Genomic DNA, 115,343 nt, shown 5'->3' with positions numbered 1-115,343 from the left:
CGGATGACGGTGAGAACGGATGCCCGACGCCCCGCTCCTCGCGGGAGTAGTACCCGTTTTCACGCCAGACACCCCTCGAAGCACCTGGTGACTCGTCAGCCGCCGTTCAGCGCCTCCTGCGACTCGAGGTTCGCCACCGGAGTGCGGAGCGAGGCGACGGCGTCCGCGTAGAGGGAGGACTTGATCTCACCGAGTGTGCGTCCGCGGGTCGCGACGAGCCCCTGCGCGTGTTCGACGGCCCTGGCGAGCACCTGCTGCTCGGGGGCGACCTCGTCGACGAACCCGAGTTCGCTCGCCGCGACGCCGCCGTACCGACGGCCGGTCACCAGGGCGGTGTGCACGGCCCGCGCGGGCAGGCGGGCCGCGAGCAGCGCGATGCTGCCCGGCGCGTAGCTCGCCCCGATGGTGATGCCCGGCAGGCAGAAGTAGCCGCGGTCCTCACGCATCACCCGGTGATCGTGGGCCGCTGCGAGGATGGCGCCGCCGCCGAAGGTGTGCCCGGTCAGCGCGGCCACGGTCGGCAGGGGGAAGGTGAGGATCCGCGCGAACAGGGCCTGCACACGGTCGATGTAGGAGTTCAGCTTGTCGGTGTTGGCGACGACCCAGGCGGTGTCGAGACCGGTGGAGTAGAACTTGCCGAGTCCCGTCGTCACCAGTGCGGCGGGACCGTCGTGCTGTTCGACCTGATCGAGGAGGGCGTCGACCCTGTCGATCCAATCCGGGTGGAAGGCGTTCTCGCTGTCGGGTTCCCCCTCCTCGCCGAAGTACAGGACGAACACATCTCCCGAGCGCTCCACGTAAGGCATGCGGCGAGGCTACCCGGAGACGGGCGCGTCGCGCCGCTCGAGCACACACCTCGGTGGGTGAAGTTTCAACTGTCGCGGGGCAGGGTATGTCGATCGTCTAGCAGCTGAGGCGGTGGACGATGAAGAGCGGAACAGGCATTGCCGACACCCGCACCGTTCGGGACTACATCCACACGGTGGCCGGTAGCGTTCACGCCGATTCCATCGACTGGTGGGACAGCGACGGCATCGAAGTCGTCCTCGTTCTGCCGCTCCGGTTGCACTATCTGCCGGGACGCAACGCGGTGCTGGCGTGGAACCGGACCTTCGGCTGGTCGCTCGGCGTCGAAGGGCTGGGCCGCCGCAGTGTCATCGTGATCGACGGCCTCGGTGTCGGGCGGATGCCGTCGCCCGCCGTGTGCGCGGAACGTGCGGTGGAGTTGATCGACGACTATTGCCGCTCGACACCCGCGTTGCCGAGCGCGCCGGCCGCCGCGACCGACACGTCGACCCCCGCGGATCGGTGTCCCCGCATCGGTCGGGACACCGCCGCCAGCGGACGGCGGGACAGAGTCGTCAGACGGCCGTGAGCAGTGGCGCCGGGGGCCACGACGACAACGTGGCCCAACCGCATTCCCCCGCGGAGGAGCAGCCGATCATCGCCGCGGAGGAGGGCGCGGCGCGCATCAGTACGGCGGCGCACCCGCTCGGGAAGCCCGGACCGCGGTTCGATCGTCGGTCCCCGTTCCTCATCGGGATGGCCGGGGCCGCCGGTGTCGCCGTCACGTACGCCCTGATCGAGGTCGTTCTCGCGGCCCGCGGGGTGCTGGTCCTCATCGCCGTCGCCGCATTCCTCGCGATCGGTCTCGAACCCGCCGTGTCCTGGTTGGTGCGGCACAAATTTCCCCGATGGGCAGCGGTCGCAACGGTTTTCGTCCTGGCGTTCGCCGTGCTGGCGGGGTTCCTGGCCGCGGCGATCCCGCCGATGGTGACGCAGGGCGGCGCACTCGTGCACAACGCCCCGGACTACCTGGGGCACCTCGAGCAGAACTACCCCGTACTGGGGGAAGTCAGCACCCGCTTCCACCTGCAGGACGAACTGCGCCGGGCACTCGATGCGGGCAACGTGCCGATGGTGGTCGGCGGGATCGTGGGTGCGGGCAAGTTCGTGTTCAGCGCCATCAGCGGCACCGTGATCGTGGTCGTGCTCACCGCCTATTTCCTGGCCGACTTCGCACACATCCGGTCGTCGATCTATCGCCTGGCCCCGAGCTCGCGGCGACCACGCACAATTCTGATCGGCGACGAAATCTTCGCGAAGGTCGGCGGATACGTACTGGGAAATCTCCTGATCTCGCTGATCACCGCCGTCCTCACGTTCGTGTGGCTGGTCTCCTTCGACGTCCCCTACCCGTTGCTGCTGGCCGTCCTGGTCGCCGTGCTGGATCTGATTCCGGTGATCGGATCCACCCTCGCCGGTGTCGTGGTGGCGCTGGTCGCCCTCACCGTGTCCCTGCCGGTGTCACTGGCCACCATCGTCTTCTTCATCGCCCTCCGCCTGTTCGAGGACTATCTTCTCGTTCCCCGCATCATCGGCCGAACCGTCAAGGTGCCCCCGATGGTCACCGTCGTCGCCGTCCTCGTCGGCGGCGCACTGCTGGGGATCGTCGGGGCGCTGCTCGCGATACCCGTCGCCGCCGCCGTTCTGCTCCTCGCCCGTGAGACGGTGTTTCCGCAGCTCGACCGCGGCTGAGCAGGCGGGGCACGAAAACGGCCTTGCGGAAGAAGTTTCCGTGTTCTGCTTACCCTGGAGACGTGGGATGCGCCGGGGCATGCTCTGGCCGTGTCCCGAGCATGAGAAAGAGGCGCTGGATGTCGGTGATGAGTCCCACCGAGGCGATGTTCGTGCTGTTCGAGACGCCGTCGCATCCCATGCACGTGGGTGCGCTCGAACTGTTCGAACCGCCCCGCGAGTCGGGGCCCGATCACGCCCGGGCCATGTTCGAGGCGTTGATCTCGCACGAGGGTGCGTCGGACACGTTCCGCCGGCGCGCCGTCCGCCCGCTGCGCGGCGCCAGTTACCCCTGGTGGTCGTTCGACGACCGCATCGATCTCGGCTATCACGTCCGGCACACGGCGGTCCCGGGCCGCGGCCGGATGGAGGACCTGCTGTCGCTGGTGTCGCAGATGCACGGCATGCCGCTCGATCCGCAGCACCCGATGTGGGAGATGCACGTCATCGAGGGGCTCGCCGACGGACGGACGGCCGTGTTCTCCAAGATTCACCTGTCGCTGATGGACGGACCGGCCGGACTGCGGCTCCTCCATCACGCCCTGTCGACCGACCCCGACGCCCGCGACTGCCCCGCACCGTGGACGCCCGGGGTCGCCGGCACGTCGCGGCGGGAATCCGCGTTGCCGGTCGCGGTGGTCCGGGCGGGGGTGCGGGCCGCCACCAGCATCGTCGGGGTGGTGCCTGCGCTCGCGAAGGTCGCCTACGACGGCGTCCGCGAGCAGCATCTGACGCTTCCCCTGCAGTCACCGCCCACGATGCTCAACGTTCCGGTCGGCCGGGCACGGAAACTGGCGGCACGGTCGTGGCCGATCCGGCGCCTGGTGTCGGTGGCCACCGCGGCCCGCACCACGATCAACGCGGTGGTGCTCGCGATGTGTTCGGGGGCGCTGCGCCGGTATCTCCTCGAGCAGTACGCGCTGCCCGAAGCCCCGCTGACGGCGATGCTGCCCGTGCCCCTCGACCTCGGCGGCACGATGATCGGACCGCGCGGCCGCGACCACGGCGTCGGTGCAATGGTCGTCGGCCTGGCCACCGACGAAGCGGATCCGGCGGCACGCCTCGCCCGGATCAGCGAGTCGGTCGAGCACACCAACCGTGTGTTCGGCGCGCTGAGCCACACCCAGTTCCAGCTGATGAGCGCGCTGGCGATCAGCCCGATCCTGCTCGAACCGGTCCGCCGGTTCGTCGACGACACTCCCCCGCCGTTCAATGTGATGATCTCGTATATGCCGGGCCCGTCGAGGCCGCGGTACTGGAACGGCGCCCGCCTCGACGCGGTGTATCCGGCGCCGACGGTCCTCGGAGGTCAGGCGTTGAGCATCACCCTCACCAGCCGGTCCGGTCAGCTCGACGTCGGCGTCGTGGGCGACCGGCACGCCGTCCCGCATCTCCAACGGATCATCACGCACCTGGAGACGTCGCTCAGCGATCTCGAGCACGCGGTCGCCGCGTCCGGCTCCTGACCCTCAACCGGGCGGCTGCCGCAGTGATGTGCGATTCTCCTCCCAGCACCGTGTGACGTGGTCACCGACGAGGTCGTCGAAGGCGAGACAGGCCGCGGCTCCCAGCAGGATGTCGTCGGCCACTGCGGGCCGTGCCGCGACCAATCCGCCGGCGAGGTCGCGGCAGACGATCTGTTCGTGCACGGAGTCGGCCTCCACGTGTTCGTCGAAGAACAGGGTGGCCGCCTTCCCGAATCCGAGGCGGCGCAGTCCGGCGGCGTATTTCTTACTCGGCAACGCGGACGTGGTCTCCACCGCGCACAGGTGCCCCACCAGGGCCCCGAGACGGCTGCGGTGCACGCCGAACAGGGACAGCGCGTTCAGGGACGCCAGCGTCACGGCGGGCACCTCGTCGATGTAGTGCGCGTAGTCGTCGGACAACCCGAGTTCACGCATCGTGGTCGCGAACAGCGCCGAGTGCATCCGCTCGGGCCTGCCGCCGCCGTACTCGTCGGACTGCACCTCCACCAGCGCCGCTTTCGGTGCGCCCGCGAGCCGCGGGATGCCGAGCGTGTGCACGTCGGCCTCACGCAACTGATTCAGGGAACGGTGGATCAGCAGTTCACGGAACTGGGTGAGATCCGCGTCGTGGGCCATGTGACCGGACAGCCCCGGCGCCGTGCTGGGGGCGGTCATCGCCCACAGCGCCGCCACCACGTCGTCGGCGCCGGTCGGCGCGTCCGCGACGTCACGGATCGCGGCGTCGAACGGAACCTCGAGCGCCGACCGGGCGGCGATCAGGTCGCTGTTCCATTCCCACTCGTCGCCGACACCGGTGATCCCCTGCAGGTGCAGTTCGTAGAGAGCGGTCAGGCAGATCTGCGCGTCCTCCTCGAAGAGGAACGCCCGCGGACTGTCGCGCGCCGACGAGGCGAGGGAGCGTGCCGCCGCCACGAACGGTTCGGCATCGGCACCGTCTGCGCGCAGAATGGAGAACAGGAGATCGCTGACGGGACCGCGCGGCTTCGGAAAGGGCATGGACGTCCCAGACTGCGCCGCCGTGTCCGACATCGACCGAGAGTGCAAGGTAGTCATATGAACTCCATTCCCATTGCCGGGACCGACGAATCCGACGTCACGATCACAGTCTGCCCTGATGGTCCACTCCTGGTGCGTGGTGCTGCGCGGATCCTCGACACCGAAGGTAACCCGATCGGCAACGACCGGGCCACCGTGGCGTTGTGCCGGTGTGGGCGGACGAGCATCGCCCCCTTCTGCGACTCTTCGCACAAGAAGCGGCGCCGCCCGTAGGACTGTCCCGCATCAGTACTGCTTCCGATTCTGCGTCCGTCGGCGCGCGATCACGAATGTCACGACGCCGACAAGGATCACGATGGCGATGATTTCCATCCGCACCGATTACCCAATCCGCGGAAAAGCTACGCCGCGCCGCGATTGCGTCCCCCGATTCGACGGCGAGAAGTGCAGTGGGACAACCGGAAACGCCGACGGCGTGGTGTCGGCGGCGGACCTGGGGCGAAAAGCGCGGCCCCCGCGATTGACACCATGGGGTAACGTCAGAGTCCTGCACGGTTGAGCCCCCAGCCGCAATGGACGGGCACGGTTCACGCGCCTAATTCGTGCCTGTCTCCTACGTCGCTCGACCGTGAGGAAACGACATGAAATCTGTTCTCAGTGCGCTGCCGACACGCTACGACCCTGCAGCGCAGTCGACGCTGTTCAGCTGGGCCGTCGAACCCGAGCACGGCCGGCTCTCCGTCGACAATGCACCGGGTGCCGGCGGGATCCTCGTCGTCCGGATATCCGGGGACGTCGACGTCACCACCCTCCACACCTTCGGGAACCACCTCGACGAGGCGATCAACGAACGACTTCCGTTCGTGCTCGACCTGACCGACGTGCAGTTCTTCTGCGCGTCTGCCCTGCCGATCCTCGACATCATGGCCGCCCGCGCCCGCAGGCTCACCGTGCCGTGGGCGGTGACCGGCAACAACGCTCTCCGCAGACCGTTGACGGCCATGAACATGGCCGCACAGATCCCCTTCTGCGCCGACCTCGAGGCTGCCTTCCGGCTGGTCGCCGCGGGAAGTCGCCAGGGTGGGCGCTCGGCGTGAAAGACACTGCTCCGCACGGCACGTCCGACTTCGTGGTGGTCGCCAACCGGCTGCCCGTGGACATGGAGACACTCGACGACGGGACGACACGCTGGAAGCGGAGCCCGGGAGGCCTCGTCACAGCGCTGGAGCCGATCCTTCTCGACCGGGAGCGCGGTTCCTGGGTTGGCTGGCCCGGGGTGCCCGACACGAAGGTCGAACCGATCCTCTCCGGTGGGATCGACCTGTACCCGGTGGAGCTGAGTTCGGACGAAGTATCTCGGTACTACGAAGGATTCTCGAACGCGACGCTGTGGCCGCTGTACCACGACGTGCTGGTGGCACCGGTCTTCGACCGGGACTGGTGGCACTCGTACCTGGATGTGAATCGCCACTTCGCCGAAGAGACCGCGCGCACCGCGGCCGAAGGCGCGACCGTGTGGGTGCAGGACTACCAGCTGCAGCTGGTGCCCCGTCTGCTGCGGGAGATGCGCCCCGACCTGACCATCGGGTTCTTCCTCCACATCCCCTTCCCGCCCGTCGAACTGTTCATGCAGTTGCCGTGGCGCAAGGAGATCGTGGAGGGGCTGCTCGGGGCCGACCTCATCGGCTTCCACCTGCCCGGCGGCGCCAACAATTTCCTGTTCCTGGCGCGCAGGCTGCTGGGACTCGACACCACCACCGCAGGCGTCGGCGTGCGCAGCGCACTCGGCCGGGTGACACTCGACGACCGGGTCGTGCAGGTCGGCGCGTTCCCCATTTCCGTCGACTCGCGGCAACTGGTCGAGCAGGCCACCGATCCCGCCATCGTCGAACGGGCCGCCGAGATCCGCCGCGAGCTCGGGAACCCTCGGAAGATCCTCCTCGGAGTCGACCGACTCGACTACACGAAGGGCATCGATATGCGGCTCTCAGCGCTCGGCGAACTGCTCGACGAGGGCCGTCTCGATCCGTCCGACACCGTGATGGTGCAGCTCGCCACCCCGAGCCGTGAACGCGTCGAGCACTACATGAAGATGCGCAGCTCCATCGAGGAGCAGGTCAGCCACATCAACGGTGATCACGGTCAGATCGGCCGGCCCGTCGTGCACTACCTCTATCAGCCGGTCGATCGCAGCGAGCTGATCGCGCTGTTCCTGGCCGCCGACGTCATGCTCGTCACCCCGATGCGTGACGGGATGAATCTCGTCGCGAAGGAGTACGTCGCCTGTCGGGCGGACCTGGGCGGTGCGCTGGTGCTCAGCGAGTTCGCCGGTGCCGCCGCCGAACTCCGGGGCGCCTACCTGGTGAACCCGCACGACCTCGACGGGGTGAAGAACACCATCGTGGCCGCGCTCGACCCGGAGCGCGAGCCGGGACGACGGCGCATGTCGCGGCTGCACCGCCAGGTGCTCGACCACGACGTGCACCGGTGGGCGCAGTCCTTCCTCGGCGCGCTTTCTCCGGTCGCGGACTGAGCGCACTGTCCCCGGCCCCGGTTCACTCGGGATTCGTCGTCACCGATTCGGCGATGCGGCGCGCCACCTCCGCCAACCTGACGTGCTCCTGCTGCGATTGCGCGACGAGGATCTCGAACGCCCGGTCCACGGAAACTCCCCGTAACGCCATCACAATTCCCTTGGCCTGCTCGATGACCGCGCGGGTCTTCATGGCCCTCGTGAGGCCCGAGAACTCGTTCCTGGCCAACTCCACGCTGCGGGCACTCCTGATCGCAGACCCGCTGAAGCAACAGGCTCATCTTCACCGCGAACCGGAATTGCGATTGAACTCGTCCAACGCGGTTGCCAAGGAGCCCAATTGGGCAGCGATCGTCGCGCTGTCGAGAAGACGTTACTCGACCCCGGGACCTTCTTCGTCCACCGATCCCGCCCCGGACGGCGAGGCGGGAGATTCCCCGGTCAGCAGACTCAGCGCCGCCGCGGACGGCCGCAGGATGCTTCCGGCGCTCATCGACGAACCCCGGGTCAGACCGCACTGGGAGGACACAGCATCCTCGAAGTTGCGGAGCCGTTCCGCCGCCGTCCGGCAGGCGGCGACATGAGCGTCGCTGCTGTCGGCGAAGGCGAATTCGGCTCGGACCACGTCTGCCAGTGCTTCCACGAACGTGGCCGCACTCTCACGGATCTCCGGGTCGAGAGGACCGAACGGAGGTTGCGGTTCCAGCGCCAGCGACGTGGCGCGGACGATCTCCGTGCACTGGGGCCAGCCCTCGGACAGTGCCACAACCGCCTGTCCCCATTTCCTTCCGGCGGCGACCGGACCGGCGGCGCGTCGCACGTTGGCTCGCGCGCTCTCCTCCGTCCAGGCCACGGCATCCAGGGCGTCGTCCAGTTGCACCCGCACGTTCGCCGACCGTTCGGCCCATCGACCGGGATGTCCACCGGTTCCCGGTTCTCGCAACTCCCGGGCGACGTCGCACAACAGCGCGGTGGCGGAGGAACCCAGTCCCGTCAGTGCGCGCTCCGACCGCCTCAGGTACAGCGGGGGCAGGAGCAGCGCGTTCACGGCCACCCCGGTTCCGGCACCCAGCGCGATCGCCAGGATACGGTCGCCGAGCATCGCCGGTTGATCGGAATCGCCGTACGTCACCATCAGCAGCGCGGTGACCGCCACCCACACCCCGCTCGAACCGAACCGGCGCCAACGGCCGAGCAGGAGACCCGTCAGGACCGCCACACCGACACCGACGGTGACCGAATCGAACAACATTCCGACCACCGCGGCCAGCGTCACCCCGAGCGAGACCGCCGCGAGTTGTTCGCCGGCCACCCTCAGTGATCGCGACACCGTCACCTCGATCATGAACACCGCGGCGTAGGGCGCGAGGAACGGCTGCGGCAGTCCGAGAAGGCGCTCGGCCAGAATCCACGCGAGCACGGCAGCGGTCGCGGCCTTCACCGACTGCACGACCACAATGTTTCGCTGACTGTCCCCCACCCACGAGCGCAGGCGCCGGAGTGCGGTGACGTGCAACAGTCTTCTCTCCCTTCGTGCAACGACAAGTGCCGTGTGCCCGACTCGTGGCAGCTCCAACCGGCGCGGTTCGAACGCGGCACGTCCGGGTATGCCGGGCACTATGAACACCCACGTGACCGCGACCCACCTGCAAACGCTCCTCGATTCGCCACTGCCGGATCCCGCCCTGATCCTGCAGAGCGGCGCCCCCACCATCGTCGATTCAGGCGAACTGGGTGACGAGCATCAGTCCCTGGTCATCGTGACCCGGGACGAGTTGCGCGAGCAGCTCCCGCAAGACCGCGACTGCTCGCAGAGCGATCTCGAGTTCCACGCCGCGTCGCTCGAATCGACCGTCGCGGGGCTGGGTGGCTGACGCGGGGTGATCAGCCGCCGCCCAGCTGCTCCCGCAGTCCGGACAGGGTGCGCGCCAGAATACGCGAGACCTGCATCTGCGAGACGCCCACGCGCTGGGCGATTTCCGTCTGGGTCATCGAGCCGAAGAACCGCAACATCAGCACGCGGCGTTCGAGCGGCGGCAGTTTCTCCAGCGCCGGCCGCACGGCAGCGTGACTTTCTACGTTCGCGAGCTCCGGATCCTCCTCACCGAGCGTCTCGGCGAGGGGAAGGTCGTCGGGATCATCACCCATGGCCGCATCCATCGACAGGGTTTGGTAGGCATTCTTCGCGAGCAGGCCCTCGGACACTTCCCGGACGTCGAGTTCGAGTTCGGCGGCGATCTCACTGGCCGAGGGCGAACGTCCCAGTTCCTGTGACAGTTCGTCGACGGCCTTGGTGATCAGCGCGTGGAGTTCCTGCATACGCCGGGGCACTCGCATCGACCAGCCGGTGTCGCGGAAGTACCGACGAACCTCGCCCATGATCGTGGGCACCGCGTAGGACACGAAGTCGAAACCGCGGTCCGGATCGAAACGGTCGACGGCCTTGACCAGCCCGAGCCGGGCGACCTGCAGCAGATCCTCGTGCGCCTCGCCGCGCCCACCGAACCGGCGGGCGATGTGATCGGCGAGCGGAAGGCAGCGTGTGATGACTTCGTCGCGCAGCGCGGACGCTTCCCCGGACGCCTCGTCCAAGGCTCGCACACGCGCAACCGTGGGCGCCACGTCCTTGTAGTCGTCTCTGCCGGGACGGTGCCGTTCACTGCGTTCCGAAACCGGTGACACTAGATGGTGCCCCGGTATTTGACCAGTTCCACCGCCACGGTTCGTTCGACGGACCCGTTGCCGACGGGTCCCTCCGATACCGAAACCGCATTCATCAACGTCTCGAGCACGTGCCAGCCGAAGCTCTCCCGGTTGGGCACTCCGCCCCGGCTGAGGGGTGCACTGATCGTCACGTGCAACCCCGTCTCCGTGACGGCGAACGAACACGTCAGTTCGGCACTTCCCGGCGTAGCCGCGATCAGTTCCGAACACACCTCGTCCACGGCAAGTTTGATATCGGCCACGTCGTCGAGCGTGAAGTCTCCCAGAACGGCGAGAGTTTCCGCGACGGCGCGCACCACAGGCAACTGTTCGAACTCCGCCGCCACACGAAGCTCCACGGGCACACCGGATCTCGTTTTCATTCGTCTAACCTCGTCGACCTCGGCCATCTGCACTCCACGTCTCTGTCGTCGGTTTCTGCGACTCTCGGCAGCGTACCCAGCTGCCGCGACCCTCAACCCGCCGGCGAACGAAAGTGTGAGCGTGTGCCGAATGCGTCCCGACTTGCGGGTTCGACGAACTCGATGCGGTGGGCTCAGGCGACCCGGACGTCGCGCGCCTGGTTACCGGTCTCGGTGCGGCAGACGGCGAAGCTGACGCGCTGACCTTCCTCGAGAATGCGGTGACCGTCTCCGGCGATTTCGGAGACGTGCACGAAGATGTCGTCGGATCCGTCGGCCGGGGCGAGGAAACCGAAACCCTGTTCGGCGTTGAACCATCGCACCGTGCCCGTCCGCAGTGCCGTCGACTGCGGGGCCGGCAGCGTGTGCCCGGCGCTCATCGCGCCGCCCTTCTATCGGCCAGTCCGTGGAGCGCAGCGCCGCCCCACAGACTCGCAACGAGCAGAACCACAAGTAGGGCCACGTTGAGCATTGCTCCTCCTCGGCGTGCGCACGGTCGACCCCTGGTCGAATCAGACCGAAGGTAATGCCTCGCTTTCGGGTGTGGGGCGATTCGGGCGCAGCGTTTGCACAATCGAGATCTGCCGGCCCCAACGCATCCGCTTCGCACCCCGCAGAAGATCTGATTTGCTCGACATAGATTTTGTAGTACGGTCGGGTTGTCGGAACTTCAGCGATCGAGTCAGGAACGTTGTTCGACACGAACGCAAGTTGCGGCGAGGCAGGGTCCCGGTGATTCGAGACTTCTCACCACGGGTACGCGGTGAGTTCATCCGACGCCTCGTCTCCCCGCAACCGGAGCGGGGCACCCAATGCCTCGAAGTTTCGCCGGCAGGTAGTAGCGAAAGAGAGGACCGAGAATGTCGAAGTTCACCGTGCCAGGTCTTTCCGACGATCAGGGAGCGCGAGTCGCCGATATACTTCAGAAGCGGCTCAGCGCATACAACGATCTTCATCTGACGCTCAAGCACGTTCACTGGAACGTGGTGGGTCCGAATTTCATCGGCGTGCACGAAATGATCGACCCGCAGGTCGAGCTGGTGCGTGGCTACGCGGACGCCGTCGCCGAACGCATCGCCGCGCTGGGGAAGTCGCCCGACGGCACCCCGGCCGCGATCGCCCGCGACCGCACCTGGGATGACTACTCGGTGAAGCGCGACACGGCGCAGGCGCACCTCGGTGCCCTCGACCTCGTCTACAGCGGTGTCGTCGAGGACAACCGCAAGGCCGTCTCCGAGACGGGCGAGCTCGACCCGATCACCGAGGACCTTCTCATCGGGCAGACCGGAGAACTCGAGAAGTTCCAGTGGTTCGTCCGCGCCCACCTCGAGAACTCCGGCGGCAGCCTCTCCAACGACGGCGCGCACTCCGAGAAGCAGGCAGCCGCGCAAGCGCGGTGAGCACTGGCAGATCTCCCACCCACAACCGAAAGGTGACGAACATGGCTGAGAACAACAGCGGTCCGGCAGAGGCCGTCAAGGGCGTCGTCGAAGACGTCAAGGGTAAAGCGAAGGAAGCCGCGGGTGCGGTGTCCGGTCAGGACGATCTCACCCGCGAGGGCAAGGCGCAGCAGGACAAAGCCGCGGCGCAACGCGAGGCCGCCGCAAAGGAAGCCGAAGCGGAGAAGGCCCGAGGCAAGGCCGAAGCGCAGGAAGCACGCCAGCGCGCCGAACAGTGAGACGGGTGCGGGCCGGATCACGACCGGCTGCACCGAGCGTCTCTTCTCCGAGTGGAATCGACCATCGCCGGTCACCACTCTCCCCTGAAAGGACTGATACGTGCTAGGACTGGGAATTCTGGGCTGGATCATCATCGGCGGCCTCGCCGGGTGGATCGGCAGCAAGATCATGAAGACCGACGCTCAGATGGGGATCATCCTCAACATCGTCGTCGGAATCGTCGGCGGTCTCCTCGGCGGCTTCATCCTCCGCCTCTTCGGCACCGATGTCGAAGGCGGCGGTCTGTGGTTCAGCTTCTTCACCTGCCTACTCGGCGCGGTGATACTCCTGTTCCTGGTCAAGCTCGTGACCGGGCGAAGCACCGCCGGGCGACGCTAGTACCCCGCACCCCGGAACCGGGCCTGTCCATCTCACGATGGGCAGGCCCGGTTCCGTCGCTCTCCCCGTACCCACGCGAAATCGTGCCCTCGACACCGGGAGTCGGATACTCGTGACGGATGGACAGCCGAGGACCGGCGTGCAGCTACGCACCGGGTCCTGTTGGCGTTGCCGTCCCTGCAACGGTTCGAGGACCTCTCGGACAGCCAGGTTGCCATCCAACTGGCGATCGTCGCACTGTCGGTGACGTCGACCATGCTCCCGGTGGCACCTGCCGGCCTGCTCCGCATGCTCGTCCGTCGGCACGAGCTCCCGGATCTCGTCGCTGCGTCGCATCGCCTCGCAACCTGCGGCATCGCCACCCTCGCGCCGGCGCTGATCGGCGTGGTGGCGTTTGGCGAATCCGCCGATCAATGAGCACGGCGGGAGAGCATCCTGTTTCGCCCGGAACTCTCGCGGGTAGGCGGAGCGGAGACGAGGAAGGAGCCGGACATGACCGATATCCATCGCGCCGATGTCCCGCGGGTCCAACCGCCCAGCGCTGCACACGATCTCGACGAGCTGCCGACGGTCCAACTCGTCGAACGACTCACCGAACAGGTATCGGGACTCGTACGGACCGAGATGACCCACGCACTCACCGAAGTGAAAGACAAAGGAACACGCTTCGGGATCGGAGCGGGAGTCTCTGGAGCGGACGGCGAACAGCGTTCGCGCCGACGTCGACACCGTGAAGGAAGGGCTTCGATGACCGACCCACAGCCGCAACCGGAAGATTCCGTCGACCAGCAGCGAGCCGCGCTGGCGTCCACCGTCGATGCGCTGCACCGCAAAGTGGACGTGCCCGCACGCGCGAAAGCCGAAGCGCGTCACGAACTCGCGAGGGTTCGTGAGCAACCCCGCGGTGCCATGACCGCCGGGCTCGTCACCGCATTCGTCGTTGCCTTCCTCGTCTGCGAAAGCGCCGTCGGCACAGCCACAGCCACAGCCACTGAAGGAGAGTGTGATCATGACCGAGGACACCACCCATGGTGAGAAGGACGAGCCGAAAGGTGGCCGCCCGGGACCTGTCGACCACGGCAAGGACGGCGGCATGGCCACCAGAGAGAACGCACCTGAATTGGCGGAGGACTCCGCCGCCGCCGAAACCGAGACCGACTGACGACACTCGGATCACCGCTCGAGCACAGGAGGAACGCAGTGACGTACCAGCCGGACAACGGACCCAGCCGTGAGTTGAACTCCGAGCCGCGCCCGCAGGACGATGCCCACACCATGCGCAATCACGCCGGCGAGGCGATCACCGACAGCCGGAACTGGCCGGGATACATCCTGATCGCCGCCGGAATCGCCGTGCTCGGATTGACGTTGGTCGCGGCCGGCTACGGATTCGAGGGCTGGGCGCTGATCGGTGGAATCGCGTGCGTCCTGTGCCTCGTCCTTGGTACGGCTCTGGTCCTTCTCGAGCGGCGACGCGTCAAGGCTCTCGAGGGTCAGACACTGACCGATCAGGAAGGGCATTGACAGATCCGAAGGTGGACCTCCACCGCTGCCTCCAAGCCGCCCGCGACGCAATGTGGACATGTGGGCGACCGCTGACGAGTCACGCGAGTACATCGTCGGGCAGCACCGCACAGCGTGGGCGCACACCGACGACACCATCCGGACGCTGCCGCTCGACGCGCCCGGCCGGGGCAGAGCTACCGGACCCGTCTCGAACGTGCGGCACACGAAGCCGAGCAGGGCTGATCGGGCGTCACCCAGCCGCCGGCTGAAGCGTCGTCGTGGTCACGACCGGCGTGGTGGTCGTCGGTGACTCCGATGCCTTGGTCGCAATGGGTTCCGCCGCGGTGGTGGTCACCACGGATGTTTCCGAGACGGCCTGCGTCGCCGACGGCGGGGTCGTGGTTTCTGCCGCCACCTCCACGGCTGTCGTGGGTTCCGGCGAAGTAGTCGTCGCGACCGTTGTCGTGGGTGTCGGCGAACTGCTGGTCGTCGTGGTCGCGCCGACCGGGTTGCTCGCCAGCTGAGCCTCTTTCGCGCTGTCGGTGGTGGTGGGAGCGACCTGAGCCGTTTCCGTTTCCTTCGTGGAGGCAGCGGCGAGCTTCGCGGTCGACGGTTCCGCTGCGGCCGCGCGCGCCTCGCCTTTCTCCGCCTCCTGCGCCAGGTGCGTCAACCAGGCCGCAGCGTACTGGGCAGAAGTCAGCGGTTTCCCGCTGCCGGCGTTCGCATCACGCCAGTAGTCGAAGTGATGGCCGGTCCCCTCCCCCAGTGTCTGCTGATACGGGTCGCTCATCGCCACCTGGATCGTGTTCTGGTTGTCCGCGATGAACCCGATGATCTCGTTCCGCACCTTCGCGGGCAGGTAGACCAAGTCGACCGCCTGATTCGACGAGATCGGACCAGCTGACGTGTCCGATTGCGCCGCAACGGTATCGGGCTTGTAGGCCGGATCGGACACCTTGACCAGGACATCGAGGAACGTCTCATCGGACTGCATCCAATTGTCTTGCGACTGAATGTCCGCGAACGCGGCAAGAGCGACCTGCCCGAGTACCACCGCGAGGTCCTGTCCCGTCGCAGGGGTCAGCCCATCCTTCTGCAACGAGTCGACGTTCAATTGCCGTCCCACGTTGATCGCGAGCTGCAGTAGTGCAATGTTCTCGGGTGCGGAGCAGGTCAAGTCGCCTTCCGAGCAGAACGAGGCCACCTTCCCGTCCAGGGCACCGAAACTGCCCGACGTGCCGGGCAATGCTCCCCGCCCGGACGTGCCCGACTGCCCCGACTGATAAGCAAGGTCGAAGCCGTCGGGATTGCGGAATTCGTTCTCGGCGCCGGGAAATGCTCCTCCCCCGAGGTTGCGGCCGGCATCCGCCAGGATGACGACGCCGACCACGGACGCGGGATCGAGAATGTCGTATGAGCCGTCCTGGCCGTCCTGGTTGCCGACCTCCATCGCAACCCGCCGCGCCACATCGGCGCCCTCGCTGTAGCCGACAATCGAGAACTTCGTGTCCGGGCACGACGCGTGAATCGAACGCATGACGGTTTCGGTGTTGTCGACGCCGGCGTTCACGGCGTCCTCGTACGAATTCATGTTGGCCGGATACTCGACGTAGACCGCGGCATAGGACCCCCCGCCGACGGATTGCTGCGGAGCATTCACCACCTCGTCGATCCAGGGACTGCTGTAGTCGCTGGAGTACGACGCGGGAAGCCGCGTGCCGTCGGGCGCCACGAGCATCCGGGTCCCCTCGCGTGGGGTGTCACCGCGCCCGGCAACGGCGATACTCACCATGTCGTAACACGCGTCCGAGGCCGCCGCCGTCAGGGCTGTCGCCGTCGTGGCGGGTGAACCCGGGTTCGACCACGGTGTCGCGAGCAAGGCCGCCAGCCCCAACGCGCCGGGCGCGACCAGACTGCCTGCGATCCTTCGTCGATGCGCGACCTTGCGTACTGAAACGCGACGTTCCATGGTCTACCCCATCCGTTCGTAGCCCGTGTCGAACACCCGAGTAGGTGTCAACGCGTTAACAGACAAGTCGCACATTGCAGCAACGGTGTTACACCTCCGCTCGGCAGACGTCGTTCACGAGGCGCGGAGGTGTGTGATCAGAACGGTCTCGACCTTCGACTCTCGGGCCGGGGCCGGGAGTGGTGGCGCGACCGAGCGGTAGTGGTGCCCGGTCGGGGTGCCGAGGTCGATGAGGTGGGTGCGGCCCGGGTTGTGTACTGGGCGGGCCGTCCACCCCGGTGCTTCCTTCGCGTAGTTGCAGGCCTCGCACAGCCCGGACCCGTTGTGCACGCTCGTGGCACCCCGCCTTCGGCGGGAGCGGATGTGGTCGTGACGGCGGATCGGGGTATCGCCCCAGGGGTGCGGCACGTGCGGTCGCGAAGGTCGATCAGCGTCCGCAGGCTTTTCGGGAACGTCCGAGACTGCGACTCCATCGCCGTCAACGCACCCGACTGCGGGCACGAATACACCCGCCGCAGCGACGTCTCGGTGTCACTATCGATGGCGTTGGCCACCAGTTGCCGCGCGATCTCCGCCGGCACCGGCCCGAACCCCTGCAGCAGCGCAGCCTCCTGGCCGCCGGCCAGCAGCGTCTCGTCCGAGAGCACGAGATTCACCGCTACCGGCACACCCGACGCCAACGAGGCTCCGTTTCCGCGGTCGCCGACCCCGTCGAGGATGGCCGGCCCCGTCGAGGGTGGCCGGGACCGAGCACAACCGGCGGTCGACGATTCCCCGATCTGCCGCGGACAGGCACGCTGTTTCCCGCACGAGCAACGTCGCACGCCATTCGTTCAACCGGCCGGTCCGCAACATGGCCAACGTGTGGGGCATCTCGTGCACCAGAGCCTGCGCGAACCCCAGATGTCGACCGCCGCGGTTCGGGGACTCCCTGCGCGCCAACGCAATCTGCGACGCAATACCCCGACCCCACTCGGACTGCGGAAGTCGCCGAGCCCTGCGGTCGGCACGGATATTCGTCGCGACGTCGTCGGTGATCACCGCGTGCGCCGCACACCCCGACCGACTTCAACGCCTCGATCGCATCGAGCAGATCGATCCCCAACCCCGCATCCCCGTCAGCGGAAACCGCCCGCAGCCGCGCCGTGAACGCGCGCAACTCAGCCAGATCCGGCGCCATCAATTCTCCCACAACCAACCTCCCCCAAGGTCGTTCGAATACATGTTCGACTCTAGCAACCAACTCCGGGACCGGGCAATACCCGAGCGGAGGACTCCCCCGCGCGATGCCGACCCACCCTCGGCCCACCGGTGGTCGTTACCGTTCTGGCAGAATTGATCGGACGTCGCGAGAACTGCGACGCCGGTTCACGCCGCGTTGGTGCACCTCGGGAGGCGAATGATGCCGAATGATCCTTCGGAGATGACGCGTATCGGAGGCGACGGACCCAGCGCTGTCTTCGCGAAGCTGGCCGAGATGGTGTACAACGGCGACGACTTCGCTCAGGTCTACCAGGCCATCTGTGATGCCGCCGCCACCCTGATCCCCGGGTGTGCCCACGCCAGCCTCATGCTGAAGGAGAACGGTCGCCACGTCACCGTGGCTGCGAGCGACGACGTCGCAGCCCAAGTCGACGCGCTCGAACGAGCCGAGCAGGAAGGGCCCTGCCTCGATGCGATCGAGACCGACGCACCGCAGGTCGAGACCGAGCTCGCCCGTTCGACGCAGTGGCCACGCCTTGCCCGTCGGGCTGTTGCCGAAACCCCGGTCCGGGGCGCGGCCGGCTTCCGGCTCATGATCCGCGGCCGCAAGGTAGGCGCACTCAATCTGTTCTCGGACAACGCCGGAGAGTTCACCGACGACGCGATTGATCAGGCGATTCTGATCACGGCGTTCGCGGCGGTGACGCTGACAGCGCTCCACGAACACCAGGAAGCGCAGACGCTGCGTGAGGGTCTGGCAAGCAACCGCGAGATCGGAAAGGCCATCGGACTGTTGATGGCATTCCATGACATCTCCGAGGGCAGGGCCTTCGACCTGCTGCGCAAGACGTCGCAGGACATCAACATGAAGCTCACGGGTGTCGCACGGGAAGTCATCGCGCATCACAATTCGAAGTTCGACTGACGCGAGCTCACCGTTCGAGATCGGGCGGGTGACGGCGGTTCATGTGGTTGGGTCGCCGCCGTTCGACCGGCCTTGGCAATCGGTTGATGCCCGTCTGGTGTAGAAGTAGTGTTGATCGCGCGTGGTTGAGAACACAGCCGCAGATTGTCCGAAGGCCGCAGCAGTGCGCGGTGGACAAATATCGTGTGCACTCCCACTGCGGGCTTGGTGCCGCTGTGCTCCTTCCGGCCCACGGCTCGCGACCCCCGCAGATTGCACGCGATGGGAGGATCATGAAACCATCACGCACGTCGTTCCGAGTCGCTCCCCTGACTGCACGGCGGACCCGACGCCGCACACGGGATGCGCTCACCAACGACCGTGGACTGCGGATGGCCGTCGAATTCGCGCCGGACGTCGACGCCACTGTGGGACGAATCTCCGGCGACATCGATGTGCTCGCCGCGCCTTCCTTCGCGCTTGCCCTCGCACACCTGACTGACGGGGGCTCCTCGTCACGCATCATCGTCGATATGACTGCAGTCGACTTCGTCGGAACCTCGGGCTTGTCGATACTGTCGGAGTTTGCGGAATCTGCTAGGCGGCAGCACATTACATGGGTGTTGGCAGGTAATCGGGCGGTGCTCCGGCCTGTCGAGGCCATCGGCCTCGACACGAGGATCCCCACGTGCCGCACGGTTCGCGACGCCTTCGACAGGGTGGAGAAAATCGCACACAGCTGATCGGAGTGGACATGTCCGGGCAGCAGCCCACTCGTAAGCATCCGAAAGCAGGCGTCGCGGAATTGGCGCGTGTGCTTCTCGACAAGGCCGGTCCGACGTACGCTTCTGCGTCGCACGTGACCCTGAAGGACACCCCCGCGCCTCTTTCCAACTGCTGACGCTGCCATTGCTGCTGAGCGCGCGGATCTCCTCGGAGATCGCTGTAGCGGCGGCCAGGGAACTGTTCCGAGCGGGCATGCGGAGCCCACGCGCGGTGCGCGCGGCTGACCACCACACGATCATCTCCGCACTCGGCAGGGCAGGTTACGTGCGCTATGACGAGAGCACAGCTACCCGTCTGCACGCTGCCGCGGTTCGCGTCGACGACGAGTATGGCGGCGACCTGCGTCGGCTTGCCCGCGCCTGCGAACACGAGATCTCCGCGGCAGTGCGGTTACTGACGGAGTTCGACGGGATCGGTCCGGTGGGCGCCGACATCTTTCTCCGGGAAGTGCAGGACGCGTGGACGTGGGTGCGCCCCTACTTCGACACGCGAGCGAGCGAGTCTGCGCGTGAGCTGGGGCTGCCCGACGATCCCGATGCACTGTCCGCCCTTGCCCCGGAGGGCCCGAGTTGCAGAACTGGCAGCGGCCCTGGTGCGGGTCTCTCTCGACTCGCAACTTCTGGCGGAAGTGCGCAGCGAAAGGGACTGAGAGCCGACGAAGGGACTACTCCGCTCGGACTGCCTTCGACTCGCGCTCGTCGTCCTCGCGGAACATTGCTTCGATACGGTTCTTGATCTCCACTGTGCTCATCGAGCCACGGGAAGGGGCGAAGCCGCGATTGCGGGCGGAAGTGGGCGTGATGAAGGCGTTCATATGAGTGCTTTCTGTCTGCTGCGCCGGCGAGTGCCGCGTGGTGGTCGAGGGGTTTGTCCGCGAGAGGGACGGTCAGATCAGGAGCGCGGCGAGTACTACGGCGGCGAGAACTGATACGGAAGTGGCCACCGCGACGAGGACGGATCCTGTCACGACGACGGCAGGCGCGGTTGCGGTTGCAGCCGAGACAGAGGCGATGTACACGGTCGGACGCAGCGTGTGGCGGCGTGGCGGCTCCTCCGCAGAGGGCGGCGACATTGTGCGCTGATCGTCCTGGTGCACCGTGGTGCGGGTCATGTGTTGGCGTTCCCCGTTGTAGCAGCTGAGTGACCTGAGTCACAAACTTACGAGTATGTTGTACATCACAACGTGCCCCTCGCGCCAGTCGGTGCTATCCACCACCAATCGCAGGCGCTCCCCCGATCCGCTCACACTCAGCACCTCACCGTTCGCGTATTCGATCTGGGTGCCAGGAACTCCGCAAGCTTCCGGGTGTCGAGAATCGAGCTGGAGCGCTACGAGGACAGCTATCGGCTCTGGCACGTCCGCGGCCCGGAGGGGATCATCGTCGAACCGGCGGAGCAGATCAGCTGACGGTCCGTCGCGGAAAACGACAATGCGAGAGATATCCGTGCAGGGATGTCGAGAACACGCGCGCGGCTTCGTCCCCGGAGTGAAAACGGCCAGAATGGGCCTCACCGCACCAAGGAGAACATGATGACCAAGTACCTGCTGCTCAAGCACTACCGTGGCGCGCCGGCATCGCTCAACGACGTGCCGATGGACCAGTGGACGCCGGAGGAGATCTCTGCCCACGTGCAGTACATGCAGGACTTCGCCGCTCGGCTCGAGGGCACCGGCGAGTTCGTCGACAGTCAAGCACTCTCCCCGGAGGGCACGTTCGTCCGCTACGACGGCGAGGGACGGCCGCCGGTCACCGACGGCCCGTTCGCGGAGACCAAAGACCTCATCGCCGGCTGGATGGTGATCGACGTCGAGACCTACGAGCGGGCGCTCGAGCTGGCCGGCGAGTTGTCCGCTGCTCCGGGTGCGGGTGGGAAACCGATCCACGAGTGGCTCGAGGTGCGCCCGTTCCTGACCGCGCCCCCGACCATCACGGAGTGACACACAGTGGACGACGCCCTGCTGCGGACCCTCACCCCCACCGTGATCGGCGTCCTCGTCCGTCGCGGAGCCGACTTCGCCGCGGCCGAGGACGCCGTGCAGGACGCCCTGATCGAGGCCGTGCGCGCGTGGCCGGACGACCCGCGGCGGGACCCCAAGGGCTGGCTGGTCACCGTGGCCTGGCGCAAGTTCCTCGACGCCACCCGCGCCGATTCCTCGCGACGACACCGCGAGGTCCGCGTCGAGGCCGAACCCTCGCCCGGCCCGGGCGAGGCGGTGGACGACACACTCCAGCTGTACTTCCTGTGCGCGCACCCGTCCCTGACACCCGCTTCGGCCGTCGCGCTGACGCTGCGCGCGGTCAGCGGCCTGACCACGCGACAGATCGCGCAGGCCTACCTCGTGCCCGAGTCGACCATGGCCCAGCGGATCAGCAGGGCCAAGCGGACCGTCTCGGAAGTCCGGTTCAACCAGCCCGGCGACGTCGCCACGGTGCTGCGCGTGCTCTACCTGGTCTTCAACGAGGGCTATGGCGGCAGTATCGATCTCGCCGCCGAGGCGATCCGGCTCACTCGCCAGCTGGCGGCCAAGACGAACCATGAGGAGGTCGCGGGCCTGCTCGCGCTCATGCTGCTCCACCACGCGCGGCGCCCGGCACGGACCCGCACCGACGGCAGCCTCGTGCCGCTTGCCGAGCAGGACCGCAGCCTGTGGGACACCCGCCTGATCGCCGAGGGCGTCGTCGTGCTCCAGGCAGCCCTCACCCGCGACCGACTGGGCGAGTTCCAGGCCCAAGCCGCCATCGCTGCGCTCCACGCCGACGCCCAGACGGCCGCGGAGACCGACTGGTTGCAGATCGTCGAGTGGTACGACGAACTGGTGCGCCTCACCGACAGCCCGGTGGCCCGGCTCAACCGGGCCGTCGCGGTCGGCGAGGCAGACGGCCCGAGGGCAGGCCTGGCCACCCTGACTGGACTCGACCCCACCCTGCCCCGCTACGCCGCGGTCGCGGCGTACCTCCACGAGCGTGACGGTGACCCGGTAACCGCAGCACGGCTCTACGCCGAAGCTGCCCGATCGGCGCCCAACCTCCCCGAACGCGACCACCTCACGCGACAGGCCGCACGGCTCAACACGCAGCTGCGCAGTTGACCTGAGCGGCAGGCATTCGCTCTGCTCCCCCAGCCGTTGCGTATTTGCGTGGTATTGACGTGATTGTTGTGGTGAAGAACGGTGATGCTCGCGGTGACGACCGTTGTTTTGTACTTAGGTAACCAAGGTGAATTCGGAAAACTACGTAGTTCCGTGACGGTCCGACTCATGCGGTGGAAATGGGCGAGAATCGAGTGCGATGACCGGTGGAGACGCCATTCGCGCTCGCACGCGACCCCCTGACCGACTGATTGTTGGGCGAGATACCCCACTTCCCTGTGGTCACTTCGGGCGGCCCGGCAGCGCCCTCCCCCGCGACAGGCGCGCCCTGCCGCCGAATCCACCACTCCCCCGGTGAACGCAACTACACGCGCCTCAGAACCAGCCTTTGCGCTTCGCCCAGACGAGCAGGGCCCCGGACATGGCGAGCATCACGAGCACGATCGCGGCCACCGCGAGCCATTGTGTCCGTTCGTTCACGATCACATTCATGCCGATGATCGAGGACAGGGCCGTGATCGGCAACGTGACGGCCGCGATGACGGCGAGTCGCTCTGCGGCGATGGTCATCTTGGTGTTCGTGCGTGCCTGGTAGAACTCGATCGTGCCCTGGAGGTAGTCCTTCTGCCCCTTGGCCATCACGGTCAGATGCTGGAACTGGTCGACCGCATCGAGCAGGAGGTCTTGCCCTTTACCGATGCCGAACGCCTCGATGGTGACCATCCGGCCGTAGACCTCTCGACTCAACGCGGCCATGGTGCCGACGGTGAGTAGACCGTGTCGGACCCGGAACATCTCGTCGAGAAAGGTTTCCGGATTACCGAGGTGCCCGCCGGTGACCTGTTGCTCGAGCTTCCACACGTCCTTGGTCAGCTCGGCGGTGTACGCCCGCATCCGAGCCGTCAACGCGGCGAGCAACGCGAACGACAACTCGAACGCGGTGCCCGGCTGCAACTTCCCCGACTCCAGCCGGCCCAGTACCGCATTCACCTCGACCATTGCGGTCGAGGGATCGATCGCAGGATTCACCGGGCCGTGCACCGTCACCAGGTACCGGCTGCCGATGAACTGGTCCAGTTCGACGTAATGCACGTGCCCGTGCGCTCCCGACTGTGGCGCGTGCAGAACCACGAAGAGGTGGTCCACATATCTGTGCACCTTCGGCACCTGATTGCGGTTCATCGAATCCCGCACGGCGAGTGGGTGAAAGCCGAAAACCGTGGTCAATGCGTCGTTCGCCTGGTCGTCCCAGGTCGGGACATCCACCCAGACCAGTCCGTCGGGCCGACCCAGCAACTCCCTCAGTTCCGTCACCGCACACGAACGGACACCGTCACGGGAGATGAAGCGGACATCCATATCGGCCTCCTCGCCACGACGGACCCTCACCTCTGTCATAGCACCTACAGCACGCGAGAGAGGAGACTGAGGGCGTGGCTGACGACAGGACTGCGCTGGTTGTGGTGGATGCTGCGAACGTCGTCGGCTCGCGACCCGACGGTTGGTGGCGTGATCGTGCCGGCGCGGCCCGACGACTGCTCGCCGAGCTCGGTACCCTCGAACAGCGCCTGGACCAGCCTGCCGAGGTGGTGGTCGTCCTCGAAGGCGCGGCGAAGGCCGCGGTCACCGATGCGACGGATCCGGAATTCGAGGGCCTGCACGTGGTAGCGGCGGACGGTTCGGGCGACGACGCGATCGTGGACGTGGTGGCCGCAGCAGTCGAGGAGGACGGCGCCCGGCCGATCATGGTCGTCACCGCAGACCGGGGACTCCGCGACCGAGTCGAGGCGCTCGGGGCCCGCACGATCGGTCCGCGCTGGCTACTGGACCGCATCGACTCCTGACGGTCCTGACACTCAGCGGTGGCGCGGCGACCGCTTACCGTCGGGGGTGACCACGAGGTCGAGGATGCGACCACGGACCTTCCGCCGCACCAGCCCCCACCGTCCGTGGTCGGCCAGGGCGGCACGGGCGGCGTTGTATCCACACATACCGTGGACACCGCCGCCCGGATGGGTGGCCGAGCTGGCCAGGTACAGCCGGTCGATCGATGTGTAGGGCCCGGACGAACCCGGGGTCGGGCGGAAGACGAGCTGCTGGTACAGCTGGGCGGTGCCGCCGTTGACGGCGCCGCCGTGCAGGTTCGCGTTGCTCGCCTCGAGGTCGCCCGGACGCTGCACGTTGCGCCCCACCACCCGCTCGGCGAACCCCGGCGCGTGCGCTTCGAGCATCGCGTCCACCCGGTGCGCCAGCAACTCGGCCGACTCGTCGTCCGTGACTCCCCGTGGCAGATGCGTGTAGGCCCAGGCACTTTCGGTTCCCTCGGGCGAACGGCTGGGGTCGGACGTCGTCATCTGACCGAACAGCAGGAACGGGTGCGTCGGGATCACGCCTGTGGTCAGGTCGGCCATCCACCGGACCAGTCCGTTGTCGTCGGCGCCCAGATGCACGGTTCCGGCGGATTCGAGGCTCCGCGACCGCCACGGAATCTTGCGGTCGAGCGCGTAGTTCACCTTGACGACGGGGGTATCCCATTCGAACTTCTCGAGGTCTGCTCGGACGCCCGCCGGGACCACCGAGGAATCCAGCAACCGTCCGTACAGTGCGGGCGCGGAGACATCCGCGAGCACCGCGCGTCTGGCCAGATAGCGGTCGCCGCCCGCTGTCCGAACCTGTGTCGCCGCTCCCCCGGTGACCTCGATCGACGTCACCTCCTCGCCGCAATTGATTTCTGCGCCGTTCCGTCTCGCCCGTTCCGCCATCGCGGCGGTGAGCGCGCCGGCCCCACCGACCGGGACGACGTACCCGTCGTCCTGGGCGAGCATGGTCAGGAGATATCCCATGACTCCGCTTCCCGGTGCGTCGACAGGCGTGTCGGCGTGCATTGCGTTGCCCAGCAACAATACTCGGGCCGAGTCTCCGTCGAACAACTCGTGCGTCATCCGGCGTGCGGGTAGCATGAGGAAACGCACGAACCGGAGGGCTTCCGCGGTGCCGAGCTGCGACAACAGTCGCCGTGGTCCACGGATTGGGGGAAACGGGCTGAAGAGGGTGTCGAGGAACGGTTCCTTCACGTCCTTCCACTGCTCGAAGAGGCGGAGCCACGCCTGTCCGTCCCCAGGTTGCCTGCGCTCGAGGTCGGCCGCGGTGTAGGTCGCGTCCCGGTGGATCAGTGGGGCATCGTCGTCGTCCGGGTGCCTGGGGTGCCCGACCGCGGCGGGTGCCTGACTCCATCGCAGCCCCACACCCTCGAGGTCGAGGTGCCGGATCGCCGGAGACACCGCCGCCAGGGGATAGAACGCGCTGAACAGGTCGGTGCGGAAACCCGGGAAGAGTTCTGCCGACCTGACGGCGCCACCCGGTTCCGGTTGCTGTTCGAGGAGGACGACATCCCAGCCGGCCTCCGCCAGGGTCGCCGTCGCGGCGAGCCCGTTGGGCCCGGCACCGATGACGACGGCGTCAACTGTCCGCACTGTCACGGCGTCAGGGTTTCGTGTTTCGCTCGGCGAGGAACGAGAGCCGGCGCAGGCACTCCAGATTTCGCGGGAGGACCGCGAGGTCTTGCGCCATCCGCGGAACCCAGGTCAACGGTGCGGAGGCCGCGGCCTCGGACATCTGGAGGTGGCAGCCGGATTCACGCGGCTCCAGTCGCAGACGCACAACTGCCTTCGTGGGGGTCACTTTTGCCAGCAGCCGAAGTTCACGATTCTCTTCGGCGAAGAGGACCTCGGTGGAGTCGTCGATCAACGCCGGCCAGGCACCGACCGAATGATGCAAACGGCTTCCGACGGCGGGCCAGTCGGCGGAGACGGCCCGCATGCGTGACGCGCCGACCACCCAGGACGGGTACAGCCACCCGTTGGCGAGAACGGACCACACGTCCGAGGCCGAAGCCGACGTGTCGTGATGTGCCTCGATGACGACCACTCCCTCGAACGAGTACCTGACGGACTCTCCGCGCTTACCCTCGTTTACCGCATCGAAAACGTGAGCCGCGCAACGGTCGCCACGGACCGGGCACTGTGGTTTGCTCGAGACCATGTCTCCGGAATCCCCGTCCGCCGCCCGAGCAGTGCTGTTCGACGTCGACGGCACGTTGGTCGACTCCAACTATCTGCACGTGCGGGCGTGGCAGCGGGCGTTCCGGGAGGTCGGGCACGACGTGGACGCGTGGCGGGTGCATCGCGCGATCGGACTGAATTCGTCGCTTCTCCTGCAATCGCTACTCGGCGGCGACGCGGACACGCTCGGGGACCGCGCGAAGGATCTCCACACGACGTATTACCTCGGCGCGCGGGACAGCATGCGGCCGCTTTCCGGAGCCCGGGAGTTGATCCGGGAGTTGCACCGGCGCGGTGTGCAAGTCGTCCTCGCCACCTCCGCTCCCGAGGAGGAGCTGGACGTGTTGCGGGAGATCTTGTCGGTCGACTCGCACATCGCGCACACCACGTCGTCCGGGGACGTCGATCATGCCAAGCCGGATCCCGGAGTGGTTCGCGCAGCGATGGACCGATCTTCCACGTCGTCGGACACTGCGGTGATGGTGGGCGACGCCGTGTGGGACGGCGAGGCGGCGTCGCGGGCAGGTGTCACCTTCGTCGGTCTTCTCAGCGGGGGCATTTCCCGGGCCGAATTGACCGAAGCCGGCGCGGAGGCGGTGTTCGAGGACGCACAGGACCTGCTGGATCACCTCGAGTCCAGTCCGCTGGCAAGGTTGCTGGGGTCCTAGACTCCTACGCCCTCGCCGGCCGCGAACCGTGATTCCGAATCGGTGACCAGCCCGATCGACACGAGTGGGCGGGGGAACAGCAGATCGGTGAGGTAGGCGAGAGCGACCGCCCACCGATTCGCCGCGTTCGGCATGGCATAGAGGTGGTAGGCGCGCGTGACCACCTTCGCCAGGAACCCCGACAGCTGGATGCCGAGGGGGTTCGCGACGGCGAATCCCGGGCCGAGATCCACGACGAGGCCCATGTCGCGGTGGCTGTACGGTTTCGGGTCGCCGACGCCCAGGCTTGCCGCGACGTTGCGGGCCAGGGCCTGGCCTTGCCGGACGGCGTGCTGGGCGGTAGGAGGGGTGATCGAACCGCTGTTCTTCGGATCGGGAACAGCCCCGGCGTCGCCGCCTGCGAAGACGTCGGGATGCCCGTCCACCGAGAGGTCGGGTCGCACCGTCAACCGTCCCTTCTCGGTGGGCAGCCCGAGCGTGTCGATGAGGGGGCTGGCGGTCACTCCCGTCACCCAGGCGACGGTGCGGGTGGGGATCACGGTGCCGTCGTCGAGCGTGACATGTTCGGGTCCGAGTTCCGTCAGCGTGGTTTCCAGTCGAACTTCGATGCCGCGGGCGCGCAGCACGTCCAGCACCTTGGCGCCCAGCTTCTCCCCCACCTCCGGCATCACCTTGTCGGCGGCGTCGAGCAGCAGGAACCGAATCTTCGCGGGGTCGAGGTTCCGCCGCGCGGCCGCTTCGTCGGCGAGGGCGCGCAGTTGGGCGGTGAGTTCCGTGCCCGCGTAGGACGCACCCACCACGACGACCGTCCGGCGGGCGTCGGCGACCCGGGGGTCGGTGTCCCGTTCGGCGAGTTCGATCTGGGTGAGGAGTTGGTCGCGGAAGTACAGCGCCTCAGCCGGCGTCTTGAGCCCCCTGGCGTGCGCGGCGAGACCGGGAATGTCGAACAGGCGGGTCACCGATCCCGGGGTGAGCACCACCCGGTCCCAGGCCACGTCCTCGACGCCCTGCTCGCAGTCGGTCACGTGCACTGTGCGGGCTTCGAAGTCGACGGAATCGACGCTGCCCTTCACCAGTTCGACGTTCGGCAGCGCCTCGGACAGAGGAACGGTGACGAACCGTGCGTCCATGATTCCGCCGGCCACCTCGGGCAGGAGTGGGGTGTAGAGCATGTAGTCGTGCGGCGAGATCATGGTGATGCGGGCATCGGTCCCCCGGAGGCGCCGCGCGAGAGCGCGTGCGCATTCGAATCCGGCGAAGCCGCTTCCCACCACGACGATGCGAGTTGGCTCTCCAGCTGATTCGTTGGTCATACAGAACACTTTCCCCAACCTGGCCTCGAACGAAACAATCACCTGGCGTCGCGGCATCGCGGTGTGAGGACGGCGAATACGGGTACTCGCCGTACCGAGAGCGATCGACGGGATCGAATGCGAAGGGCGGGAACATGAGTGCCGTATCGAAGGCAATGTACAAACCGTTGGCGCTGGCCGCGAGTGTCGCCGGCGGAATCGCGGCCAGCGCGGTATTCGGTCAGGTGTGGAAGCGTGTCGCCGGCGAATCCGAGGCTCCCGACCCCAAGGATCTCTCACGCAGCACCCGCGAGGTGCTGATCGCGGCGGCCGTGCAGGGCACCGTATTCGGCCTGGTCAAGGCGGCGGTAGACCGCGCGGGCGCGCAGGGATACCGGAAGCTGGCCCACGCCGACCCCCGGTAGATCGAAGCAGTTGTCACAGAACACCCCTAGGCTGAGCCGATGCGCACTCAATTCGCGGAAAATCTCGACAGTCTGTCCGGCGATCTCGCCTCCATGTGCCGGCTGTCCGTTACCGCGATGTCGGAGGCGAGCGACGCACTGCTGCAGGCGGACCTCGAGCTCGCCGAGCACGTCATCGACGTGAGCGGCGAGCTCGACGATGCCGCGGCGCACTGGGAGAAGCGCGCCTTCGCCCTGCTGGCGCTGCAGGCGCCGGTCGCCCACGACCTCCGATTCATGGTGGGCGGCCTCCATATTTCCGCGGATCTGCACCGCATGGGAGGTCTCGCGGTGCACATCGCGAAGATCGCCCGCCGGCGGCATCCCGACCACGTCGTTCCCGACGAGGTCCTGGACGTGTTCACCGAGATGGGCGCCGTCGCTGTTGCTCAGGCGAAGGAAACCGAGCAGGTGCTGCAGCACCGCGACCCCGAGCGCGCGCGCGGATTGCTGACGGCGGACGAGGCGATGGACGATCTCCATCGGAGCCTGTTCACGATCACGCAGGCGGAGGACTGGCCGCACGGTGTGCAGTCGGCCGTCGACATCACCCTGCTGGGCCGCTTCTACGAGCGGTTCTGCGACCACACGGTCGAGGTCGGCAGGCGCGTCATCTTCCTCGAGACCGGCACCCTGCCCGAACAGTGAGGGCGTGGCCCGGTCAGCTCAACCCTTCCGCCGCGGCCACCGAGGGCATCGGTCCCCGGGTGTAGACGTCGAGGTGGAAGTCCGCGTCCTGGTACGACCCGGCACGGTCGAGGCCGGCGGTCGCGGCGACCGTCTCGTGGACCGCGCGGCCGGTCTGCGGATACTCGGGTACCGGATGTTGCCAGTGGACCGCCACGAGGGTGCCACCCTCTTCCAGGGCGTCGACGGCACGTCCCAGCGTGGTGGCGAGGTCGGCGGGCGTCAGGTAGTACAGCACCTCACTGAGTACGACGAGGTCGAAGACGCCGGGTGGCCACGCGTCGAGCAGCGATGCCCGGCCGAGTTCCACCCGGTCGGCCACTCCTTCGCGGCGCAGACGGTCCCGTGCGCTCTCCAGCGCACGGGGAACCACGTCCGTTGCGACGACCCGGTCGCAGCGTCTCGCCAAGTGCGTCGTCAGCACGCCGATCGAGCATCCGGGTTCGAACGCCCGGCGATAGTGCGGACGGGGCAGGGCGGCGAGAGTGAGCGCGTACTTGCGGCGTTCGTACCACCGTTCGTCGAAGCCCCACGGATCCGCCGATTCCGCGTACATCGTCTCGAAGTAGCCCGGATCCATCGCGTTCACCACAGCACCCACTCCGCCGTCCGAATCAGTCTCGTGAGCACCCACGGCGGGAGGATCGCGGCGTCCCGCGGGTCCTCGGACAGCGGGAGGATCTGGGTGCGGAATTCGTCGACGGCACGGCGTTTGCGTGCCAGGATCTCGGCGGCCGGGGTCAGTACGCGTATCCGGTCCCAGGGCACCGCCGGATCGGCCGGCCGCGCCCAGTGCCACATCCAGACCGGATACTCCACCAGATGGTGACCGGTGATCGAACATGCCTCTGCCGCAGCTCTTCCGGTGGCTTCGTGATCGGGGTGGCCGTCGCCTCGCCAGGTCGCGAGCACCCACACCCTCTCCCCTTCCCCGGAGGTCGCGGTGAACACGTCGACGAGGCGAGTGACGAGTTCCTGCTCGTGCGCGCTCACCCCGCCGTCCGGTAGTCCGAGTCGCAGTGGTTCGGAGACACCCAGCAGCGCTGTCGCCTGGTTCGATTCCGCGATCCGTGCGGCGGCCAGCCCGTCGGGCGACAGCGTCGGCGAGTCCGGGTGGGATGCCGCACCGTCCGTCACCGCCACCACCACGACGGGTACGCCGGCGGCCGCGGCGGTGGCCATCAACGCGCCCACGCCGAGTACCTCGTCGTCGGGATGTGGGGCGACGACGACCAACCGGTCGCATTCCGTGAGTGGTACCGGCAGGAAGTGGGTGGTCGCCAGCCACCGCTGCCACTCGTCCTCCGGTGTGCCGCGCGCGGCCACGGGGATCGCCTGGAATCTGGTGCCGTTCTCCACTGTCAGTCCTCCCCCGCGACGAGTGCGCCGAGTGTCGCGAGATCGCGCTCGGCGTGGGATTGCCGGATGTAGACGAGGAGGTCCGCGACGTTGCGGGCATGGTCGGCATCCGTCGCGAGCGGCGCGGCGCCCAGCGCGCGGCCGACGCGGTCGATCACGTCGCTCGCGGTCCGCTCGATCAGCCCCCGCACCCGGAAGGCACGCACCTGGGCGGACCTCCGATCGAGGGGACTCGTATCCACCTCCCCGGCCGCGGACCCCAGTGCCCATCGCGCCGCGCTGACGGCGACGTCGATCGCGCCGAGGTGCGCGAGCTGGTGACTGTCCGCGCGGCCACTCCGGGCTCGCACCCGCAGCGGTTCCGCGACGGCGAGCGCACCCCCGAACCAGCACGCCGCCACCCCGATGCCGCCGTGCCAGAACCCGGGACGGTCGAGGTACTCGGCCGCCGCGCCGACCGGTCGTGCGGGAACGCCGTCGAACGTCACCGACTCGGTGCCGGTCGCCGCCATGCCCGGATTCCGCCAGCCTCCGTGGCCCGCCGTGACCCCCGGTTCCCGCAGGTCGACGGCGAACAGCCGGGGCTGCCCGTCGACTCGTGCCGTGACCAGGGCGTGCGTGCACATCGACGCCCCGGAGCACCACGCCTTCGTCCCCTGCAGGTGCCACCCGGCCGCGTCGCGGAACGCGTTCAGCACCGGTTGCGGTGGCTCGCTGGCCCACACGCCCCAGAACTCGTTCCGGCCGGCGCGGGTGCCGTCGATCTCGGCGAGGATCGCGTCCGCGTCTGCGTGTGCCTCGAGGAGTCGGCCGGCCGAGAGGTCGTGGCGGCACCATTCCGTCAGCCGCGACCATCTTGCTGCGGTCGACCCACCGCCGGGCAGCGGCAGTTCCGCGTCCCCCGAACGGATGGTCGCCCGCACTGCGGCGTCGGTGGGACTGCTGTCGTGGGTCACGTCGGCGCTCATCGGTCCTGCAATCCCTCGAGGTAGGTGGCGAAACCCTGCGGGGCTCGGGCCTCGACTCGCGCCGACGTCTCCACCGGGGCGTCGATACTCCACACCACGTTCGCTCCCCGCTCGACCATCCGCTGCACCAGATCCACGTCCTCGTGCGCGGGCAGTGCGGCAAACCCTCCCACCGTCCGATACAGATCCGCGGAGAATCCGAGGGACGCGCCGTGCACGTGCCCGTGGGCGGCCCCGGACCGGTAGGTGCTGCCGTACCGCGACCGGACATGGTCGGGCCACCCCGACCAATCGGTCACCGCCACCGTGCCCGCCACCAACTGCGCCCCACGACTCGCGTGCTGCAGGTGGGACGACAGCCAGTGCGCGGGGACGCGCGAGTCCGCGTCCGTCGTGGCGAACCACTCGTGTGGGCGCGGGGTGACCGACTCGAAACCCGCACGCCGGGCCGCGCCGACGTTCCGCGCACCCAGGACCACGACGTCGACGTCCGCCCTGCGGACGACGGCTTCGCTGCCGTCGGTGCACCCGTCCAGCACCACCACCGTCGTGACCGGCACGGACACCGCCCGCGCGGCGGTACGCAACCCCTCCAGGCAGCGCGGCAGCAGCGCTTCCTCGTCGTGGGCGGGCACGACCACCGTGATGTGCTCGACGCGCATGACGTCCCCTCCTGATCACTCACTGTTTCCGGGTTCAGCAAGTACCCAGTCCGCCGTCAGGGGAACCACCACTGTGGCACCGCCGACACTGATTCGGGATCTGTCACCGCGGGTAACCTTCCGCCATGAATGTCGCGGACAGCCCCCGCTACCGGAAGATCACCCTCACCGTGGACGGTGAGGAACGGACCCTCGAAGTCGACACCCGCACGACCCTGCTCGACGCGCTCCGCGACCACCTCGGGGTGACCGCACCGAAGAAGGGCTGCGATCACGGCCAGTGCGGCTCGTGCACCGTTCTCCTCGACGGCCGACGCGCCACGTCCTGCCTCACGTTCGCTGTCGCCCACGACGGGGAACGCGTCGTCACCGCACACGGACTGGCCGACGGCGAGGTGCTGCACTCCGTTCAGCAGGCGTTCGTCGAGCAGGACGGATTGCAGTGCGGTTACTGCACGCCTGGTCAGATCTGTTCGGCGATCGGGATGTTCGACGAGTTCCTGGCCCTGCACCCGAGCGCCGTCACCGAGAACCTGACCGCACCGCCCGAACTCACCGATGACGAGATCCGGGAACGGATGAGCGGGAACCTCTGCCGGTGCGGCGCGTACCCGAACATCCTCGCGGCGATCAGGCAGGCGGCGGAGGCATGATTCCCTTCGACTACGAGCGGGCCGCCGACGTCGACAGTGCCGTCGCCACGGTCACGGGTGATCCTCGGGCGTCGTTCCTCGCCGGCGGCACCAACCTCGTCGACCACATGAAGCTGGGGGTGGCGCAACCGCATCTCCTCGTCGATGTGAGCCGTCTCCCCCTCGGCGACGTCGACGAACTACCGGACGGCGGGCTCCGGATCGGGGCGGCCGTCCGCAACAGCGACCTCGCCGCGCACGACGTCGTCCGCGCCCGGTACCCGATGCTGTCGCGCGCGCTCCTCTCCGGTGCGTCGGGTCAACTGCGCAACCTCGCGACCACCGCAGGAAATCTGCTGCAGCGGACTCGCTGCGTGTACTTCCAGGACGTCACGACGCCGTGCAACAAGAGGGAGCCCGGCACCGGGTGTTCCGCGATCGGCGGTTATGTCCGCTACCACGCCATTCTCGGTGCCTCGGAGCACTGCGTCGCGGTGCACCCGTCCGACATGGCCGTCGCGATGACGGCGCTCGACGGGGTCGTGGTGGTGCGCGGTGCCGACGGTGAACGGCGAATCCCGCTGAGCGAGTTCTACCGGCTTCCCGGAGAGCGGCCCGACCACGACACCGTCCTCGCGCACGGCGACCTCGTGACCGCCGTGGAGCTGCCCCCGCCGCCTGCCGGGAACCGGTCCGCGTACCGGAAGGTGCGCGACCGTGCCTCCTTCGCGTTCGCGCTGGTGTCGGTGGCCGCCGAGCTGACGATCGGGGATGCGTCGATCACGTCGGCGCGGGTCGCGCTCGGCGGGGTCGCGCACCGGCCCTGGCGCGCCACGCTCGCCGAGGGGGTCCTCGTCGGGTCGCCGCCCACCGAGGACACGTTCACCGAGGCCGCCGCAGCGGAACTGGCAGCGGCGCAGCCGCTTCCGGGAAACGAATTCAAGGTCGCACTGACCCGGCGGGTGCTCGCGTCGGTACTCCGTTCACTCGCCGAGGAGGCGCGCCGATGACCCTCGTCGATCCGAAGGTGATCGGAACCTCCGCCGAACGCCTGGACGCCCACGACAAGGTGACCGGTACCGCGTTGTACGCGTTCGAGTACCCGGTGGACGAGCCGACGTATCTGCATCCGATCCTGTCGACGATCGGACGCGGCCGGGTCACGGCGATGCACACGGCCGACGCAGAAGCCCTGGACGGGGTGCTCGCGGTCCTGACGGTGTTCGATGCGCCCCGCCTCGCGGACGCCTCGGACGGGGAACTTGCGATCCTGCAGGACCCCGAGGTCCACTTCCGCGGCCAATTCGTGGGTGCGGTGGTCGCGGAGTCACCGGAGGTCGCCCGGCACGGCGCGAGCCTCGTGCGCGTCGACTACGACGTGGCATCCCACGACACCGACTTCCGTTCCGGCCGAGACGATCTGTACGCCCCCGAGGACGTCAACGCGGGGTTCCCGACCGACACCGAGGACGGCGACGTCGACGCGGCACTCGCCGCCGCCGCGGTCACCGTCGATCAGGTGTACTCCACCGCGATGGAACACAACAATCCGATGGAACCGCACGCCGCCATCGCCCGGTGGACCCCGGGCGGCAGCGGACCGGTTCTGACGCTGCACGATTCGACCCAGGGCGTCCACTCCGTGCGGCAGACGCTGGCACCGCTGTTCGGACTCGAAGTCGAGCAGATGCGGGTGATCGCCCCGTACGTCGGCGGCGGCTTCGGCTCCAAGGGACTGCCGCACGCGCACGACGTGCTCGTGGTGATGGCGGCGCAGCGGGTGGAAGGCCGGCCGGTGAAGTTCGCGCTCACCCGGCAGCAGATGTTCGCCCTCTCCGCGTATCGCACGCCGACGGTGCAGCACATCCGACTCGGGGCGGATGCGGACGGACGGCTGACCGCGCTCTCCCACGAGGCGATCGTGCAGTCCGCGAAGATCAAGGAGTTCGCCGAACAGGCGGCGGTCCCATCGCGGCTGATGTACTCCGCGTCTACCCGGTACACCACTCACCGTGTCGCGTCCCTCGACGTGCCGGCCCCCTCCTGGATGCGTGCCCCCGGCGAGACCCCGGGCATGTTCGCGGCCGAGGTGGCGATGGACGAACTGGCCGTGGCCTGCGGACTAGACCCGATCGAACTGCGGATCCGTAACGAACCCGAGGTCGACCCGAGTACGGGCCGTCCGTGGTCGGGGCGGCGCCTCACCGACTGTCTGAGGGAGGGCGCCCGGCGTTTCGGGTGGGCGGACCGCGACGCGACGGTGCGGGCCCGGTCGGACTCGGAGTGGCAGGTGGGGATGGGCGTCGCGTCCGCGACGTATCCCGCCAACACGTCACCGGGATCGGTTGCCCGGATCGTGTACGAATCCGACGGCATGTACACCGTGCAGATCGGGTCGGTCGACATCGGTACCGGCGCGTGGACTGCGCTCACCCAGATCGCCGCCGACGCGCTGAGCTGTCCCCTGGACGGGATCGCCCTGCAGATCGGTGACACGAATCTTCCGCCGGCGTCTGTCGCAGGCGGCTCCACGGGAACCAGTTCCTGGGGCAGTGCGATCGTCGCGGCGGCCCGCGCGTTCCGGGACGAGCACGGCACGTCCCCCGACCCGGGGGCGGAGGCGAGTGCGGGGACGCCCGACAACCCCGACGCCGGAAAGTTCGCGCTCCATTCGTTCGGTGCCCACTTCGTGGAGGCGCACGTCCACCGCGACTCCTGCGAGATCCGCATCGAACGCATGCTCGGGGTGTTCGCGATCGGCCGGGTGATCAACGCCCGCACGGTTCGGTCGCAACTGCTCGGCGGGATGACGATGGGGATCTCGATGGCGTTGCACGAGAGCAGCGTGAACGACCCCCGGTTCGGTCACGTCGTGACCCAGGACCTTGCCTCCTATCACGTCAGCACGCACGCCGACATCAGGTACCTCGACGCGGTGTGCCTCGACGACGTCGACGAGCACGCCAATCCGATGGGATCGAAGGGCGTCGGTGAGATCGGCATCGTCGCGGCCGCGGCCGCGGTGGCGAACGCTGTTCGCCACGCCACCGGGGTCCGGGTCCGGAAGGTGCCGATCCACCTGGACGATCTGCTGCCCGGGTGATCGACCGGGGTTACTGCACGCCCCACGCCTGCGCGAGGGACGTGCGCAGGTGACTTTTCATCGCACGGATCTTCTGGACGTCGGTGGACTTCGGTGCGAGTCCCTCGAGTACGAGTTCCATGAAGCGCCGGCGGCTGACGCCGAATCGCTCCAGCAGTTCCGCCGCGCTCGCACCACCGAACGGTGCCCACTGGATCGCGAAGCTGATCATCCACCGGGCATCCGAACTCACCGAGTGCATCTGCGCGAGCAAATCGCACCGGCGAAGCGCCAGGCGCAGCCAATCGGTGCCGAACGCTTCCTCCGGTTCGTCCGCGGTCTGTGTCGTCACGCCGATCACCGCTGACCGGCGGAGCGGACCGCGAACACCGGCAACTGTTCCGACCTCGACGCGGGACGGAACTCGACGCGAACCGGACAGTCGGACGGTGCCGGGACGTCGCCGTCGATCCAGGTGTACACCCACGGCCCCTCGTCGAGTTCGACGATCGCGATGGTGCAGGGGACGAGACCGCGGTCGGCCTCGTTCACCTCACGGTGGACCACTTTCGAGGACACGATCGATCCGACGCCGCACGACGGGACACGCTCGAGGTTCGAACCCTGACAAGCGGAGCAGGTGGCCATCAACGGCGCGAGCAGGGTCGTGCAGTTGAGGCAGCGTTGGATCATCAGTTCGCATTTCTGGGCAAGTCCCTGCCAGCGGGTCATGCCGTCCGTGGTCACGCCGTCACCCCCGCGAGTTCCTGCCCCACCACGTCGTCTGCCATTCGGTTTCCCCCGATCCACACAAGACACCGGTCGGTGTGCGCCCGACGGAGAATCGGGGGCCGTGGAAGTTGGGGGTCGGGCTTTCGGTGTGTTCGGGGATCAGTGGACATCGGGGGCCTCGGTCTGGAGCCGGATTGGGGGGACGCGTATGAGCATCCCGTCCGCGGCGGGGAAGTACAGCGGCTGAACGACCCGGGGACATACCTGTTTCGTCCCGTGCGGGTGCCCGGTCAGGGGTGCGGGTCCTGTGCGTGTTCGACGATCCACGCCGCGATCTGGGTGCGCGAGTTGAAACCCAGCTTCGCGAGAATGTGCTCGACGTGCCCCTGCGCCGTGCGCTGCGAGATCACCAACCGGGCTGCGATCGCCTTGTTGGTGAGCCCCTCGGCGACCAGTTCTGCGACCTGCCATTCACGTCGGGTCAGGTGCGACGCACCGTTCGACGCCGACACCGTCTCCGGTCGCTGCTCGTCGAGCGCGTAGGCGACCGCATCGTCGAAGGACGTGTGCATACCGTGGTCGAAGGCGGCGTCGAACGCGCGGTCCCCGATCACGGCGCGGGCCTGCTGCTCGCATTCCGCGTGGTGGACGAGCAGATTGGGGTAGACGGTGCTCGGGTTGCCGACGGTCTGCGCGACGGCCTCCGCGGCGCCCATCAGTTCGGCGGCCTGCTGCGCCCGGCCGGAGCCGACGGCGACCCAGGCGAGCACCTCGAGTGCCCCGCAGGCGCTGATCCGGTCGTCGACCAGATGGGACAGCCGCAGCCCCTGCTTCACGTAGTCGTCGGCGAGGGCGAGGTGTCCGCGTTGCCAGGCCGCCATTCCCGCCGCCCACAGCGACCAGCCCCGGTAGACGGACTCGCCGTGGGCCTCGGTGAGCGCGAAGATCTCGGATCCGCACATCTTCGCCACCGCCCCGTCACCCTGCATGCCGCTGACCAGTGCCACCCCGAGCAGTCCCCACGTCAGTTGGAGCAGGTTGCCCTTGTCGCGGAACTCGGCGAGCGCCTCCTCGAAGCACGCCCGTGCGCGAGGTAGGTCCCCGGCGAACATGGCGCAGCACCCGGCGGCGTGGACCACCAGGGCACGCATCAGCGTGTCACCGTTCCTCTCGGCGAGGACGACCCCCTCGTCGACCAGTGCTTTCGCGGCCTCGCGGTCGCCGTGCATGCCCGCGAGCACGCTGTCGACGTACAGCGCCTCGATCCGTTCCCGGCTCTCGCCGCCCGGGTGCCGTCCCAGCAGCTGTCCGAGCCAGCGGCGACCCTCGCGGAGCAGTCCGCGGGCGCGCCAGTACGGGTACAGTGCGGCGGCGATCCGCAGCCCCGTCTCGGCCTCCCCCGGTTCGGTCAGGCAGAAATGGAGAGCTGCCCGCACGTTCAGCTTCTCCGCGTCGAGCCGGCTGATCCACATCACCTGCCGGGGTCCGATCCACTCGGCCTCGCACTGCACCACCAACTGCTCGTACCAGTCGCGGTGCCGCCGGCGCAGCGACGCGTACTCCCCGGCCTCCTGCAATTTCTCGCGGCCGTAATCGCGCACCGTCTCGAGCAGGTGATAGCGCACCGCCGGCCCCGACTCCTCCCGAATCAGGATCGACTTGTCGATCAACGACGCGACCACGTCGAGGACGTTCTCCACCGGCAGGTCGCCGGCGCAGATTCCCTCGACCGCGTCCAGTTCGAAGCCGCCGGCGAACACCGACAGCCTCGCCCACAGCTCGCGTTCCTCCTCGGTGCACAGCTCGTGACTCCAGTCGACGCACAGCCGCAGGGTCTGCTGCCGGCTCGGCGCGCCCCGCGATCCGACCGTCAGCAACCGGTAGCGGTCGGTCAGCCGCTGCAGGATCTGTTCCGCCGACATCACCCGCAGCCGCACCGCCGCCAGCTCGATCGCCAACGGCAACCCGTCCAGCTGGCGGCAGATCCGGGCCACCGCCTCATGGTTGTCCTCGGTGAGTTCGAACTCCGGCACCGCCGTGGCCGCCCGCTCGACGAACAACGTCACCGCCTCGTACTGGGGCAGGCCCTGCAGGGACGAGCGGCCGGGTTCGGGCACCGTCAACGGCGGCACCCGCAGTACCGCCTCGCCGCCGATGGCCAGCGGTTCGCGGCTCGTCGCGAGGATCCGTAACTCCGGGCAGCTCCGCAACAACGTCTCCGACAACGCGGCGGCCGCCGCGACCACGTGCTCGCAGTTGTCGAGCACCAGCAGCAGTTGCCGGGTGGCGAGGAACTCGGTCAGCAGCACCTCCGGGTTCCCGGAGCGCTGCTCGCGCAGTCGCAATGCCGCCGACACCGCGTCGACGAGTGTCGTGTCGTCGTCCAGTTCCCCCAGCTCGACCAGCCACACGCCGTCCTCGAATGCGCGACTCGCGTCGGCGGCCACCCGCAACGCCAGCCGGGTCTTCCCGACACCACCGATCCCGGCGAGTGTCACCAGACGTGACACGGACAGCAGACGTCGCGCCTCGGTCACCTCACGGCGACGGCCGACGAAACTCGTCAGTTCGTGGGGCAGATTTCCCACTGTGCCCTTCACTGCCGCCGGCATCACACCGTCACTCTCGACTCGCAGCCCCCTGCGCACACGGTACTCCCGGTGCGCGGCGGCAACGACGCTTTCGGCTGCGGGTCCGCGAGTTTCGGGGTCCCGCGAACCGGATCACCGCGTCCAGCGGGTGGGCGCCCAGCGACCGGTGTAGGACCGGATGCGGTTGGCGCGGCGGGCCGGCCGCCGAGTGCCGGCCTCGGTCAGGCTGTGCGGGATCATGGCGATCCGGGTGCCGTCGACCACGTAGGCGGCCCCGGTGACGAACATTGCGGCAGGCGCGGTCAGATACGACGCGACGGCGGCGACTTCGCTGTCGTCGGGGCCGGGCGATGCGAAGTCCGATTCGTCCGCGGGCACCACGACCGAATTGACGGTGATCGAATATCGCGCCAGTTCGGCGGCGAGTAGACCGGTGAGTCCGCCGAGCCCGGACGAGGAGGGGGTGATGTTGACGATCCGGCCACCCTCGCCGCTCGCGATCATGTATCGCACGGCGCGCTGGATGCACTCGACGGCGGTACTGCCGGGGCAGCTGACGAGAACGCCGATTCCGCCCAGCTCCCGGGCGAACTCGTCGACGGCGGCCGCGGAGTCGGGCAGGTCCGCCAGATCCATGCGCTGCACGGCCGCGTTCACCGATCTGGACCGGACCTCGGCGGCGGTGGATTCGGCACTGTCCCGGTCCGCGGCGTAGGCGAGGCCGATGTGGAACCCGTCATCCGCGAGCGCCAGTGCGACCGCCCGGCCCATCGGCGAGTCCGATCCCGTCACGACTGCGGTGCGTGTGCTGGGGTGCATGGATTCCGAATACCCCCTGGTAGATCTGCTCAAACGCTCAACTTTCGGACTGTGTACGGGCAGAACACAATCCGGCGACGAGCCGCACGGGCGACCCGTCGCGGATCGGCGCCCCCGTCGATCAGCAGTTGGACGGCGCCGGGTCGCCCCGGAACCGGGCGTCGAGGTAGTCCAGCGCGGTCGGCAGGCCCAGCACGGCGGTGGTCAGGTGGTCGGGACTCGGGAAGAGATCGGACTGCACCTTGGCGCCGGCGGCGCAGTATCGCGCGATGGTCGCCTCGATCGAGTCGACCGGGATGAGCACGTCGGTCGGGCTGTGCCATTCGAAGATCGGCGCGGTCGGAACCCCCGGGTACAGCTCGACGCTGTTCTCGTTCAGCACCTCCCAGGCCTGCGGACTGCTCATGAGGTCGGTGGTCTTGGCGACCTCCGTCGCGCTGCGGCCGGCGCCGGCCGCGAGAATGCCGTTGGTGCACGCGTTGACCATCTCGTCGCGCATCGCCAGGCCGCGATCGTTGAGTTGCTCGCTGATCGGAAGGCGGTCCGGGTACTCACGCTCGAGTCCGAGTGCCGCCGCCATCGCGAGGCCGAACGCCGGATGCGGTTGCATGCCGAGTCCGTTGGCCATTTTGCCGATGTTCATGGGCACGCCGCCCTCGGCGACACCGACGATGTTCAGTTCCGGCGCGTACGTGGGTGCGAGCGCCGCGGCCCAGGCCGACGCCATGCCGCCGCCGGAGTATCCGGCCAGCGCGACCGGGCTCTCCGCCACGGCGAGTTCCGGCACCCGCTGAACCGCGCGGATGCCGTCCAGGGTGATGGTTCCGCCGAGTCTCGCGGCGCCGTAGGCACTGTTCGGGCCGAGGTGGTCGGGAAGGGCGACCGTCCAGCCGCGCTGCAATGCGAGGTTCAGTGCCGGCGCCTCCTTGATCTGGAGGTCGGGGTCGTTCGAGTACAGCGTCCGCGACGGCGCGCACCGCGGTCCGAGCGCGTTGATGATGTGCTGATACGACAGCAGCGGCCCGTTCACCGGCCGGGTGCGGGGTACGAGCACGGTGGTGACCGACGAGATCGGGTGGTCCTCCGAGTTGGTGGTGCGGTACTTGACCTGCCAGACGTCGGTGTCGGGGAAGGCGAGCAGCGGCGGCATCGGACGGACCGCGAGCGGCTCGCCGACCGCGGTAGCCGCCAGACCCTGCGGCTGCAGATAGAAGGGGTCGGGGTCGGAGGCAGGATAGATCGGCATGGCGGCCGCGACCCCGACGTTGGCGACCGTGGCGCAGGCGACGAATGCGGCACACAGTGCACCCGCGGTGAGGCTCGTGATACGTGAGCGCTTCATGCCGCCTCCTAGTTTGCGTAGAGCTCGATTGTTACCGAGTTCGCAGGAGATATCGGTATTCGGGCCCGCCCGTTACGGCAATGCAATCGACGGCGGGCCCGCCGCAACGAAAACGGGTCAATGCGCGCTCAGATAATCCTCGAGGACCGGCCCCACCACGGCCAGGACCTCGGGTTCGATCATCTGGTTGTGCTCGCACTCGATCTTCACTTCCCGGATGCCTCCGGTGACGGAACTCCGCCACTCCTCCGGTGAATGCTGGTCCGTCGACGCCGATCCGGCGGCGGTGAAGAACAGCAGATCCCCGTCGAACACCTGCGGGCGGAAGTTGTTCATGATCCGCGAGGAGTTCGTGAATCCGGCGCTGATCCGCTCGAGGTGCTGCGGGGTCAGCCCCGTCTTCTGCCCGAATGCGTCGTCCAGCAACTCGACCGCCCGCTCGTAGGTGAGTTCCTCCCCGGAGACGGACTCGAGGTCGAGTCCGAGCCCGTGGAGCAACTCGGACACGGTGAGGCTCTCCGGGCCCTGGTCGGTCCCGTTCGTCACGTAGCTGTCCATGACGGCCAGCGTGTCGACCGCCTCGCCTTCCCGCCGCAGTTCGACGGCCATCGCGTGGGCGATGACGCCGCCGAGCGACCAGCCCAGCAGGTGGTAGGGCCCGTGCGCCTGCACCTTGCGCATCTCCAGCACGTACTGGTGCGCCAGCTGCTCGATCGACTCGAAGCTCGGGCCGCCGCTGATGATCGGCAACTGCAGGCCGAACGCCGGACGGTCCTGCGAGAGGTGCTGCAGGAGACCCGCGTACCCCCACGACAGGCCGATCCCGGGATGGATGCAGAACAGGGGCGGCTTCTCCCCTGTCGGACGCAGCGGGATGACCACGCCGAGCGCCTCGTCCACCGGCGACCCCGCCGCGTTCTCGGTGTCGACCCGCAGTGCCAGGCCCGCGGGCGTCGGGTCCAGGAACATGGACTGCAACGGGATCTGCCGTCCGAGGCGTTCCTGCAGCACCGTGATCACGCGGGTGGCGACGATCGAGTTACCGCCGAGGTCGAAGAAGCTGTCGGCGGTGCCGACCCGGTCCACGCCCAGCACCTCGGCGAAGGCCTCGACGATGATCCGCTCGGTCGCCGTCGTCGGGGCCCGGAAGGCCGCGCCGGTGGTGCCGAACTCGGGCGCGGGCAGCGCCTTACGGTCGAGCTTGCCGACCGGGGTCATCGGGATCTGATCGAGAACGACCACGGCGGACGGGACCATGTGCGCGGGCAGGCGGTCGGCCGCGTGGGTACGCAACTCCGCCGGCTCGAGATCGTGTCCCTCGGCCGCCCGCACGTACGACGCGAGGAGCGTGTCGCCGGACGGCCCGGTGTGACCGATGGTGGCCGCGAACGCAACCGCAGGGTGGCGGGCGAGGACGGCGTCGATCTCACCGAGCTCGATGCGGAAGCCGCGGACCTTCACCTGGAAGTCGGTGCGGCCGATGTACTCGATGGTGTGGTCGCCGCGCCAGCGCACCACGTCGCCGGCGCGGTACATCCGGCGACCGGGCTCCCCGAACGGGCAGGCGACGAACCGTTCCGACGTCAGAGCCGACCGGTTGTGGTACCCGCGTGCCAGTCCGGGTCCGGTGATGTACAGCTCGCCGGGCACGCCGACCGGGACGGGCTGCAGGCGTTCGTCGAGGACCAGCGAACCGAATCCCAGCGCGGGTGCGCCGATGTTCACGACCCCACCCGGTCGCATCGGGGCACTGACGCTCGCCTGGATGGTCGTCTCCGTCGGCCCGTACCCGTTGTGCATGTTGCGGTGCTTGCCCCAGATCTCCACCAGCTCCGGCGGGCACGCCTCACCGGCCACCGCGAGGACCCGGAGCGATTCGAGTCCCACATCCTCGATGGACGACAGCGCGGTAGGCGTGATGAACGCGTGCGTCACCGCGTTCCGCCGGAACAGGTCGGCCAGCTCCGTGCCACCGAAGACGGTCGGCGGCACGATCACGACCCGCGCCGACGCGCCGAACGCCATCATCAGCTCGAAGATCGACGCGTCGAAGCTCGGAGACGCCAGATGCGAGACCCGGGAGTCGTGCGTGACGTGGAACCGTTCGTGTTCCTCCGCGGTGAGGTTGGCCATGCCGCGGTGAGTGACGATGACCCCCTTCGGTTTACCGGTCGACCCCGACGTGTAGATCAGGTACGCCGGGTTGGCCAGATGGAGCGGGCGGGTGCGGTCGGCGTCGGTGACCGGCGCCGAGGAGACGGCCGCGACCTGCTCGGCGAAGGACTCGTCGTCGAGCACCAGCCACGGCACGGTGTCCGGCAGGTTGTCGCGGCGATCGGCGACGGTCAGGCCGACCGAGGCCCGGCAGTCGGTCAGCATGTAGTCGATGCGGTCCCGCGGGTAGGTCGGGTCGACGGGCACGAACGCCGCACCCGACTTCGCGACCGACCAGATCGACACGACCTCCTCGATCGACCGCGGCATTCCGATCGCCACGAACGTCTCCGGTCCGACCCCCTGGGCGCACAGCACCCGCGCCAGCCGGTTCGACCATTCGTCGAGTTCGCGGTAGGTGACCTGCCGGTCCTCGAAGGACAACGCCACCGAATCGGGGTCGAGCGCCGCAGCGGCCGTCAGCAGGTCGGGCCACACCTCGGGCCGCACGTCGGGCTTGCCGCGGGCGGGGACCATCTCGTCGATCTCTGCCTCGTCGAGCAGCGGGAGGGTGCCGATCGGCCGGTCCGGATCGGCGGTGACGGCCGCGAGGATCCGGACGAAGCGGTCCGCGATCGAGCGTGCCGTGGCGGGGTCGAAGAGGGAGACCGCGAAGTCGAGTCCGCCGGCGACGCCCGCGGGCGCGCCGTCCTGATCGAACCGCTCGGCCAGGATCACCTCGAGATCTTCTTTCACCACCTTGGTTTCGAGGTCCACGTTCTCGACCCGAAGGCCCGGCAGTTCCAGTGTCGGGTTCTCGTTGTTCTGGAATTCGAGGGCCACCTGGAACAGCGGTGAGTACGACGTGGACCGGGTCGGGTTGAGCTCTTCGACGAGCCGCTCGAACGGCAGGTCCGAGTGCTGGAACGCGGCCAGGTCGGTTTCCCGGATCCGCTGCACCAGTTCGGTGAACGTCGAGGCCGGGTCGATCCGGTTCCGCAGGACCAGGGTGTTGACGAACATGCCGACCATGTCGTCGAGGGCGGCTTCACCGCGCCCGGCGACGGGGGTGCCGATGACCACGTCGTCGGTGCTGCCGAGCCGCGCGAGCAGCACGGCCAGTGCGGCATGGACGGTCATGAACATGGTGGCGTTGTTGGCCCGGGCCAGCGCCGTCAGCCGCTGATGGAGGTCGGCGTCGATCGCGAACTCGACCCGATCGCCCTCGAACGTCTGCTGGATCGGGCGGGGCCGGTCGGTCGGCAACTGGATGACGTCCGGCACCCCGGCCAGCGTCTCCGACCAGAACCGCAACTGCCGGTTGATCATCGACTCGGGATCGTTCTCCGAGCCGAGTCCGGCGTGCTGCCACAGCGTGTAGTCCGCGTACTGGACGTCCAGCGCGTTCCACGCCGGGCCGTCGCCGCCGAGCCGGGACGTGTAGGCCACCATCACGTCGCGGGCGAGCGGCGCCAGGGAGAACCCGTCCGCGCTGATGTGGTGCACCACGATCGTCAGCACGTGATGGTCGGGCGCGGTCCGGAACAGGGCTGCGCGGACCGGGACGTCGGTGCTGACGTCGAACCCGCGCGACACCAGATCCATGATGTGCCGCGGCAGGTCGTCCGCTGCCACGGCGACCGTGTCGACGTCCGGTTGCGCATCGGCGGCGGGCAGGATCCGCTGGGTCGGTTCGTTGTCGACCGTCGGGAAGACGGTGCGCAGCGTCTCGTGGCGTTCGAGGACGTCGGCCATCGCCAGCCGCAGGGCGTCCTCGTCCAGGGTTCCGGTCAGCCGGACGGCCAACGGAATGTTGTAGGCCGGTGAGGACGTGTCGAACTGGTTGAGGAACCACATCCGCTTCTGCGCCAGCGACAGCGGAATCCGGTCCGGACGTTCGACCGGTGCGAGGGCGGGGCGGGCGCCGCCGCTCACACTGTCGGCGACACGTGCGGCCAGCGACCGGACGTCGGGGGCCTCGAACAGGGCGCGCACACCGATGTCGGTGTCGAGGGCGTCCCGCAACCGTGCCGTGACACGGGTGGCGACCAGCGAGTTTCCGCCGAGATCGAAGAAGTTGTCGTCGATGCCGATCCGTTCGATTCCGAGGACGTCGGCGAAGATGTCCACGATCTTGCGCTCGAGATCGTTGGTCGGCGGCTGGAACTCGGTGGTGGTGACGTGGAATTCGGGCGCGGGCAGCGCCGACCGGTCCAGTTTGCCCACCGGGGTCAACGGGATCTCGTCCAGGAACATGATGCTCGTCGGGACCATGTGCCCGGGGAGCCGGGTCGACAGGTGCGCGGTCAGCTCGGCCGGGTCGACGCCGTCGGCGGTGTTGGGCAGCAGGTAGGTCACCAGCACCGTGTCACCGGACGGGCCGGGGACACCGAGGGTCGCGGCGAAGCTGACCCCGGGGAACGCGGCGATCTCGTTGTCGATCTCGCCGAGTTCGATGCGGAACCCACGGATCTTCACCTGGAAGTCGCTGCGGCCCACGTACTCGACGGTGTGGTCGGCGCGCCAGCGGACGATGTCGCCGGTGCGGTACATCCGCTCCCCCGCCTCCCCGAACGGGTTGGCGACGAACCGCTGGCTGCTCAGTTCCGGGCGCCGGTGGTAGCCGCGGGCGAGACCCGCACCGGTGATGTACAGCTCGCCGGGAACTCCGACCGGCACCGGCTGGAGACGTGAATCGAGCACGAGCTCACCGACTCCGCGGATCGGGCCGCCGAGAGTGATGGGGTCGCCCACCGTCATCGGGTCGCTGATGTTGGCCATCACCGTGGTCTCGGTGGGGCCGTACGCGTTGGACAGCTGCCGGCCGGGTGCCCAGCGGGTCACCAGTTCCGGCGGGCACGCCTCGCCGCCGAACACGACGTGCTGGAACTCGTCGAGCCCCTCCGGGTCGACCGTGGACAGCGCCGCGGTGGTGACGAAGGCGTGGGTGACGTGTTCGGTCCTGATCAGTTCGGCCAGTTCAGCTCCGCCGTACACCGTCGGCGGTGCGATCACCATCGTGGCGCCGACCCCGAACGCCTGCAGGTACTCGAACACCGACCCGTCGAAGCTGGGCGTCGAGAAGTGCAGTGTGCGGGACGTCTGCGCGGCGGCGAAACGCTGCCGCTGGTCCTCGGCGAAGTTGTCGAGGCCCTCGTGGGTGACCACGACACCCTTCGGCTTGCCCGTCGAACCGGACGTATAGACGATGTAGGCGGCGTTGTCGAGGCTTATCGGCGAGCGCCGATCCGAATCAGCCACCGGCAGAGCCGGTTTCGACTGGCACGCCTTCTCGAACTTGGGCGAGTCGAGCTGCAGCCACGGCACCGAGTCGGGCAGCGCCTTCTCGTACGCGGCCATGGTCAATCCAATGGTGGCACCCGAATCGGTGAGCATGTGCTCGATGCGGTCCATCGGGTAGTTCGGGTCGACGGGGACGAATGCGGCGCCCGTCTTGGCCACCGCCCACACGGCGAGGACCGACTCGATCGATCGGGGAATGCCGAGCGCCACGAATGTCTCCGGGCCGGCCCCGCGGGAGATGAGAACCCGGGCGAGCTGGTTGGAGCGTTCGTTGAGTTCCCGGTAGGACACGTTGCGGCCCTCGAACGTGAGCGCCGTGCGGTTCGGATCCAGTGCGGCGGCGTCCTCGAAGATCTGCGGCAGCGTCCGGACGGAGAACCCGGGGCGGCCGCGTACCGGCGCGAACTCGGCGAGTTCGGCCTCGGTGAGCAATTGCATGTGGGCCAGCGGGATCTCGGGCCGGTCGGCGAGGGCGTCGAGCACCCGCTGCAGCCGATCCGCGATCTCGTCGACCGCGCTTTCCTCGAAGACCTCGGGGAGGTACTCGAACTTGAAATTCAGCCGCGTGTCCCCGGAGGCGACGACGGCGAGCGGGTAGTGCGCGGAGTCCTTGCCGTCGATGCCGGTGACGAACATCCCGGCGATGTCGGTCTGTTCCGTCAGCCCCGCCTCGTCCACCGGGTACGACTCGAACACGGTCAGCGTGTCGAAGGCACCGCCGCCGCCGACCGCCGACTGGATGTCGGTCAGACCCACGTAATGGTGATCGAGCAGCGTGGCCTGTTCGCTCTGCACACGTTCGAGCAACTCGCCCAGCGACTCCCACGGGTCGAGAGTCACCCGCACCGGCAGCGTGTTGATGAACAGACCCACCATCGACTCGATGCCCGCGATCTGCGGCGGCCGGCCCGACACCGTCCCGCCGAACACCACGTCGGAGCGGCCGACCAAGCCGCCCAGCACGATTCCCCACGCCGTCTGGACGACGGTGTTGAGGGTGAGCCCGCGTTCCCGGCTCAGGTCCCGCAACCGGGTGGTCTGCTCCTCCGACAGCGTGAAGGCGGTCTCCTCCGCGACGGCGGAGTGCGCCTCACCCCGCTCCAGCGGGGCCAGGAGGGTCGGCTCCTCGACACCGTCGAGCGCGGTGCGCCAGGCGTCGAGGGAGTCCGTGGTGTCGTGCCGCTTCATCCACGACAGGTAGTCGCGGTAGGAGTGGACCCGCGGAAGCAGGCTGCCGTCGGCGTCCAACGCGTACAGCGTCAGCAGGTCGCGGATGACCAGCGGAGTCGACCAGCCGTCGAGCAGGATGTGGTGGTTGGTCAGGATCAGCCGGTAGTCCTCCTCGGTGAGCCGGACCAGTGCGAGGCGCAGCAACGGCGCGTTCGCCATGTCGAACTTCACCGACCGGTCCCGTGCCGCGATCCGGTCGTATTCGCGGGTGGTCTCGTCCGGGTCGAGTGCCGAGAGGTCGAACTCCGACCAGGGCAGTTCCACATGCTGCTGGATGATCTGCGCCGAGGCGCCCGCACTGTCGTGGACGAACGCGGCCCGCAGGTTGGGGTGCCGGTCCAGCAGGGCCTGCCCGGCCCGGCGGATCCGGTCCGGGTTGATGTCGCCGCGCAGTTTCAGCGCCAGCTGCACCAGGTACGGGTCGACCGAGGCGTCCGAGAACTGGGCGTGGAACAGGAGCCCGGACTGCAGCGGTGACAGCGACCAGATGTCCGACAGCGCCGGGAACCTGGCCTCGAGCCGGTCGATCGCGTCCTGGTCGAGGGTGACCAGGTCCAGATCGGACGGGGTCACGCCGCCGGCGTCGGGCCGCGCGACGTGGGTGGTCAGCGCGGTCAGCGCCTGCACCCACAGGTCGGCGAGCGCGCGGACCTCGGACGGGGTGAGGACCCCGGTCGGGAACGCCCACGTGGCCCGCAGCCGGTTGCCGTCGGCCCCGGTGCCGGTGACGGCGTTGATGTCGAGCGCCGACGCCACCGGGATGTCGGAGGCGGGAATGTCGTCGAGCTTCGTGTCCGTCACCGGAACCCAGGCGTGACCGTGGATGTCGGTGGACGTCGCACCGCCCAGCCGTCCCAGGTAGTTGAACGTGACCTGCGGCTTCGCCAGCGCCCGCAGCTGATCCGCGCTCTCCGCGTCCAGGTAGCGGAGCATGCCGTAGCCGATACCGTGGTCCGGGATGGCCAGCAGTTGTTCCTTGATCGCCTTGACCGCGGAACCGGCGGCCTTGCCACCGGCGAACGCGTCGTCGAGGTCGATGCCCGACAGGTCCAGGCGCACCGGGAACATCGCCGTGAACCAGCCGACGGTGCGGCCCAGATCGGCGCCCGGCAGCACCTGGTCCTCGCGGCCGTGGCCTTCGAGGCTGACCAGCGACTCGCGCGTGAAGTCGCCGTGGGTGCGCCGCCACTGCGCCAGTGCCAGCGCCAGCGCGGTCAGCAGTCCGTCGTTGACGCCGCCGTGGAACGCCTCCGGGACACGGGTCAGCAGCGCGTCCGTGACGTCGGCGGGCACCTCCACGGTGACCTTCTCGACGGTCCCCGCCACGTCGATCGCGGTGTCGAGCGTCCGCGATCCGATCAGCGGGTCGTCGGCCTCGAGCACCCGGCGCCACAGTTCTATCTCGTCGGTGCGTTCGCGGGTCGCCTCGACGAGTCCGTGCGACCAGCGCCGCATCGACGTGCCGACCGGCTCCAGGGCCGGTTCCTGACCCGCGGAGATCTGCGCCCACGCGGTCGCCAGGTCGGGGACGAGGATTCGCCACGACACACCGTCGACCACCAGGTGATGGGCCACGACCAGCAGCCGCCCACCCTCGTCGCCGGCGTCGAACCACACCATCTGCAGCATGACCCCGGCCTCGGGGTCCAGTCGTCCCGCCGCGGCATCGAGTTCACCGGTCGCGACCTCCGCGAACCCGGAACCGACCACCGACGCGACCTCGACACGGTGCAGCACGTCGTCGACGTCGACCGCGCCCACGGCCTGCACCTCGATCCGCCACTGCGGCTCGGCACCGAGGAGACGCGCCCGCAGCATGTCGTGGTGATCCACGACGGCCGCGATCGTGCGCTTCAGCAGCGTCTCGTCGGCCGCGGCGGGCAGGGAGAGCAGCGCGGTCTGCGTGTAGCGGCGGAAGTCGCCGCCGCGTTCGAGCAGCCACGCGGTGATCGGGGTGACCGGCATCTCGCCGATCCCGCCGCCCGGCAGTTCGTCGAGTACCACCACCTCGGCGGCGCCCGCCCAGGAGGCGGACTCGGCGAGCGCGGCAACCGTCTTGGCCTCGAACACGTCCCGCGGGGTGAGCACCACACCGGCGGCCTTCGCACGCGCTACCAGCTGGATCGACATGATGCTGTCGCCGCCGAGGGCGAAGAACGAATCGTCCACACCCACCGATTCCAGACCGAGCACCTCGGCGAACAGCCCGGCGAGGACGGTTTCCATCTCCGTCGCCGGGGCGCGGCCCGCCGACACCCGGGCCCCGAAGTCGGGTTCCGGCAGCGCGCGGCGGTCGAGTTTGCCGTTGCTCGTCAACGGCAGCGCGTCGAGCACCACGAGGGTGGCGGGCACCATGTACGAGGTGAGCTGGGTGCCGACGAATTCGAGCGCCGACGACACCTCGACGGTGCCGCCGGATTCCGGAACCACGTAACCGATCAGCCGGTGACCGCCGTGCCCGTCGTCGCGGGTGAGGACGACGGCCTGGGCGATGCCGCGGTACCGGAGCAGCGCGGATTCGATCTCGCCGAGTTCGATGCGGAAACCGCGGATCTTCACCTGGAAGTCGCTGCGGCCCAGGTACTCGAGCTGGCCGTCGGTGTTCCAGCGCGCCAGGTCGCCCGTGCGGTACATCCGTGCTCCGGGACGGAGCGGGTCGGCCACGAACCGGGTCGAACTGAGCCCGGCCCGGCCGAGGTAACCGCGGGTCACCTGGTCACCCGAGACGTACATCTCCCCGATGGTGCCCGGGGGAACCGGGTGCAGGCGCCGGTCGAGGACGTGCACGTGCAGCCCGGCGATTCCGCGGCCGATCACACTGGCCGACGCGAACTCGGCGAACTCGCGGTCGAGCGCGAGGTAGCTGACGTGGACCGTCGTCTCGGTGATGCCGTACATGTTCACCAGGGTCGGGGCGGAGTCGTCGTGCCGGGAGTACCAGCGGCCGAGCTGACCGAGGTCGAGAGCCTCACCACCGAAGATCACGTACCGCAGCGCCAGTGCCGCCGCGTTCACGTCGATCTCCGAGACGATGCGGTCGGTCTCGGCGAGCTGATAGAACGCGGTCGGTGTCTGGTTGAGGACGGTGACCTGCTCGTTCCGCAGGAGTTCGTGGAACATTTCCGGCGACCGCGCCGTGTAATAGTCGACGACGACGAGTCGGCCGCCGTAGAGCAGCGGACCCCACAGCTCCCACACGGAGAAGTCGAACGCGTACGAGTGGAACATCGTCCACACGTCGTTCTCGTCGAACCCGTAGAGCGGCTGCGTGTTCGCGAACAGCGTCAGCACGTTGCGGTGCGAGACGACCACGCCCTTGGGGCGGCCCGTCGACCCGGAGGTGTAGATGACGTACGCCACCGACGCGGAGTCGAGCGGTGTCACCCGGTCGGCGTCGGTGATCGTCGCCGGCGACTGCTGCGCGAGGTCCGCGGTGGTCTCGGGGTCGTCGAGCAGGATCGCCGGGGTCTCCGAATCGGGCAGGGCGGAGACGTCCCCGGTGGTGGTGATGACGCAATTCGGTGCCGCGTCCTCGAACACGAACGCCAGCCGATCCGCCGGGTAGGTGATATCGACGGGCAGGTAACCGCCGCCGGACTTGATCACCGCGAGCAGGGCGATGATCAGATCGCAGGTGCGTGGGAGTGCCACGGCCACCAGGGTTTCCGGACCCACGCCCTGGGAGATGAGCAGGCGGGCCAACCGGTTCGACCGGGCGTCGAGTTCCGCGTACGTCAGAGCCACGTCCTCCGACGTCACCGCTGTGGCGTCCGGGAACCGGGCCACACTCTGTGCGAACCGGTCCGCGAGGGTGTCGGTGCCGGCGTCGACACCGGCGGTGTTCCATTCGGTCGCCATCGCCGACCGCTCGGCGGCGTCGGTGATCACGATGTCACCGACCGGGGCCTGCGGGTCGGTGGTGACCGCGCCGAGGATCCGCAGGAACCGGTCGGCGAATGTGCGGACGGTGCCCGCGTCGAACAGATCGGTGGCGAAGATGAACGACGCGGCGATACCCGACGCCACCCCGTCCTCGTCGAATCTTTCCTCGACGCCGAGCTGCAGGTCGAACTTGGCGACCTCGAGATCGAAATCGACGGCGGCCGCTGTCAGTTCCGGGAGCTCGAGCCGCGGTGTCTCGTTGTTCCGGAACTCGAGCAGCGCCTGGAACAGCGGCGAGTGCGCGGTGGAGCGCTCCGGCGCGAGGACGTCGACGAGTCGCTCGAATGGCAGGTCCGAATGGTGGAACGCGGCGAGGTCGGTGGCCCGCACCTGATCCATCAGGGCGCCGAATCCCTCCGCGGGGTCGACGGCGCTCCGCAGCACCAGGGTGTTGACGAACATGCCGACCATGTCGTCGAGGGCCGCGTCACCGCGGCCCGCGATGGGTGTGCCGACCGCGATGTCCTCGGTGGACGAGAGCGCCGACAGCAGCACCGACAGGGCCGCGTGGACGGCCATGAACATGGTGGAGTTGTGCTTGCGCGCCAATGCCGCCAGCGCCCGGTGCACCTCCGCCGGAATCGTGAAGTCGACCTGCGCACCGCGGAACGACTGCTGGACCGGTCGCGCCCGGTCGGTCGGCAGCTGCAGGAGTTCGGGCAGGTCGGCCAGCTGATCCGTCCAGTACCGGAGTTGCTGGGAGATCAGCGATTCGGCGTCGCTCTCGTCGCCCAGGAGTTGGAGCTGCCACAGGGTGTAGTCGGCGTACTGCACCGACAGCGGGTTCCACTGCGGTGCGCTTCCCGCGATGCGGGCGGCGTACGCGGTCATGACGTCCCGCGCGAGTGGGGTGAGTGAGAACCCGTCGGCGCAGATGTGGTGCACCACGATGACGAGCACGTGATCGTCGGGGGCGAGTGCGAACAGCGCCGACCGTATCGGCACGTCGGCCGTCACGTCGAAGCCGGCGGTCGCGAGACCGGCGATGTGCTCCCGGAGTTCGTCCTCGGACACCCCGACGATCTCGAGGTTCGGCGTCCACTGACCGGGTGAGAGCACCACCTGGGTCGGTTCGCCGTCGTGGGACGGGAATACGGTCCGCAACGATTCGTGGCGGACGAAGACGTCCGTCACCGCCGCGCGCAGTGACTCCACGTCCAGGTGACCGGTCAGCCGCACGGCCAGGGGGATGTTGTAGGCCGCCGACGACGTGTCGAACTGGTTGAGGAACCACATCCTCTTCTGCGCCAGCGACACCGGCACGTGCGCGGGCCGCGGCATCGGGCCGAGCGGGATCCGGACGTGGGCACCGTCCTGCGCGGGTGCGAATGCCGTCGACTCGATGAGGCGGGCCAGCTGATGGATCGTCGGCGCCTCGAACAGCGTGCGGACGCCGATGTCGGTGTCCAGTTCCGCGGTCAGGCGTGCGGCGACACGGGTCGCGATCAGCGAGTTTCCGCCGATGTCGAAGAAGTTGTCGTCGATGCCGACTCGTTCGATTCCCAGGACCGTGGTGATGACGTCGGCGATCGTGTGTTCGAGGACCGTCGACGGCGGCCGGAAGTCGTCCGACGTGGGCAGGAACTGCGGTTCGGGCAGCGCCGCCCGATCGAGCTTGCCGACGGGGGTGAGCGGGATCTCGTCGAGGATCATGATGCTCGACGGCACCATGTGCGCGGGCAGCAGGTTCGCCGTCCACTCCTTCAGTTCCGGTGGTTCGAGCACCGACTCGGCCTCCGGCAGCACGTACGAGACAAGCACGGTGTCGCCGGCGGGACCGGGACGCCCGAGGGTGACGGCGAACGCGACGGACGGGTGCCCGGCGAGCGCGCTGTCGATGTCGCCGAGCTCGATGCGGAAGCCGCGGATCTTCACCTGGAAGTCGGTGCGGCCCAGGTATTCGACCGTGTGATCGGACCGCCACCGCGCGAGGTCGCCGGTGCGGTACATCCGGTCGCCCGGGTCGCCGTAGGGGTTGGCGACGAACCGTTCGCCGGTCAGCCCGGCGCGTGCATGATAGCCGCGGGCCAGGCCCTCACCGGAGATGTAGAGCTCGCCGGCGACGCCGACGGAGACCGGTTGCAGCCGCGAGTCGAGAATTACCTCGGAGACGCCGCGGACGGGGGCACCGATGGTGACCGTCTCACCCGCCTGCAGGTGATCGCTGAGGTTGCTCATGATGGTGGTCTCGGTGGGACCGTAGCCGTTGTACATGGTGCGGCCCGGCGCCCAGCGGGTCACCAGTTCCGGAGGGACGGCCTCGCCGCCGGCGACCACGTTCTGGAACACGTCGAGACCCTCGGGGTCCACGGAGGCCAGCGCCGCGGGGGTGACGAACCCGTGGGTGACGCCCTCGGTCCGGATCAGCTCCGCGAGTTCCTCACCGCCGTACACGGACGGCGGCACGATCACCATGGTCGCGCCGACGGCGAAGGACAGCAGGTATTCGAGGACCGAAGCGTCGAAGCTCGGTGAGGAGAAGTGCAGCGTCCGCGACGTCGAATCCGTCGCGTAGCGGGCCCGCTGCTCCTCGGCGAAATTGTCGAGACCGCGGTGGCTGACCACCACTCCCTTCGGCTTGCCGGTGGAGCCGGACGTGTAGATGACGTACGCGGGGTGCGCGAAGCGCAGGGGCGCGACGCGGTCGTCGTCGGTCACGGTGTCGGTGGACATCGCCCGTGTGGCGGCTTCGGTCTCGGCGTCGTCGAGGGTCAGCCAGCTGACCGTGCCCGGGAGCCGGCCGTGGTCGGCCTCCAGACGGAGGCCGAACGTGCACCCGGAATCGGTGACCATGTGCTCGACCCGCTCACGCGGGTAGGTCGGGTCGACCGGAACGAACGCCGCGCCGGTCTTCGTGATCGACCAGACCGCGAGGACCGATTCGATGGACCGTGAGATACCCAGGGCCACGATGTCTTCCGGGCCGACGCCGCGGTCGATGAGCAGCCGCGCAAGCTGGTTGGAGCGGTCGTCGAGTTCCCGGTAGGACATCCGGCGGTCCCCGCACACGAGCGCGGTCGCGGCGCCCGCCGCGGCGGCCGTCTCGGTGAACATTTGCGGCAGTGTGCGCACGGAGCGGCCGGGCCTCCCGCGGGCCGGAACCAGTTCGGCTTCTTCGACGTCGGTGAGCAGGCGCAGCTGCGCGAGCTTCATCCCGGGGTGCTCGGCGAGCGCGATCAGAGCCCGGATGATCCGGTCGCCGATCCGCTCGACGTCGGCCCGGTCGAACAGTTCCTCGACGTACTCGAGCTTCAGTTGCAGATTCTCGTGCGCCGACGCGATCAGCGCGAGCGGGTAGTGGGCGGCGTTCGCGCTGTCGTGCACGTCGAGGACGTGCATGCCGGCGATGTCGGTCTGGTCGCTCAGCCCATCCCGATCGACGGGATAGGACTCGAAGACGGTCAGCGTGTCGAAACCGGCGCCGGAACCGGCCACCGACTGGATGTCCGTCAGTCCGACGTAGTGGTGGTCGAGCAGCCCGGCTTGCTCGCCCTGAATGCGTTCGAGCAACTCCCCCAGCGTTTCCCGCGGGTCGAGAACCACCCGCACCGGCAGGGTGTTGATGAACAGGCCCACCATCGACTCGATCCCCGCGATCTGCGGAGGCCGACCCGACACCGTCCCACCGAAGACCACATCGGAGCGACCGACCAAGCCGCCCAGCACGATTCCCCACGCGGTGCGGATCAGGGTGCTGAGGGTCAGGCCGTGCTCGCGTGCGAGCACACTCAGCTGATCGGTGCGGTCGACGTCGAGTTCGACGAGCAGTTCACTGGACTGCGTGTCGCTCTGCACCGACGCGTCGGCCGGCGCGAGCAGCGTCGGCTCCTCCACCCCGGCGAGGGCACGCTGCCACACACCGAGGGAGTCCTCGGTGCTGCGGTGCGACATCCAGGTGAGGTAGTCGCGGTAGGGGTGCACCCGCGGCAGTGCCGTGGCGTCACCCTCCGTGGCGTACAGGGTCAGGAGGTCGCGGATCAGCAGCGGCATCGACCAGCCGTCGAGCAGGATGTGGTGATTGGTGACGATCAGGCGCTGCTCGTCCCCACCGAGCTGGATCAGCATGAACCGCAACAGCGGCGGGGTGGCCATGTCGAACCCACGGCGCCGGTCGGCGTCGAGGAGTCGCGCGATCTCGGCTTCGCGGCTCTCCACGTCGAGACCGGACAGGTCGATCTCCGTCCAGGGCAGTTCCGCGTACCGGTGGATCGCCTGGACTGGGGTGCCACCCTCGTCGTGGACGAACGACGCCCGCAGATTCGCGTGCCGGTTGAGCAGGGCCTGCCCGGCCACCCGCATGCGGGACGGGACGGCACCGCGCAGTTCGAGTGTCACCTGCACGGTGTACGAGTCGATCGTCTGATCGGCCAGCAGTGCGTGGAAGAGCAGTCCGGACTGCAGCGGCGACAGCGACCAGATGTCGGACAGCGCCGGGAAGCGCGATTCGATGCGGTCGATGGCGTCCTGGTCGAGGCTGACCAGTTCGAGGTCGGACGGGGTCACGCCGCCGGCGTCGGGGCGGGCCGCGTACGTCGTGAGCGCGGTGAGCGCCTGCACCCACAGTTCGGCGAGTTCCCGGACCTCGGCGACGGTGAGGACACCGGCCGCGTACGCCCAGGTGGCACGCAGCTGAGGCCGGTCCTCCACCTCGGTGGTGACCGCGTTGACGTCGATGGCCGAGGTGACCGGGGTGTCGAGGTCCTGCGCACGGTCCATGTCGACTTCACCGGTCGGCGTCCAGCCGGCGCGGGTGGCCGCCTCGGACAGGTCGGCGGCGAAGCGTCCCAGGTAGTTGAAGCTGATCTGAGGCAGCGAGCGGGCCGCGAGCAGCGGTGCGGTGTCGGCGTTGAGGTAACGCAGCATGCCGTACCCCATGCCGTGGTCCGGGATCGCGAGCAACTGTTCCTTGATCGCCTTGATCGCCGAGCCTGCGGCCTTGCCGCCGTCGAACGCGTTGTCGAGGTCGATACCCGACAGGTCGAGCCGCACGGGGAACATGGCCGTGAACCAGCCGACGGTGCGGCCCAGATCGGCGCCCGGCACGACCTGGTCTTCACGGCCGTGCCCCTCGAGGCTCACCAGTGTCCCGTCGACGGACCTGCCGTGCAGGGTGTGGCCGCGGGTGCGCCGCCACTGGGTGACCGCCATCGCCAGCGCGGTGAGCAGTCCGTCGTTCACGCTGCCGCGGATCGCCTCCGGCAGAGCCGTGAGGACGGCTTCGCTGACCTCGGCGGGCAGCTGCACCGTGACGCGGCCGACGGTCGCGTTGACGTCGATGTCGGGGTCGAGCGGACGGCTGCCGACGAGCGGGTCCTCGCAGTCGAGGATGCGCTGCCACAGGTCCAGTTCGCCTGCCCGGTTCGCCGCCTCGTCGACCAGGCCGTGCGCCCATCGGCGCATGGACGTGCCGACCTGGTCGAGGACCGGTTCCTGGCCTGCCGAGATCTGCGCCCACGCGGTCGCGAGGTCGGGGACGAGGATGCGCCACGACACACCGTCGACCACGAGGTGATGCGCAACCACGAGCAGGCGGCCGCCGGACTCCCCGGCGTCGAACCACACCACCTGGACCATGACCCCGGCCGCGGGATCGAGCCGGTCGAGCGCGGCGTCGAGTTCCGCGATCACCGACGCCGCGAACGCCCGGGTTCCCGGGGCCGTGGACACGGCGACCCGGCGGATCAGGTCCTGAGCGTCGACCGCACCGACCGGGCGAACGGCGAGGTGCGAGTCCTCGGCGGAGACGATCAGCTGCGCGCGCAGCATGTCGTGCCGGTCGAGGACGGCCTGGAACGTGGCGCTCAGGGGTTCGAGTTCGCGGAGGTTCGGCGGTGCGGTCAGCAGCGCGGACTGCGACATCCGGTTGAACTCGCCGCCCCGTTCGAGCAGCCACTTCGTGATCGGGGTGGTCGGCATGTCGCCGACTCCGCCACCCGGCAGTTCGTCGAGGACGACGACGTCGGCGGCGCCCACCCACGACGCCACCGCGGCGAGACCGGCAACGGTCTTGGCCTCGAACACGTCCCGCGGGGTGAGTACCACACCCGCCGCCTTCGCACGGGCCACCAACTGGATCGACATGATGCTGTCGCCGCCGAGGGCGAAGAACGAGTCCTCGACACCGGCGGATTCGAGACCGAGGACCTCGGCGAACAGTCCGGCGAGCACCTCTTCCATCTCCGACACCGGCGCGCGGCCCGCCAACACCCGGGCCCCGAAGTCAGGCTCGGGCAGCGCGCGGCGATCCAGCTTGCCTGCGGGGGTGAGCGGCAACTCGTCGAGCACGATCAGCGCGGACGGCACCATGTACGGGGCGAGGAATCCGCCGACGAAATCGAGGACCGCCTCCGGGTCGAGTTCCGCGCCCGCCGTGGGGACGAGGTACCCGACGAGCCGGTTGGCGCCGGTGCTGCCCGTGTGTGCGGACACCACCGAACGGGCGACCCCCGGGAAACGCGTGAGGGCGGTCTCGATCTCGCCGAGTTCGATGCGGAACCCGCGGATCTTCACCTGGAAATCGCTGCGGCCCAGGTACTCGAGCTGGCCGGCACCGTTCCAGCGCGCCAGGTCACCGGTCCGGTACATGCGGGCTCCGAGGCCTCCGTACGGGTTGGCGACGAAACGCTCCGCTGTCGTGCCCGCCCGGTCCTTGTAGCCACGGGCCAGACCGGAACCGGTGACGTACAGTTCGCCGGTCACCCCGTTGGGCACCGGGTGCAGGCGTGAATCGAGCACCATCTCCCCGGTTCCCATCGGCGGACGGCCGATGGTGACACCCTCACCGGGAAGCATCGGTCCCGTCACGCTCGACACGACCGTCGCCTCGGTGGGGCCGTAGGCGTTGAACATCCGCCTGCCCCCGGTCACCCACTGCGTCACCAGCTCCGGCGGGCACACGTCGCCACCGGTGGCGACGCACTCGAGCTGGTCGAGGCCCGCGGGGTCCACGGACGCCATGGCCGCCGGGGTGATGAACGCGTGCGTGACCCGGCCCTCCCGGAGCACGTCGGCGAGTTCGGTGCCGCCGATGACGGACGCCGGCGCGATCACCATGGTCGCGCCGGAGCCGACCGCGAGCAGCAGTTCCAGGATCGAGGCGTCGAAGCTCGGCGACGAGAAATGCAGCGTGCGCGACCGCGGGGTGACCCCGAAGCGGACGCGTTCGTCGGTGGCGAAGTTCGCCAGGCCGCGATGGGTGACGACGACGCCCTTCGGGGTGCCGGTGGACCCGGACGTGTAGATCAGGTAGGCGGGGTTCTCCAGCGCGAGCGGGTGGGTCCGGTCGGCGTCGGTGACGACCGCGGCGGAGTGTGCGCTCACCTCGTCGTCGAATCCGGGTGCGTCGACCACGACGTAGGACGTGCAGTCCGGCAGCGTGGGACGGAACTCGGCGACGGTGAGCGCGAGCGCCGCACCGGAGTCGCTGAGCATGTGGACGATCCGGTCGGTCGGGTAGTTCGGGTCGACGGGGACGAACGCGGCGCCGGTCTTGGCGACCGCCCACAGCGACAGCACCGATTCCGGCGACCGCGCCAGCGCCAGCGCGACCACCGATTCCGGGCCGATACCGCGCCCGATCAGCAGGCGGGCGAGACGGTTCGACCGCTCGTCGAGTTCGCGGTAGGTCACTTCGCTGCCCTCGTAGGACAGCGCGGCCGCCTTGGGATCCACGGAGGCCGCGGCCGCGAGCAGTTCGGGCAGGGTCCGCGGTTCGGCGTCGGGCCCGTCCATCACCGGGGTGAGCGCCGCACGTTCGGACGCCACCATCAGGTCGATGTCGCCGACGGCCATGCCAGGCTCGGACGTCACCGCGTCGAAGATCCGCTGCAGGTAATCGGCGAAACCGGCGATCGTGGACGTGTCGAACAGACTCGACGCGTAGGTGAACGCCGCGGAGATCCCGGCGGGCTCCCCCGACACCCCGAACTCCTCGGTGAGCGTCAGTTGCAGGTCGAAGTTGGAGATGTCGGTGGCCAGGTCGAGACCGGTGACGGTCAACCCGGGCAGCTCCAGCCGCGGCCGCTCGTTGTTGCGGAACTCCAGCACCACCTGGAACAGCGGCGAATGCGATGTCGCGCGTTCGGGCGAGATCGCGTCGACCAGCCGCTCGAACGGCAGATCCGCATGGTGGAAGGCGTTCAGGTCGGTGTCGCGGACCGTGGACAGCAGGTCGGTGAACGTGCCGGCCGGTTCGACCGGGGTGCGCAGCACCAGGGTGTTGACGAACATGCCGACCATGTCGTCCAGGGCGGCGTCGCCACGGCCGGCGATGGGGGTGCCCACCGCCACGTCGTCCGTGTCACCCAGCCGGGCCAGCAGCACGGCCAGCGCGGCGTGCACGGCCATGAACACACTCGAATTGTGTTCACGGGCAGTCGTGATCAACCGGCTGTGCACCTGCGGATCGATACTGAACGGGTGGATGCCGCCGCGCATCGACTGCTGTATCGGGCGGGGGTGGTCCGTCGGCAGCGCGAGCAGTTCCGGAAGCCCGGCGAGCGTGTGTGTCCAGTAGTCGAGCTGGGCGGCGAGCAGGCTGTCGGGGTCGTCGGCGTTGCCGAGGACCCGGTGCTGCCAGAGCGCGAAGTCGGCGTACTGCACGGGCAGGGCCGTCCAGTCCGGTGCCTGTCCCCCGGTGCGGGCCGCGTAGGCGGTCATCACGTCCCGGGCGAGCGGGGCCATGGAGAAGCCGTCCGCGCTGATGTGGTGGACGACGATGACGAGAACGTGCTCGCCGGGATCGGTGCGGAACAGGGCGGCGCGCACCGGCACCGACACCGTGACGTCGAACCCGTCGCCCGCCAGTCGCGAGATGTGCTCGGGCAGTTCCGCTTCCGTCGTCGCGATCGGTGACAGATCCGGCACCACGTCCTCGGTCGGCAGGATCACCTGGACGGGTTCGCCCTCCACCATCGGGAACCGGGTGCGCAACGACTCGTGCCGGTCCATCACGTCGGCGACGGCGTCCTGCATCGCGTCCTCGTCGAGGTCGCCCGTCAACCGCACCGCGAGCGCGATGTTGTAGGCCGGGGAGTCGAGGTCGAACTGGTTGATGAACCACATGCGCTTCTGCGCCAGCGAGACCGGCAGCCGGTCGGGACGCACCCCGGCCACCAGCGGCGGGCGTTCGGCGCCCTGCACGGCCTCGGATTCGATCCGGGTGGCCAGTGTCGCCACAGTCGGGGCGTCGAAGATCTCCCGCACCCCGATCCGGCTGCCCAGCGCGGCGTTGACCCGCGCCACCAGCCGGGTAGCCACCAGCGAGTTGCCGCCGAGGTCGAAGAAGCTGTCGTACACACCGATACGGGGCGCGTCGAGCAGATCCGCGAAGATCGACGCGAGGATCTCCTCGATCGGGTTGCGCGGAGTGACGAATTCTGCGGACGGGCTGAGGAATTCCGGCTCGGGCAGGGCACCCCGGTCCAGCTTGCCGGTGGCCCCGAGCGGGAACCGGTCGAGGACGATGATCCGGGTGGGCACCATGTAGGCGGGCAGCGCCTCCGCCGCTGCGTCGCGCACGACGGCGGTGTCGATGTCGGCGCCGGCCACGGGGATCACGTAGCCGACGAGGCTTTCGCCGGTGGCCTCGCTGCGGTGCACCGTCACGACGGCCTGCGCCACCGACGGGTGCGCCAGCACGGCCGCCTCGACCTCGCCGAGTTCGATGCGCTGACCCCGGAGCTTGACCTGGAAGTCGCGGCGGCCGATGTACTCGACGTTGCCGTCGGCACGCCAGCGGACGACGTCGCCGGTGCGGTACATCCGCTGTCCCGGCTCGCCGAACGGGTTCGCCACGAACCGGTCCGACGTCAGATCGCTGCGACCGACGTAGCCGCGGGCCAGCTGGATGCCGGCCAGGTACAGTTCGCCGTGCACCCCGACCGGCACCGGGTGCAGCCGGGAGTCGAGGACGTACAGCTGCGTGTTCCACACGGGCGCGCCGATCGGGACCGAGGCCCGGTCGCCCTCGGTGCACTCCCAGTAGGTGACGTCGACCGCGGCCTCCGTCGGGCCGTACAGGTTGTGCAGTGCCGCGGATCCGAAGTCCCGGAACGAGTCGGCGGTGGCGGGCGGGAGCGCCTCACCACTGCAGAACACCTGGCGCAGCGAACCGCAGAGTTCCGGTTCGGCGCCCGCGGTGAACACCGCCAGCATCGACGGCACGAAGTGCATGGTGGTGACCTGGTGGTCGGCGATGATGTGGGACAGGTACGTCGGGTCGCGGTGACCGTCCGGCGCAGCGAGGACGAGTCGCGCACCGACCTCGAGGGGCCAGAACAGTTCCCACACGGACACGTCGAACGTGACGGGCGTCTTCTGCAGCACCACGTCCGTGTGGTCCATCCGGTACGTGTCCTGCATCCACAGCAGCCGGTTCACGATCGCGCGGTGGCTGACCGCGACGCCCTTGGGCCGGCCCGTCGATCCGGATGTGTAGATCACGTAGGCGGTGGAATCGGGGTGGATCGGACCGCCCCGCTCGGCGTCGGTGATCGGGGTGCTCGGCCGCCGGGACAGGTTCAGGGTGTCGATCTCGATCGCGGTCGCACCGGCCGCGCTGTCGACGCCCTCGCACCGGTCGCGCGAGGAGGTGAGAACGCATGCGGGTTCGGCACTCTCGATCACGTAGGCGATTCGGGAGGCGGGATGGTCGGGGTCGAGCGGAACGTACGCTGCCCCGGTCTTCTCCACCGCGTAGATCGCGATCATCAGCTCGAGTGAACGGCGCAGGGCGACGGCGACCCGGGATTCGGGTCCGACGCCGCGGGCGAGGAGTTCGCGTGCCAGCCGGTTGGCGCGGGCATCGAATTCCGCGTACAGCAGTTCCTCTTCGGCGAACACCACGGCCACGGCGTCCGGGGTGCGGGCCACCTGCGCCTCGAACAGGCTGACCAGGGTCGCCGAGTCCGGTACGGCGACGTCGGTGTCGATCCACTGCTCGAGCATCCGGTGGGTCTCGTCCGCGCCGATCAGGTCGATGTCGCCGACCTTCGCGTCCGATCCGGCGGTGATGGTCTCGAGGAGGGTGACGAAGCGTTCCGCCAGCGCCGTCATCGTCGGCGGGTCGAACAGTTCCGACGCGTACGAGAATTGGACGTCGATCGCACCAGGGGCGCCGGATTGCTCGGTGTGCTCGGTGAGGATGACCTGGAGGTCGAATTTGGCGGCGCCGGTCTCGAGGGCCTCGACTTCCACGTCGAGCCCGGGCAGCTCGAGCCGCGTGTTCGCGAATCCCTGCAGCACCAGCATCACCTGGAACAGCGGTGAATGTGCCTCGGAGCGGGTCGGCTTCAGTTCGTCGACGAGCCGCTCGTAGGGCAGATCGGTGTTGCTGAACGCCTCCAGATCCACGGAGCGGGTGTGCGAGAGGATCTCGGGGAAGCTGCGATCGGGGTCGACGGTGGTGCGCAGGACGACGGTGTTGACGAACATGCCGACGACGTCGTCGAGTTGGCGTTCCCCACGACCGGAGACCGGGGACCCGATCGACACGTCGGACGACCCGCTCGACCGGGACAGCAGGACCGCGAGGGCGGCGTGCACCACCATGAACAGGCTGGCGTCGTTGGCGCCTGCGATGTCGAGCAGCGCGCCGTGGATCCGCGCCGGGATCGAGAAGTCGGCGGTGGCACCGATCATCGACTGCCGGGCCGGGCGCGGACGGTCGGTCGGCAGATCCATGACCTCGGGGGCGCCGTCGAGGGTGCGGGCCCAGAACGCCAGCTGCCGGGCGAGGAGGCTCGTCGGATCGTCGGGGGAACCGAGCAGCTCGCGCTGCCACACCGCGAAATCGGCGTACTGCACCTCGAGCGGCGCCCACTGCGGTGTGTCGCCGGCGGCGCGGGCGTGGTACGCCACCATCACGTCCCGGGTCAGCGGTGTCATCGACAGGCCGTCGGCGGCGATGTGGTGCACCACGAACACCAGCACGTGATGGTCGGTCGCGGTGCGGTAGAGCTCCGCCCGGATCGGCGGTTCGACGGTGACGTCGAAACCGGCTGCGGCGTCGGCGATCAGGCGGGATTCGAGCTCGTTCTCGGCCACCTCGACCGCGTCGAGGTGCGGGCTCACCTCCGCGACCGGCAGAACCACCTGGATGGGACCGTTGGGGGTGTTCGGGAACACCGTCCGCAGCGACTCGTGCCGGGTGAGGACGTCACTCACCGCGGTCCGCAGCGCCTCCACGTCGAGCGTGCCACGCAGCCGGATACCGACAGGAATGTTGTACGCGGGTGAGGCGGTGTCGAGCTGGTTGATGAACCACATCCGCTGCTGCGCCAACGACACCTGCACCGGACCGGACCCGGCCCGCGGCGCGAGCACGGGGCGGGCGGAGGTGCGGGGCCCGAGTGCGTCCACGCGGGCACTGAGCATCGCGACGCTGGGCGCCTCGAACAGATCGAGCACCCCGATCTCCGTGCTCAGGGCTGCGTTGACCCGGGACACCACGCGGGTCGCGACGAGGGAGTCGCCGCCCAGGTCGAAGAAGCTGTCGTCGACGCCGATGCGCTCGACTCCCAGAAGCGCCGCGAACACCTCCGCGATCTGCATCTCGGTGGGGGTCACCGGCGCCCGGTAGACGGTGGAGGTGGCCTCGAACTGCGGTTCGGGCAACGCCTTCCGGTCGAGTTTGCCCGCCGGTGTCAGCGGGACCTTGAGGAGCACCATCACCCGGGCGGGCACCATGTGCGCGGGCAGCGCGGCCGCGGCGTGTTCGAGGATGTCGCCGACGGCGATGTCGGCTCCGTCCTCGGGGAGCACGTACGTCACCAGCACCGTGTCGCCGGACGGTGCTGTCCGTCCGACCGTGGTCGCGAACGCCACACTCGGGTGCGAGCGGACGACGGCGTCGATCTCGCCGAGTTCGATGCGGAATCCGCGGATCTTCACCTGGAAGTCGGTGCGGCCCAGGTATTCCAGCTGACCGTCCGTGTTCCACCGCGCCAGGTCGCCGGTGCGGTACATCCGCTCGCCCGGCGCCCCGTGAGGGTCGGCGACGAACCGTTCGGCCGTCGAGATCGACCGATTGTGGTACCCGCGTGCCACACCGTCGCCGGTGATGTACAGCTCGCCGGGGACCCCTCTCGGGACGGGGTGCAAGCGCGAATCGAGCACCAGCAGACCGCAACCGCGGGACGGGCGGCCGATCGTCACCGGTTCGCCGACCGTCAACGGTCCGGCCACGCTCGCGACGACGGTGGCCTCGGTGGGACCGTAGGCGTTGAACATGACCCGCCCCGGCGCCCACTGCGCCACCAGCGCAGGAGGACAGCTCTCACCACCGGTGACGACGCACCGGATGTGGTCGAGCCCGGTGGGATCGACGGATGCCAGCGCGGCCGGGGTCACGAACGCGTGCGTCACCCGTTCACGACGCAACAGGTCCCCCAGTTCGGTGCCGCCGTACACCGTCGACGGTGCCACCACCATCGTGGCGCCGGCACCCACTGCGAGAAGCAGTTCCAGGATGGACGCGTCGAAACTCGGCGAGGAGAAGTGCAGGGTGCGGGCGCCGGCGGTGATCTCGAACCGCTGCCGCTCGTCCTCGGCGAAATTGGCCAGGCCGACGTGGGTGACGACGACACCCTTGGGTGTGCCGGTGGAGCCGGACGTGTAGATCAGGTAGGCCGGATCCGCGGTCCGCAGCGGCCGGAGACGGTCGGCGTCGGTGATCGCGCCGGCCGCGTGTTTCGCCAGGTCCCGGCCGAACGACGCATCGTCCATCACGAGCCACGAAGTGGCCTCGGGCAGCGACGACCGGTGCGCCGCCGCGGTGAGACCGACGACCGCACCGGAATCGGTGAGCATGTGCTCGATGCGATCGGCCGGATAGTTCGGGTCGACCGGGACGAACGCGGCCCCGGACTTCGCGACCGCCCAGGTGGCCAGCACCGACTCGATCGACCGCGCGATCGCGAGCGCCACAACCGAACCCGGTCCCACGCCGTGGCCGATCAGCATGCGGGCCAGACGGTCCGACTGCTCGTCGAGTTCGGGGTAAGTCAGGGTGCGCCCCTGGTAGACGAGGGCGTCCCCGTCGCCGCCCGCCTCCACGGCGCGCGCGAGCAGCGCGGGAAGCGTGCGGGGTTCCACCGACGGCTCGTCGCGGACCGGCGCGAGTTCCGCGTACTCGACGTGCTCGAGGAGGTCGACGTCCCCGGTCGGTGCGGTGGGGTCCGCCGTCACCGCCTGCAGGATGCGGACGAAGCGCGCGGCGAGCGCCTCCGCGCTGTCACGGTCCCACACGTCCTTGGCGAACCGCAGCCGGCCGTTGATGCCGCCCGACTCCGATTCGGTAAGGGAGAACACGAGATCCAGCCCCAGCGCTCGGTGTTCGCGCTGGATCGGACTGACCGTCACGTTCCCGGACGAGTCGTGAGGATGGCCGCCGTCGGTGAATTCGAGCATCACCTGGAACAGCGGCGTGTGCGAGGGATCGGATTCGGCTCCTAGGGCGGCGACGAGATCGTCGAAGGGCAGCGCCGCATTCGCGAACGCGTCCCGGTCGGCGTCCCGGACCCGGCTCAGGTGGTCGACGAACGACGATGCAGTGTCCACCTGCGACCGCAGGACAGTCTTGTTGAAGAATGCACCGGCCTCCGGGTCGTCGGAGTCGGCCGCCTCGCGCCCGACGATCGGTGTTCCGATCACGACGTCGTCGGTGTCGCCCAGCCGGCCCAGCAGGACGGCCAGAGCCGCGTGCAGCGTCGTGAAGATCCCGGTGCCCGCCTCCTCGGCCAGCTGTGCCGCGCGCCTCTGCACGACGGCGTCGACGGCGAATCCGACGACCTCGCCCGCCCCGGCCCGCTCGGTCGGGCGCGGCCGGTCCAGCGGCAGTGCCGTCACCTCCGGCAGACCCGCCAACTCCCGCTTCCAGAACGCGAGCTGGGCCTCCCGCTCGAGGAACCGCGCGCCGAGGCGTCCGCTCTCGGCGTGAATGTCGGCGGTCCGCGTCTGCGGCTCGGCGGTGACGAACTCCTCGACCAGCTCCACGAACCTGCGGTGGTGGGCGCGCAACTCCTCCGAGCCGTACCGGTTGGGATTGCCGCGGAAATCGAGGAGCGTCTGTCCGTCACCGCTTTGATAGATGTTGACCAGCAGGTCGTCCACCGGGCCCGACGTCACGATGTGGTACTCGCCCGTGACCGTGCCCAGCGTGAACGCCTGATGGAACAGCATGACGTTCACCATCGGACCGGCGAGGCCCTCCGCGGTCCCGGCGAGTCCGGCATCGCGGCGGATGTCCTCGAGGCTGCACCGCTGATGGCGCAGCGCGCCCATCAGTTCGAGCTGCGTCCGCTGCACGAGCTCGGCCACCGTGTCCTCCGGGCGGACGGTGATCCGCAGCGGGGCGACGTTGACGAGCATGCCACCGGACCGCTGCAACGGCGCCGTGGTGCGCGCCGACACAGGCAGGTTGATGAGTACGTCCCGCTTGCCCGTCATGCGGGACAGATAGCAGGCGAACCCGGCGAGCAGCACAGCCGCCGACGTGGCGCCGACCCGCTGATCCGACTCTCCGAGGAAACCCAGTGCAGTTTCGGAGATCTTCGCGCTCTCGAGCCGGCTCTTCGCCGCCGCGGGGGCGTCGTGGGTGGCGAGCGTCGACCCGTGCTCGATGCCGACAATGCGTTCGGCCCAGTACAACCGGTCGTTCTCGAAGCGGCTCGACGCCCGGTACTTCTGGTCGAGTTCGTATAGTTCACGCAGGTCCAGCGCACGGTTCGGTTCCGGCTCGGTTCCCTCGACCGCCGCGGTGTACAGCGCCGCGATCCGGTTCACCATGGTCATACCGCTGTACCCGTCGAGTGCGACGTGGTGAATCCTGGTGTACCACAAGTAGTGCTGCTCACCGACTTGGAGGACGTTCATCTCGACGAGCCGGTCCCGGGTGAGCCGGAGCGGCGTCGCGTAATCCTCGTCGATCCACACCTGCGCGGCGGAAATCGGGTCGGGCTCGCCCCGGAAGTCGAGGAAGCCGATCGACGGATCGATGCTGAAATCGACCGCCTGGTAGGGCTCCCCGTCGACGTCCAGCAGTCGCAGGAACGGCGACTGGAACTCCTGACCGGCCCGGACCGCCGCGTCGCTCAACAGGTCCAGGTCGATCTCGCCCCGCAACTCGATGTACTGGGCGATGAACTTGGGAACCGTGGGGCTCAGTTGCTGGGCAAACCACATACTCCGTTGCACCGAGGAGAGCGGGAAGGCCCCTTCGGGAACGTTCACATCTTCGGCGCCGTTATTCGGCTGCGGCGAATTCACAGTCGTCATCTCGTTCCCCCAGCGGGTAGAAGACCTTGGATGCGCAAGTCCTGCGCGTGAGACGGACCAACCGACGCCGGTCTCCCACGCTGTACTGATCGTGCTGTACCTGTGGGCCCGGTGTGCGTCGAATCGTGATGTTCGTTTCGGAATCGCCGTCGACGGGCGACGGTCGGACCGGTCGAGCCGAGTGCGTCCTACACTCCCCCGCCTCTGTCCGAGGCTCAGCGGAAGCGTTCGGCCTCACGTGCGAGTTGCACGAGGTCGGCGCACAGGGACTCCACCTCATGGGCCGCCGCACCTTCGGCAACGGCTGTCGCCACGTCCTCGGCGGCACATCGAACCTGGAAAACCCGGTCGACCATGGCGGAGGCTTCCTCCGAGGTGAGCACCACCGCATCGGCGGGGATGCTCGTGCCCTTGACCTGGTTGCGCTGTTCGTACGCGCGCTGCCGGCAGGATTGGCGGCAGTACCGGCGGCGCCGCCCCATCCCCGTCTCGGCCACTTCCCGGCCGCACCACACACAGGAATCGGGTCTGCGGGAGGCGCCGGTCATGGTCAACCACCTTACTGCGCGGCGCCTCGAGGCCCGCCCGGTAAGATGTCGAGGTTGCATCTGCGCGGCGTGCGGGAACCAATCGGGAGGCCGTGGCGTTGTAGATGAGTGTGAACGCTTGGTTCTGGTCCAGGCGTACTCGCGCGGAGACGATCGAGGAGAGGACACAACCATGGCAGATCGCGTACTTCGAGGGAGTCGACTCGGAGCGGTGAGCTACGAGACCGACCGTGACCACGACCTCGCGCCCCGTCGGATGGCCAAGTACCGGTGCGACAACGGTGAGGTCTTCGACATTCCCTTCGCCGACGAAGCCGAGATTCCCGGTACGTGGCTGTGCCGTAACGGCCTCGAGGGAACCCTGGTCGAGGGGACTGCGCCCGAGGCCAAGAAGGTCAAGCCGCCGCGTACCCACTGGGACATGCTGCTCGAACGCCGTTCCAAGGAGGAACTGGAAGAGCTGCTGAAGGAGCGCCTCGACCTGCTGAAGGCGAAGCGCCGCGGAGCCTGACCCAGGCCACCGAACCGTACGAACGCCGTCTCGGCTCTGCCGGGGCGGCGTTCGCCGCGTCCGGGGAGGCTGCGACCCCCGCTTCGGCACGGACGGGGTGTTCGACACGGACAAGCTTCTGTTGGTCACTGGGCTGGTCACCGTCTCGACAGGACTCATCCAAGTACTCCGATCTGCTGAACGCGGGCGCGTTACATTCCGAGCACACAAAGCACCGAGCGTCACGCCCCGAACACGCAGTCGAAGAAACCACGTATGACCGACCTCTCGGGCTTCCGTACCATTTGAGAGGTAGGTCACATGACCGCTCTCAATCTACTATTCGGTACCGCGGAGTCAAGGGTTTGGTCTTCTCTTCGGGTCGATCTCACACCTGGGGTATGAAATCGGCAGCCTGAAACCACGGCCGGTCGGGCGCCCACGATATTTCGGGTGGTCAACCGCTCGTTTCCACTACAACCGCTCACATTTCGTGGTATTCCCCCACCACCACCCAAACCAAACCTTCCGGTCTGTCGGGCGGCGGGCGGGTGCGATCAGCGCACCGAATGCGGCCGATTCGCGCTGTCGTCGGGATCGCTGTCCCTGCCGGTGTCGGGCGCGGCGTGCCGTGGCCGGCGACGCGGACGCTCGAGGTGCGGTGCGATCGCGGCGAGAGCGTCCGGCGTCGTCATCGTCCAGTGCGTCGCGTCCACCGGATGCTCGTCGATGCCCCCGCGCACGAACTGGCCCCAGCAGGTCACCGGGTCCACGTGGAAACCGTCGTCGAGGGCGGCGGTGAAGAACACCAGATCGCCGTCGAACACCCTCGGCTGGTGTGCGTCGATCAGTTCGGGGGCCCGCAGCGCAGTTCCGTAGATCCGCTCGAGTTCCGGCGCGGTCAGTGCCGCCAACGGCCCTCCGACGACCCGCAGCAACGCCGCCGCCCGCTCGGCGTCGAACTGCCCGTCCGGCGCGAGCTCGTCGAGCACACCGTCGTCCGGGAGGTCCAGGCCGACACCGCCGAGAAGATCCGCGGTGGTCGCGGAGTTCTCCACACTGCGGTCGAGCCCGACGTAGCTGTCGAGGAGCCCCAGCAGACGCACCTCCTCACCGGCATCCTGCAACTGCACCGCCATCTCGTGAGCGATGACCCCGCCCAGCGACCACCCCACCAGGTGGTACGGGCCGTGCGGCTGGATCGAACGGATCTCCCGGACGTAGCGGCCCGCGAAGTCGGTGATCGTCTCCAGATGCGGCTCGTCCTCGGTCAGCGCCGGCGACTGTAGCCCGTAGATCGGCCGGTCCTCGGTCAGCTCGCGGCTGAGCCCCGCGTAGCTCCACGCGAGCCCGATGAACGGATGCACGCAGAACAGCGGTTCCGCCGTCCCTCTCGACCGGATCGGGAGAAGCACGTCGAGTGACGCACCGGCACCGTCGACCCCGTCGTTCGTCCACTTCTGGATGCGCTGTCCCAGCGACTGCGGCGTGGGGTCGCTGAACATCCATTGCAACGGGAAGTCGATTCCCAACTCGGATCCGAGCGCGGGCGCGACCCGGGTGGCAATCAGCGAGTTGCCCCCGAGGTCGAAGAAGCTGTCCGTGACGCCCACGCGGTCGATGCCGAGCACGTCGGCGAACACCGCGGCGACGGCGCGCTCGGCCGCCGTCCGCGGGGCCTGATACTCGTCGGCCGCCGACCGGACCGCCGGTGCGGGCAGGGCCTGGCGGTCGAGTTTGCCGTTGACCGACAGCGGCAGGGTGTCCAGATGCACGACGTGCGCGGGGATCATGTACGACGGGACGCGGGCCGACAGGTGTGCGCGCACGTCGGACCAGTCGGCCGCGCGCCGCCCCACCAGGTATGCCACGAGGGCTTCCTCGCCGCGGTCGTCGCGGTGCACCACTACCACCGCCTGCATCACGTCCGAATGCGTCTCCAGCGCCGCCTCGATCTCCCCCAGCTCGATCCGCTGCCCCCGCAACTTCACCTGAAGATCGGTACGCCCCAGATATTCCAGAACCCCATCCGAGCGGCGACGCACAAGATCACCCGTCCTATACATCCGCCCACCAGCCACGTGCGGGTTCGCCACGAACCGATCCGCCGACAGATCCGCCCGATTCAGATACCCCCGCGCCAGCTGATCACCCGCCAGATACAACTCCCCCGCCACCCTGTTCGGCACCGGATGCAACCGGGAATCGAGCACATGCAACTGCGTGTTCCACACCGGACGCCCGATCGGCACCGTCAGTGTGTCCGCCGCAACAGGTTCCCAATGGGTGACGTCGACCGCGGCCTCCGTCGGACCGTACAGATTGTGCAGATCCGCACCACTGACCGCCCGGAACCGGGCCACCTGCTCCGGCGTCAGCGCCTCACCCGAACAGAACACCAACCGCAACGAATCACACTCCGCCGCAAGAGGTTCGGCAGTGAACACCGACAGCATCGACGGCACGAAGTGGGTGGTCGTCACGTGACGTTCCTGGACGAGCCCCGTCAGGTACCGCGGATCGCGGTGTCCGTCTGGTGCGGCGATCACCAGAGAGGCTCCCACCTGCAGCGGCCAGAACAGCTCCCACACCGACACGTCGAACGTCACCGGAGTCTTCTGCAGAACGACGTCCGCGCTGGTCAGGGTGTATTCGTGCTGCATCCACAGCAGGCGGTTCACGATCGCGCCATGAGTGACCGCGACGCCCTTCGGCCGGCCCGTCGACCCGGACGTGAAGATCACGTACGCCGTGTTCGCCGGGGACAGCGGCCGCAGCCGGTCCGCATCGGTGACGGGCGAGCTGGCGAAGCCGGAGACGTCCTCGGACGCGACGTCGATGACGGGAACCGATCCGCCGCCGGGGTGTCCGGCACCGCTGACCAGCACACATGCCGGCCGTGCGGTGTCGATTACATACGCGGTCCGCTCGGCCGGATGGTCCGGATCCACCGGCAGGTACGCGCCACCCGCCTTCACCACGGCGTAAATCGCGACGAGCAGATCGATCGAACGGCGCATCGCGACCGCCACCACCGACTCGGGGCCGACGCCCTGCTCGACCAACCGGCGCGCCAGCCTGTTCACGCGGGCGTCGAAGTCGGCGTACGTCAATTCCTCCCGGTCGAAGACCACCGAGATCCGGTCGGGATCCGCCGCGACCCTCATGTCGAACAGCGACGCCAGGGTGCCGGCGAGCACATCGTGCGATGTCGCGTTGGTACCGGCGATCTGCTTCCGTTCGCCGCTGCCGAGGACGTCGATGTCGCCGACCGCGGTGTCCGGACTATCGGTGGCCGCCCGCAGAACCTGCAGGAACCGCTGCCCGAACACATACATGGACGGCTCGTCGAACAGGTCGGAGGCGTACGTGAGGCGGGCGGCGATCCCGTCCGGACCTCCCTCGGAGTCGAATTGCTCCATCAGGGTGAGCTGCAGATCGAACTTGGCAATGTCGACATCGAAGTCGACGCCGCTCACCGACAGGTCGCCCAGTTCCAGGGTCGCCTGGTCGAGGTTCTGGAACGTGAGCATCACCTGGAACAAGGGATGCCGCCCCGTGGACCGCGACGGATTGACGACCTCCACGAGGCGCTCGAACGGGACGTCCGCGTGGGAGAAGGCGGCGAGATCGGTCTCGCGCACGTCTGCGACCAGTTCGGCGAAAGACTTGCCTCCGTCGACCTGCTGGCGCAGGACCAGTGTGTTGACGAACATGCCGATCAGGTCGTCGAGTTCGCGTTCACCACGTCCCGCGACGGGGGTGCCGATGGCGATGTCACCGCTTCCGGAGAGTCGGCTCAGCAGCACCGCGAGCGCCGAGTGCACGAGCATGAACAGGGACGCGTTCGCGTCCCGCGCGGCGCCCAGGAGCGTGCCGTGCAGGTCGGCCGGCACGGCGAAGTCGACGGTGCCGCCCTGGTACGACGCGACCGCGGGACGCGGGCGGTCGGTGGGCAGGTCCAGCTGATCCGGTGCGCCCGCGAGGGTCTGCGTCCAGAACACGAGTTGCCGGGCCGACACCGATTCGGGGTCGGTCTCGTCGCCGAGGAGTGCCCGCTGCCACAGTGCATAGTCGGCGTACTGCACCGGTAACGGAGCCCAGTCGGGGGTGGTGCCCGCCGACCGCGCCGCGTACGCCGTCATCACGTCGCGCACCATCGGCGCCATCGACCAGCCGTCGCCGGAGATGTGATGGACCACCAGGGCGAGAACGTGCTCCGCCGGGGACATGCGGAAGATCCGCACCCGCACCGGAACCTCCGTGGTGACGTCGAATCCGGTGGTCACCAGGGCGGCGATCAGAGCGGGCATCGTGGCCTCGTCCGTCGCGACGACGGACAGTGCGCCCCCTACCCGGTCGGTGGGCAGGATCACCTGGTGCGGACCGTCCGCGGAGTCCGGGTATACCGTCCGCAGCGACTCGTGCCTGCGGACGACGTCGGTGACCGCGTGCTGCAGTGCGTCGACGTCCAGCGCGCCCGACAGCCGGACCGCCGCGGGAATGTTGTGCACGGCGGAGTTCGGGTCGAACCTGTTGAGGAACCACATCCGTTGCTGCGCCGACGACAGCGGAATCCGTTCGGGACGCACTGCCGGCGTCAGCGTCGGGCGGGTGGGTGCGGTCGCGTCGATCGAATCCAGCAGTGCTGCAAGGGCGGCGACGGTGGGCGCCTCGAACAGGGTTCGAATCTCCACACGGCGCCCGAGTCGCTCGGACAGCCGGGCGACCACCCGGGTGGCGACGAGGGAGTTGCCACCCAGGTCGAAGAAGTTCGCGGCGGCGCCGACCTGTTCGACGCCGAGCACGTCGGCGAAGGCGGCGGCGACCGCTTCCTCGGTGGGTGTCGCGGGGGCGCGGTATTCGACTGTTGCCGAGGCGAAGTCGGGTGCGGGAAGGCCCTTGCGGTCGACTTTGCCGTTCGAGGTCAGGGGCAGTTGCGCGAGCACGACGAGGACGGCGGGAACCATGTAGTTCGGCACCGCGGCGCCGACCTCTGCCAGAACCGCGGCGGAGTCGACGGTGGCGCCGTCCTCGGGGACCACGTACGCGACCAGGGCGGTCCCGGTGTGTGGGTGCTGGTGGGCGATGACGACGGCCTGCCCCACCCCCGCGCTCGACACCAGTGCGGACTCGATCTCGCCGAGTTCGATGCGGAACCCGCGGACCTTCACCTGGAAGTCGGAGCGCTCGAGGTACTCGAGGACGCCCCTCCCGTCCCGGACGCGCCAGCGGACCACGTCACCGGTGCGGTAGAGCCGCGAACCGGGTGCGCCGAAGGGGTTGGCGACGAAGCGCTCGCCCGTCAGGTCGGCGCGCGCAACGTAGCCGCGGGCCAGCTGGTCGCCGGCCAGGTACAGCTCACCCGACACCCCGACGGGGACCGGGTTCAGCCGGGCATCCAGCACGAACACCTGTGTGTTCCACTCGGGTCCGCCGATGGGGACGGTGTCGACGTCGGTGGCGGTGTGTGTCCAGGCGGTCACGGACACGGCGGCCTCGGTGGGCCCGTACAGGTTGTGCAGTGCGACGGTGGCGAACCGGCGGCGGAAGCGGGCGGCGGTGTCGACGGGCAGCGCCTCGCCGATGCACAGCACCCGCCGCAGGGCCGGCTGCTCCCCCGCACCCGGGTTGGCCATGAAGGCCTCCAGCAGGGACGGCACGAAATGTGCTGTCGTGACGCGCTGCTGACGCATCAGGTCCGCCAGATAGGCCGGGTCGCGGTGACCGTCCGGGTGGGCGATGACGAGTCGGGCGCCCGAGGTCAGCGGCCAGAACAGTTCCCACACCGACAGGTCGAACGTGACGGGTGTCTTCTGTACGACGGCGTCGGTGGTGTCGAGCGGGTATTCGTGCTGCTTCCAGCGGAGTTGGTTCGCGATGGCACCGTGTGTCACGGCGACACCCTTGGGTCTGCCGGTGGACCCGGACGTGAAGATCAGGTACGCCGTGTTCTCCGGCCGCAGCGGGGCGAGACGATGCGCATCGGTCACCGGTCCGCGTGGCGAGCCGGCGGGGTCGAGGGTGTCGATCTCGATGACCGGGACGGTCTCGGCGGCGAACCCGTCCGAGTATGTGGTGAGGATGCACACCGGGCGCGCAGTCTCGAGCACGTAGGCGAGTCGGTCGGCCGGATGGGCGAGATCGATCGGCAGGTACGCGCCGCCGGCTCGCAGCACCGCGTACATTCCGACCAGTAGTTCGATCGACCGGTTCATCGCCAGTCCCACCACGGTTTCCGGCCCCACCCCGCGATCGATCAGCAGGTGGGCGAGCCCGTCGACACGGCGGTCGAACTCCGCATACGTGAGTTCGGTGCCCTCGAAGACCACCGCGGCCTCGTCGGGAGTGCGCGCCACCTGGGCGGAGAACAGTTCGGCGAGGGTCGTCGGCGACAGATCGACGCCGGTGTCGTTGAATTCGGCGAGGACCGACTGCCGTTCGGGGCCGTCGAGCAGGTCGATGGCACCGACGGCCACGTCCGGATCCTGTACGACCGACTCGAGGACGCGGGTGAAGCGTTCCGCGAACGCCACCACGGTCGATTCGTCGAAGAGGTCGGTCGCGTACGTGAACTGGGCCTCGATCACGTCCGGGGCCCCGCCGGCGTCATGTTTCTCCGACAATGTCAGGTGCAGATCGAAGTTGGAGATCGTGTTCGGCACATCGAGTCCCTCGACGTGCAGCCCGGGAAGTTCGAGTGTGGTGGTGGCGAGGTTCTGGAACGAGAACGCGACCTGGAACAGCGGGTGGTGTGAGCGGGACCGGGCCGGGTTCAGCACGTCGACGAGGCGCTCGAACGGAATGTCGGAGTGCGCGAACGCACTCAGATCGGTAGAGCGTGCGTCGGCGAGGCTGTCCGCGAACGAACTCGCGAGGTCCACGTGGGTGCGCAGCACCAGGGTGTTCACGAACATGCCGACGAGTTCGTCGAGGGATTCCTCACCGCGGCCGGCGATGGGTGCGCCGACGGCGATGTCGGACTCGTTGCTCAGTCGCGCGAGCAGTACCGCGAGCGCGGTGTGCATCACCATGAACAGGGAGGTGTTCCGGCCGCGCGCGAGCGCCAGCAGGGCGCGGTGGGTGCCGGCGTCGACGGTGAACGGCACGTGCCCGCCCCGGTGCGACGCGACCGCGGGACGGGGACGGTCGGTCGGCAGGGGCAGCCGGTCCGGCAGACCCTCCAGGGCGCGGGTCCAGTACGCGATCTGAGCGGCGGCGACCGATTCGGGATCGGCCTCGTCGCCGAGGAGTTCCCGCTGCCACAGGCTGTAGTCGGCGTACTGCACCGGCAGCGGCGCCCAGCGGGGAACGTGTCCCTCGGCGCGGGCGGTGTAGGCGAGCATGACGTCGCGCGCCAGCGGGGCGAGTGACCAGCCGTCACCCGAGATGTGGTGGGCGACCATCACGAGCACGTAGTCGTCGGCGCCGACGCGGTACATCCGCGCTCGCAGGGGCACGTCCGCAGTCACGTCGAAGCCCGTCGTCACGAGTGCGAGCACCCGCTCGAGGATGTCGTCGGGGTGCGCCGCCACCGGTGTCAGGTCGGGCACCGCGTCCCCGGTGGGCACGATCACCTGGTGCGGACCGTCGGCGGAATCGGGATAGACGGTGCGCAGCGCCTCGTGCCGCCCGACGAGGTCGGCGATCGCGATCTGCATGGCACGCAGGTCCACCTCGCCCGACAGCCGGAGCGCGACCGGCAGGTTGTAGGCGGGCGATGCGGTGTCGAACTGGTTGATGAACCACATCCGCTGCTGGGCGAGCGAGAGCGGAATGTGTTCGGGCCGAGGCTTCGCCGTCAGCGCGGGGCGTCGCACACCGTGGGTGGTGGTCTCGATGATGCGTGCCGCGAGGGAGGCGACAGTCGGCGATTCGAACACTTCGCGGACACCGACGTGGACGTCGAGTGCCGCGTTGATCCGCGACACCACCTGCGTGGCGAGCAGCGAGTTGCCGCCGAGGTCGAAGAAGCTGTCGTGGATGCCGATCTCGGGCAACGCGAGGATGTCCGCGAAGATGCCGGCGACGATCACCTCCATCGGGTTCCGCGGTGCCTCGAATGTCGTGGCCGCGGCGGCGAAAATCGGCTCGGGTAGCGCTGCCCGGTCGAGCTTGCCTGCCGGGGTGAGCGGCAGGGCGTCGAGGAGGGTGACGGAGGCGGGAACCATGTAGGCGGGCAGGGTGCGCCCGACGAAGTTCGCGACCTCGACCCGGTCGACGTCCTCACCGGTGAACGGCAGCACGTACGCGACGAGGGAGGTCTCCCCGTTCGGGTGCTCGTACCCGATCGTGGTGGCGTACTCGATCTGGGGGTGTGCGGTGAGCGCGGCGTCGATCTCGCCGAGTTCGATGCGGAATCCGCGGATCTTCACCTGGTGGTCGGTGCGGCCGACGAAATCGAGGACGCGGTTCTCCCGCCACCGGACGAGGTCGCCGGTGCGGTACATGAGGTCGCCGGGCTCGCCGTACGGGTCGGCGACGAAACGTTCGGCGGTCAGTCCCGGCCGTCCGAGGTAGCCGCGGGCGAGGCTCGGGCCTCCGACGTACAGTTCGCCCGGCACACCCACCGGCACGGGACGCAGCCGGCCGTCCAGCACGAGTGCCCGCACTCCGCGGCTCGGGCCGCCGATGGTGACCGGTTCACCGGCGCGGAGGGGTTCGGTGATGGACGACATGATCGTCGCCTCGCTGGGGCCGTACGCGTTGACCATGCGACGCCCCGGCGCCCAGCGCGCGACGAGTTCCGGCGGGCACACGTCACCGGCGACCACGACCACGGCGAGGTCGTCGAGCCCGTGATGATCCACCGACGCCAGCGCCGCCGGAGTGGAGAACGCATGGGTGACGTGCTCGGCGGCGAGCAGTTCCGCGAGTTCCGATCCGCCGTAGATCGTGGGCGGGGCGATGACCATGGTGGCTCCCGCCCCGAGTGCCATCAGCATCTCGAACACCGAGGCGTCGAAGCTCGGGGACGCGAAATGCAGTGTCCGCGAACGGGACGTGACACCGAGGAGCTCACGCTCGTCGGTCACCAGGTTCATCAGACCGCGATGTGTGACTGCGACCCCCTTGGGCCGGCCGGTGGATCCCGACGTGTAGATGACGTACGCCACCTGGTCGGACAGGATCGGCCGCATGCGGTCGCGGTTGGTGACCGGCAACCGGGATTCGTGGGTACAGCACACCTCGAGCGCCGGGTCGTCGAGGAGCATCCACCGGATCGAGTCCGGGAGAAGAGCCTGTTTCGCGGACACGGTGATCCCGACCATCGCCCCGGAGTCCTCCACCATGTGCAGGATGCGGTCCGCGGGATAGCCGGGGTCGACGGGCACGAACGCGGCACCGGTCTTGGCCACCGCCCACACGGCCACCACGGAGTCGAAGGACCGCGGCAGCGCCAGCGCGACCCGGGTTTCGGGTCCCACCCCCCTGTCGACGAGCAACCGGGCCAGCTGGTTCGACTGTTCGTCGAGGTCACGGTAGGTGAGGCTTTCCCCCTCGAAGACGACGGCGGCTCCGTCGGGTGCCGCGGCGACGGCGCCGGCCAGGATCTCGGGCAGCACCTGCACCGGTCGCGCGTCGGCGCCGCGCACCGGGGTGAGCGCCGCGTATTCCTCGTCGCCGAGGACCGGGATGTCGCCGATGGGCCGGTGGGGGTCGGCGACGACCGCCTCGAAGATCCGCCGCAGCCGGGTCGCGTACTCGGCGGCGGTGCTTTCGTCGAAAATGTCTGTCGCGTAGACCAGTTCGGCGTCGATTCCGGCTGCCTCGGCCGCGTCGTCGAGCCGCTCTATGAGCGTGAAGTGGAGGTCGAACTTCGCGATGCCGGCGTCGAGGGTGAGCGGTTCCACCGACAACCCCTCCAGTTCGAGTCGGTCGGCAGAGACCGCCTGCACGCCGAGCGCCACCTGGAACAGCGGGTGGTGCGAGGTGGAGCGGACCGGGCTCAGGACCTCCACCAGCCGCTCGAACGGCAAATCCGCGTGGGCGAACGCCTCGAGGTCGACGTCCCGGGCCTGCTCGAGCAGCGACACGAACGACGCTCCCGGGTCCAGCGTCGTGCGCAACACGAGGGTGTTGACGAACATGCCGATGATGTCGTCGAGCTCCACCCGGCCGCGGCCGGCAATGGCCGTGCCGACGGTGATGTCGGAGGTGGTGCTGAGCCGGCCCAGCAGGACGCTGAGCGCGGCGTGGGCGACCATGAAGATGCTGGCGCCGTGCGTGCGTGCCAGCTCGGCCAGGGCCCGGTGCGTGTCGGCGTCCAGGGCGAAACGGGTTGCCGCACCCCGATGCGACGGAACGGCCGGCCTGCCCCGGTCGCCCGGCAGGTACAGCTGGTCCGGGACACCGGCGAGTGTCCGGGTCCAATACTCGAGTTGCGCGGCGGCGAGGCTGCCCGGGTCGGACTCGGCGCCGAGCACCTCCCGCTGCCACAGCGCGTAGTCGGCGTACTGCACCGGCAGCGGCGCCCAAGTGGGCACCTGGCCTGCCGCGCGGCTCGCGTACGCGATCATCACGTCCCGGATCAGCGGTTCCATGGACACGCCGTCGGCGGAGATGTGATGGACGACGAGTGCGAGCACGTGCTCGGCGTCGCCGAGCGAGTACACCTTCACCCGCAGTGGCACGGCCTGGGAGACGTCGAAGCCGGTCAGCAGGAACTGCTGGAGATCCGCGCGCAGCCCGGTCTCGCTCACGCGGACCGGTGCGACGTCGGGGGTGAACTCTCCGGGCTCGAGGATCACCTGGTGCGGTCCGCCCCGGGAATCGGGGAAGACGGTCCGCAGCGGTTCGTGCCGGGTGATCAGATCGTCGATCGCGGCGGCCAGAGCCGCAATGTCCAGCGGTCCGGTCAGCCGGACGGCCGCGGGCAGGTTGTACGTCGCCGACGAGGTGTCGAATTGGTTGAGGAACCACATCCGCTGCTGTGCGAGTGACAGCGGGATCCGGTCGGGACGCGGCTGCGGCACGAGGGCTGGTGCGGCGGAAGCGCCGTCGCCGGCCCTGGACATACGCGGCGCCAGCGAATCTGCCAGCGCGAGGACGGTCGGGGCTTCGAAGATGTCACGCACCGTGACCCGGATGTCGAGTAGGGCGCCCACCCGGGCGGTCACCCGCGTCGCGGAGAGCGAGTTACCACCTGCATCGAAGAAATCCGTGTCGAGACCGATGTCCGTACCGCCCAGCACTTCGGCAAACGCGTCCGCGATCGACCGCTCCAGTGCGTTCCGCGGCGCCCGGTACACGATCTCCTTGACTGCCGCGCCGAAGTCCGGCGCGGGCAGGGCGCCCCGGTCGAGTTTGCCATTCGGGGTCAGAGGGATGGTGTCCAGGAACACCAGTGCCGCCGGAACCATGTACCCCGGCAATGCCTGACGCAGGAACGCGAGCAGAGCTGCCGAATCACGGTCGGCGCCCTCACCGACGAGCACGTGCGATGCCAGTCGTGTTTCCGATGGAGACTTGTAGCCGAGGGTGGCAGCGAATTCGACATCGGGATGTGCGTTGAGGGCGGCATCGATCTCGCCGAGTTCGATACGAAGTCCACGGACCTTGACCTGGTGGTCGGAGCGGCCGAGGTATTCGATCGCATGTCCGGGAAGAGTTCCATCGGTCATGCTGCCGGTCACACCGGAATGCACTGCGCGCCAGCGCACTATGTCACCGGTGCGGTACATCCGGGCACCCGCGGCGTCGAACGGACTGGCCACGAATCGGTTTGCCGTGAGCGCGGCACGCTTGTGATATCCGCGGGCCAGAGCCGGTCCCAGCAGGTACAACTCTCCCACGACACCGACCGGCACGGGCCTCAACCTCGAATCGAGAACCACGGCGGCGACGCCGGGCAGCGGCCCGCCGATGGTGATGTCTCCGCCCGGGTCGAGCACCGAGCTGAACGTGGCGCCCACCGTCACTTCGGTGGGACCGTACCCGTTGACGAGTTCGATCCGGTCAGCCCATCGCGCCACCGTCTCCGGTGGGCAGGCGTCGCCGCCGACGACGATCGACCGTAGATCGTCCAGTCCCTCCGGGTCGACCGACGCCAGAGCGGCATTCGTGATGGTCATGTGCGTGACGCGCTCGGACTGCAGCACCTCGTGCAGCTCTGTGCCGCCGTACACACCGGGCGGACAGACCACCAGCGCGGCCCCGGAAGTGTGGGCCAGGAGCAGTTCGAGGACGGACAGGTCGAACGTCGGGGACGCGAGGTGCGCGACCCGGGACTCCGCGGTGGCCCGCACTGCGGTGGTATACGCGCCGGCGAGATTCGCGAGACCGCGGTGGGAGACCACGACGCCCTTGGGCAGTCCCGTCGAACCCGACGTGTAGATGAGATAGGCGGGATGATCGACGTGCAGAGCGGATGTGCGGTCCGCGTCCCCGACCGGCTCCGTGCTCGCCGAGGACAATTCGCGGAGCACCTCCGGGTCGTCGAACACGAGCCAGTCGGTCACACCCGGGAGGTGTTCGGCGAACTCGGCGCGGGTGACACCGACGACGACTCCCGAATCCCGCAGAATGTGCGCGATGCGGTCCACCGGATGCGCGGGGTCGATCGGAACATAGGCCGCACCGGTCTTGGCAGCGGCCCACACGCACAGCACCGACTCGACGGAGCGCGGCAATGCCACTGCGACGTAGGTTTCCGGGCCGACGCCCATCCCGATGAGTGCACGTGCCAGCTGCGTCGATCGCCGGTCCAATTCGCGGTAGTCGACCGAGACACCGTCGAAGACGAGCGCAGTCGAATCCGGATACCGTTCCGCCGTCGCGACGAGCAGCTCCGGAAGGGTGGCGTTCGCGAGAGGCGGCCCGCCCCACACCGGTGCGAGGGACTGTTGCTCGGCGGCACCCAGGATGGCGATATCGCCGACGGCGATGTCGTCGGCGGCAGCGACCGCCTCGAGGATCCGCAGGAATCGGTCCGCGAATCCCGCGACCGTGGCGCGTTCGAATAGTTCCGATGCGAACGTGAAGGCACCGGAGATCCCGTGGTGGTGTCCGGCGTCGTCCACGGTTTCGGCGAGCGCCAGATCCAGATCGAACTTCGCGATGTGGGGATCGAAGTCGACGGCCTCCACCACCAACTGCGTCAGTTCCAGCTTCACCGGTCGCAGGTTCTGGAAGGCGAACATCACCTGGAACAGCGGGTGCCGATCGGACGACCGGGTGGGACGCAGGATCTCGACGAGCCGGTCGAAGGGAACCTCTGTGTCCTGGAACGCCGTGAGATCGACATCGCGCACCTGTTCCAGGAGAGCGCCGAAACTCTCGCCGGGGTGAAGCCGTGTGCGCAAGGCCAGGGTGTTCACGAACATTCCGACGAGCGGGTCGAGTCCCTCGTCGCCGCGGCCGGCGACGGGTGTGCCGATCACGATGTCCGTGCTGCCGCTGAGCCTGTGCAGGAGCGTCGCGAACGCAGCATGAACGACCATGAACAGCGTGGTGCCGCCCTTCTGGGCGCGCTCGACCAGCCCCCGGTGGGTGTCGGCACCGATCACGAAGTCCACCCGTTCGCCGCGGTGCGACGCTACCGCGGGACGAGGGTGGTCCGTAGGCAGATCGATTGCCTCGGGTGCACCGTCCAGAGCCGCACGCCAACGCTCGATCTGCTTGGCGGACAGACTGTCCGGATCGTCCTCGGCGCCGAGCAGTTCCCGCTGCCAGACACTGTAGTCGGCGTACTGGACGGGTAGCGGCTCCCAGGACGGCGCCAGCCCTTCCACTCGGGATGCATATGCGGCCATCACGTCGGCGGCGAGCGGACCGAACGACCATCCGTCTGCAGCGATGTGGTGCGCGACGAGCAGCAGCACATGTTCGGAACGGTTCTCCCGGAACAGGTGGATTCGGAACGGGATCTCCCCGGTCACGTCGAAACCGGCGGCCGCGTACTCGGCGATCCGGAGCATCAGCTGGTCCGGCGCGGTTCGGATCGGTGTGAGATCGAACTCTGCCGCGGCGGCCGGCAGGACCTCCTGATGCGCACCGTCCGCCGAACCCGGATACACGGTCCGCAACGACTCGTGACGTTCGAGAACGTCACCGAGCGCTGCACGCAAGGCCGGGAGGTCGATCCGGCCCGACATCCGCAGTGCGAGTGGGATGTTGTACGCAGAGGACGAAGGATCGAACTGGTTGAGGAACCAGATCCGCTGCTGCGCCAGCGACAACGGGATCCGTCCCGGACGCTCGCGCCGCGTCAGCGCGGGCCGCCCCGAGGGCGCGTCCGGCCCCGACGTGGCCACTGCGGACACCAGTTGACGCACAGTGGGGTTGTCGAACAGTGTGCGAACGGAGACACGGGTGCCGAACGCCGAACCGACCCGGGAAACCACCTGGGTGGCGGACAACGAGTTGCCACCGAGAGCGAAGAAGTTGTCGTCCACACCGATACGTGATTCGCCCAGCACATCCGCGAACGCTGCGGCGACGGCGAGCTCGTCCGCCGTGTTCGGTGCGGTGAATCGGGTGTGGCTCGCGAACACGGGTTCGGGGAGGGCGCGGCGGTCGAGCTTGCCCGCCGGTGTCAGCGGGATCGAGTCGAGAACCATGATCGAACCGGGGACCATGTGCGCAGGCAACGCCCCGCCGACGAATGCGGTCAGGTCGTCGACGTCGACGTCGTTCCCCGACGCAGCACAGACATAGGTGACCAGTGCTGTGACGCCGGATTCGGTGTCGTGCGCGACGGTCGCGGCGAATCCGACCGCAGGATGCGCTCGGAACACGGAGTCGATCTCACCGAGTTCCACTCGGAATCCGCGAATCTTCACTTGGAAGTCGCTGCGCCCGACGTATTCGATGACGTACGTCCCGGTGCGGGACTCGACCCACCGGACGAGGTCGCCGGTGCGGTACATCCGCCGGCCGGGTGCGCCGTGGGGGTTCGCGACGAAACGCTCCGCGGTGAGACCGAGGCGCTGGTGGTAGCCGCGGGCAAGCGCTGGTCCCGACACGTACAGCTCCCCCGGCACACCGGGGGGCACGGGATGCAGCCGCGCATCGAGGACGAACGCCTCGACACCGCGCACAGGGCCGCCGATGGTCATCCGCTCGCCGACCATCAGCGGTCCACTCTGCGTCACCATCATCGAGGACTCGGTCGGCCCGTAGCCGTTGAACAGTGCCCGCCCCGGTACCCAACGCTCGGCGAGGTCGGCCCCCCAGGCCTCTCCGCCGACGACGATGACGGCGAGTTCATCGAGTCCCGTGGGATCGACGGACGCCAACGCGGCCGGGGTGATGAAGGCGTGCGTGACTCTCTGCTCGCCCAGGAGTTCGGCGAGCTCCGTACCGCCGTACACCGAGTGGGGAACGCCTACCATCGTCGCGCCCCCGCAGAAGGCCATCAGATACTCGAACACGGAGGCGTCGAAACTGGGTGATGCGAAGTGCAGGGTCCGGGCGTCGGCGGTGAGTTCGTACTCGTCGGCCAGCTCGGTCAGGAGGTTCGCGAGCCCCGAATGTGTGACGGCGACGCCCTTGGGCAGTCCGGTGGATCCGGACGTGTAGATGAGGTAGGCGAGTTGGTCCGCGTGCATCCGTCCGAGGCGATCGGCCGCTGTCATCGCCGCCGGGGAATGGGACGCCACCAGCGCAGCGTGGTCGGGATCGTCCATCACCAGCCACTGCGTCGAGTCGGGCAATCCGCCGCGGAACTCGATCGTCGTGAGGCCGAGCGCGGCTCCCGAATCGCCGAGCATGTGTGCGATCCGTTCGGCCGGGTAGCTCGGGTCCACCGGCACGAACGCGGCACCTGTCTTGGCAACGGCCCAGACGGCGAGCACCGATTCGATCGAGCGGGCCAGCGCGACGGCCACGAACGTCTCGGGGCCGGCTCCGGCCTCGATCAATTCGCGCGCCCAGAGGTTGGATCGCCGGTCCAGTTCTCCGTAGGTCATCGAACGGCCGCCGAAGACGAGCGCAGTCGCGGACGGGTCGGCCGCCGACTCGGCCAGGACTTCGGGCAGCAGTCGAGTAGGTCGACTCGGTGCCCCGCGAACCGGTGCCAGGCGGGCCCTCTCGGCCTCGTCGAGGAGATTCACGTCGCCGACCACCGTGGTGGGGTCTGCGATCACCGTTTCGAAGATTCTCACGAGCTGCACCGCGTACCGGCGCACAGTAACGTCGTCGAACAAGTCTGCGGCGTAGGTGAACTCGGCGCGCATACCCGACGGAACGCCCGCGGGGTCGATGGTCTCTCCCAATGTCAGCTGCAGGTCGAATTTCGCGACGCGCGCGTCGATGTCCTCGACACGCACCCGGAGTCCGGGGAGTTCGATGTCGTCGAGTGCCGTCGGCTGCATCGACAGCGCAGTCTGGATGAGCGGGTGATGCGCGGACGTCCGCACGGGGTCGAGAACGTCGACGAGACGCTCGAAGGGGAGGTCCGCGTGGCCGAATGCCCCGATGTCGCCGTCGCGCACCCGCGTCAGCAACTCCGCGAACGTCTCGGCGCCCTCGATGCGCGTGCGGAGCACGAGCGTGTTGACGAACATTCCGACCAGGTTGTCGAGAACGCGTTCGCCACGTCCGGCGATCGGCGCTCCGACGGCGATATCGTCCGACGCGGACAAGCGGGCCAACAGGAGCGCGAAGGCAGCGTGCGCCACCATGAAGACCGTGGCTCCGTGTTCACGCGCCAACCGCTCGATGCCGCTGTGGATCTCGGGGGTGATGGTGAAGCCCACGGATCCCCCGGCGTAGGACTGCTCGGTCCGGCGTGGGCGGTCGAAGGGGAGTTTCAGCTCGTCCGGGAGACCGTCGAGCGTCCGCGTCCAGTACTCGAGTTGGCGTCGGGCGAGGGACTCCGGCTCGTCCTCGCTGCCGAGAACCGCCCTGTGCCACAGACTGTAGTCGGCGTACTGGACCGCGAGCGGAATCCACTCCGGACTGCGGGACTCTGCTCGGGCCGCGTACGCGGTCATGACATCCCCGCCGAGAGGTCCGAACGACCAACCGTCGGCGGCGATGTGATGCAGCGTGATCGCCAGGACATGGTCGCCGGGACCGGTACGGAACAGCGTGGCCCGTACCGGCAATTCCTCGGACACGTCGAATCCGCGGGACGCGAACGCGACCATCCGGGAATCGAGCTCGCCCTCCGGTACGTCCACGACCTCGAGGGGCATCGAGAGATCCGCCGCGGACACGACGACCTGAGCGGGTCCGTCCTCGGTGTCGGGGAAAACGGTACGAAGCGACTCGTGACGTCCGACGACGTCGTCGAGTGCCTGCGATAACGCTGCGACATCGAGAGCACCGGACATGCGGACCGCGAGCGGCAGGTTGTAGGCGGGCGAGGCCGGGTCGAACTGGTTGATGAACCACATCCGCTGCTGCGCCGGTGACAGCGGTATCCGGGCCGGTCGCTGCACCGCGGACAGCACCGGGCGCGCGCCTCCTGCGGCCGTGGGCTCGGCGAGGCGAAGAGCCAACTCGGCGACCGTGGGCGCGGTGAACACATCGCGCACAGACAGTCCGGTGCCCGACGACTCACCGAGCCGCGCCGCCACTCGTGTGACGGAGAGCGAGTTGCCGCCGAGGTCGAAGAAGTTGTCGTGCGCACCGACCCGGCCCGAACCGAGCACGTCCGCGAACACTGCCGCGACCGTGCGCTCGGCCGCATTTCGCGGTGCGATGTACTCGGTGGCAACGTGGAATTCAGGGTCGGGCAACTCCTTGCGATCGAGCTTCCCGCTGGTGTTCAGCGGGAACTCGTCGAGCACTGTGATCGCGGACGGCACCATGTACGACGGCAGGGATTCCGAAGCCTGTCGGCGAAGCTCCGCACCGTCCAGCTCGCCTCCGGGTGTACCGACGACGTACGCGACCAGATGATCGCCGACGGTGGTGTCGGAGTACACCGACACGACGGCCCCGGTGACCGCCGGGTGCGACCGGAGCACTGTCTCGATCTCGCCGAGTTCGATGCGCTGACCACGGAACTTCACCTGGAAGTCGGTACGTCCGATGTAGACGAGCGCTCCCGCCGACGTCCATCGCACGAGGTCGCCGGTGCGGTACATGCGCTCACCCGTGCGTCCGAACGGGTTCGCGACGAATCGATCGGAAGTGAGATCGACGCGGCCGAGGTATCCGCGTGCGAGCTGAGCACCGCCGAGGTAGAGCTCCCCCGGAACACCGACGGGAACCGGGTGCAGCCGGGAATCGAGCACGTAGGCCTGGGTATTCCATTCCGGCACACCGATCGGCACGTTCGTGGTGTCGGCTTCACCGGTCTTCCAGTACGTCACCGACACTGCGGCCTCGGTGGGCCCGTACAGGTTGTGCAGTCCGGCCGCGGAGAGTTCCCGGAAACGCAGGACGGTCGCGGGCGGCAGCGCTTCGCCGATGACGAACACATGCCGCAGCGAACGGCACGACCCCACGGCGGCGGCAGCGACGAACACGTCGAGCATGGACGGCACGAAATCGGTGACCGTCACCGAACGCTCGTCGATGACCCGAGTCAGATAGGCAGGCTCTCGATGCCCGTCCGGAGTGGCCAGCACCATCGTGGCACCCACCTGCAGGGGCCAGAAGTAACCCCACAACGACACGTCGAACGTGGTTGCGGTCTTCTGCAACCACACATCCCGATCGGTGAGTGTGTACTCCGACTGCATCCAGAGCAGTTGATTCACGATGGCCGCATGCGGTACCGCGACTCCCTTGGGCTTGCCGGTGGAGCCGGACGTGTAGATGACGTACGCAGGGTGTGCAGGCCGCAACGGTTCGATACGTTCGGCGTCGGTCAACGGCGCCGCGGAGACACCCGAAAGGTCGAGAGTGTCGAGGTCCGACACGGGGATCCCGTTCGGCAGGTCCGGTCGGTCGGCCGAGGTGGTCAGCACGCACACCGGCTGTGCCGACCCGAGCACGTAACTCGTTCGCTCTGCCGGGTGATCGGGATCGACCGGCACGTATGCACCACCGGCCTTGAGTACGGCGTAGATTCCGACGACCAGTTCCAGCGACCGCCGCATCACCACGGCCACTCGGGTTTCGGGGGCCACACCCAGTGCGATCAGATGCCGGGCAAGCTGGTTCGCGCGCGCATCGAGGGCTGCGTACGTCAGTACGTCACCGTCGAAATCGACGGCAACAGCATCGGGTGTACGCGCCGCCTGCGCCTCGAACGACGTCAGCAGCGTCGACTCCGGCACGTGGTGGTCGGTGGCGTTCCAGTCGTGCATCACCTGCGCGTACTCGCCCGGGATGAATCCGGTGACCTCGGCTACCGCGGCGGAGGGCTCTGCGATCAACGCACGGATGACCGAATCGAGCCGCGCCGCAATCAGCTTCGCCTCGTCGCTCTCGAAGGTGTCCGGCAGGTAGGCAACCCCGAGCCGCAGGGTGTCGTCGACCTGGGCCATCAGGCTCAATGGGTAGTGGGTGACACTGTGCACCTCGACCGAGTCCACGCGCATACCGGCGATGTCGGTCTGCGCCTGCAGCGCCGCCTGATCCACGGGGTACGACTCGAAGACGGTGAGCGTGTCGAACAGCACCCCGACCCCCGCCTCGGCCTGGATTTCCGTCAGGCCGAGATAGTGGTGATCGAGCAAATCGGCCTGCTGCCCCTGCACCCGTGCCAGCAAGCCGGCCACCGACTCGTCGGCGTCGATTCGTACCCGGACGGGGACGGTGTTGATGAAGAGCCCGACCATCGATTCGATCCCGGGGATGTGCGGGGGGCGGCCCGAGACGGTGGCGCCGAATACGACGTCGTCCCGTCCGGTAAGTCGCCTGAGCAGCAGGGCCCACGCAGTCTGGATCACCGTGTTCGGCGTGACGCCGTGCTGTCGGGCGAACGCCAGCAGCTCGGCGGTGTCCGCCTCGGAAAAGTGGATCGGAACTTCCTCCGGGTCCACCGTCACGGTGCCGCCGGTGCGGGCAGGCGCGAGCAGAGTCGGCTCGTCGAGGCCATCCAACGCGTGCGCCCACGCGGCCCGCGAGGCGGAGGGGTCTCGGCGGGCCAGCCAGTCGAGGTATTCCCGGTACGGCCGCACCGCCGGGAGCGCGGACTGATCGCCCGCGGTCGCGTAGAGCACCAGCAGGTCCTGGACGATCAGCGGGATGGACCATCCGTCGAGGAGGATGTGGTGGTTGGTCATCGCCAACTCGTACCGCCCGGCGCCCGTGCGCACGAGCAGCAGACGCAGCAGCGGCGCGTCGGACAAGTCGAACGGGGCGGTCCGGTTCTCTGCGACCAGCGCCTCGAGTTCCCTTTCCCCGAAATCACTCTCACGGCCCGACAGGTCTACCACGGTCAGTGGGACCTCCACCCCGCGGAGGGGGATCTGCGCCGTGACGTCGCCGTCCTGCACGAACACCACCCGCAGGTTGGAATACCGCTCCAGGAGCGCAGCGGCGGCGGCCCGCATCCGATCCGCCGACACGTCGCCGAGCAGGGTCATCCGCAGCTGAGAATGGTAGACATCGACACTGTGCTCGGCGGCCAACAGCGAATGGAAATGGAAACCGGCCTGCAGCGGCGACAGCGCCCACACATCCTCGAGGGTCGGGTACGCCCGCTCCCAGACCTCGATCTGGGACTGGGTGAGCGCCACCGTACCGACGTCCGACGGGGTCAGTCCCCCACCGGATCCGGCGACGACGTGCTCGATCTGTGAGACGAGCGCCTGCTGCCACAGATCGACGAGTTCGCGAACGTCGTCGGCTGCGAGCAGTTCACCGGCGAACCGCACTGAAGCACCGAGTCGCGGTCCGGCATCGGTATCCGTCACTCCGACATTGATCTCGATCACTGCGGAAGCGCTCATCTCCGGATCGGTGTCACCCGAGAAGACGCGCGACGACGCAAGATCCGGCACCCAGCCGATCTCACGCATCTCCGGGGACAGATCGCCCATCCCGGTCTTTCCGAGGTAGTTGAAGACGACCTGGGGCGGGTCGAATCCCGCGAGAACGGTGGCCGTCGCCGGATTGAGGTATCGCAGCAGTCCGTACCCGACGCCCCGGTCGGGGACCGCCAGAAGTTGCTCTTTCACCGCCTTGATCGCGGCGCCGGCCGACGCGCCGCCGACGAGTGCGTCCTGTGTGTCCACTCCGTCCAGGGCGAGCCGAACCGGATACACGCTGGTGAACCAGCCGACGGTTCGAGACAGATCGGCGCCCGGCACGACCGACTCCTCGCGGCCGTGACCCTCGAGGGTGACGTATGCAGAGGCGGCGGGCACCCCGCGCGCACGGCGCCACTCGGTGAGGGCCACCGCGAAGCCGGCAAGCAGCGAATCACCGACCGAGCACCGGAATGCCTCCGGCACGCGGGCCAGCAGCGTGCCCGTGATCTCGGTGGACAGCTCGACGTGCAGCTCCTGCGTGGTCGAGGTCCGGTCCCGCACCGGATCGAGAGCCCTGTCGCCGAGGAGCGGGTCCGGAGCGTCGACAACGCTTCGCCAGTAGTCGAACTGCGCGAGGGCGGACGGCTGACGGGCAGCCTCCGACAACCCGTGCGACCACCGCCGCAACGACGTGCCGACCTCCGGCAGGTTCGGAGCGTGACCGGCTGCGACGGCACCTCCCGCCGCAACGAGGTCCGGCACGAGGATCCGCCAGGACACACCGTCGACGACCAGGTGATGAGCAACCACGAGGAGCCGCCCGGGCCGGGTCGCACCGCAGTCCAACCAGACGAACTGCGTGAGCACCGGGGTCTCGAAGTCGAACCGGTCGGCCGCGGCGGAGAGTTCGCGGTCGATCAGCGCATCGAAGGCTTCGTCGCCGAGGTCGGGATCCACCGGCACCGTCGTGACCAGTCGATCGGCGTCGACGGCACCGGCGGGCAACACCGAGTGACGCACGTCGGCACCGTCGCGGACCAGTCGGGACCGCAGCGCGTCGTGCCTGTCGAGTACCGCCTGCACCGTTGCCACGATGTCCGATCGCTCGATCCCGGTCGGCAGCGTGAGTAGCACGGACTGCGAATACCGGCCCACCGGACCCGACCGGTCGAGCAGCGATCGGACAACCGGGGTCAGCTCGACGTTCCCCACGCCGCCACCCGCCAGTTCGGCGAGCGCGAGCCGGTCCGCCGACGCGACGGTAGCCACTTCGGCGAGCGCGGCAATGCTCTTGCGCTCGAACACGTCCCGTGGGGTGAAGACGATCCCCGCGGCCTTGGCTCGCGACACCAGCTGGATCGACACGATGCTGTCGCCGCCGAGAGCGAAGAACGAGTCGTTCACCCCCAGGTCTTCGACGCCGAGCGCCTCCCGGAACAAGGCCGCGAGTGTTTCCTCCATCGGAGTACGTGGCTCCACTCGAGCGACCGCGACGTCACCGACGGCCGGGGCAGGCAACGCCGCGCGATCCAGTTTGCCGCTCGCGTTGAGCGGGAAGGCGTCGAGCGTGACGAACCCGTCCGGAATCATGTACTCGGGCAGCCGGCTCTCGGCATATGTCGTCAGTGCCTCTGTGTCGACCGTCGTGCCCATACGTGTGACGAGATAGGCCACCAATTGTTCGCTCGCCGCTCCGGAGTACACGGTCACGACCGCCTGGGCAACGGAGTCCGCGGATTCGAGTACCGCCTCGATCTCACCGAGCTCGATCCGCAGTCCGCGCAGCTTCACCTGGAAATCGTTGCGGCCGAGGTATTCCAATTCGCCGCGGTTATTCCAGCGAAGACGGTCACCGGTCCGGTACATCCGAGTGCCTGGCGCGTCGAAGGGGTTGGCCACGAACCGTTCGGCGGTGAGGTCGGGGCGTCCCGCGTATCCGCGAGACACCTGGGTGCCGGCCAGGTACAACTCGCCGGTCACTCCGGCAGGACTGGGGTGGAGCCGCTGGTCCAACACGTAGGCTCGGGTGTTCCACACCGGTGTACCCACGGTGACGCTGCCCGAGTTCGAGGTGTCCACCCATGAGGTGGTGGAGGCGGGCGCGACCTCCGCGGGACCGTACGCGTTGAGGACGGCAGCGTCCGAGACGGCCGCGAACCGCCGCGCCACAGTGACGGACAGTGCCTCGCCGCCGACGAACACGGTACGCAGCGACGAGAACCGGGACGGCACGATCACGTCGGTGAAGACGGCGAGCATCGACGGGACGAAATGTATCGCCGTGATCTGCTCGGTGTCGATCAGTTCCGCGAGGTAGTCGGGATCCTTGTGTCCGTCCGGTTCCGCGATCACGACGCGTGTTCCCACAGCCAGGGGCCACAACAATTCCCAGAGCGATGCGTCGAACGACTGTGGTGTCTTGACGGCAACCCGATCGGTCTCGTCCAGCGCGCCGAGAGACACCAGGAACCCGAAGTGGCTTCCGAGACCGGCGTGCGAGACGGCCACTCCCTTGGGTCGGCCGGTCGAACCCGAGGTGAAGATGACGTAGGCGAGGTTGTCGGCCGCGAGAGGCCGCAGCCGGTCGCGGTCCGTCACCGGGGCATCGTCGAACCGGTCGAGTTCGAGACCGTCCATCGAGAGCACCCGGACTCCGGAGTCTGTCTCGAACTCGCCTCGAACTGCGGTCAGGACGAGAACCGGGTCGGCTGCCTCGATGACGTGGGCCGCTCGCTCCGCCGGAAGGTCGACGTCGAGTGGCACGTACGCCGCGCCAGTCCGCAGCACGGCGTGCAGGGCGATCAGAAACTCGATCGACCGGCGGGCCGCGACCGCGACGGTGGTTTCGGTTCCGGCGCCTTCGGCGATGAGTGTGCGGGCCAACCGGTTGACCCGCGAGTTGAATTCCCGGTACGTCACAGACACGTCGCGGTACACCACCGCCACCGCATCAGGTGTCCGTGCCGCCTGCTCGTCGTAGCGGGCGAGGTAGGGCCGCTCGCTCACCTCCACGTCCGTGGCGTTCCATTCGCGCAGTACGCGAACGAGTTCCCGTTGATCCAGCACCGGCAGGTCCCCCACCGCCGTGCCCGGATCGGCCAGCGCCGCCGCCACGATCCGCGCGAAACGGTCCGCGAACGACTCCGCCGTGTCACGGTCGAACAGATCGACCGCGTACGTGATCGCACCGGTGAGACCGGACACGGTGCCGCGCTCGTCTCGGATCTCGGTGAGCGTCACGTTCAGATCGAATTTCGCGATCTCCGGATTCATCTCGACGGCGCTCACCGTCAGACCCGGCAGTTTCAGCACTCCCGGTTCGAAGTTCTCGTATGACAGACCCACCTGGAACAGTGGGTGACGGGCTGTGGACCGGGCGGGTTCGAGTACCTCCACGAGACGCTCGAATGGCAGATCGGCGTGCGCGAATGCGGCGAGGTCGAACTCCCGCACCTGTGCGAGCAAGTCGGCGAATGACAGGTCGCCGGAAACTCGCGCGCGCAGGGTGAGAGTGTTGACGAACATGCCGACGAGGTCCTGCAGGGAGGGTTCGGCTCGGCCGGCGACGGGCGTGCCGACGGTGACGTCCACCGCGTTCGACAGCCGTGAGAGCAGAACCGACAGCGCGGCGTGCCACACCATGAACGGCGTGGCAGCGGAGCGGGCCGCGAGGTCGGCGACGGCTTTCGCCGTGGCAGCGTCGACCGAGAACGGTATTGTCGCACCCGAATTCGTCGGCACGGCCGGGCGGGGCCGATCAGCGGGCAGCTCCAGCAGGTCGGGGATGCCGTCGAGCGCCGCGAACCAGAATTCGATCTGCTCGGCGGCCTGCGACCGACCGTCGGTCTCGTCGCCGAGAAACTCCGCCTGCCAGTAGCTGTAGTCCGCGTACTGCACGTCCAACGGCGCCCACGACGGTGCCCGCCCAGCCGTACGCGCCGTGTAGGCGAGCAGGATGTCACGTGCGAGCGGGGCCATCGACGATCCGTCGGCGGAGATGTGGTGCACCACCACGGCCAGCACGTGTTCGTCGACGGACAGTCGCAGCAATGCCGTGCGCAATGGCACCGCGGACGTGACGTCGAAGCCCCCGGTGGCGAGCGTCAGGAGTCGTGCCGGCAGCTCGGCCTCGGTAGTCGGCTGCACGTCGAGATCGAGCGACACCTCGTCGGCGCCGACGATCACCTGATGCGGGCCGTCCGTCGAGTCCGGATACAGGGTACGCAGGGACTCGTGACGGCCGAGGACGTCGCGGATCGCCGAACGCAGTCCGTCGCCGTCGAGCTTGCCGGACAGGCGCAGGGCGAAGGGCATGTTGTAGGCCGCGGATGCGGTATCGAACTGGTTGAGGAACCACATGCGACGTTGCGCCGGGGACAGCGGAATCCGTCCGGCACGCGTGGCGGCGACCAGTGGGGCACGTGGTGCCGTCGGCACTGTTCCCTCGATGCGCTCCGCGAGGGCCCCGACGGTGGGGGCATCGAACAGGTCACGCAGGGCGAGCGGCGCACCCAGCTCGGCCCGAATACGAGAGGTGACCCGGGTGGCGACGAGCGAGTTACCGCCGACGTCGAAGAAGTTGTCCCGGACGCCGATACGGTCGAGACCGAGAACCTCGGCGAAGATCGCCGCGAGGTTGGCCTCGACGGACGTGCGCGGGGCCACGTACTCCGTGTCGGAGCCACCGAATTCGGGTGCGGGCAGCGCCTTGCGATCGAGCTTTCCACTCGTATTGAGCGGGAATTCGTCGACGACCATCAGCGCTGCCGGAATCATGTACGCCGGCAGGGACGCCGCCGTGCACTCTCGAAGTCGCGTGACACCGAGGTCGTGTCCCGGCTCGGGCACGACGTACGCGACGAGGTGATCGCCGGTGCCGGGATCGGAATGGACCAGCACGGCAGCGCTGGTGACCGACGGGTGTGCCCGCAGGACGAATTCGATCTCGCCGAGCTCGATGCGCTGGCCTCGGAACTTGACCTGGAAGTCGGTGCGCCCGATGTATTCGAGTGCGCCCGCCGACGTCCATCGCACGAGGTCGCCGGTGCGGTACATGCGCAGGCCGGGCGTGAACGGATTGGCCACGAACCGGTCCGAGGTGAGATCGACGCGGCCGAGGTATCCCCGGGCCAGCTGCTCGCCCGCCAGATAGAGCTCACCGGCAACGCCGGGGGGAACCGGGTGCAGGCGCGAATCGAGAACGTAGACCTGGGTGTTCCACTCGGGCGCGCCGATCGGTACCGTGCCGGTGACCGTGGTCGCGGTGTCCCAGTACGTGACCGAGACTGCCGCCTCGGTGGGCCCGTACAGGTTGTGCAGTCCGGCGTCGGACAGTGCCCGGAACCGCGTTACGGTCTCCGGGGGCAGCGCCTCGCCGATCACGAAGACGTGCCGCAGGGTGGCGCACGAGGTGGTGGGCACGGACGCGACGAAGGCGTCGAGCATCGAAGGCACGAAGTCGGTGACCGTGACACCGCGCTCGTCGATGACCCGGGCGAGGTACTCGGGGTCGCGGTGACCGTCCGGGGTCGCCAGCACCATCGTGGCGCCCGTGTGCAGCGGCCAGAAGTAACCCCACAGCGATACGTCGAAAGTGGTTGCGGTCTTCTGCAGTAGCACGTCCCGTTCGGTGAGCGCGTATTCCGACTGCATCCACAGGATCTGATTGACGATCCCGCGGTGCGGCACCGATACCCCCTTGGGCCGACCGGTGGAGCCCGAGGTGTAGATGACGTATGCGGGGTTGTCCGGGCGGAGCGGTGCCAGTCGGTCGGAGTCGGTGACGGGTTCGCCGGAATAGGAATCCAGCGCGATCCGATCGATCTCCACGAATGACGAACCCGCGGGAAGTGCGCTGCGGTCGGACGAGGTCGTGAGCACGCAGACGGGCTGTGCGGAGTCGAGCACATACCCTATCCGGTCCATCGGGTGATCGGGATCGACCGGCACATAGGCACCGCCGGCTTTGACGATCGCGTACATGCCCACCAGCAGGTCCGGTGAACGCCGCATCGCCAGCCCGACACGCGATTCGGGCCCCACCCCTCTGTCGATCAGGTGGCGCGCCAGACTGTTTGCGCGGCAATCGAGTTGGGAATACGACAATGTGACGTCTTCGAACACCACCGCCACCGCATCCGGTGTGCGGGCAACCTGTGCGTCGAACAACTCGGGCAGACACATCGCGGGCACGCGGTGCCCGGTGTCGTTCCACGTGCCGAGGAGACGGTCGCGTTCGGCGGCGTGGAGCAGGGGAAGATCACCGACTGCCGTCGCGGAGGATTCCGCGACCGAGCGCAGCAGGTTCACGAATCGCTCGGCCATCGACACGACGGTCGGCTCGTCGAACAGATCGGTGGCGTACTCGAAGCCGGCCGCGAGACCGCCCGGCGTCCCCGCGTCACCGAACCGTTCGGCGACGGTCAACTGGAGGTCGAATTTCGCGACGTGTACATCGATTTCTGCCGCCGCGACCTCGAGGCCTGACAGTTCGACGGAGGTGGGCGCGGTGTTCTGGAACGAGAGCATGACCTGGAACAGCGGATGACGGGCGGCGGACCGGTCGGGGCTGAGCACCTCCACGAGTCGCTCGAACGGGACGTCGGCGTGGGAGAACGCCGCAAGGTCGGCGTCGCGGACCCGGTCGAGAACCTCCTCGAACGTATCGCCCGGCTCGGCGGTCGCGCGAAGCACCAGGGTGTTGACAAACATGCCCACGAGGTCGTCGAGCGCTTCCTCGCCGCGTCCGGCGACCGGAGTGCCGATGACGATGTCCGTTCCGGCGCCGAGGCGTTGGAACAGCACCACGAGGGCTGCGTGGGTGACCATGAACAGTGTGGTGCCGGTGCTCTGTGCCAGATCGACGAGACGCCCGTGGACGTCGGCCGGGATCGTGAATTCGACACGACTACCACGATGCGACATCTCGGCGGGCCGTGGCCTGTCGGTGGGCAGCTCGAGCATCTGGGGCACTCCGGCGAGCGCCGACTGCCAGTGGGCGATCTGTCGGGCGGACAGGCTGTCCGGGTCGTCTTCCGAACCCAGTAGTTCGCGCTGCCAGAGCGTGTAGTCGGCGTACTGCACCGGGAGGGGCACCCACGTGGGCGCGTGACCGGCGACGCGCGCCGCGTACGCGACCATCACATCGGCGGCCAGCGGGTTCATGGACCAGCCGTCGGCGGCGATGTGATGAACCACGAGGACGAGGACGTGCCGGTCGGGCGCCTCCCGGAACAGTCCGGCGCGCAGCGGTGTGTCGGCGGTGAGGTCGAATCCGGCACCGCCGAAGGCCGTCACCGCGGCGGTGAGCGACTCGGCGTCGACGTCGATCGGATCCGTCTCGGACAGCACGCTCGCGGTGGGCATGATCAGCTGGTGGGGTCCGTCCGGGGTGTCGGGGGAGACGGTGCGCAGCGCCTCGTGCCGTTCCTGGACATCGCCGAGCGCCGCTCGCAGGGCTTCCCGGTCGAGAGCGCCGGTGAGCCGCAGGGCGATCGGCAGGTTGTAGGCGGCCGAGTCCGTGTCGAACTGGTTGAGGAACCACATTCGTTGCTGCGCAACGGAGAGGGGTATGTGGGCGGGTCGTTCCCGCGCTTCCAGCACCGGCCGCGAGTCGGCCTGCGGGCCGGCGTGCGACGCCGCGACCGCCAGTTGCGACACCGACGGCGACTGGAACAGATCCCGGACCCCGATCCGCACACCGAGGGCGGCGTTCACTCGGGATACGACCTGGGTGGCCATCAGCGAGTTGCCGCCGAGTTCGAAGAAACCGGTGTCGACGCTCAGTTCGGGGAGGCCGAGGACGTCGCGGAAGATCTCGAGGAGGATCTCCTCGCTGACCGTTCTCGGGCGCACGATGTCGGCCGAGCGTGCGGCGAATACCGGTGCGGGCAGTGCGTTGCGGTCGAGTTTGCCCGCCGGGGTCAGCGGCAGCGAATCCAACACCATGATCGACGACGGCACCATGTATCCGGGAAGACGCGTCCCGACGAACTCCGACAACACCCGGGTTTCGACGTCAGTTCCCGGCGCCGGCAGAACATACGAGACCAGGCGACTGCTGCCGCTCCCGTCGTCATAGCCGACCGTGTGGGCGAACTCCACCACCGGATGCGCAGTCAGCGCGGCGTCGATCTCACCCAATTCGATCCGGAACCCCCGGATCTTCACCTGAAAATCACTGCGGCCCAGAAACTCCAGAACCGGGGGTCCGTCAGGGGCGGTCATCCAGCGGACCACGTCACCGGTGCGGTACATCCGCCCGCCGATGCCGAACGGGCTCGCCACGAACCGCTCCGCCGTCAACCCGGTCCTGTGCACATACCCGCGAGCCAAGCTGGAGCCGAGGACGTATAGTTCGCCGCGCACTCCGGCCGGGACCGGACGCAACCGGTGGTCGAGGACGACGAGGTCGACCCCGACGGTCGGTGACCCGATGCTCACCGTCTGCCCGGGGACCATCGGACCGGTCGCCGACGACATGATCGTCGTCTCACTCGGACCGTACGCATTGACCATGATCCGGCCCGGCGCCCACCGCCCCACCAACTCCGGCGGACACACATCGCCCGCCACCACCACAGTTTTCAGATGGTCCAGACCGCGGTGATCGAGCGACGCCAATGCCGCTGGAGTGCAAAACGCATGCGTCACCCGCTGTTCGGCAAGGAACTCCGCCAACTCGGTGCCACCGTAGATCGTGGTCGGCGCCACCACCAGGGTCGCACCCACACACACCGCCATCACCAACTCGAACACCGAGGCGTCGAAACTCGGCGACGCGAAATGCAACACCCGCGACCCCGCCGACACCCCCAACCGATCCCGCTCGTCCGCGGCGAGGTTCACCAGACCCCGGTGCGTGACCGCCACACCCTTCGGCCGACCCGTCGACCCCGACGTATAAATCACATACGCCGGATGATCCAACGACAACGCGCCCGTCCGGTCGGCGTCGGTGACCGCATCCGCCGGATACGAGGCGAGGGCCGACAAGAACTCGTCGTCGTCGAGGACGATCCAGTGGGTGGTGTCGGGCAGGTTCTCCTTCAGCGCGGCAGTGGTCACACCGATCGGCGCCCCGCAATCCTCGAGCATGTGCACGATCCGCTCGAACGGATAGCCCGGATCCACCGGAACGAACGCCGCCCCCGTCTTCGCCACCGCCCACATACTCGATACGGACTCGACCGACCGCGGCAACGCCAGCGCGACGGCAGCCTCGGGACCGACCTGGAGGTCGATCAGGAGGCGCGCGAGCCGGTTCGACGTCTCGTCCAGGGCGCGGTAGCTCAGGGCGTCGGCGGACGTCCCGTGCCCGGGTGCGACGAGGGCATCCCCGTCCGGGTTGCTGCGGACGGCGCCGGCGAGCAGATCCGGCAGCGTGACCGGTGCGAATCCGGTTCTCCCGGTGGCGGGCACCAGGCTGCGGCGTTCGTCCTCCTCGAGGATCTCGAGGTCGCCGACCCGTCGTGGTTCATCGGTGTCGGCGGTGAGGAACGCGCCGAGGAACCGGGTGAAGCGAATGTGATGGGCGCGGAGGGTGTCTTCGGAGTACAGGTCCGGGTTGGCCTCGAAGTCCAGGTTGAGGCTGGTGCCGGCGACCCCGTGATAGACGTTGACCGCGAGGTCGGTGATCGGACCGGTGGACAGCAGTTCGAGCCTGCCGACGATGCTCCCGAGGGTGATCTCGTCGTGGAACAGCATGACGTTGATCAGGGGGCCGTAGAAACCCTGCTGCTCGGTGGCCGCGTCGCGTCGGATGTCGATGTGCGGGTAGCGCTGGTGGCGGAGCGCCGCGGTGACTTCCAGCCGGACCGCTGCCACCAGCTCCGCGTTCGTCATGTCCGGGCGGACATGCAGGCGCAGCGGGACCACATTGGAGACCATGCCGCCGGAGCGGCGGAGCAGCGCGGTGGTGCGGGCGGTGACGGGCAGGCTGACCGCGACCTCTTCGCGTCCGGTCATCCGGGACAGGTACGCGGCGAACGCGGCGATGACCTCGAACGCGGTCGACGAGTCGTGACGGTCCGTCGCGGCCTCGAGGTGGTCGACGAGGGTGCCGGGGATCTGCCCACCCGTCGTCCGGCTTCGTGCCCGCGCGGGCGCGGAGCGGTCGATGAGGCTGTGCGGTTCACCGATCGTGGACACCCGCTCGGACCAGTACTTCTGGTCGGCGCGGTAGCGCGGCGAGATCCGGTAGTCCTCGTCGACCCCGGCGACTTCGGTGAGTGCGGCCGCCTTGGACGGTGTGGCGGCACGCCCCTGGACGGCTGCGGTGTACAGCTGCGTGGTCCGGTCGACGAGCGTCATCGATCCCATGCCGTCGAGCGCGACGTGGTGGACGCGGCTGTACCAGTAGTGACGATCCGGCCCGGTGCACAGGACCGCCGAGGTGACGAGCCGGTCGCGGCACATGTCGAGCGGGGTGGTGTACTCCCGCCGCATCCACTCCTTGGCCGCCGCCCTCGGATCGGGCTCGTGCTGCAGGTCGACGAACCTGACCGACGCGTCCAGGGTCGGATCGACCAGCTGATAGGGAACTCCGTCGACCTCGACGAGGCGAAGGAAGGCGGAGCCGAGTTCGCGGCCGGCGGCGACCAACGACTCCGACAGCAACGTCACGTCGAGGACACCCACCAGTTCGACGCACTGCGCGATAGTGACAGGCACGGCGGGATCGAGCTGCTGGGCGAACCACATACCCCGTTGAGCGGTGGAGAGGGGGAAGGCACCGTCCGGAATACGACCCACGGCGGTCACGTCACCACTCGGCACAGCTTCGACCACCTTGTTCGTCCTCTTCCCACTCCGGCGGTGGGCACGACACCCACCGGCCACCCAAGAAACTTATAGTGACCTGCGAACCTGGGAATTTACCGAACCTTACCCGGGAGTACGCTTCAGGTTCCTATCGGACGTACGGTTCAGACCGTTTCAGGGCGTCTCAGAATGTGGACATATGGCGGCTTTGCCCACGGGTACCAGGTTTCAAAGCACCTAACCCAGCGCTGCCCACGCGTTCCGAAGAAGTAATGGGGCAGCGGTCGGTACCCGGTGCTATCTGGCTGGCACACCCTTGATTCTGGCGAGCCGGTTCCGCAGCCCCCATTGCGTGACCTTGAGAAGCGCTTCGCGGACGATCCCGCCGCTCATCTTGGATTCACCGATTTCTCGTTCCGTGAATGTAATGGGAACCTCCCGGACGGTAAAGCCCTCCTGGATCGCCCGCCACGCCAGGTCGACCTGGAAGCAGTAGCCGTGCGACTCCACCGCAGCGAGGTCGAGCTTCTCGAGCACCTCGCGGCGGTACGCCCGGTATCCGCCGGTGATGTCCTTGATCTTCACGCCCAGGGCGAGTCGCGAGTAGATGTTCCCGCCACGCGAGAGCCACTCGCGGTGCTTCGGCCAGTTGACAACCGTGCCGCCCGGCACGTACCGCGAACCGAGCACGAGGTCGGCGCCGGCGTCGACCTGGTCGAGGAGGCGATGCAACTGCTCGGGCGCGTGGCTGCCGTCCGCGTCCATTTCGACGAGGACGGTGTAGTCGCGGTCCAGGCCCCAGCGGAAACCGGCGATGTAGGCGGCTCCGAGACCGTTCTTCTCGGTGCGGTGCATCACGTGGATGCGACCGGCGTCGTCGTTCGACGCGAGGGCGTCCGCGACGTCTCCGGTGCCGTCCGGGCTGCCGTCGTCGACGACGAGAACATGCGTCTGGGGTAGCGCCGCATGCAGGCGCCCCACGATCAGGCCGAGATTCTCCCGCTCGTCATACGTCGGAATGATCACCAGAGTCCGTGCGCTCGGTGCCCCGCTCTGCCCGGAATCGGTCTCCGATGCCATGAGGATCCTCCCTGCCGGCAACTGCCGGCGCCTTCTCGGTACTGCGTTGAATCAGTGTGCGAACTGTGCGTCGTCGTTGCACCACGGCGAACGCGACGGCAGCGACGGCGCCGACACAGAGAAGAACCTCCGGAATCGGGCCGAGCCGACTTGCCAGCGTAGTACCGGTGCGGAGCGGCACCTGCGACACCAGGGCCGCGGGTACGAAAAGTGAGGTTTCCGCCGCCGTGGAGCCGTCGGGGCCGATGATCGCGCTCACACCGCTGGTCGCGGCGACGACGACGGCGCGCCCGTGCTCCACTGCCCGCACCTTCGACATGGCGAGCTGCTGGTACGTCATCTCGGTGTCGCCGAACGTGGCGTTGTTGGTCGGGACGGCGAGCAGTTCGGCGCCGCTGCGCACCGACTGCTCGAAAGCCCGGTCGAAGGCCACCTCGTAGCAGGTCGCGACGCCGACGGCGATTCCGTCCGCGTGGACGACCCCGTCGCCGTCGCCGGGAACGAAGTTGCCCGCCCGGTCGGCGTACGAGGAGAAGTGCCGGAAGAACCCGCGGTACGGCAGGTACTCGCCGAACGGCTGGATGATCTTCTTGTCGTGCTGCTCCTGCGGTCCCGCATCGCCGTCCCACACGATCACCGAGTTGGTGGTGGTGCGGTCCGAGTTCACGAGCACCGCACCCACCAGGATGGGCGCGCCGATCGCCTCGGACGCCCGGGAGATGTCGGCGGCGGCATCTGCGTTGCGCAGGGGATCGATGTCGGACGCGTTCTCGGGCCAGACTACGAGGTCGGGCTGCGGCGCCGCTCCCGACGCGACGTCGTCGGCGAGTTCGAGGGTGCGGTTCACATGATTGTCGAGGACCCGCTTGCGTTGGTCGTTGAAGTCGAGTCCGAGTTTGGGGACGCTGCCCTGGATCGCGGCGACGGTGATCGTCCGGTCTCCCGAGTCCATGCCGGGCAGTGTCGGCCACAGTGCGAGTGACACGACGGTCGCGGCGAGGGCGGCGACCAGACCACCTGCGAACGGCCGCGTCCAGTTCAGGGCGCCGCCCGCCCGGGCCCGCACCGTCACTGCGACGGATGCCAGTCCGGCGCCGGTCAGCGCGACAGCGAAGCTGAGCAGCGGGGAACCGCCGATGCTCGCGAGCGGCAGGAACCAGCCCTCCGACTGGCCGAACGCCAACCGCCCCCAGGGGAAGCCGCCGAACGGCACGCTCGCGCGCAGCCATTCCGTGAGCGACCAGCACGCCGCGATCCACAGCGGGGCCCAGCGCAGCCGGGAGACGAGCACGGCGAGCACCCCGAACAGTCCGATGAACAGCGATTCGACCGCGGCGAGGGCAAGCCACGGGAGGGCTCCGACGAACACCCCGATCCACGGGAGCAGCGGCACGAGGAAACCGAGTCCCGCGAGGTAGCCGTAGCCGAAGCCCGCGCGCAGTCTCGGTGCCGCACCCCCGGCGCCGGTGAGGACCAGCGTCAGCACGGCGATGCCGATGGGTGCGAGGAACCAGAGGGGACGGGGCGCAAATCCGGCGAACACGAGGAATCCCGCGGCCACCGACAGGACGGAACGCACCAGCACGCCGGGCTTTCCGGTGGTCCACCGAGGTGTCGTGCTACCGCTCATGGACGACGCTCCCCCGGTGCACCGAACGCAGCAGCACCGGCGTGGGCGCGTCGTCCTCGAGCCGCGGCAGAGCCGGGACCCGGGAGCGGGGATCGGTCGACCACCGCTGCACGGAGTCCTTCGGCGCGCTGACCACGAGTTCACCGGCATCCCACACCGCGTACGACGCCGGCGCTCCCGGGTCGAGCGTGCCGGCGAGACCGTCCCGGACCCCGCCGGCCCGCCATGCACCGCGCGTGGCCGCCGAGAACGCCGCGCGCGGGGAGATCCCGCTGCCGGGCGTGCGGTGGTGGACGGCCGCGCGCAGCATCGCCCAGGGGTCGACCGGGGTGACGGGTGCGTCGGAGCTCAGTGCCAGCGACACCCCGGCGGAGGCGGCGGCGGCGAACGGGTTGAGAGTGAGGGCACGGTCGGTTCCGAGGCGCTGCGCGTACAGGCCGTCGGTCCCACCCCACAGGGCGTCGAACGCGGGCTGGACGCTGGCGATCACACCCCACTGCGCGAGCCGCGCCGCGTCGTCACCGGTCATCATCTCGGCGTGTTCGAGTCGGTGCCCGGCCTTCGCGACCGCGGGACCGCCCAGCTCGTCGGCGACGACGGCGAACGCGTCGACCGCGGCCCGGACGGCGGCGTCGCCGATGACGTGGAACCCGGCCTGGATGCCGGCGATCGTGCAGGCGCGCACGTGTGCGGCGATCTCGTCGACACCCAGGTAGCTCTTGCCGGTGCCGCCGTCCAGATCTGCATAGGGTTCGCTGAGCCACGCCGTATGGGAGCCGAGGGATCCGTCGATGAACAGGTCGCCGCCCAGCGCGTGGGCGCCGGTGGAGTTCAGCAACTTCCTGGCCTCGTCGGCGTCGGTGACCGCCTCGCCCCAGTAGCCGCGGACCTCGACACCGTGCGGGGTGGCCAGGAGTTCACGGAAATCGTCGAGTCCGGCGATGTCGGGGCCCCCGCACTCGTGCACCGCGACGATGCCGCGGGAGGCGATGGCGTCGAGGGCGGCGATGCGGGCGGCGGAACGCTGCTCGGCCGTCAGCAGCGAGCGCGCGACGGTGCGGGCGGCGTGGTGCGCCTCGAATGTCAGCGGGCCCTCCGGCGAGAACCCGGCGGCGACGCTCAGATCCGGGACCGACCGGCGCAGGGCGGTCGAACACGCTGCCGAATGGACGTCGATCCGGGACAGATACACCGTGCGCCCGGGCGCGGCCTCGTCGAGCTGCGCCGTGGTGGGACCGGCGCCTTCCGGCCACGCCGATTCGTCCCAGCCGTGTCCCCAGATGACCGCGTCGCCGTGGGTGCGGGCGAAGGACGCGAGCCGGTCGAGGCATTCGCGAAGCGACCCGACACCGACCAGGTCGAGGCCCACGATGTTCAGGCCGAGCGCCGTGACGTGCACGTGGGTGTCGACGAATGCCGGGGTGACGAACGCGCCGCCGAGGTCGACCACGTCGGCGCCGCGGTGCAGCGCGCGGGCCGCGCGGTCGTCGCCGACCCACGACACGACACCGTCGGTCACTGCCATCGACGTGGCGTCTGGAACAAAGGAACTGTAGATTCGGCCGCCGACCAGCAGTTGGGTAGTCACAGGCAACCAGTCTGCCTGTTAGGGCAGAACGCGGGGATCACGGGTCGCGGTTCGGGGCTCCTCGTCGATCACTTCGCCCTCGAAGACCTCCTCGACCACCTCCCCTTCGATCACCTCGCCGCGACCGCGTCGGGGTGCCCGCGCGAACGCCTCCGCCCCGGCCGCGACGGTGGCGGCACGCCTGCCGGCCAGCAGGACCACGACGGGCCGCAGGGCCCACCGGGCGGGGGGAACGAGGAAGAGCAGCCCGAGCACCGAGGTGACCAGGCCGGGGACGAACATCAGCGCGGAGCCCAGCGCGACGAGCGCGCCGTCCGCGACCGCGGCACCCGGCGAACCGTCGCCGCTCACCGCCCGGCGCAGGCCGTCCATCACACGACGCCACTGCGACCGCATCAGCAGCAGTCCGATCAGCGTTCCACCGAGCAGGAGGAGCACGGTCCACAGCACGCCGATCGCGATTCCGACCAGGACGAGCGCGGCGATCTCCACCACTACGTACAACAGGAAGAGTGCGGCGTACATGACGCCCCCTTTCGGACGGCCGGGTTCATCGAGGGTCTGGGTCAACCGTCTGATCGTTCAACGTTCGACGGCGCCGATTTTCTCCCGGCCGGAGATATCGAAGCGCTCACGATCTAAACCTCAAGTTGACATTGAGACTCTGCGCATGATGCAGTTCACTGCGATGGGGGTCTTCCGACCCCGCGCACAACGAGGAGCCGATATGACTCGTTCCACCGTCTTCCGCCGAGCCGCAATCGTTCTCGCGTCCACAGCCGCCTTCGGCATGCTGCCTTCGGGGCCGGCGTCGGCAGCACCGGTCGCCGACTTCGCGAAGGGTGCCGCCGAACTGCAGGCGCTGGCCACCGAGGTCTCCCCCGCCGCGACCGCCGCCGTGGACGCTCTCCTCGGCGCCAGTGTGTTCATCCCGAAGAACGTGCTCGAAGTCGGACTGACCACCCCGCAGGACTTCATGTACCCGTCCCCCACCCTCGGATGCGGCGTCGCCGACAATCCCGCGACGGTCACGCTGGCAAGCGCCCAGGGCGGACCGAACCTGTTCCCCCAGATCACCGCGAACCAACTCCGATTCCAGGCCATCCCCGCCTACGTCGCGATCCCGCAGTCGTCCGATCTCAGCGTCGCCTGGATCAACCTCACGACATTCCAGGGCGGGATCGTCAAGCTCGACGACAAGCTGCCGCTCATCAACACCCCGTTGCTGTCCAAGATCGTCGACACCGGCAAGGGAACCGTCCTCGCGACGATGTTCGGCACCGTCGGCTACGCCGACTCCGTCACGTGCACCGTGGTCCCGACCGTCGGCACCTTCACCGTCTAGCGGCAGTTCGCTTCCCCACCCGCCGGCCTACGAGCCGGGTCGTACCAGGCCCGTCTCGTAGGCCAGCACCACTGCCTGCACCCGGTCGCGGACGTTCAACTTGGTCAGAATCCGGCCCACGTGCGACTTGATGGTCGACTCCGACAGGAACAGCTGACCGGCGATCTCCGTGTTGGACAACCCAGTGGCGACCAGCTGCAGCACTTCCCGTTCACGCTCGGTCAGTACGTCGAGGACTTCCGGGTCACGAAGCGGTGCCGGACCGTCGTCGAGGAACCTCGCCAGCAGCCGGCGGGTTACCTTCGGCGACACCACGGCGTCACCCGCGGCCACGCTGCGGATGGCCGACACCAGGTCTTCCGACGGGGTGTCCTTGAGCAGGAAGCCGCTGGCCCCGGCCCGCAACGCACCCATGGCGTGCTCGTCGAGATCGAAGGTGGTCATCACCAGCACGCGGCTCGCAACGCCCGACTCCAGGATCTGGGCGGTCGCGCTGACACCGTCCACCACCGGCATGCGGACGTCCATCAACACCACGTCGGGTTCGAGTTTGCGGACCGCGGCGACGGCGGCGGCGCCGTCGCTCGCCTCACCGACGACTGTGATGTCGTCCTGAGCGTCGAGCACCATGTTGAGGCCCATCCGCATCAGTTCCTGGTCGTCGACGAGTAGCACGGTGATCGGCACAGCGCCAACCTAACACCGCAGTCCCGGTGGGCGCCCGGCCCGCACGCCGGTCCGCGGGACGCGGCGGTCACGAGTAGATAACCAAACCAAGACCGGCAGAAACGCTGGCATACGCTCGAAGTCTGCCTATGATCAAGTCGGCGGCCAGTCGGAGTGCCCAGAGATCGGGGTGTCCAGATGCGAATCGCGGATGTGTTGCGGAACAAGGGTCCGGCCGTGGTGACGGTCGATCCGGAGATGCCGGTCAGCACGCTGATCGGCGAACTCGCCAGGCACAATGTGGGCGCCCTGGTGGTGATGGAGAACGACGCCGTCGTCGGGATCGTCACCGAACGCGACGTGGTGCGCCGCATCCACGAGCGCGGCCCCGACATCCTGAATGCCCGGGTCGTGGACATCATGACGACGTCGGTGTTCGCCTGTCTCCCGACCGACACCGTGGACAGTCTCGCCGAAACCATGACCGAACGCCGGATCCGGCATCTGCCGGTGATCGTGGACGGTCAGCTGGTCGGCATCGTCAGCATCGGCGACGTGGTGAAGAGCCGGATCGGCGAGCTGCAGACCGAACGCGACCAGCTCGAGTCCTACATCGACCACGGCTGAGTGAGAAGCACATGGCCTTGTTCGTCGTGGAATACACGTACAGCCCCGAGACGTCGTCCCTTCGCGACGATCACCGGACGCAGCATCGTGGGTGGCTCACCGAACTCGTCCGCCGCAAGATCATGCGCTCGACCGGCCCCCTCGCCGACGGTCACGGTGCGCTGTTCATCGTCGACGCCGAGGACGAGGACGCCGTCGCACACCTGTTCGCGCAGGATCCGTTCGCCCAGGAAAATCTGGTGGAGAAGGTGCAGATCCGCGGATGGACACCCGCGATGGGCGAACTCAGGGAGTAGGACGCACATCACACCCAGCCGGACGGGGCTCGGCTCCGAATACCTCTAGCGGATTGATCTGTCACACCGCGATCATCGCTGTACGTGTCGTCGTCGGGGCGAAGTATCGAAGGAAGTATGCATGTCCGGGTTCCCTCTCGAACCGGCCGACGGTCACGGCCACGACGCGTTCTCAGCGCTGCTCGTTTCTCTTCCGCGTGCCGTCTGTGTCTACGACGACCGCCGGCAGCTGGTGTTGACGAACCCTGCTCTGGCCGCCCTCGTCGGGTACCGGACCGACGAACTCGATCGGGTGGACCTCGCGGGATTGATGCACCCGTCGGACGCGCCGCGCTGGTTCGGCCTCGTCCGGGATGTCCTCGATACCGGCACCGCCCATGCGGGGTATGCCCGCGTCCGGCACAGGAACGGGAACTGGCTGTGGGCGCACGGGTTCGCCTCCACGTTCACCTCCGCGGATACCCGCTTCGTCGTGCTCGTGTGGCAGGACATGACGGACGAGGTCTGGGAAAATCCACGCTTGCTCGACAAGGCCGAACGCGCTTCGGTCGACGCCTCCTCCGGGCTCCTCCAGCCGCCGCCTCCCGGTGAGTCGGTCCACGACATGGCGGCCGATGTCGTCCGTTCGCGGGCAGTCATCGAACAGGCCAAGGGTGCGTTGATGCTCGTCTATTCCCTCTCCGCCGACGCCGCCTTCGACCTTCTGACGTGGCGGTCACAGCAGACGAACACGAAGATCCGTGTGATCGCCGAGCGACTCGTTCTCGCGTTCGGCGACGAATTCCACACGCCCACTTCGTTTCGCGACCGTTTCGACGCTCTGCTTCTCACCGCTCACGAGCGACACAGCCGATAGAAGATCCCCGGGGGCGGTCCCGCGACCTGGGGGCTCAACCCGCGGAACCTGGGCCGGTGGTGCCACCGGTGACGCTTCCGACCCTGGGGCGTCGATTTCCCGTCTTCTCGAATGACTAAACAGTCGTCGGCACCAGCGAGTTCGCGCGGCAGGACATTTCCGGGGACTCGCGACCGTGTTGCCGTCAGTTCGGTGGCTGCGAGCAGCAGTCGCGGCTGCACTCTCTAGGATGTCGCGGTGTCCACAGGATTGCTGAACGAACCGCTCGAGCGGTCTGCCCCGCCACCGGTACCGAGCCCGTTCCGGGCGCCGGCGATCCTCGCTGCGTCCGGCGCGGTGGTGGCGGCCGTGTTGTTCTGGATCGTCTCCGGCAGCCTCACCGACGACGCCTACATCAGTTTGTCGGCCGCCAGGAACCTGGCCGTCCACGGGGAGTGGGCGATCGTCCACGGACTGACCGCGAACACGTCGACGTCCCCGCTCAATGTGCTCGTGCTCGGGGCACTGACGTTCCTGACCCGGTTGTGGGGCCCGGGCGATCCCCTGTTCGCACTCGGAATGCTCAACGTCGCGGTCACCGCCCTGTTGGGCTGGGTGCTCGCGCGGACGTGTCGGCGGCTCGGCCTCGGGACCGTGTGGGCGGTGCTCGCCGGTGCGCTGGTGGTGTTCAACCCGTTCGTGTTGTCGGCGGTCGGGCTCGAGGTGCTGCTGATCCCGGCGGCCGTCGCGGTGATGGTGTGGTTCGCGTTCGAGGGCAGGGCCGCCTGGTTCGGTGCGGCCGCAGGAATGGCGGCGCTCGTGCGTCTGGACCTGCTCGTCTTCGTCGTGGTCATCGCCGCCCTGTCGCCGGCGATTCGCACGCAACTGCGCCGCGCCCTCGCCGGCTTCGCCGCGATCGCCGGGCCGTGGTACCTGTTCAGCTGGGTCGTACTCGGTTCGGCTCTGCCCGACACCTTCCTGATCAAGCAGGGCCAGGCCTCCGATGTGGGCGGCTTCAACTACCTCACCGGCCCGGTCATGTACTTCGAGTCCAACCCGTGGCGGACCGTGGCGGCATTCGGTCCCGCGGCCCTCGCACTCGTCCTGATTCTCGTCGCGCTCGCCTCGTACGCCAGGCCATGGAAGCGACCGGTGCCGTTGCCCGTGCCGCTGCTCGCGCTCGGACTGTCCGGTGCCCTCTACTACGTCGCCTACGTCGTCCTCGATACCGTGCCGTACCACTGGTATTACGTGGCGCCCGCGACCACGCTGGCGATGTTCGCGGTCCTCGCCGCCGGAATCCATTGGAGCGCCGCGCGCGACACCACGGACCGCGCCGTCGCCGGCACGCTGGCCGGCCTGCTCGCCGTGCTGGGAGTCGGCGCCGTGTACTACGACGTCGAGAGCGGTCTCCCGTGGGACGCACCCCCCATCTTCGGTAACTGGGCGAGCGCGCAGGACTACGAGCGGGTCGGCCGGGCGGTCGGGACACTCGTCGGGGAGGCCCCGGTGCGATCCCCCGGTGAGATCGGGACCCTCGCGTACTTCTGTGAATGCGTCATCGTCGACGAGTTCTCCGACCGTGGACTGGTGGTCGAGGACCGGTTGGTGCCCCGTCTCGCGGAGGCAACCGAACCGGCGCGAACTTTGCTGCGCGCCAACTACGCCTTCTTCGACTATCGGCTCGCACCCGTGAACCCCGCATACGATCTCCGGTACGCGGAAGGCCGTGGTCCCGGCGGCCCGATGGCCTGGGACGTGTTCTCCGCCGCCCGCGGAGCCGGTCACTTCATCCTGGTGCCGCTCGTCGGCGGCTGACGCGGTCGTGCGGCCTGCCCTCGAAGACGTCGTAGCCGGGGGTGAGTCGGGCCGTTCGGCCACGATTCGAGCTGAACCATTGTCACGAGGTTGCCGATTCTCGTTTCGCGTCGAGTCGGTGAAGCAGGGCGCGAGCGCCGTCGAGGAGCAGTTCGAGTGCGTCGGGATAGGCGCTGCGGTCGGAGAGGTCGACGAGGAGGCCGGCGGTCGCAGCGATGTGCGGGTGCGTCTCGGCCGGCAGTTGCGCGTAGGAGGATCGCCACAGTTGCCGGTCGGACTCGCGGACGTCCTCTGGTAGCGCAAGTTCCGCTCCGTCGAGGGCGGCGAACGCCAGCATCTGATCGACGAACGCACGGTAGAGGCGCACCGCTGCGCCGTCGGGGAACCCTGCCTTGCGCAGTATTCCGAGGATCGTGTCTACGGCCGCTTTCTCCGAGGTGCGACCGCTGACGCGGCTGGCCGACAGGACTGCCGCCTGGGGATGGTCCAGATACGCTGCATGCGATCGTATTCCGAGGGAGTGCAAGTCCCGCCACCAGTCGCCGGTGGGTTCCCACCCGCGGAACGACCGGCCGATCAGCTCGTCGGCGATCGCCAACGTGAGATCGTCGATGCCGCGGAAGTACCGGTACAGGGTGCTGGGGTCGGCCCCCAGCGCGGCTCCGAGGCGGCGGACGGACAGACCTGCACTGCCGTGGTGGCGGAGCAACCGTAGCGCCGTCTCCATGATCAGCTGCTCCGAGAGAACTGCACCCTGCTTCGTCGGCCTGCGCCGCTTCCGGGCCGAGTCCGAGACCACCTGCTTCGCCATTTCCGGCTCCTTCCGTGGACCGCCAGCTTATGCCAACACCGTTGACGGTGTAAACGGCGACGGTGTTGCATATCACAGGCAGGGAGCGAAGCCCCGGGTCGCGGGCACGAGAAGCCGGACCGGCGCGTGGCCTCCCGTCCCTCTCCACCCTCCAGCGAAAGTGACGTACACATGGCAGCAGTGAACAACGGAGCGGCCGACGCGCCGAGGGCGACAGCCCTGCGCAAATCCCTCGGCGTGATGGACGGAATTGCGATCGCCGCCTCGAGTACCGCGGCGACGACGAGCATCGGTGTCGGTTTGGGAGTCATCGCCGCCGTGGTCGGTCTCCAGATGCCGGTGGTGCTGTTACTGGCTTTCGTCCCGATTCTGGGAATTGCCAGCGGATACGCCCGGCTCAACCGGGTGGAACCCAATTGCGGCAACAGCTACGTCTGGGTGGGCCGCAGCCTCAGTCCGTGGCTGGGCTTCCTCACCGGTTGGATGGCCATCGTCGCCGTCGTCGTGTTCATGGCCTACACCACCGCGATCGCCGGGTCGGCGATCCTGCAACTCGCCGGCATGGCCGGCCTGCACAGCATCGGCGGACTCACTCTCGATCCCGACTCCACGTTGCAGTCGACGTTGCTGGGGCTGACGATCCTGGGTGCGGTGACCGTCACCGCCGTCCGGGGCGTCGCGGTCGCGGCACGGCTGCAGAAGTATCTCCTCTTCTTCGAGTACGTCGTGTTGATCGGCTTCTGCACGTATGGGCTGTGTGCCGGGACCCAGCCGTTCTCGCTCTCCTGGTTCAATCCCTTCGCGATTCCGTCGTTCGCCGTGCTGGCTCAGGGCATGGTGATCGCGGTCTTCTTCTACTGGGGTTTCGAAGCGGCGTTCAGTGTGAGCGAGGAGGTGCGCGATCCGCGCGACGCGTCCCGCGCCGGTGTGATCACCGTCTTCATGGTCCTCGGCTTGTTCCTGCTCGGTGCGGTGGCGTTCCAGCGCGTCCTCACCCCCGCGGAACTGGCCGACAATGGGACCGTCGGGCTCGCGTTCCTCGGCGAGGCACTCGCCCGGCAGCCGCTGGCCGCGCTCCCCGTGGTGGCGCTGATGTTCTCCGTCGTCGCTTCGCTCCAAGCCACCGTGATACCCAGCGCGCGTGGACTGTTCGCGATGGGCCGGGACCGCACGCTCGGCCCGGTGTGGACCCGCATCCATTCCCGTTACGGCACCCCTGCCGCCGGGACCGTGCTGCTCGGCGGCATCTCCGCCGTGGTCGCGCTGCTGGCCACGGTCATCCCCAAGCTCAGCGACCTTCTCGGTGCGGGCATCAGTTCGATCGGTCTGGTGGTCGCCGTCTGGTACGGCCTGACGGCACTCGCCGCCGCTGTCCGGTTCCGCGGGCTTCTACGGGAACGTCCGTGGGAGGGACTGCGCGCGGTCGTGTTTCCCGCTCTCAGTTCCCTGGTGTTGCTGGCGCTGGGCGGCTACTTGGGCTGGATCTTCTACACCTCGGCAGATCATCTCGAATTCAGCGCGACCAACGGGTGGTTCCAACTGCTGTTCCCGGTCCTCATCCTGATCTCGGGGCTGGTGGTGGCCGCGCACGCGAAGTGGATCCGCCGGTCGCCCTATTTCGTCACCGGCCGCGGAACAGATGCCGACGACGCCAACCTGCTCGGTGGAACTGCGCCCGCCGAAGCCCCCGTGACCACCCGTTACTGATCAGCGCAACACAACCTGATCCGAACACCGACGAAAGCACTTACCGACAGGAGATTTTCGATGTCAGCAGGACCCGCAGATCTGGTCTTCACCGGCGGATCGATTGCCACCCTGGACCCGGCCCGCAGCCGCGCCACGACGGTCGCCGTCACCGGTGGCCGGATATCAGCCGTCGGCCACGACAAGGTCCGGGAGCTGATCGGCGCCCGCACCGAGGTCGTCGACCTCACCGGCAGGCTGCTGCTGCCCGGCTTCCAGGACGCGCACATTCATCCCGTGGTGGCCGGCCTCGAGTACGCCCGCTGCAACCTCACCGGCATCAGCGATGCCGCTGCCACCCTCGCCGCCATCGGCAGCTACGCCGACGCACACCCGGAATTGCCGTGGATCGTCGGTGGCGGGTGGTCGATGGAGGCGTTCGCCGGAGGCACACCCACCGCGCAACTCCTCGACACCGTCGTGCGTGATCGGCCGGCGTTTCTGCCCAACCGCGACCACCACGGGGCATGGGCCAACACGCGAGCGCTGAACATCGCGGGCATCACCCGAGACACCCCCGATCCCGTCGGCGGACGTATCGAACGCGACGCCGACGGCGAGCCGACCGGCATGCTCCAGGAGTCTGCGATGGAGCTGGTCGGCTGCCACACCCCGGAGCACACACCCGACGACCGGCTGAAGGCACTGCTCCACGCCCAGCAGCACCTGCATTCGCTCGGCATCACCGCCTGGCAGGACGCGCTACTCGGCGACACCTCCGGGATCTCCGACGTCTCGGACGCCTACCTGACCGCGGCCGGCGACGGGTCCCTCACCGCGCGGGTGGCGGGCGCCCTGTGGTGGGATCGCGACCGGGGCGCCGAGCAGATCCCCGACCTGCTCCGGCGACGTTCCCGTCTCCGCGTCGGGAGGATGCGGGCCGACACCGTGAAGATCATGCTCGACGGTGTCGCCGAATCCCGCACCGCGGCCATGATCTCCCCGTATCTGGATGGATGTGGCTGCGCAACAGACCATTCCGGCACCAGCTTCGTCGACCCGGACGAACTGCGCCGCTACGTCACCGAGCTCGACGCCCTCGGATTTCAGGTGCACTTCCACGCGCTCGGCGACCGGGCCGTCCGCGACGCGCTCGACGCGGTTGACGCCGCTCGGACGACGAACGGATTCCGGGACACCCGACCGCACCTCGCCCACTTGCAGGTCGTGGACCCCGACGACATCCCCCGCTTCCGCGCGCTCGGCGTCACGGCCAACATGCAACCGCTGTGGGCAGCCCACGAACCGCAGATGGACGAACTCACCATCCCATTCCTCGGGGACGAGCGCTCCCGTCGGCAGTATCCCTTCGGTTCCCTGCTGCGCTCGGGCGCAACGCTGGCAGCCGGCAGCGACTGGCCGGTCAGCAGCGCCGACCCGATCCACGGCATCCATGTCGCGGTCAATCGCGTACTGCCGGGCCGGGACGGGCAGGGGCGCCCGGTGTTCCTCCCCGAGCAACGAATCGATCTCACGGCCGCACTCAGCGCCTACACCGCCGGGTCCGCGTACGTGAACCACCTCGACGACACGGGGAGCATCGAGGTGGGCAAGCTCGCCGACCTGGTGGTCCTCGACCGGGATCCGTTCACGGGAACCGCCGACGCGATCGGCGAGAGCCGGGCCATCCTGACCTATGTGGGCGGTGATCGTGTCTACACGGCACCGGACGCCTGAGGACAGGCGGTAGGCGGCCCTACTCGGCGGCGGGGGGGGGCGGACGGGCGGCCCCGCGGGGCGCGCCCCGACCCCCCCCCCCCCACCACAGGGGAGGCCCCCCCAAAGA

General features: G+C 68.4%; 65 protein-coding genes and 2 pseudogenes. 34 read left to right on the top strand and 33 right to left on the bottom strand.

What is annotated here, in order from left to right:
- Positions 1-95: 95 nt before the first annotated feature.
- A complete protein-coding gene (locus ACFWAY_RS14400) occupies positions 96-806 on the bottom strand; it encodes an enoyl-CoA hydratase/isomerase family protein (protein ID WP_378511007.1) in 711 nt (236 codons plus the stop codon).
- A 119-nt stretch (positions 807-925) separates the two neighbouring features.
- On the opposite strand from ACFWAY_RS14400, the gene ACFWAY_RS14395 reads away from it, so the two are divergent.
- From ACFWAY_RS14395 to ACFWAY_RS14385, 3 genes are all read left to right on the top strand, one after another.
- Positions 926-1,375, top strand: a complete 450-nt coding sequence (locus ACFWAY_RS14395) for a DUF6292 family protein (protein ID WP_378453109.1) — start codon at positions 926-928, stop codon at positions 1,373-1,375.
- Positions 1,372-2,538: an AI-2E family transporter gene (locus ACFWAY_RS14390; RefSeq protein ID WP_378511006.1), complete on the top strand. Its 1,167-nt coding sequence runs from the start codon at positions 1,372-1,374 to the stop codon at positions 2,536-2,538. Before ACFWAY_RS14395 ends, ACFWAY_RS14390 begins: the two co-directional genes overlap by 4 nt.
- 119 nt (positions 2,539-2,657) lie before the next feature.
- Complete coding sequence (locus tag ACFWAY_RS14385; protein WP_378453111.1) at positions 2,658-4,043, top strand: wax ester/triacylglycerol synthase family O-acyltransferase; 1,386 nt, start codon at positions 2,658-2,660, stop codon at positions 4,041-4,043.
- A 3-nt stretch (positions 4,044-4,046) separates the two neighbouring features.
- Here ACFWAY_RS14385 and ACFWAY_RS14380 read toward each other — a convergent pair whose 3' ends face one another.
- Positions 4,047-5,093, bottom strand: coding sequence for an iron-containing redox enzyme family protein (locus ACFWAY_RS14380; protein WP_378511023.1), 1,047 nt, complete (start codon positions 5,091-5,093; stop codon positions 4,047-4,049).
- Between the two features lie 24 nt (positions 5,094-5,117).
- Between ACFWAY_RS14380 and ACFWAY_RS14375 the strand changes: the two genes are divergently transcribed.
- From ACFWAY_RS14375 to ACFWAY_RS14365, 3 genes are all read left to right on the top strand, one after another.
- On the top strand, positions 5,118-5,333 hold the full coding sequence (locus ACFWAY_RS14375; protein WP_378511005.1) for a CDGSH iron-sulfur domain-containing protein: 216 nt from the start codon (positions 5,118-5,120) through the stop codon (positions 5,331-5,333).
- A gap of 368 nt (positions 5,334-5,701) precedes the next feature.
- On the top strand, positions 5,702-6,157 hold the full coding sequence (locus tag ACFWAY_RS14370; RefSeq protein ID WP_378453113.1) for an STAS domain-containing protein: 456 nt from the start codon (positions 5,702-5,704) through the stop codon (positions 6,155-6,157).
- The gene (locus tag ACFWAY_RS14365) at positions 6,154-7,593 is read left to right on the top strand and encodes a trehalose-6-phosphate synthase (RefSeq protein ID WP_378453114.1); all 1,440 of its coding nucleotides are present in this window, start codon (positions 6,154-6,156) and stop codon (positions 7,591-7,593) included. Before ACFWAY_RS14370 ends, ACFWAY_RS14365 begins: the two co-directional genes overlap by 4 nt.
- A gap of 22 nt (positions 7,594-7,615) precedes the next feature.
- On the opposite strand, the gene ACFWAY_RS14360 is transcribed toward ACFWAY_RS14365, so the two are convergent.
- Together ACFWAY_RS14360 and ACFWAY_RS14355 are read right to left on the bottom strand one after the other, a co-directional pair.
- A complete protein-coding gene (locus ACFWAY_RS14360; RefSeq protein WP_378511004.1) occupies positions 7,616-7,828 on the bottom strand; it encodes an ANTAR domain-containing protein in 213 nt (70 codons plus the stop codon).
- A gap of 138 nt (positions 7,829-7,966) precedes the next feature.
- Positions 7,967-9,109: an aromatic acid exporter family protein gene (locus ACFWAY_RS14355; protein WP_378511003.1), complete on the bottom strand. Its 1,143-nt coding sequence runs from the start codon at positions 9,107-9,109 to the stop codon at positions 7,967-7,969.
- Between the two features lie 103 nt (positions 9,110-9,212).
- Here ACFWAY_RS14355 and ACFWAY_RS14350 point away from each other — a divergent pair, with 103 nt between their 5' ends.
- Entirely contained in the window at positions 9,213-9,467 is a 255-nt protein-coding gene (locus ACFWAY_RS14350; RefSeq protein ID WP_037203835.1) for a hypothetical protein, read from the top strand.
- A 10-nt stretch (positions 9,468-9,477) separates the two neighbouring features.
- Here ACFWAY_RS14350 and ACFWAY_RS14345 read toward each other — a convergent pair whose 3' ends face one another.
- The 3 genes from ACFWAY_RS14345 to ACFWAY_RS14335 all read right to left on the bottom strand — a co-directional run bounded on the left by ACFWAY_RS14345 (position 9,478) and on the right by ACFWAY_RS14335 (position 11,098).
- Positions 9,478-10,275, bottom strand: a complete 798-nt coding sequence (locus tag ACFWAY_RS14345) for a SigB/SigF/SigG family RNA polymerase sigma factor (RefSeq protein ID WP_378511002.1) — start codon at positions 10,273-10,275, stop codon at positions 9,478-9,480.
- Positions 10,275-10,706: an ATP-binding protein gene (locus tag ACFWAY_RS14340; RefSeq protein WP_378453118.1), complete on the bottom strand. Its 432-nt coding sequence runs from the start codon at positions 10,704-10,706 to the stop codon at positions 10,275-10,277. Before ACFWAY_RS14340 ends, ACFWAY_RS14345 begins: the two co-directional genes overlap by 1 nt.
- Positions 10,707-10,852: 146 nt before the next feature.
- Positions 10,853-11,098 carry a cold-shock protein gene (locus ACFWAY_RS14335; protein WP_378453119.1) on the bottom strand — a complete coding sequence of 82 codons (246 nt, stop codon included), beginning with the start codon at positions 11,096-11,098 and terminating at the stop codon, positions 10,853-10,855.
- Positions 11,099-11,578: 480 nt separating this feature from the next.
- Here ACFWAY_RS14335 and ACFWAY_RS14330 point away from each other — a divergent pair, with 480 nt between their 5' ends.
- The 7 genes from ACFWAY_RS14330 (at position 11,579) to ACFWAY_RS14300 (ending at position 14,299) form a co-directional block, all read left to right on the top strand.
- Positions 11,579-12,118 (top strand): Dps family protein, encoded by a 540-nt coding sequence (locus ACFWAY_RS14330; protein ID WP_378453120.1) that lies wholly within the window; start codon positions 11,579-11,581, stop codon positions 12,116-12,118.
- A gap of 41 nt (positions 12,119-12,159) precedes the next feature.
- Positions 12,160-12,396: a hypothetical protein gene (locus ACFWAY_RS14325; RefSeq protein ID WP_005570747.1), complete on the top strand. Its 237-nt coding sequence runs from the start codon at positions 12,160-12,162 to the stop codon at positions 12,394-12,396.
- A 100-nt stretch (positions 12,397-12,496) separates the two neighbouring features.
- Positions 12,497-12,775 (top strand): GlsB/YeaQ/YmgE family stress response membrane protein, encoded by a 279-nt coding sequence (locus ACFWAY_RS14320; protein WP_009472647.1) that lies wholly within the window; start codon positions 12,497-12,499, stop codon positions 12,773-12,775.
- A gap of 162 nt (positions 12,776-12,937) precedes the next feature.
- The gene (locus tag ACFWAY_RS14315) at positions 12,938-13,192 is read left to right on the top strand and encodes a DUF6328 family protein (RefSeq protein WP_378453121.1); all 255 of its coding nucleotides are present in this window, start codon (positions 12,938-12,940) and stop codon (positions 13,190-13,192) included.
- Positions 13,193-13,267: 75 nt separating this feature from the next.
- Positions 13,268-13,810 (top strand): phage holin family protein, encoded by a 543-nt coding sequence (locus tag ACFWAY_RS14310; RefSeq protein WP_378511001.1) that lies wholly within the window; start codon positions 13,268-13,270, stop codon positions 13,808-13,810.
- The gene (locus ACFWAY_RS14305) at positions 13,785-13,937 is read left to right on the top strand and encodes a hypothetical protein (RefSeq protein ID WP_378453123.1); all 153 of its coding nucleotides are present in this window, start codon (positions 13,785-13,787) and stop codon (positions 13,935-13,937) included. Before ACFWAY_RS14310 ends, ACFWAY_RS14305 begins: the two co-directional genes overlap by 26 nt.
- 38 nt (positions 13,938-13,975) lie before the next feature.
- On the top strand, positions 13,976-14,299 hold the full coding sequence (locus ACFWAY_RS14300) for a hypothetical protein (RefSeq protein ID WP_378453124.1): 324 nt from the start codon (positions 13,976-13,978) through the stop codon (positions 14,297-14,299).
- Between the two features lie 232 nt (positions 14,300-14,531).
- On the opposite strand, the gene ACFWAY_RS14295 is transcribed toward ACFWAY_RS14300, so the two are convergent.
- Both ACFWAY_RS14295 and ACFWAY_RS14290 read right to left on the bottom strand, forming a co-directional pair.
- The gene (locus ACFWAY_RS14295; protein ID WP_378511000.1) at positions 14,532-16,250 is read right to left on the bottom strand and encodes a cutinase family protein; all 1,719 of its coding nucleotides are present in this window, start codon (positions 16,248-16,250) and stop codon (positions 14,532-14,534) included.
- A gap of 114 nt (positions 16,251-16,364) precedes the next feature.
- A pseudogene (locus ACFWAY_RS14290) lies at positions 16,365-17,430 on the bottom strand (HNH endonuclease signature motif containing protein).
- A gap of 222 nt (positions 17,431-17,652) precedes the next feature.
- Between ACFWAY_RS14290 and ACFWAY_RS14285 the strand changes: the two are divergent.
- From ACFWAY_RS14285 to ACFWAY_RS14275, 3 genes and pseudogenes are all read left to right on the top strand, one after another.
- On the top strand, positions 17,653-18,378 hold the full coding sequence (locus ACFWAY_RS14285; protein ID WP_378453126.1) for an ANTAR domain-containing protein: 726 nt from the start codon (positions 17,653-17,655) through the stop codon (positions 18,376-18,378).
- 371 nt (positions 18,379-18,749) lie between these two features.
- Positions 18,750-19,100, top strand: coding sequence for an STAS domain-containing protein (locus ACFWAY_RS14280; RefSeq protein WP_378453127.1), 351 nt, complete (start codon positions 18,750-18,752; stop codon positions 19,098-19,100).
- An 11-nt stretch (positions 19,101-19,111) separates the two neighbouring features.
- Positions 19,112-19,792, top strand: a pseudogene (locus ACFWAY_RS14275) (endonuclease).
- A 15-nt stretch (positions 19,793-19,807) separates the two neighbouring features.
- On the opposite strand, the gene ACFWAY_RS14270 reads toward ACFWAY_RS14275, so the two are convergent.
- Positions 19,808-19,957, bottom strand: a complete 150-nt coding sequence (locus ACFWAY_RS14270; RefSeq protein WP_378453128.1) for a hypothetical protein — start codon at positions 19,955-19,957, stop codon at positions 19,808-19,810.
- Between the two features lie 72 nt (positions 19,958-20,029).
- Positions 20,030-20,254: a hypothetical protein gene (locus ACFWAY_RS14265; protein ID WP_378453129.1), complete on the bottom strand. Its 225-nt coding sequence runs from the start codon at positions 20,252-20,254 to the stop codon at positions 20,030-20,032.
- Positions 20,255-20,674: 420 nt separating this feature from the next.
- On the opposite strand from ACFWAY_RS14265, the gene ACFWAY_RS14260 reads away from it, so the two are divergent.
- On the top strand, positions 20,675-21,082 hold the full coding sequence (locus ACFWAY_RS14260) for a YciI family protein (RefSeq protein ID WP_378453131.1): 408 nt from the start codon (positions 20,675-20,677) through the stop codon (positions 21,080-21,082).
- A gap of 6 nt (positions 21,083-21,088) precedes the next feature.
- Positions 21,089-22,234, top strand: coding sequence for an RNA polymerase sigma factor (locus tag ACFWAY_RS14255; RefSeq protein WP_378510999.1), 1,146 nt, complete (start codon positions 21,089-21,091; stop codon positions 22,232-22,234).
- A 375-nt stretch (positions 22,235-22,609) separates the two neighbouring features.
- On the opposite strand, the gene ACFWAY_RS14250 is transcribed toward ACFWAY_RS14255, so the two are convergent.
- Positions 22,610-23,593 carry a magnesium transporter CorA family protein gene (locus ACFWAY_RS14250; protein WP_378453133.1) on the bottom strand — a complete coding sequence of 328 codons (984 nt, stop codon included), beginning with the start codon at positions 23,591-23,593 and terminating at the stop codon, positions 22,610-22,612.
- A gap of 74 nt (positions 23,594-23,667) precedes the next feature.
- Between ACFWAY_RS14250 and ACFWAY_RS14245 the strand changes: the two genes are divergently transcribed.
- Positions 23,668-24,078: a hypothetical protein gene (locus ACFWAY_RS14245; RefSeq protein WP_378510998.1), complete on the top strand. Its 411-nt coding sequence runs from the start codon at positions 23,668-23,670 to the stop codon at positions 24,076-24,078.
- 12 nt (positions 24,079-24,090) lie between these two features.
- On the opposite strand, the gene ACFWAY_RS14240 is transcribed toward ACFWAY_RS14245, so the two are convergent.
- Both ACFWAY_RS14240 and ACFWAY_RS14235 read right to left on the bottom strand, forming a co-directional pair.
- Entirely contained in the window at positions 24,091-25,713 is a 1,623-nt protein-coding gene (locus ACFWAY_RS14240; RefSeq protein WP_378453135.1) for a phytoene desaturase family protein, read from the bottom strand.
- Between the two features lie 4 nt (positions 25,714-25,717).
- Positions 25,718-26,161 (bottom strand): SRPBCC family protein, encoded by a 444-nt coding sequence (locus tag ACFWAY_RS14235; RefSeq protein WP_378453136.1) that lies wholly within the window; start codon positions 26,159-26,161, stop codon positions 25,718-25,720.
- A 112-nt stretch (positions 26,162-26,273) separates the two neighbouring features.
- Here ACFWAY_RS14235 and ACFWAY_RS14230 point away from each other — a divergent pair, with 112 nt between their 5' ends.
- Positions 26,274-26,963: an HAD family hydrolase gene (locus ACFWAY_RS14230; protein WP_378510997.1), complete on the top strand. Its 690-nt coding sequence runs from the start codon at positions 26,274-26,276 to the stop codon at positions 26,961-26,963.
- Here the strand turns inward: ACFWAY_RS14230 and ACFWAY_RS14225 are convergent.
- Positions 26,960-28,276 carry an NAD(P)/FAD-dependent oxidoreductase gene (locus ACFWAY_RS14225; protein WP_378510996.1) on the bottom strand — a complete coding sequence of 439 codons (1,317 nt, stop codon included), beginning with the start codon at positions 28,274-28,276 and terminating at the stop codon, positions 26,960-26,962. The genes ACFWAY_RS14230 and ACFWAY_RS14225 overlap by 4 nt on opposite strands.
- Positions 28,277-28,410: 134 nt before the next feature.
- On the opposite strand from ACFWAY_RS14225, the gene ACFWAY_RS14220 reads away from it, so the two are divergent.
- Together ACFWAY_RS14220 and phoU are read left to right on the top strand one after the other, a co-directional pair.
- Positions 28,411-28,680, top strand: a complete 270-nt coding sequence (locus ACFWAY_RS14220; protein WP_037203470.1) for a DUF4235 domain-containing protein — start codon at positions 28,411-28,413, stop codon at positions 28,678-28,680.
- A gap of 39 nt (positions 28,681-28,719) precedes the next feature.
- Entirely contained in the window at positions 28,720-29,367 is a 648-nt protein-coding gene (gene phoU / locus ACFWAY_RS14215; RefSeq protein WP_378453139.1) for a phosphate signaling complex protein PhoU, read from the top strand.
- Positions 29,368-29,380: 13 nt separating this feature from the next.
- Here phoU and ACFWAY_RS14210 read toward each other — a convergent pair whose 3' ends face one another.
- Genes ACFWAY_RS14210 through ACFWAY_RS14195 form a run of 4 tightly spaced genes read right to left on the bottom strand, consistent with a single transcriptional unit; the run spans position 29,381 to position 32,395 of the window.
- A complete protein-coding gene (locus tag ACFWAY_RS14210) occupies positions 29,381-29,998 on the bottom strand; it encodes a class I SAM-dependent DNA methyltransferase (RefSeq protein ID WP_378511022.1) in 618 nt (205 codons plus the stop codon).
- A complete protein-coding gene (locus ACFWAY_RS14205) occupies positions 29,992-30,765 on the bottom strand; it encodes a PIG-L deacetylase family protein (protein WP_378453140.1) in 774 nt (257 codons plus the stop codon). The genes ACFWAY_RS14210 and ACFWAY_RS14205 overlap by 7 nt, the downstream gene beginning before the upstream one ends.
- A 2-nt stretch (positions 30,766-30,767) precedes the next feature.
- Positions 30,768-31,733, bottom strand: a complete 966-nt coding sequence (locus ACFWAY_RS14200; RefSeq protein WP_378453141.1) for an acyl-CoA dehydrogenase family protein — start codon at positions 31,731-31,733, stop codon at positions 30,768-30,770.
- Positions 31,730-32,395 carry a glycosyltransferase gene (locus ACFWAY_RS14195; protein ID WP_378510995.1) on the bottom strand — a complete coding sequence of 222 codons (666 nt, stop codon included), beginning with the start codon at positions 32,393-32,395 and terminating at the stop codon, positions 31,730-31,732. Before ACFWAY_RS14195 ends, ACFWAY_RS14200 begins: the two co-directional genes overlap by 4 nt.
- A gap of 125 nt (positions 32,396-32,520) precedes the next feature.
- Between ACFWAY_RS14195 and ACFWAY_RS14190 the strand changes: the two genes are divergently transcribed.
- The 3 genes from ACFWAY_RS14190 to ACFWAY_RS14180 are packed head-to-tail and all read left to right on the top strand — an operon-like array spanning position 32,521 to position 36,130.
- A complete protein-coding gene (locus ACFWAY_RS14190; protein ID WP_378510994.1) occupies positions 32,521-33,048 on the top strand; it encodes a 2Fe-2S iron-sulfur cluster-binding protein in 528 nt (175 codons plus the stop codon).
- Complete coding sequence (locus ACFWAY_RS14185; RefSeq protein ID WP_378453144.1) at positions 33,045-34,037, top strand: FAD binding domain-containing protein; 993 nt, start codon at positions 33,045-33,047, stop codon at positions 34,035-34,037. The genes ACFWAY_RS14190 and ACFWAY_RS14185 overlap by 4 nt, the downstream gene beginning before the upstream one ends.
- Entirely contained in the window at positions 34,034-36,130 is a 2,097-nt protein-coding gene (locus ACFWAY_RS14180) for a xanthine dehydrogenase family protein molybdopterin-binding subunit (protein ID WP_378510993.1), read from the top strand. Before ACFWAY_RS14185 ends, ACFWAY_RS14180 begins: the two co-directional genes overlap by 4 nt.
- A 10-nt stretch (positions 36,131-36,140) precedes the next feature.
- On the opposite strand, the gene ACFWAY_RS14175 is transcribed toward ACFWAY_RS14180, so the two are convergent.
- The 7 genes from ACFWAY_RS14175 to ACFWAY_RS14145 all read right to left on the bottom strand — a co-directional run bounded on the left by ACFWAY_RS14175 (position 36,141) and on the right by ACFWAY_RS14145 (position 69,045).
- Positions 36,141-36,461 (bottom strand): hypothetical protein, encoded by a 321-nt coding sequence (locus ACFWAY_RS14175; protein WP_378453146.1) that lies wholly within the window; start codon positions 36,459-36,461, stop codon positions 36,141-36,143.
- Positions 36,462-36,466: 5 nt separating this feature from the next.
- Complete coding sequence (locus ACFWAY_RS14170; RefSeq protein ID WP_378453147.1) at positions 36,467-36,856, bottom strand: Zn-ribbon domain-containing OB-fold protein; 390 nt, start codon at positions 36,854-36,856, stop codon at positions 36,467-36,469.
- A 275-nt stretch (positions 36,857-37,131) separates the two neighbouring features.
- Positions 37,132-39,489 carry an ATP-binding protein gene (locus tag ACFWAY_RS14165; RefSeq protein WP_378453148.1) on the bottom strand — a complete coding sequence of 786 codons (2,358 nt, stop codon included), beginning with the start codon at positions 39,487-39,489 and terminating at the stop codon, positions 37,132-37,134.
- 75 nt (positions 39,490-39,564) lie between these two features.
- Entirely contained in the window at positions 39,565-40,251 is a 687-nt protein-coding gene (locus ACFWAY_RS14160; protein ID WP_378453149.1) for an SDR family NAD(P)-dependent oxidoreductase, read from the bottom strand.
- 121 nt (positions 40,252-40,372) lie between these two features.
- Entirely contained in the window at positions 40,373-41,593 is a 1,221-nt protein-coding gene (locus tag ACFWAY_RS14155) for a lipase family protein (RefSeq protein WP_378453150.1), read from the bottom strand.
- 117 nt (positions 41,594-41,710) lie between these two features.
- Positions 41,711-68,497 carry a non-ribosomal peptide synthase/polyketide synthase gene (locus ACFWAY_RS14150; protein ID WP_378510992.1) on the bottom strand — a complete coding sequence of 8,929 codons (26,787 nt, stop codon included), beginning with the start codon at positions 68,495-68,497 and terminating at the stop codon, positions 41,711-41,713.
- 215 nt (positions 68,498-68,712) lie between these two features.
- Entirely contained in the window at positions 68,713-69,045 is a 333-nt protein-coding gene (locus ACFWAY_RS14145; RefSeq protein WP_005246337.1) for a hypothetical protein, read from the bottom strand.
- Positions 69,046-69,217: 172 nt separating this feature from the next.
- Between ACFWAY_RS14145 and ACFWAY_RS14140 the strand changes: the two genes are divergently transcribed.
- Positions 69,218-69,556, top strand: coding sequence for an RNA polymerase-binding protein RbpA (locus ACFWAY_RS14140; protein ID WP_073359666.1), 339 nt, complete (start codon positions 69,218-69,220; stop codon positions 69,554-69,556).
- Positions 69,557-70,092: 536 nt separating this feature from the next.
- On the opposite strand, the gene ACFWAY_RS14135 is transcribed toward ACFWAY_RS14140, so the two are convergent.
- The 5 genes from ACFWAY_RS14135 to ACFWAY_RS14115 form a co-directional block, all read right to left on the bottom strand.
- Complete coding sequence (locus ACFWAY_RS14135; protein WP_378510991.1) at positions 70,093-101,142, bottom strand: non-ribosomal peptide synthase/polyketide synthase; 31,050 nt, start codon at positions 101,140-101,142, stop codon at positions 70,093-70,095.
- A gap of 270 nt (positions 101,143-101,412) precedes the next feature.
- Positions 101,413-102,195 carry a polyprenol monophosphomannose synthase gene (locus ACFWAY_RS14130; RefSeq protein ID WP_378510990.1) on the bottom strand — a complete coding sequence of 261 codons (783 nt, stop codon included), beginning with the start codon at positions 102,193-102,195 and terminating at the stop codon, positions 101,413-101,415.
- The gene (lnt, locus tag ACFWAY_RS14125; protein ID WP_378510989.1) at positions 102,122-103,825 is read right to left on the bottom strand and encodes an apolipoprotein N-acyltransferase; all 1,704 of its coding nucleotides are present in this window, start codon (positions 103,823-103,825) and stop codon (positions 102,122-102,124) included. Before lnt ends, ACFWAY_RS14130 begins: the two co-directional genes overlap by 74 nt.
- The gene (locus ACFWAY_RS14120; protein ID WP_378510988.1) at positions 103,815-105,419 is read right to left on the bottom strand and encodes an amidohydrolase; all 1,605 of its coding nucleotides are present in this window, start codon (positions 105,417-105,419) and stop codon (positions 103,815-103,817) included. The genes lnt and ACFWAY_RS14120 overlap by 11 nt, the downstream gene beginning before the upstream one ends.
- Before the next feature lie 12 nt (positions 105,420-105,431).
- Positions 105,432-105,938 carry an FxsA family protein gene (locus tag ACFWAY_RS14115; protein WP_378510987.1) on the bottom strand — a complete coding sequence of 169 codons (507 nt, stop codon included), beginning with the start codon at positions 105,936-105,938 and terminating at the stop codon, positions 105,432-105,434.
- 202 nt (positions 105,939-106,140) lie between these two features.
- On the opposite strand from ACFWAY_RS14115, the gene ACFWAY_RS14110 reads away from it, so the two are divergent.
- On the top strand, positions 106,141-106,758 hold the full coding sequence (locus tag ACFWAY_RS14110; protein ID WP_378510986.1) for a hypothetical protein: 618 nt from the start codon (positions 106,141-106,143) through the stop codon (positions 106,756-106,758).
- Positions 106,759-106,785: 27 nt separating this feature from the next.
- On the opposite strand, the gene ACFWAY_RS14105 is transcribed toward ACFWAY_RS14110, so the two are convergent.
- Positions 106,786-107,445, bottom strand: a complete 660-nt coding sequence (locus ACFWAY_RS14105; protein WP_378453158.1) for a response regulator — start codon at positions 107,443-107,445, stop codon at positions 106,786-106,788.
- Between the two features lie 177 nt (positions 107,446-107,622).
- Between ACFWAY_RS14105 and ACFWAY_RS14100 the strand changes: the two genes are divergently transcribed.
- From ACFWAY_RS14100 to ACFWAY_RS14085, 4 genes are all read left to right on the top strand, one after another.
- Entirely contained in the window at positions 107,623-108,051 is a 429-nt protein-coding gene (locus ACFWAY_RS14100; protein ID WP_378453159.1) for a CBS domain-containing protein, read from the top strand.
- An 11-nt stretch (positions 108,052-108,062) separates the two neighbouring features.
- On the top strand, positions 108,063-108,347 hold the full coding sequence (locus ACFWAY_RS14095) for a YciI family protein (protein ID WP_378510985.1): 285 nt from the start codon (positions 108,063-108,065) through the stop codon (positions 108,345-108,347).
- A gap of 121 nt (positions 108,348-108,468) precedes the next feature.
- Positions 108,469-109,203, top strand: coding sequence for an ANTAR domain-containing protein (locus ACFWAY_RS14090; protein WP_378453161.1), 735 nt, complete (start codon positions 108,469-108,471; stop codon positions 109,201-109,203).
- 237 nt (positions 109,204-109,440) lie between these two features.
- Positions 109,441-111,000, top strand: coding sequence for a hypothetical protein (locus ACFWAY_RS14085; RefSeq protein WP_378510984.1), 1,560 nt, complete (start codon positions 109,441-109,443; stop codon positions 110,998-111,000).
- Positions 111,001-111,082: 82 nt separating this feature from the next.
- On the opposite strand, the gene ACFWAY_RS14080 is transcribed toward ACFWAY_RS14085, so the two are convergent.
- Positions 111,083-111,811 carry a TetR/AcrR family transcriptional regulator gene (locus ACFWAY_RS14080; RefSeq protein ID WP_378453163.1) on the bottom strand — a complete coding sequence of 243 codons (729 nt, stop codon included), beginning with the start codon at positions 111,809-111,811 and terminating at the stop codon, positions 111,083-111,085.
- A 171-nt stretch (positions 111,812-111,982) separates the two neighbouring features.
- Here ACFWAY_RS14080 and ACFWAY_RS14075 point away from each other — a divergent pair, with 171 nt between their 5' ends.
- Both ACFWAY_RS14075 and ACFWAY_RS14070 read left to right on the top strand, forming a co-directional pair.
- The gene (locus ACFWAY_RS14075; RefSeq protein ID WP_378510983.1) at positions 111,983-113,518 is read left to right on the top strand and encodes an APC family permease; all 1,536 of its coding nucleotides are present in this window, start codon (positions 111,983-111,985) and stop codon (positions 113,516-113,518) included.
- A 60-nt stretch (positions 113,519-113,578) separates the two neighbouring features.
- Positions 113,579-115,234: an amidohydrolase gene (locus tag ACFWAY_RS14070; RefSeq protein WP_378510982.1), complete on the top strand. Its 1,656-nt coding sequence runs from the start codon at positions 113,579-113,581 to the stop codon at positions 115,232-115,234.
- Positions 115,235-115,343: the final 109 nt, after the last annotated feature.

It is taken from the genome of Rhodococcus sp. NPDC059968, assembly GCF_042738615.1.
Lineage (GTDB): Bacteria > Actinomycetota > Actinomycetes > Mycobacteriales > Mycobacteriaceae > Rhodococcus_F.
This window is presented reverse-complemented; position numbering and strand designations above follow the sequence as displayed.

Excerpts from the sequence above, each read along its gene's own strand:
- ACFWAY_RS14400 (WP_378511007.1), bottom strand. The coding sequence starts at position 806 with ATGCCTTACGTGGAGCGCTCGGGAGATGTGTTCGTCCTGTACTTCGGC.
- ACFWAY_RS14395 (WP_378453109.1), top strand. The coding sequence starts at position 926 with ATGAAGAGCGGAACAGGCATTGCCGACACCCGCACCGTTCGGGACTAC.
- ACFWAY_RS14385 (WP_378453111.1), top strand. The coding sequence starts at position 2,658 with ATGTCGGTGATGAGTCCCACCGAGGCGATGTTCGTGCTGTTCGAGACG.
- ACFWAY_RS14380 (WP_378511023.1), bottom strand. The coding sequence starts at position 5,093 with ATGTCGGACACGGCGGCGCAGTCTGGGACGTCCATGCCCTTTCCGAAG.
- ACFWAY_RS14375 (WP_378511005.1), top strand. The coding sequence starts at position 5,118 with ATGAACTCCATTCCCATTGCCGGGACCGACGAATCCGACGTCACGATC.
- ACFWAY_RS14370 (WP_378453113.1), top strand. The coding sequence starts at position 5,702 with ATGAAATCTGTTCTCAGTGCGCTGCCGACACGCTACGACCCTGCAGCG.
- ACFWAY_RS14350 (WP_037203835.1), top strand. The coding sequence starts at position 9,213 with ATGAACACCCACGTGACCGCGACCCACCTGCAAACGCTCCTCGATTCG.
- ACFWAY_RS14340 (WP_378453118.1), bottom strand. The coding sequence starts at position 10,706 with ATGGCCGAGGTCGACGAGGTTAGACGAATGAAAACGAGATCCGGTGTG.
- ACFWAY_RS14335 (WP_378453119.1), bottom strand. The coding sequence starts at position 11,098 with ATGAGCGCCGGGCACACGCTGCCGGCCCCGCAGTCGACGGCACTGCGG.
- ACFWAY_RS14330 (WP_378453120.1), top strand. The coding sequence starts at position 11,579 with ATGTCGAAGTTCACCGTGCCAGGTCTTTCCGACGATCAGGGAGCGCGA.
- ACFWAY_RS14325 (WP_005570747.1), top strand. The coding sequence starts at position 12,160 with ATGGCTGAGAACAACAGCGGTCCGGCAGAGGCCGTCAAGGGCGTCGTC.
- ACFWAY_RS14310 (WP_378511001.1), top strand. The coding sequence starts at position 13,268 with ATGACCGATATCCATCGCGCCGATGTCCCGCGGGTCCAACCGCCCAGC.
- ACFWAY_RS14305 (WP_378453123.1), top strand. The coding sequence starts at position 13,785 with ATGACCGAGGACACCACCCATGGTGAGAAGGACGAGCCGAAAGGTGGC.
- ACFWAY_RS14295 (WP_378511000.1), bottom strand. The coding sequence starts at position 16,250 with ATGGAACGTCGCGTTTCAGTACGCAAGGTCGCGCATCGACGAAGGATC.
- ACFWAY_RS14285 (WP_378453126.1), top strand. The coding sequence starts at position 17,653 with ATGCCGAATGATCCTTCGGAGATGACGCGTATCGGAGGCGACGGACCC.
- ACFWAY_RS14280 (WP_378453127.1), top strand. The coding sequence starts at position 18,750 with ATGGCCGTCGAATTCGCGCCGGACGTCGACGCCACTGTGGGACGAATC.
- ACFWAY_RS14270 (WP_378453128.1), bottom strand. The coding sequence starts at position 19,957 with ATGAACGCCTTCATCACGCCCACTTCCGCCCGCAATCGCGGCTTCGCC.
- ACFWAY_RS14265 (WP_378453129.1), bottom strand. The coding sequence starts at position 20,254 with ATGACCCGCACCACGGTGCACCAGGACGATCAGCGCACAATGTCGCCG.
- ACFWAY_RS14260 (WP_378453131.1), top strand. The coding sequence starts at position 20,675 with ATGACCAAGTACCTGCTGCTCAAGCACTACCGTGGCGCGCCGGCATCG.
- ACFWAY_RS14250 (WP_378453133.1), bottom strand. The coding sequence starts at position 23,593 with ATGGATGTCCGCTTCATCTCCCGTGACGGTGTCCGTTCGTGTGCGGTG.
- ACFWAY_RS14230 (WP_378510997.1), top strand. The coding sequence starts at position 26,274 with ATGTCTCCGGAATCCCCGTCCGCCGCCCGAGCAGTGCTGTTCGACGTC.
- ACFWAY_RS14225 (WP_378510996.1), bottom strand. The coding sequence starts at position 28,276 with ATGACCAACGAATCAGCTGGAGAGCCAACTCGCATCGTCGTGGTGGGA.
- ACFWAY_RS14220 (WP_037203470.1), top strand. The coding sequence starts at position 28,411 with ATGAGTGCCGTATCGAAGGCAATGTACAAACCGTTGGCGCTGGCCGCG.
- phoU (WP_378453139.1), top strand. The coding sequence starts at position 28,720 with ATGCGCACTCAATTCGCGGAAAATCTCGACAGTCTGTCCGGCGATCTC.
- ACFWAY_RS14200 (WP_378453141.1), bottom strand. The coding sequence starts at position 31,733 with ATGAGCGCCGACGTGACCCACGACAGCAGTCCCACCGACGCCGCAGTG.
- ACFWAY_RS14195 (WP_378510995.1), bottom strand. The coding sequence starts at position 32,395 with ATGCGCGTCGAGCACATCACGGTGGTCGTGCCCGCCCACGACGAGGAA.
- ACFWAY_RS14190 (WP_378510994.1), top strand. The coding sequence starts at position 32,521 with ATGAATGTCGCGGACAGCCCCCGCTACCGGAAGATCACCCTCACCGTG.
- ACFWAY_RS14185 (WP_378453144.1), top strand. The coding sequence starts at position 33,045 with ATGATTCCCTTCGACTACGAGCGGGCCGCCGACGTCGACAGTGCCGTC.
- ACFWAY_RS14180 (WP_378510993.1), top strand. The coding sequence starts at position 34,034 with ATGACCCTCGTCGATCCGAAGGTGATCGGAACCTCCGCCGAACGCCTG.
- ACFWAY_RS14160 (WP_378453149.1), bottom strand. The coding sequence starts at position 40,251 with ATGCACCCCAGCACACGCACCGCAGTCGTGACGGGATCGGACTCGCCG.
- ACFWAY_RS14155 (WP_378453150.1), bottom strand. The coding sequence starts at position 41,593 with ATGAAGCGCTCACGTATCACGAGCCTCACCGCGGGTGCACTGTGTGCC.
- ACFWAY_RS14150 (WP_378510992.1), bottom strand. The coding sequence starts at position 68,497 with ATGACGACTGTGAATTCGCCGCAGCCGAATAACGGCGCCGAAGATGTG.
- ACFWAY_RS14145 (WP_005246337.1), bottom strand. The coding sequence starts at position 69,045 with ATGACCGGCGCCTCCCGCAGACCCGATTCCTGTGTGTGGTGCGGCCGG.
- ACFWAY_RS14140 (WP_073359666.1), top strand. The coding sequence starts at position 69,218 with ATGGCAGATCGCGTACTTCGAGGGAGTCGACTCGGAGCGGTGAGCTAC.
- ACFWAY_RS14130 (WP_378510990.1), bottom strand. The coding sequence starts at position 102,195 with ATGGCATCGGAGACCGATTCCGGGCAGAGCGGGGCACCGAGCGCACGG.
- lnt (WP_378510989.1), bottom strand. The coding sequence starts at position 103,825 with ATGAGCGGTAGCACGACACCTCGGTGGACCACCGGAAAGCCCGGCGTG.
- ACFWAY_RS14115 (WP_378510987.1), bottom strand. The coding sequence starts at position 105,938 with ATGTACGCCGCACTCTTCCTGTTGTACGTAGTGGTGGAGATCGCCGCG.
- ACFWAY_RS14110 (WP_378510986.1), top strand. The coding sequence starts at position 106,141 with ATGACTCGTTCCACCGTCTTCCGCCGAGCCGCAATCGTTCTCGCGTCC.
- ACFWAY_RS14100 (WP_378453159.1), top strand. The coding sequence starts at position 107,623 with ATGCGAATCGCGGATGTGTTGCGGAACAAGGGTCCGGCCGTGGTGACG.
- ACFWAY_RS14095 (WP_378510985.1), top strand. The coding sequence starts at position 108,063 with ATGGCCTTGTTCGTCGTGGAATACACGTACAGCCCCGAGACGTCGTCC.
- ACFWAY_RS14090 (WP_378453161.1), top strand. The coding sequence starts at position 108,469 with ATGTCCGGGTTCCCTCTCGAACCGGCCGACGGTCACGGCCACGACGCG.
- ACFWAY_RS14080 (WP_378453163.1), bottom strand. The coding sequence starts at position 111,811 with ATGGCGAAGCAGGTGGTCTCGGACTCGGCCCGGAAGCGGCGCAGGCCG.
- ACFWAY_RS14075 (WP_378510983.1), top strand. The coding sequence starts at position 111,983 with ATGGCAGCAGTGAACAACGGAGCGGCCGACGCGCCGAGGGCGACAGCC.
- ACFWAY_RS14070 (WP_378510982.1), top strand. The coding sequence starts at position 113,579 with ATGTCAGCAGGACCCGCAGATCTGGTCTTCACCGGCGGATCGATTGCC.